The organism is Shewanella sp. 5_MG-2023 (assembly GCF_030547465.1).
GTDB lineage: Bacteria > Pseudomonadota > Gammaproteobacteria > Enterobacterales > Shewanellaceae > Shewanella.
In genome coordinates, this window is record NZ_JAUORC010000002.1 from 57672 (window position 1) to 173014 (window position 115343).

The window sequence follows — 115343 nt, forward strand, 5'->3', positions numbered from 1 at the left end:
GCCCCCTAAAGAAACAAATAACAAATAACAAATAACAAAAATTATAGAAGGAGGGTAGTAACTATTCCTTAGGAGCAGATTTCACAATAAACATCCACATCATGTAAGACATGATCCCCATGGTGCAGAAGATAACAATCATTGACAGCAATCCGATTGCGTTACCAAACATTAAATCTAACCAAAAAGCCATAATCATTATCCTTTCATTGTAAAACTAGCTTTAACATACTATTTTCATTTCTTAACATTTATGATCTTGATCAATAAAGTCAGTGCTTTTTAATGGGGAAGATTTATTAATGTCGATTAGCGCAAATTTACTCTACTTGAATGAGATTTAAGCTATTGAGATTGATTTGATCATTTTGCTTATGAAAGGGCTTGCCATTGTCATTGGCCTAGGTATAATTCCGTCACTCAATTGAGCCAAGCTTGATTGACTACAATATGATGCCAGCGTGATGAAATTGGTATACATGGGGGATTCAAAATCCCCTGTCGAAAGACGTGTCGGTTCGAGTCCGACCGCTGGTACCATCTCCTCTTTGAGGATAAAACCGACGTAAGTCGGTTTTTTTGTGCTTGAAATTTACCAAGCCAGGTTTAATTTCCTAATAGTAATTGTGTTGATTTCGTTCATTTCGTTCATTTCGTTCATTGCGTTCATTGCGTTCATTGCGTTCATTGCTTTGTTGTATGAGACACAATTACCCGCTAAAGCGCTAGCTTCGAAAGCTAAATATCATAGTGTTGTAGCCCATAGCTCCATTTTTTTAACGCGGCCTCCAACTCTTTAAGTTTATAAGGTTTGTGTACAATGTCATTCATGCCTGATTCAACGCACTCAGCGACTTCAGTGGATGTTGTGCCAGCCGTTAGTGCAATTATCGGTTTAGTATAACCCTGTTTACGTAAGTACTTTGTTGTTTGAAATCCATCTAAAATGGGCATACGGCAATCCATTAAAATGATATCAAATTCATTATTTTTTAAGACTTCAAGGGCTAGTTCTCCATTATCAGCGAACTGATAGTTAATGCTAAATTTATCTAGCATCATCCCTAAAATAACTTGATTGGTCTTGATGTCTTCTACGGCTAAAATGCGTAGATGATTGATACTGTGAGTATTCCTGTTTACCTCAATAACACTTTGGTTATTTTCTACGGCAAGTTCAAGGGGAAGCTTAACGGTAAACTCTGTCCCTTTATCAAGGGTACTGACGAAGCTGACCTCACCATTCATCAATTCAATCAACTGCTTACAAATGGATAGCCCTAAACCTGTTCCTTCAAACTTTCTTTGGCTAGAGTTATCGACTTGGGTGAAGGGCTCAAATAAGCTTGCTTGCTTATTTTGGGGGATGCCGCAGCCAGTGTCAGAGATAATAAAAATCAATGACGTGTCTTGCCATGATGTGTGTAGATGAATCGATCCTTGATTGGTAAATTTAACTGAATTGCCGATTAGGTTAATTAGGATTTGTTTAATCCTGTCTGCATCCCCAAGCAGGGTGGTAGGTATTGATTGGTCATTTTCGCAACTGAATGTCAGTCCCTTGGATTTGATTTTCTCAGTAAAAATTTGTTCTATGGTATCAATTAGGGTTTGCGGGCTGAAAGTGGCTAATTTCAACTCAAGCATACCAGCGTTCATTTTGCTGATATCAAGTAAGTCATTAATAATAACTCGAAGCATTTCTCCCGCTTGATGTACGCTCATGAGTAATTTTTTTTGGTAGCTGGTAATGGAGGTGTCCTCCATGAGCTCCGCTGCCCCAAGTAAGCCATTTAAGGGGGTTCTTAATTCATGGTTAATCATTGCCACAAAGTCACGGGTCGACTTTTCAGAGTGTTCCGCTCTTATTTTTTCCTTAATGGTTTTGTTAAGTAATAATTGGCGCTGAAAAGAGGCACTTATCATATCGGCAATTAAACAGTACTGTTTTTCAATCACGCGATGCCAGCTTTCTTGAGGGCTGGTACGGAAAATAAAATGTAATCGGCCCACTTTTTTAGGTCCAAATTGCAGATATACTACTAGCTCGGTTTTATCTTGATTCCATTGGAAGTTATTTTTCGGGGTTGGAAACTCATCAAAGGTGGTTGCTTCACCGGATTGTAAGTGTTCATTTTCTAATATATCCAAGCTGGAAGACAGCCGGATTGCTTTAATACTGGCAGTATCCATCAGATCTTCAAGTAATTGTTGGATCACCTGCTCACTGGGAGGGACTTGTAATAACTGCGAGTTATAATGTGACAGGGTGGATTCTAATTTATTGATGAAGATCAGCAGTTGTTCATCTTGTTCAGCTTGTTTTTTTGCAACAACTAAAGAGTCTTCCACAAGTAATTTTGCGAAATACAGTTCGGTACTTTTTTCTTCCAATAGCGATTCAGCTGCTTTGCGAATTTTAGTTTCTCGTTGAATCTTTTTCTTAAGCAGTTCTATTGTTTTTTCACTATCCATTTATAAAGCCTAAACTTTGGTCAATGTAAAGCGAACCTGAGAACCGTCCGCTTGAATCGGTTTCATTTGGATATCAATTTTTTCATTATAATATTCAGCGCAGCCTTCAATGAGGCCAAAACAAACATGAGAAAAACAACGGGCAGAAATATAATCTAACACCATGTCATATTCACTGCTTGAAATAAGGTCAAACTTGGGTGGCTTTGCATCGCCGTAAAGCTTTTTAACTTCAAGATGAATATATTCTTCGACTTGGGTAATAAATTGAAAAGTCGAGCTCGAGTTAATTTTAAGCTCTGGCATACTGTCTAGTAAATTAGTGAATACTGATTTACCATATACAGCCTGTAATTCTTCAATACTGATACCTGTTATTTTACTCAAAGAGATAATCAGTTTTACTAAATCCTTATGATCGTAGGTGCCAGCGGAGGTATACACTCCTTCATCTGCATTTTCATCAAGTATTTCTTGGCATACTTCTAAACCAAATGTGCTTTCAACAAGTTCTAAAAACTCAGAAAAAATAATACCCTTCATAATCATCCTTAATTAATGTCTTTGTATTGAGTATAGGCATAAAATGACATTACTCTGCAGTTAATCGCAGTTTTTTAGATAAACAGGAATGTTGTAAAACTATTCTGATACTCGGGCGAACTGATTTCGTCAGCGATGAAACTTAGCAAGGTTAGTTATTATTGGGGTATTGCTCAGACAAGCTCTGAGTCTTTAATCCTTTCAATCGTGACCTATGTGGAATGGATGCGATCGCGTAAATAAAGTTGAATAATAGTGTTCTTATTTTCAGCTAATGAAAAAGGATGCCAAGGCATCCTTATTTGTTTCATCGGCTATAGAGACTTTAAATTGGCGTTAAGCTTAGAACTTATAATCAATAGCCAAATACACTTGCTGTGTATCATTTAATGAGTAGCTGGCACTATTCGCCCCGTTAGATGCGTTTACATCATAATCTTGTTTTAAATAGCGGTAACCCACTTCAGTAGACCAGCTGTTATTAATGTTATACATCAAACCTGCTTGACCGCCCCATACAAAGGTATTTTTAGAGTCAAAGCCACTGTCTTTAATCCCGTTATGCGTCATACCTGCAGTTGCACCAACAAACCAGTTCATTTTATTACTGTCACCTAAGCTAACAAGGTAATTATATGATAATAAAAAGGTTTGTTGTCTTGCTATATCATCAGAGTTATAGCCGTAGGTGGCGTATATACGGTTGTTATCATTGAGGTAGTTACCCACTCTAAATTGGTAGCTTATATCTTCTTCTATATTTCTCTGATTACTTTCTGCACTAGATTTCATTTTATAGGTATCTTGCTGATAACCTGCTGCGCCACCCACAAACCAATCTGATGCCATAGCAGGAACTGACATTACTGATGAGATTAAACCCGCTAGAACAAGATGCTTCGTTTTCATTTTTTACTCCAAGTGTAAATAATCACTATTAATAATTTCTCACAGTGTTTTTTTGCTGTTGAGGTCACCATAGTGCGAGCTAGCTGAATCGTTACTGAATAAAATCGTTGCTATTTTCATATCGCTTAGAAGAGTTATGTATTTTTTACCAGGGTAGAACTGGTTTTATCACTGGTTTTTTGCTGGCAATGTTTTGGCTTAAATAGGCTCTGGGAAACTGCAATCGAATTAATTTTTGAATCGAGGTGCCATATCACATATGACTTAATTATTGGTAGATCACAAATATGAAAGATAGTTATGGGATTGTATGCGCTTTGTCACTTTATTGTTTTTTAGCCCACTTTTGAGGATGATTTTTCATGTATAACCTTGTATGTGGCTAAGTAAGAAAGATAACTAAAATTTAAGCTATAAATTCAGATAATTGAAACATATTTTGAAATTGTATCGATATGATTTTGTCGATAATTAACGCTGTTGTTGAGTTAGCTAATGGCTTAGTTGTCCCAAGTCAGGTTCGAAAACGATAGGGTTTTGCTAAGGAGATTGGCTAATGTTTTATGTTCACATGTTGTTATTGCTTGCAGTGATCTTTGTGGGGATCCGTCATGGCGGGGTCGCATTTGGGTTATTAGGAGGCTTAGGGGTTTCCGTATTAGCGTTTGCTTTCGGAGTCGCCCCCGGTTCACCGCCTGTCAGCGTGATGTTAATTATTTTAGCGGTTGTCGCGGCATCAGCGACGTTAGAAGCAACTGGTGGCCTGAAATTATTGGTTAAGTATGCTGAAAAACTATTAAGAAAACACCCCAATCAAATTACCTTTTTAGGACCATTATGTACTTATTCATTAACTGTGTTAGTGGGTACGGGTCATTCGGTTTATCCATTATTACCGGTTATTTATGACGTGGCCTATAAAAAAGGTATCCGCCCTGAGCGTCCTTTAGCAATGGCTACCGTGGCATCACAAATGGGCATTACAGCCAGCCCAATTGCCGCAGCCGCCGCAGTGGTTATGGCAACGGCAATGGATAATCATCTTGATATTAGCTTAATCAATGTTTTATCTGTCACTATCCCGGCGACTTTAGTGGGCGTATTAGCAGGTTGTGCTTGGAGCTTAAATCGCGGTAAAGATCTTGATAAAGATGAAGACTTTCAAGCGCGTTTAAAAGATGACGAGTTTAAAAACAACTTAATTGACCCAGAAATTGAAACGGATGATCAAGCCCATACCGATACCATAGCGAAAAGAGGCTTAATGCTGTTTTTAGGCGGTATTTTATCTGTGATCATGTTGGCAATGTTCAGCAAAGAATTACTGCCTGAAGGCGTAAAAATGTCGGTAGCCATTCAGTTTATGATGCTATCCGTTGGCGCCATTATTTTACTGGCAACAAAAGTCTCGCCGCAAAAAATCGTTAGCAGCAATGTGTTTACAGCCGGTATGACGGCGGTGGTGATTATCTTTGGTATCGCATGGTTAAGTGACACCATTATTGGCCACCATAAGAGTTACTTAGTGAGCTCATTGAGTGATTTAGTTAGTGCTTACCCTTGGTCGTTTGCCATTGCGATGTTTATGGCATCAATATTCTTAAAAAGTCAGGCAGCCGTGCTAACCATTATGTTTCCGCTGGGCTTTGCATTAGGCATTCCTGCCCCTGTGCTGATTGGGGTTATTCCAGCCTGTTATGCTTATTTCTTTTTCCCGTTTTATCCAAGTGATTTAGCGGCAATCAGTTTTGACCGCTCTGGTACCACTAATATTGGTAAGTACGTCCTAAATCACAGCTTTATTGTGCCTGGATTTATTGGGGTGAGTACCGCAACAGTATTAGGCTACTTCCTATCAACAGTGGTGATAAACCATTAGTCTATCGCCAGGTTAACTGACAAAAATGCCCAGCAATTGCTGGGCATTTTTGTATCGACAATTCAGTGCTTAAGGCTTAACACCGCGAACGATAGGATTTTGCAGGCTTATCAAGGTTTCTGTCGATTGAATTTCATCGATTGATTGAATGCGGTTAATTAACACGTGCTGTAAGCCATCGATTGATTGGCACATCACTTTGACAAAAACACTGTAATTACCCGTGGTGTAATAGGCTTCTACCACTTCTTCAAGGGCATTGAGTTTGGAGATCGCGGCAGGGTAATCGCCGGCACTTTTTAAGTTAATCCCAATAAAACAGCAAACGTCATAACCTAGAGCTTTGGGGTCTACTGTAATGCGCGCACCAGTGATAATGCCGGCTTGCTTCATTTTTTCCACTCGTACATGAATGGTGCCGGCACTTACTGCAAAACGCTTTGCCAGCTCTGCAAATGGGGTTCTGGCCTCTTGCATTAATGCTTCTAGGATTTGGTTATCTAGCTGGTCACGCTGAAATGGAGTTTCCATAGTAAAATGCCTAATTAAATTATAATTAGACATTAATTTACGGATAAATGTGATAATTGGCTATCAAAAAGTTCTCATGATTAGTTTTTTACTAAACACTTATCGTCAATTGTGACTGATATTATTGTGTATCTAAGGGCGTTATAAACGGCACTTCAGCATTAAAGGTTAATGGCGTTTGATGGTAAGGATGCTTTATGGTTAATTCAGCTGCGTGCAATAACAGCCTGTTTGATAGACTTTTGGCCCAAGGGTCGGCATAAAAACCATCACCTAAAATTGGGTGGCCAATAGCCATCATATGCACTCTGAGTTGATGGGACCGCCCTGTAATGGGGGTTAACTTAACTAGCGTCGATTTTTTAGCGTAACTCACCACTTCAACATGGGTTAAAGACGGCTTACCGACAAGGTGGTCGACTTTTTGTTTAGGCCTATTAGGCCAGTCACAAATCAATGGGTAATCAACTTGCTTAACTGTTGCACTGACATGGCCTGCTACTCTGGCATAGTATGTTTTGGCGGTTTCACGATCGCGAAATTGGCGTTTCAGTTCACGTTCGGCGTTACGCCTTAACGCCACTACAATGACCCCTGAGGTCGCCATATCAAGTCGATGGACAATGTGTGAATTAGGAAAGCGTTCAAGCACTCGGCTATAGATGCTGTCATGATATTGGGCTTGACGGCCAGGAATGGACAGCAGTCCTGATGGCTTATTCAAAACGATAATATCTTTATCTTCATGAATAATATCTAACCAAGGATCGGTTGGGGGAGTATAGATAAAGTCTGCCATATGTTGCGCCTAGCCTTAATAGAGAATGCGCGGCAAAGATACCTATCCCTTGGCGTGAGTGCAAGTCATCTGAGCCTATTTAAGAGGGTTATAGCTTTTATACAAAACTTGAACTAATGGTTTATTAAAAAGCTTTTATGAAAATGCATTGCCGTTAACGTGCATGATGGTGAATGTCCATACAACAAAGGCGAGGGGGATATGGACTAAGGCATAAAAACCTTGATCTAAGCGCGATAACCCTTGGGCGTTCCAAATTAAAAATACATGAACTAATATCACTAATGGAAACAATGCCAGTAAAGGGTAGAGTGCTAGAGGGCTTGCATCAGCGAATATACTGTGGCTGAGTAAAGCCCAAAAAACCATAAAACTTGTGGTTAAAGGCGGTGTTGCTAATCGATATTGTTCTGGGTAAGGGAACATTTGTTAACCTTAAGTTTGGCATGCTGTAACTCTAGGTTAACCTTTTATTTCCTTTTTGCCATGTATTACTTTTCTATGAACCACAGAATAATGCCTTAAACCCGCAGGGCCATGGGATACGATGACAGATAATAATATGATAAAAATAGTAATTTCAGGTTTCCAGTTAGCCATCGGGATAAATAGCAGTAATAGCAGTACTTTAAAAATAGTCAGTACCCCTTTAAGCTGAATCAACCAGCGCCAATCTCTAATGACTTCCCATGATAGTAATGCAAGGCCACTGACCATGGCTAAGATCCAGTAATTGAGCCAAAGTGGTTGCTCTAAGCCAAGAAGAATGCCACCGCCAGCGCCGACTACACCAACAATATGTAATGCTCTCAGGCTGGTTTTTCCTAGACGTTGAATCCAAAACTGAACTTCTGAAACTGCTTGCTGCTGCTTTTTTGACATGTCTATACACATATTCCTGTGAGTAATGTCTCAGCTTAACAAGAAGATCTAAAATGTTCAGCGATCTGTAGCAAAAACTCAATTATTGTTATGCTTTAACCAAACGCTCAATTGCACTGACATAGGTAAAGTCGGGCAATCCATTTTTAATGAGCCAAATAAACAACACAGGAGTTAAGGATGAAAATCGGGTTCTTTAGTGCTAAGCACTACGATATTCAGCATTTTGATGCCATGAATACAGGCTTTAACGCAGAGATTGAATATTTCGATTATCGACTTTGTATGCAAACAGTAAAACTGGCTGATGGTTTTGAAGTGGTTTGTGCTTTTGTCAATGACTCCCTATGTGAAGAGGTATTGGTTGAGCTTGCCAATGGCGGTACTAAGATTATCGCCATGCGCTGTGCAGGCTTTAATAATGTTGATTTAGATGCCGCTAAGCGCTTAGGTATCACAGTGGTTAATGTGCCTGCCTATTCGCCAGAGTCTGTGGCTGAACATACCATTGCCTTAATGTTAACCCTAAACCGTAAAATTCATAAAGCTTACCAACGTACTAGAGACGCGAATTTTGCCTTAACTGGCCTGGTGGGCTTTAATATGCAAGGTAAGACCGTTGGAGTGATTGGCACCGGTAAAATTGGTCTTGCTACCATCAAAATATTGCAAGGCTTTGGCTGTAAAGTGGTGGCTTACGATCCGTACCCTAATCCTGCAGTTGAGGCATTAGGCGTTGAGTATATTGACTTAGAAGCACTCTATCCTAAATGTGATGTAATTAGTTTACATTGTCCATTAACACCTGAAAATCATCACCTGTTATCTGCTAAGACATTTGAAAAAATGAAGCCTGGGGTGATGGTGGTTAATACCAGTCGTGGTGGCTTGCTCAATGCCATTGATGCGATGGAAGCGTTAAAAACCGGTAAAATTGGTTCATTGGCGTTAGATGTTTATGAAAATGAAAAAGAGCTGTTTTTCCAAGATAACTCTAATGAAATTATTCAAGATGATGTCTTTAGAAGGCTTTCTGCTTGCCATAATGTTATTTTTACCGGACATCAGGCGTTCTTAACCGTTGAAGCGCTTAATGCGATTGCCCAAACGACCTTGCAAAATGTCACCGACTTGCTTGATGGTCAGCGCTGCGTAAATGAACTCACCAACTAGTGCCGTTGTCGCTCGAGTTTGTAAAGGATTGAGAAAAATCGACTTAACCCAAGCTTAGGTTACTTAACAAGGAATCAGCAATATGATCATTACCAAAGAAGTCCACGATATTGAAACCCCAACAGGTGATATGCGGACTTATGTATATCGCCCAGATGCCCCTGGGCAATTTGCCAGTATCATATTCTACTCTGAGATTTTTCAACAAACTGCGCCTATTGCCAGAAGTGCAGCCATCTTAGCCGGACATGGTTTTGTGGTGTTAGTGCCAGAAGTGTTTCATGAACTGAATCCGCTAGGCACTGTGCTTGAGTATGACGATGTGGGTAAAGATAAGGGCAATGCTGATAAATTTGCTAAGCCCTTAGAGCAACATGATAGCGATACTCAGGCGATTATCGACTTTGCCCGTAGCCAAGCATATTGCAGCTGTAAAGTGGGCGCGATGGGCGTGTGCATAGGTGGCCATTTGGCTTTTCGTGCAGCGTTAAACCCCGATATCAGCGGTGCTTTTTGCTTATATCCCACAGATATCCATTCAAATACCTTGCCCTGTGAGCCAGAGAACGATTCATTAACTCGCTGTGGTGATATTAATGGTGAGCTGGTATTAGTCTTTGGCAAGCAAGATCCTCATGTATCTAAAGCAGGCCGAAAAGCCATTTATCAAAAGTTAGAGCAGCTTGATACCAACTTTAGCTGGTTAGAGGTGAATGCTCAGCATGCCTTTATGCGTGATGAAGGCGAGCGTTATGATGCGGCATTAGCACTGCAAATGTATTTGCAAGCGGTGAGCTTTTTTCAGCGCACCTTAAAGTAAAACCTTGTTAGGATCAGTAAAAAATAAGCCCTGAGTGATACTCAGGGCTTATTAATTCACGACATAATCGCAAATGAATTATGGCTTAAGCCGCTTGTTGATATTGCGCTAATTCAGCAAGGCTTACTTGAGCCACTAGCATGTCATCAAGATAAAAATCGATATGCTCTTCGCCTTTACTGCCAATCAACTCTTGCTTAGAGCCATCTTCATAAGCCAAGGTCATCACCAGAGTGCGCTCATCCTGTTGACTAATTTGTGCACTTGATAGTTTAACTGGCGCCGTTTTAAAGTCGTCGCTAACGTGCTTATTCATTTTAAAAATAGCATCAGTTGGTAAATCAACTACCGCTTCTTTATCTGTTAATGGGTTAGTCCCAGTCCAGAACTCAATGCTGTTAAATACAAAAAGATCAGCTGTAGCTGCTAAACCATAAACTGGCGACAATAATGCGAATAAACCCGCACGACCATAACGGTTGTCGACAGTATCTAAATTTAACTTAGTGACCATTTGGCTTGTGGCCATTTGTCCCATACAGCCAGATAGTTGGCTACAAGTTACGATCATTGCAGCAGTTGCTAAAAACTTCTTTTTCATTTCATCAATCTCTTATTTTTTTATCAGCTGCGGATTATAGGCATTTCTCCCTTGGAGTATGTGATGGCTGTCACGTCAGTGTGTTGGGTTATTTATGGCTAAGTATCTGAAATGTTGAACTAGTTTGTTTACTGTGTGCAGGTTGGCTAACTGTTGCTATTGCTTGGTTGTTTTTAACGATTGGTGAGCTAAATGTTGGGGTTTTAGGGGCAATAAAAACTGCTTAAAAGATCTATTTATGCGGTATAATTTCGCCGAATATCCTGCCTATAAACCATGAGAACTCCATGTCAGAGTACCAGCAGTTACACCATGTCAGTGACGATATCGGCCCCATCTATGTATTAGATGATGGCGATTTTCGCGTGTTATCTTTTGGTGACAATGACGAGCAGAGTAAAATACTGAAAGCGGCGCCCCATATCCCTCAGCATACCTATGTTCAGGCCATGCTAGCGGTACTGCTATTTAGCAAACCTAAAAGTGCCATCATATTTGGCCTTGGTGGCGGCGGGCTGGTGCATGCACTTAGACGTTTTGATGCCGGGATTAAGCTGACTGCAGTTGAGTTGCGCGCTGATGTGATTGAGATTGCTAAACGCTATTTTCAATTGCCTATTGGCAAAAAGCTTAAAATTGAACTTGATGATGGCGGCACATTTTTAGCCAGAGCTGAACACAAAAAAGTGGATATTATTTTTGCTGATATGTATATCGAGCAAGGGGTTGATGAAAAGCAATTAACCAGCGAGTTCATTGGCACTTGTCATAAAGGCCTTAAAGCGGAAGGTTTTTTAGTGCTTAACTGCTGGAAAGAGCACAGTAAAAGTGAGCTGCTAAAGCAAGTGTTATCAGCGCACTTTGCCAATGTTTATGCCACTTTAACAGGAGGGGGAAATTGGGTGGTTTACGCCAGTAAGCAGCCACATTCTTTTAGCTCAGCTTATAACAAACAGCAGTTGCAGCAATTATCGCAACAGCTTGATTACCCAGTAGGGCGTTCACTGACACGTTTCACTCAATGGGAATAGCTGTTAGCAAATGATAGTGGCACTTGCGGTGCTAGTACTAATAACTAACTAACTAACTAACTAACTAACTAACTAACTAACTAACTAACTAACTAACTAACTAACTAACAAGCAACCGATTAATGACAGCCTTTGCCTCAACAGCCTGGCTATCCAACAAGACGTTCACTGACACGTTTCACTCAATGGGAATAGCTGTTAGCAAATGATAGTGGCACTTGCGGTGCTAGTACTAATAACTAACTAACTAACTAACAAGCAACCGATTAATGACAGCCTTTGCCTCAACAGTTTGGCTATCCTGCTAATTGTTTATTTTTTGCTTTAATTAATAGCCATTGCTCACCTTTACACCAACGAATGCTCGCTTATCGAGCATTTCGATTGCCAAGGTTTATTTAGTGTTCACTTTCTAAAAAATCGATTAGGGTGATAGTTTTTACCCGTTATATTTAATTCTAACTTGTCGCTATTATCTATTCCATCAAACAGATACAGCTACACACTAAATTAGAATTTACTTTAAATATAACGGAGCACACCCATGACTCAATCAATTATTAATTCAACTATCAAGCCATTTTCTGCAACTGCTTTTCACAATGGTGACTTTGTTTCAGTAACTGAACAAGATTTACTGGGCAAATGGTCAGTAGTATTTTTCTATCCAGCTGATTTTACTTTTGTATGTCCTACTGAATTAGGCGACATGGCAGACCATTACGCTAAGTTACAAGAAATGGGTGTTGAAGTTTACTCAGTATCAACAGATACCCACTTCACTCATAAAGCATGGCACTCAAGTTCAGACACTATCGGTAAAATTAACTACCCAATGATTGGTGACCCAACTGGCGCAATTACTCGCAACTTCGGTGTGATGATTGAAGAAGACGGTTTAGCACTTCGTGGTACGTTCGTAATGAACCCGGAAGGCGAAGTCAAAGTTGCTGAAATTCATGACCTAGGTATTGGCCGTAGCGCAGCTGAATTAGTTCGTAAAATTCAAGCAGCACAATATGTTGCATCACATGACGGCGAAGTATGTCCAGCAGCATGGCAGCCAGGTGAAGACACATTAGCACCATCAATTGACCTAGTAGGTAAAATCTAAACCACTGGCTTTAATTCTCTCCAATAGCTGAGTCGCCTCATCCACGGTTCAGCTAAGTTTCATCACACTCCAATCAGCCTGGTTCTTTGTTAATGCTAAATGGGTTTAGCATTTATGAATTAGGCTTTTTTTTGGCTCAACTTCAATACTAGGAGCACACGTATGTTAGATGCGAATATTAAAAATCAACTGAAGACTTATCTGCAAAACCTTAAACGACCAGTTGAACTTGTCGTGTCAGCAGACGATAGCCCGAAAGCAAAAGAATTGAGCTCTTTAGCCAATGATATTGTTGGCTTATCAAACCTTGTAAGCCTTAAAGAGCAGCAAGGGATCCGAACCCCATCAATGAGTATCATTAACCCAGAACTTGGTAGCAACATTAGCTTTGCTGGTTTACCTATGGGCCATGAATTTACCTCGTTAGTGTTGGCACTACTGCACTCAGGTGGCCACCCAATTAAATTAACCGATGAGGTTATTGGGCAAATTAAAGATCTGCCCGGTGAGTTTAAGTTTGAAACCTACGTATCACTAAGCTGTCAGACATGTCCTGAAGTGGTACAAGCACTGAATATGATGGCAGCGATTAACCCCAATATTACTAACGTGATGATTGATGGTGCATTATTCCAAGATGAGATTAATGACCGTAATATCATGTCAGTACCGACGGTATATATGAATGGCGAGCCATTTTCTGTTGGCGCCATTAGCGTAGTAGAAATTTTAAATAAGTTAGACGTCAATGCTGTAGCACGACAAGCAGAACAACTAAATAATAAACAAAGCTTTGATGTATTAGTGGTTGGTGGTGGCCCTGCAGGCGCATCTGCTGCCATTTACGCGGCGCGTAAAGGCCTGCGCACTGGCATAGTGGCTGATAAGTTTGGCGGTCAAGTGGCAGAAACTGTCGGCATTGAAAACTTTATCTCAGTGTCAAAAACCGAAGGGCCAAAATTAGTTGCCAATCTTGAAGCTCACGTGAAAGATTACGATGTTGATGTCATGGACAACCAACGGGCGCTATCCCTTAAATCGGGTGAGCGTTTTGAAATCGAACTTGAAAGCGGCGCGATTTTATCAAGTAAGACCATATTGTTAGCAACCGGCGCGCGCTGGCGTGAAATGAACGTCCCTGGTGAGCAAGAATACCGCGGCAGCGGCGTAGCCTATTGCCCACATTGTGATGGGCCGTTATTTAAAGGTAAGCGCGTCGCTGTGATTGGCGGCGGTAATTCTGGTATTGAAGCGGCTATCGATTTAGCGAATATCGTTGAGCACGTTACTGTACTTGAGTTTGATACTAGCCTTCGCGCTGATGAAGTTTTGCAGCGCAAAGCCAACTCAATGGGTAATATCACCATCATCACTGAAGCGATGACCACAGAAGTGCTAGGTGATGGCAAACGCGTTACCGGGCTCACTTATACCGATCGCAGTACTAACGAATCGCATAATGTCGCGCTTGAAGGGATTTTCGTTCAAATTGGTTTAGTGCCAAATACTGAATGGTTAAAAGACACTGTAGAGTTAACTAATCGTGGTGAAATTATTGTTGATGGCAAAGGCCAAACTTCCATACCAGGGGTATTTGCCGCAGGTGATGTCACTAACTCAGCCTATAAACAAATCATTATTGCCATGGGTAGCGGCGCGACTGCCTCACTCGGTGCCTTTGATTATCTGATTAGACACAGTGAAGCTGACATGTCAGCGGCTGAGCAAGTTGAGCTTGAGTCTGAAAAAACTGAGACAGAAGCGGCTTAATTAGTCGCAATGACAGTGTTGTAACGAAAACGAATCACTTTGTTCGTGCTCTTAATCGAAAAGCGCTGATAGAAAAGCGTTTATAAAGTGCTTAACGCATTATTGAATTTTGACAAAAAGCCAGCTTATTTAAATAAGCTGGCTTTTTTTGTGTTTAGCGCTGTTAAAAATAACGCACTGGAATGGTTATTAAAGGGGCTCCTGAATCAGTGAAAAGGGGGGGGAGCTGCTGACTAATAGTGAAATTTTATTTGGTTATATTCATTTTTAACGCCATCGCAAAGGTGGTTTTTTTATCTCTGAATCAGCTTATCCGCCTTAGCCTCGCATAAAACCTAAGTGATATCCCACAACTTCATGCTGGTAAAAACAATATACTGGCCGTTTGCTGCTTTGTTAGGCGAGTAAAGCAGCCTTTATCGGTTATTATTTCACGCTTTGTTATCAGCTAAATTGCTTCATTCAGCGCTTTGATTTAACTTATAGCTCATTAAAATAAATTCCCTAAAATCTTGTTTTTAGCCGTTGCGGAAAGTACGGAAAAGGATGCCAATGCCAAGCTTGATCAGAATAGTGTTAATTAATACTCACCTTCCTGGTGTGGTGGAACTGCAGCTAGATGGACACACCAACATTTGTGGTACCAATGCTTCAGGTAAAACCACACTGCAGCGATTAGTCCCAGTGTTTTATGGTGAGTACCCTAGCCGAGTCGTGCCTTCAACCCGTGATAGTTTTGAGCGTTGGTATCTTCCCCATGATTCAAGTTACATCATCTATGAATATCAAAAGAGTGACGGCCAGCTTTATCAAGCGCTAATGGCATCCGCCGGTGACGGTAAAGGGGTGAATTACCGCTTTATTGCCAAAGGTTTCGAGCTTGATGATTACGTTAAAAACCGTAATGGCGATACCATCATTTGTCATACCATGGCGGAGTTAGGCCGTGAAATGAAGCGCCAGTCGGTGCCGCATACTAACTTGCTGAATACCCGAGAATACCGCGCGATTATTCAACATGATCGCAGTTTATTGTCCACCGGCGGCAATAAAAGCGAGCTACGTAATTACGCCCATCAGTTCTCATTGTGTGATAGCGAATACTCGCTACGTCATATCGAAAAACTGGCCAAAGCGGTGCATTCTAAAGAAGGCAAAATGGAAACCGTTAAGTCAATGGTAGCCGCCATTTTAGAAGAAGATGGTGTTAACCCGCCAACCTCACGCTTAAACCCACAGCGAGTAGAAAGCTGGATCCGTGAAAGTCAGTTAGTTCAAGGTTTTGAGCAAATTCGCCCTGAATTTGAAAAGCTAGAACAAGAGTTTAATCAGTTACTGAGCGCCGAGCTTCGACTAGGCAGTTTAGCTAAAGGCTATCGTAGCGATGAAACCTTTGAAGCACAGCGCCAAGAGCGCAGTGAAAATCAGTCTAAAGAGACCAGTTTACAACTGCGCCTTCTGGACGAAGAATGGAAAGAAGCCCGCGATGAGATCAGCCAAGAATTGTCATTCGCCCAAGGTGATATCCGCAAATATGAAGCTGAGCTTGATGGCATTGAAGATCAATATGAAGGCTTTTTAAATGCCAATATTGAACAAGCTAAAGCCGACTTAGACAGTTTAGATAATTGGCGCAGTGATTTAGAAAACTTATCAGAGCGTCATAAGTTACAAACTGAAAAGCACCAAGACATTGAAGCGGCTTACAGTACCCGCCGTAGTAAAATTGCTGAGCAGTTACACCGAGAGCTTGAGTCACTGCATCAAGAGCAAGATAGCATTCGTGAAACCCGTGATGCCCAGCGTGAATCTGCTAACGATGATTTAACTCAACTCGACAGCTTATGGCGTGAAAAAACCGATGCCGGTAAAGCGCAGTTTGCTGAACAAGAATTTAAACTCAAGCTCAGCCAAGGTGAGCTGAAACATCAAATCGACGGTGTCAGCTACACCGAAGAAGAGAAAATGAGCTTAGCAGTGTTTGATGAGCGCATTAGCCGCGCTGATGAAGAACAAGAAAGCTGTAATCAAAAAGTCGATCGCTTATCAATAGAAGAAAGAAAACTGCGCGCCAAACGCGATCAAGTCTCTGAGGCACTTCGAATCGCCAGTGTGAGAGTGAATGAGCGCTTAGCTGATGTTGATGATGTCAAAGGGGTGTTATTTCCACAATCACACACTCTATTAGAGTTTTTGCGTAAAGAGTCCTCAGGTTGGGAGCAAAGCTTTGGTAAGGTTATTGCCCCTGAACTATTACACCGCACCGATCTCCATCCCCATGTTGCAGACAGTAATGGCGAGGTATTATTTGGTATTGGCTTAGATCTTAAAGCCATTGATGTGCCTGATTATGCTGCCTCAGAGCAAGATTTACGCCTGCGCTTAGCTAAAGCTGAAGAAGCCTTAGCTCAAGCTGAAGAGTTAAAGTCGGAAAACGAAGATCAACTGGTAGCCATTAACGATCAATTAGACACGCTTAATAAAGAGCTGACTTTTGCTCGCACTGCTTATAAAAACAGCCGTGAAGATGTGCGGCGTTTATTTGATGAAAAGCGCAGCTCACAAGAGCAAATCAATCAAGCGTTATCCGAGCGTAAAGCCCATGCCAGCAAGCGTCTGATTCAATTAGAAAACGAGCTCAAGCAGCAGCACAATAAGCACCTAGAGTGGCTTAGTGAGCAAAAAGAGCAAGCCCTTGAAGCCCGCATGGAAAAAAATGCCTATTGGCAAGATGTGGTCGGTGCGCTAGATAATCAGCTAGGGCAAATTAAAGCCAATATCGACACTCGCCGTAGTAATGCTAAGCAAGAGCAAAAAGCCTGTGAATCATGGTACAAAAACGAGCTTAAATCTCGCGGGGTTGATGAAGCGGCTATCGTGGCATTAAAAGGGCAAATTCGGGATCTTGAAACCCAAATCAGTAATGCGGAAAAGCGTCGCAGTGATGTCTTGCGATATGAGCATTGGTATCAAAATGCCTGGCTAATTGCCAAGCCGAAATTGCAAACCGATTTATCCAAAGTTAAGCAAGCAGCCCTTGAGTTAGAACAGCAGCTTGCCAATAAAACCACTGACGTTAAGCAGCGTAAACAACACTTTGAAAGCTTGAAAAAAGCCTCGGATGCTGCGCAAGTTGAGGCTTCTGAAAATCTCACCAAGCTGCGGGCTGTGATGCGAAAACTGGCTGAGCTTAAATTGCCGCCAACTAAAGATGAAGCCGCTGGTGGCATTGGTGAGCGCTTAAGACAAGGTGAAGAATTATTACTACAGCGTGATTATTTACTGGGCTCAGTAAAACAATACGTTGAGCATTTTGATTCGGTTATTGCCAGTAAGTCAGGCTCGAGCTTAGCTGAGTTTTGGGAACGTGCCCGAGATGAATCAAGCTTTAGCAATGATAAAGGTATCCGCCTACTGGATTATCGCAAGTTGGTTCCACAACTTGAACAGTTATTGAATGTGATGGTGCCGCAATCCTTGATGGCCATTCGCGAGCAAGGGCGTATTTTTGGTATCGACTTAACCGCTTATTACGATGTATTAGCAGACATCGACAGACGTATCGCCTCCCAAAGCGCGCGTATTACTCGCGAAGTGGGTGAAGAGTTGTTTCTTGATGGGGTATCTGAATCCGCGGTTAAGATTCGTTCTCGCATTAGCGAACTTGAGTTTTGGCCTGAGCTTGAAGTGTTTGTTAAAGCCTTTAAACAGTGGAAAGCCGATGGCTTTAGTGAGCTGCCTGATGAGCATTACACCTCAAGTATGCGCCGCGCCTTAGATATTATTGGTCGCTCGGCGTTAAGTGGCGGCATTGCTAAACTGCTGGAAATTGAGCTGCGCTTAAAAGAAGGCAACAGCGACTTAATTATTCGCACCGATAGACAGCTTAATGAATCTTCAAGTCATGGTATGGCTTATCTGATTTTATGTAAGTTCTTACTGGCCTTTACTCGCCTATTACGGGGTAAAGCCGATGTCACTATTCATTGGCCTATTGATGAGTTGGGCACCTTGCACCACACCAACGTGAAGAAGATATTTGATGCCTGCGTTAATAACAATATCAGCGTATTAGGGGCGTTTCCTAACCCAGAATCTGAAGTGCTGAACTTGTTTGCTAATCGCTACATTATCAATAAGCAAACCCGTAAATTACAAGTGGTGAAACCTAAAGCCAACCCATTGGCTGCACGCTTAAGTCAACATGCCAATAAGGAGGCTATTTAATGTCTGAGGTTACGGCAAGTACCGAAACAACACTGGTTGGCACTGGCATGCTGATTGAGCAACTGCTTCGTGGTGAGTTTATTTGTCGCACCACCAATGAAGATGGCTGGCGCGCCCTGAAAAGCAGTGCCACCTTTGATAAAGTGGAGCAGTATTTAAATCAAATCAACCGCACGATTTCTTCTGCAGCAGAAGGTGATGTGTTCTTTTGCGGCTACCAGCAACTGGGTGAGCAAGAACGTAAAGTGATTTCTAGCCAGTTTAAAGATATTTGCTCGGCGCTTATTCCGCTGGTGGAATGGTTGGTGCTAGTACAAGAAAGTAGCGGCCAAGATGCGCCTTTAAGTGAAGGTGCGCCAATACGCTTAACTGAGCTGCAAGCGCGTATTGAAGATACGCCAGCGTTTATGGAGCAGCTCGCTAAGTTGAGCCAATATCGCTTATTTGGCTCAACCAGTAGCAATGCCGACAACCAAATTAAATTGGTGTTTAAGCGCTTAGTGGAGTTGGGTTATTTGGTAAAACCTAATAGCGAGAAACAAATTTATATTGCCACCGGCAAGCTTGATTATTTGTACGAAGTGATTCGCTTTATTGATGAAACTGAAGGGTTAAGCCTTGAAGCGCAAGCTGAAACGGCCACCCAAAAGGATTTATTATGAGCAATAATTTACATCAAGCGGGGGTTAAGCTACTAAAACAGCTGAGTCGCCATTCTGATGTGGTTATGGATGCCTATCTTGCTGGCTCAGTGAATGAGCAAACCCATGACGCAGCAGTGATTGAGAAACTCAGAAAAAGTGGCATTTTATGGCGCCCAGAGCCCGATGAAGAGCTGCGCTTAAAACGCTCGGTACGGGCGTTACTTGAAGAAGCTTTAAGTGATGAGCGTAATCGGCAAATTGATGCCAATGTCGGCTCGGCGTTTAGCACCATTAAAACACTGGCTGATCATTACAAAGAAGCAAGGCACAATATTGATTATGGCGCAGCAGAGGCGTATTTAGCTGACTTAAACGAGCACGTTTACAGCTTTACCGACAGCCTGCGCTACTCCATTCGGGTATTGTGGGGCCGTATTAATAATGAGTTTGGTTATGTTGGTAGTATTAGTGCCAAAATTCGTGAAAATGAATTAGCCCAAAGTCAGGTGTCTGAATTACTCAACGGCTTAGAAATGTTCCAGTTTAGTGAGCTTAGTGATACCGCCGGTGATATTCGCGAGCTAAGACGCTTACTGGTGACCAATCTGCAAGAAACCTTAAGTCAGTGCATTCAAGAAATTAGTGCAGTGCAAGGGCGCTTGCTAGAGCTACTGGGGCGTTTTCGTCAAATTCAGGGGCGTACTCGATTATTAAAAGGCTTTTTACTGCACACAGATTTGCATCCTGATTATCAACCTGATGATCATGTGGCGCATAAGTTTGTGCCGAAATTGTTTAACTGCGCTGAAGCCATCATTAAGCCTGCCAGTGTCGACGTTAATAACGCCAGCCATGAGCTTATCTTGCTCGATACGGTGGCGAGAATTAAAACCATTAGCCGCGACTTATTGCCGGCAAAAGTGCGTGAGCACGATGTGTCCATGACCATGACTGCGGTGGAGGATTTTGATATTCCTGATAATCCACTAAAGCTAGCGGTAGATGAATACTTCTGCGCCGTGATTGATTCAGGAGTTCGTCAATCAGCACTGGAATACTTAGAAGAGCATAAGTTGCACTGGGCATCTGAGAATTGGCTTTATCAAGTGATTGGCGGCTACGAAGGTTTGCCCGATGAGCACAAAGCTTATTTTGAACTTGAGCCCATAGGCCATCCTGATCCTGTTTATAACGGTAACTTTATGATCCATGATGTGGAGTTATGGCTGGCTTAAACTTGATAAGTGAATCATCCCAGAACTGATTTACAAAAAAGCTGTTTGGTGCCAACCAAGCAGCTTTTTTATGTCATTTCATTAGCGCTACAGCCCGAGCTTCAAAGCTGCATTAACCGATAATAGAATAAGCTGTAATGTTGTGGTAATTAAGCGTCTTGTTTGCATTAATGTTATCTTTGTTGGGCACTGGTTAATGCTGCCAGCATGGGATAAATAGAAGCAAATGTTGCGCTTTTATAAAACGCTAGTTATTAGCTTAAATTGTCGTCAGAGTTGTAGTGTTCTCAACTCATTAGTACTCTTGCGGTAGTGTATAATACTGTTAGTGTTGTGTTTTTTAGTCTTGAATCCTGCTAAAAATATTTATAATTCAACTGCTTTAGTTTAAGTTGTTTTAATTCAACAGTTTGGTGGTAGTTGTAAATGCTGCTGCTCAGTGGCCGCTCAAACTAATTGATCGATAGCATTGAATTAAATTGCTTCTTGTCCCAGTATCCTTGTCGTTAAAAATAATTAAAACAAATTTTCAGTCGAATTAACCTCAGTATTGAGCCTGTGTAAGTCGTTACAACAGCGAAATCAGCGTTAATTTGACTTTTATTAGGAACGTTCGCGATATGACCAAATCATTATCAAGCCGCATTTTTATCGGATTATTCTTTGGACTAATATTGGGCAGTATTGTCCAATTTGCCCTCAATGATGTCAGCTTCTTCTCAGGCACCTTAGTCAATGCTGCCAGCGGTATTGGTACCATGTTCGTTAATATGATCATGATGCTAGTGGTGCCACTGGTATTTGTCAGTATTGTTTGCGGCGTGTGTGAACTGCAAGATTTAAAGAGCTTTGGCCGTTTGGGCGGTAAAACCTTTAGCTTTTATATTATTAATACCTTGGTGGCTATCACAGCGGCATTTTTAGTCGCCATGTTACTGGAGCCAGGTAAAGGCGTTGATATGTCTAGCGATGGCGGCGTGAGCATTACTGCAACTGAGTTACCTAACTTAATGCAGCTGATTGTTAGCATAGTGCCTAATAACCCATTTGCCGCATTTACTTCAGGTAATATGCTGCAAGTTATTTTCATGGCCTTGCTGTTAGGCGGCGTGATTAAATCAATGGGTGAGAGCGTTAGCGGCGCAGTGCAAGGTTTTCAAACAGCCAATAAAATCATGATGCGCTTAATCACTGTGGTAATGAGCCTTGCGCCAATTGGTGTGTTTGCCTTGATGTTTAAATTAGCGGCAACCCTTGAGCCGGCTATTTTTGTCAGCGTGGTTGAATACCTGGTTATCATCTTAGCATTGCTGTTGTTATGGATTTTTGTGGTTTACCCTACAGCAGTGTCGATTTTCACCCCGGTATCAGCCTCGAGCTTTCGTGAAAAAACCAAAGAGCAGATTTTATTCTCGCTTTCTACCGCCAGTTCAAATGCGACCATCCCTGTGACCATGCGTACCTTAACCGATAAGTTAGCTGTTAGCCGCGCTGTCGCTGGATTCGGGGTGCCACTCGGGGCAACGATGAACATGGGCGGAGTGTCAATTTACATTACTATCGCGATTTTCTTTGTGGCCAATGCTTTTGGTATGCCAATTACAGCAGAGCAAATTCCAGCATTGTTATTTAGTGTGTTTTTATTGTCAGTGGGCGCTGGTGGCGTACCCGGCGGCGGCATGGTGATGATTGGTGTGCTTATCTACCAATTAGGTTTACCAGTCGAAGCCTTTGCCATTGTGGCAGCACTTGATCGTATTATTGATATGGTACTGACATCTTGTAACGTAGTGGGTGATACTGCGGTATTAACCATAGTGGATCAAACGGAAAAACCACATCAGCTTAATGCTGAGGCATAAGCTCGCTATTTAATCGTAGCTAAAGCGCTAACATTACATAGCCTGCAATTGCAGGCCATGTTGTTTTTAAAACTTAGTTATCTATTAGCTCAATCATTACTAATCACTAATAGCTAGCAAGATCAAAAAAACCGCCAGCAGGCGGTTTTTTAATAGTAGCTAAAAGCGCAATTAATCAATTGTCGGCTCTTGGCTGTAATCAACATCATGGTAGCTTAAGCAAGTATCCACTTCGTTGGCGCTACCAAGAATAACAGCAACACGTTGATGGATAGCTGTTGGTTCGATATCTAGGATATCACCATAGCCTGTAGATGCTTTACCACCGGCTTGTTCAACCAATAAAGCCATAGGGTTGGCTTCATACATTAAACGCAGCTTGTACGGCTTTTCAGGGTTCTTATTATCGGTTGGGTAAGCAAAGATACCGCCACGACATAATACGCGGTGAACATCACCCACCATTGCAGCAATCCAGCGCATATTGAATGACTTTTCACGGGGCCCAATAGTGCCTAATACTAAGTCAGCAATGTAAGTTTGCATTGGTGCTTCCCAAAAGCGCTGATTGGACATATTGATCGCAAATTCAGCGGTATCTTTACTGATACTCACTTCTGCTGTGGTGAGCAGGAACTCGTTAGTGTCAGGATCTAAGGTATAAAGTTGAGTACCTTGACCTGTGGTGAGCGCCATCATGGTTGATGGGCCGTAAAGCACATAACCTGCGGCAACTTGTTTGCGGCCACTTTGTAAAAAGCTTTGCTCGTTAAACTCGCCTTCGCCAGCAGGTAGCACTGAGAAAATCGTCCCTACCAGTGAGTTGATATCGATATTTGATGAACCGTCTAGAGGATCAAAACAAACTAAGTATTCGCCGTCTTGATTGACTTCAACAACATAATCTTCTTCTTCAGATGCAAGACCGCGAACATTGCCTTCAGCTTTAAGTGCATCTTTGAGCATGTCATTGGTAATCACGTCGAGTTTCTTTTGGGTTTCGCCTTGAACATTTTCTTGTTCAGTAGCGCCCAAAACACCAGCTAATGCACCATGTTGCACTGCTTTACTAATTGCTTTTGAGCAATCGGCAAGGCTAAGTACTAATTGTGAAAGCGAAGCTGATACTGCTTGGTTGGTCAGGGTTTGTGTCAAAGTTTGCATGCTTGTTCCTAAGACAGTAGAGGTTAAGGTCGGTAACCAGTGGTTAATGTTTTATTTTATTATCAAGGATAATACCTCAGATTTGTCCATATTACAGCGTGAAAAAGATGAGCAATATATGACTTGCAGTAGATTTGTTATAAACTCGCTGGTAAATAATGCTTTCAGTTGATTTTTGGTTAAATTAATATTGGCAGCGAAAATAATAATAACGATAAATATAAATTTATGGCTTCCCAAGGATTGATAATGACTAAAAAATGGAAATCGACCGCGGCGTTGATGCTGTCGGCAATTCCGCTAGTGTTTACTGGCGCTCTTATTTCAGATCATGCAATGGCCTCTACCATGAAAATATCCGGCAATACCACTCCACTGACCATAGAAAGAATTCATGCATCACCAGCCTTGGCCGGCGCTAGCCCTCGGGGATTAAAACTGTCTCCCGATGGTAGCCGAGTGACGTATCTTGCTAGCCGTGAATATAACCAGCATTTTTATGACTTATGGCAAATGGATATCAGCACTGCAAAGCGCAGTATGTTGCTTAATGCCGATAAGCTGGCTGGGGGCGAATTATCTGATGAAGAAAAAGCCCGCCGCGAACGTCAACGTATTTATGGTCAAGGGATCATGGAGTACTTTTGGGCTGATGATGGCCAAGCGTTATTAATTCCAGCTGCAGGCAAGCTGTATTTTTATACCTTGGCGGATCAAAAGGCGCAGGCATTAAATACCGGTGAAGGCTTTGTCACTGATGCGCGTTTGTCCCCTAAAGGCCGTTATGTGTCATTTGTGCGCGAGCAAAATATTTTTGTACTGGAGCTGGCAACAGAAAAGCTAACTCAGCTGACGTTTGATGGTAAAGGGCCGATTAAAAACGGCATGGCAGAGTTTGTCGCCCAAGAAGAAATGGGCCGAATGACAGGTTACTGGTGGTCGCCAGATGAATCAGCTATCGCCTTTACTCGTATTGATGAGTCAGGTGTTGAATTAGTCACCCGTAATGAGATTTATGCTGACGGTATAAAACTGACTGAGCAGCGTTATCCTTATGCGGGTAAAGCCAATGTTGAGATTGAACTTGGCGTGATTGAGCTGGCGAGTAAAGCAGTGCAGTGGATTGATTTAGGTAAAGAGAAGGATATGTATTTACCGCGAGTAAAATGGCTGCCAGATAGCAAGCAGTTATCATTTCAATGGCAAAGCCGCGATCAGCAGGCATTGGACTTACGCATCATTAACCTTGGTTCAAAACCTGGTTCAGACGTTAAAGCTAACACGGTTGTCAAAGAGCGCAGCCAAGCATGGGTAAACCTTAACGATGACTTACATTTCTTAAAGCAACAACAAGCGTTTATTTGGGCCTCAGAGCGTGATGGTTTTAAGCACCTTTATTTATTTGACCTGTCGGGTAAACAAATAAAGCAATTAACCACAGGGCTGTGGGCGGTTGATGATCTTGAGTTTGTGGATGAGCAGGCGGGCTGGGTGTATTTTTCAGGCCGAAAAGACACAGTTGTTGAACGCCATTTATATAGAGTGTCATTAACCAGTGACAAGATTGAAAAACTATCAACTAAAGCCGGGATGCACTCAGCAGTCTTTGCTGATAAAAAACCAATTTATTTAGATTACTTCAATAGTTTAATTCAGCCGCCACAGGTGAGTTTGCACAATGACACTGGCGAGCATTTAATGTGGGTAGAACAAAATGAAATTAACCAAACCCATCCTTTGTATGACGTTGCGGGTTTATGGCAAATACCAGATTTTGGCCAATTAAAGGCTGAAGATGGCCAAAATCTGCAGTACCGATTATTTAAACCCACTGATTTTGATGCCAGCAAAAAATACCCAGTAGTTGTTCGAGTATACGGTGGGCCACATGCGCAATTAGTGGTTAATAGCTGGAGTGAAGCGGATTACTTTACCCAATATCTATTACAACAAGGCTTTGCTGTATTTCAATTAGACAACCGCGGCTCAGCCCATCGTGGTACTAAGTTTGAATACGTTATTTACCAGAATATGGGTGATGCAGAAGTTAACGATCAAAAAGTGGGCGTAGATTACTTAAGAAGTCTGCCATTTATTGATGGCGATAATATCGCTATTTATGGTCATAGTTATGGCGGCTATATGGCGTTAATGAGCCAGTTTAAAGCCCCTGATTATTTCAAAGCGGCAATTTCAGGTGCGCCCGTGACCGATTGGCGTTTGTATGACACCCATTATACCGAGCGCTATATGGGTCACCCTGCTAAGAATAAACAAGGTTACGATGCCAGCAGCATTACCCCTTATGTGGAAAATTATCAGTCTGGTTTGCTGATGTATCACGGTATGGCTGACGATAATGTGTTGTTTGAAAATAGCACCCGCGTATATAAAGCGCTGCAAGATGAAGGCAAGTTATTTCAAATGATAGACTACCCTGGCTCAAAGCATTCTATGCGCGGTGAAAAGGTGAGGAATCATTTGTATAAATCCTTAGCTGCCTTTTTAGAACGCGAGCTTAAGTAGCGCTGTTTATAGCAAATGGGTAATAGGTAATGGGTTGGCAATAATAGCCCATTAGTTATAGATCACTTGTTATCGTCCATGAGGGATAGTTCATTTTTAATAGCCCATAAAAAAGCCAAGTCAGTGACTTGGCTTTTATTTTCATTTGCTACCCAATGAGCTTAATCAAATAAGCACATTAATTGCAGACGAAATTAATCTTCTAAGTTACCACAAAAACGGTAACCTTCACCGTGGATAGTTGCGATGATTTCTGGCGTGTCTGGTAAACTTTCGAAGTGCTTACGGATACGACGGATAGTCACGTCAACAGTACGGTCATGTGGCTTAAGCTCACGGCCAGTCATTTTCATTAACAAGTCTGCACGAGTTAAGATTTTGCCTGGGTTTTCTACAAAGTGAAGCATCGCACGGAATTCACTGCGAGGTAATTTGTAAGACTCACCTTGTGGGCTAACTAAAGAACGGCTGTTGATTTCTAAGCTCCAACCGTTGAAACGGTAAAACTCAACTGAACCTTTTTCTTCGGTTTCAGCGCCAGCGCTGTTTACACGAGTTAATAGGTTACGAGCACGGATAGTTAATTCACGTGGGTTAAATGGCTTAGTGATGTAGTCATCAGCGCCAATTTCTAAACCAAGGATCTTATCAACTTCGTTATCACGGCCAGTAAGGAAAATAAGGCCAATGTTATTAATTTCACGAAGTTCACGGGCTAATAATAAACCGTTTTTACCAGGAAGGTTGATATCCATAACAACAAGATTAATCTTATTATCCTGCATGGCTTTATGCATTTCTGCGCCATCGTTTGCTTCAGTTACTACATACCCTTCGGCTTCAAAAATACTACGTAGAGTATTACGGGTTACAGCTTCATCTTCAACAATAAGAATGTGTGGGTTTTGCATGTCATTTACCTAAATTAAAAACAATTCGATTCTAGTCATGTTGCACTAGGGCTGTGGCGTTATATAGCTAAGAAAACGCCGATAATTTATAAATTCACGATAGGTGTTTATCTATGTCTGCCCTGAACAAAACACGCTTCATGACTAACTACAATATATAAACCAGTTTAAGGCACTAATATTTATCGCACTTCTATAAAAGAGTTATACGTGACGTAAATTTTGATCATAAAAAATCAATATTCAGATCGTATGCTGAGCTTGAGTAAGCTCACAACCTGTCAAAATATCTGTAAAACCGATGATTCATATAAACTAAGAGATTAAATTGCTGATTAAAGTTCCTTCGCAACCTAATTTTGTCCTACATTTATATTCAGTCTTTTAAAATGTAGAACACATTTTAAAAGCTTGAACACTTTACCAAGATTTAATTTCAGTAAATGTAGTCGCTTGTGTCACAACTTAGCGTTATGTAGCAAAATCTAGCTAGTGTGAGATATTGTACTCGTTTTAGGCATTTGTTAACAAATGAAATGTTAACAAATTTACGGGGAAGATTTGTTACAAAAATGCTTTTTTGGGTAAGCTTATGATTTTTAGGTTAAATATAATTATTGTTCTTGTGACTTACATCACACAGGGTGTTGGTCCAAGTCTTGGTTTGCTACACTGAATTGGTCTTAATTGAGAAAAATAAATGATGAATAATTCAATAGATAACCTTTGGTTTAAGTATCAAGGGACCCAATTTCTACTTACTCAGCGCCTTTCTTACGCTGTCCCCTTCGCCATTGTCACCGCCCATAATCCCTTAGGCAGCCAATTGAATCCGTGTCAAAACCGTTTGTTAGATAGGCGACTTCAACGGAAAATTCAGCAATTTAATAGCCCCTATCGTTGCTTAATTGGCGCGGCGCCAGACTTATCTCATATGGAAAAAAGTTGGGCAGTCTTTATAGAAAAAGACCAAGCGTTAGCGTTAGGCCGAGAGTTTAAACAGCTCGCTATTTACTATGTTGATAATGGGGTGTTGTCATTACTTGCCTGTGGTGAAGCACCTGACAAGGAAGTGTTAATTGGCGAGTTTGGCCCACGAACGGTTTTAGTTAATGAATTACCTGATTTGCACGATGAATAACATGATCGGCGATTAAGTGACATTTGTATCAGTTATCGAGGATGTTTAATATCAGTAACTCCTTCTATAGGTACTTAGTTAAGTGCCTTTTTTTATTGTTATTTTTATATTTTTATTAGGGCAATGGCTATTTATATACTGTTGAAACTTGATTGTTAATATTGAAGCTTAATTGTGCAGTTTAGTTGAAGGTTTTAACTCAATAACCTCGAATTTACATTGAGGTTATTACTTTTTATTTTTTAATCACTATTGTTTTATATCACTTTTTTGTTTCAAATTATAAATAATAGCTTACATGATACTATTTTGAGCTCAGTGTCTCTATTTACGTATTGTGTTATTTGACGATTTTATGGCATATCCCAATTGACTTGAGTTGTTATTTATTGGTATTTTCATGCTCTTCCTGTGGGAAGAAACAGAAGAGGAGCGTTAGCTAGGTAGTAAGTTCGAGGAAAACCAATTCCTATGACAGCTTATGAGGGAGATTAGCGCCGAGGTACTGGTATGTTTGGTTGGCATTCGGTATCGGTCGTTTAGGTTGAATCCTAGCGATTGTCACCTATTTTTTGGTGGAGAGCTTCTGGTGAAAGATTGCTGTTTCCCTTCTTTAAGGGTGCGTTATCACTGCACCAGGCTCTTCGAACGAAGTAAGTTCGGAGTGTAATCATGTTTTTACGTATTAAATTTCAAGTTGTTCCAATACTGTGTACTCAGTTTATGTCTACTCAGTCCATGTCTACTGAAAGTATGTTTAGTCAAAGTTTGTCTGCTAAAACTTTGTCTACTAAAACTTTGTCTAGTAAAAGTTCGTCTGCGAATGTCGTGGAGGTATCAGCATGAGTTTAGTTGTTGCTAAGTTCGGTGGCACCTCAGTTGCTGATTTTGACGCCATGAACCGCTGTGCGGACATTATTTTAGCCAATGCCAATACCCGCGTCGTTGTTGTTAGTGCTTCTAGCGGTGTCACTAATTTACTGGTTGAGTTAACTCAAGCCAATGTGAACGACCAACGCCGCTTAAGTTTAGTCACTCAAATTGCTAAAATTCAATATGACATTGTTGATAAGCTGGCGCGTCCACAAGATGTAGCTGCTACGATTGATAAGCTATTAAGCAGAATGGCAGTGCTTAGTGATAAGTTAGTGCTCGATAGAAGCAAAGCCATCATTGATGAGCTGTTATCCATGGGTGAGCAATGTTCATCATTATTGTTCTCTGCGGTTATTCGCCAAAAAGGCACGCCATCAAGTTCATTTGATGTGCGCCAAGTATTAAGAACCGATAGCCATTTTGGTAAAGCAGAGCCGCAAATTGAGCAAATTGCGCTCCTAGGCGCGGAGCATTTACAGCCGTTATTGGCTCAGCAAGTGATCGTGACTCAAGGTTTTATTGGCGCTGATGAAGCAGGCAACACCACCACCTTAGGCCGTGGCGGCAGTGATTATTCAGCTGCGTTATTAGCTGAAGCCTTAAAAGCAGATGCGGTAGAGATTTGGACTGATGTGGCCGGAATTTATACCACTGACCCACGTTTAGCGCCTAATGCGAGACCTATCGCTGAAATTAGCTTTAATGAAGCGGCTGAGATGGCTACCTTTGGCGCTAAAGTATTACACCCTGCGACGATTTTACCGGCCGTGCGTCAACAAATTCAGGTGTTTGTTGGTTCCAGTAAAGCACCTGAACAAGGTGGAACTTGGATCCGTCATCAAGTAGAAGATGCCCCGGTTTATCGAGCTGTGGCTCTAAGACGCGATCAAACTTTATTAAACCTGCATAGCTTACAAATGCTCCATGCTCAGGGCTTTTTAGCGCACACCTTTGCCACGCTTGCTAAGCATAAAATTTCAGTTGATTTGATTACCACCTCAGAAGTTAATGTGTCACTAACGCTTGATAAAACCGGTTCTGACTCCAGCGGGCAGGGGTTATTAAGCGAGTCATTACTGCAAGAACTATCACAAAATTGCCGTGTAAGAGTGGAAGATAAATTAGCTTTAGTGGCGATTATTGGTAATCAAATAGCGTCAACAGCAGGTATTTGCAGCCGAGTTTTTGGGGTACTTGAACAGCATAATGTGCGCATGATTTGCCAAGGGGCTAGCCCACATAACTTATGTGTTCTCGTCGCTGAATCTGAAGCCGCAGATGTGGTTAACTCTCTGCACCAAAACTTATTTGAATAATTGCTAACGTGGCAGGTATGACATCAGTGAATTCAATTACAGAACAGGCTAACGATTATTCAGCCACCATGTCTCGGGTTGAAGTGGGAGAGCTTGCCACAGGCCAAGCGTTAACGGCGCCACTGTTTAGCTTTAAAGGCTCAGATGACGCCGCGCCCAGTGTTTATATTCAGGCCAATGTTCATGGGGCTGAAGTGCAGGGTAATGCGGTGATACATCAGCTGATGACTTTACTGCAAGACTACACTGTATTAGGCGATATTCACTGCGTGCCATTAGCCAACCCTTTAGGCATTAATCAAAAAAGTGGCGAGTTTACCTTAGGGCGATTTGATCCTATCACTGGGGTGAATTGGAACCGAGAGTATTATGATCAGTCACTTGATATTGCGAGCTGGTTCACTGAGCATCAACACTTTGCCGACAAGGACTTGTTTAGTGCTTTTAGGCAAACCTTAGTCAATAATTGCCAGCAACGTTTAGCCAACCTTTGGGGTATTAGTACCGGGCATCGCTTAGCGGTGACATTACAACATATGGCCCATGGCGCTGATATCGTGCTTGATTTACATACCGGGCCTAAATCTGCAAAGCACCTTTATTGCCCTGAGTATGATGCAGCCGCAGCCGCGTTTTTCTCGATCCCCTTATCGTTAATTATCCCCAATGAATTTGGCGGCGCCATGGATGAAGCGGTTTTTTGTCCATGGTGGCAATTAACTGAATATGCAGCGTTAAAAGGGCGCATATTCGATGTGCCTGTGGCGGCTTTTACCTTAGAGCTAGCAAGCCAAGAACGTATTGATATGGCAGATGCTAAAAATGATGCCCTAGGTATTTTGGCCTATTTGAGCCATCGGGGAGTGATCAAAGAGCATGTTGCTCCTGCCAGCATGAAACGCTGGGGCTGTTACTTAAAGGATTATAAAAAGTTTCATGCCCCTAAAGCGGGTTTAGTGGAATACTGCGCAGCGGTTGGTGAGCCGTTAGCTGCTGGCGAGCCTTTAGTGACCTTATTAAGGTTAGATCAGTACGGCAGTGATAATGCCGTCACTTCGGTGAGTTTGCCGATAGATTGCGTGCCAGTGCTGCATTTTGCTTCAGCTTCAGTCCATCAAGGCACTGAGCTGTATAAAGTCATGACTAAGGTATTTGAAATTCCATAAGCTAAATAGATAAGTTAATTTCGTTTTTTCAGCAAGTTAAGCCCGTAGCTAGTTTTTACGGGCTTAGTTTTTACGGACTTAGTTCTCTCAGGCTTAGTTCTTGCTAGCTTAGTTGATGTTAAGCACTGCTATTTATTTGACTAGCTTCTTAATATTTCTAATGGCATCGACAGCATTTCATCGCCAGATGCAGCAAAATACCAAATAATAGCAATCAGTAAGCCAACCGTAATGAAGTACCACAAGGTCGAGAAGATTTGCCCATAACGGTCAAGGGGCAATAAATGACTTTGATGACGGCTTTTCCATTCAAATACAATCTCAAGACTGCCAATTAATAATAAGAAGCCCAGTAATGCCAGTCCAAGGCTGTAGCTAATGAATACCCCAGCGGCTGCGCCTGCGATACAGGCGATTAGACCCACCATGCTATTCATCGAAAAGGTGATACTTTTTAAAATATGACCACCATCTAAAGGCAGTATCGGCAATAAATTAAAGAGGTTTAATAGGGCGTTAAAGCTGGCCAGTCCGGCAAAAAAGATATTACCCGTCAGCCAATAAGCCAGCATACAGCCGATGGACATAAACAGGCCAAAAGTCGGCCCCATAATAGAGATCACCACGTTCTGCCAACGGGTATTAATACGCTCGTCACTAACAGCAAGGCCGCCCATAAATGGGATCAAATAAATCCCTTTGGTTTTCATGCCAAAGTGTTTCATTGCTTTGATATGACCATATTCATGGATAACCAAACAGGCAATCAAGGCTAATGCAAACTCAATTGAAAATAGCCAAGAGTAGGCCGCCACACTGGCTGCAGCGAGCATGGCTTTAATCACTTTGGCGCTTTTAAGTAACTTAAAACCTAGAGAGGCTAAGCCAACAAAACTGAATTTTTGTTGTTTAACTGGGGCCACTTCAGGGGTTTGTCGTTCTATGTCCTTGCTGTTACGCTGGCCATCGGCAATGGTGTTATTGTCCACCAAAACCGTATAGTTGATGATAAATGGTTGCCACTGCACATCAGACTCTAAGCGCACTTTCATGACTTGGCGGTTGGTTTGGGTGATGACATCATCATGACTGGGTTCTGCTAGTGAACTCGGTCTAGACAACTCAAATTCGTGGATAGTAAAGCTTTGATTATCAGCAGAAGCCGACTTTTGCGAAACCAGTTGATTATCCCAATAGAGCTGTTGCCAGCCAGCCATGGAGCCCTCTAATCGTAGGCGTTTTCCTAGGCATTCTATGTTTAACAGTTCCATGCTTGATACTCGTATTACGGGATAAAATGTGGAACAGCATTTTGCCTGAGTCGTGAGGCTGACTCAAGAAAATTCAGACTCAAGAAATTCAACCGTTTCAATTCCTTGTCTAATAGTACTGAAAATAAGCTTTGCGCTGCAGCAATGACCATTTAGCTGGGCATGTTGGCGTACATAATGAATGAAAGTCATTAAGTCGATAGCCTGAGTGCTTAATGCTAATTGAGGCAATGCGGCTACGGTTATAGGTTGGCTGGTATCTGTTGCTGAGTTGATGGAAATATCGAAAGTATTGCCTTCACTGTCGAGTAACTTATCGCAGGTACCTGCAATATGAGGAGTTAAGCAGCAAAACTCTAGCCAGTCTCTATCACTAGCTAGATAAATAAGCTCGTCACAGCTTTGCTGCTTGATGACTGCGGGCCAACAAATACTTTGCATGATAAAACCTGTAGGCGGTGACACTGAGTAACCATTGATAAACTCAATGATTTAAGGCCACACTATTGCCGCTTGAAGTATGTACCCGTTACATAGTGCAACTATCGGTTGCCATAATCAAAACTAATTTCATTTTGCTTATTCATGACGAGGCAAGGGCCGTGCTCCCGTTGGGTTGTATTTTTAGACGGGCCAATATTAATTTTAACGTTGGTAAAGATATGCTTTTTGGCCTGAATAAAATGCTTATTATAGTAGCCATCGGCATCTTGCTGTAATTGCTTGAACTGCGCTTCTAACTGCGCACGATTGCTGGCGAGTTGTTTCTTTTCATCCAGCATCATTTTTACTTGCTCTATCATGCCTGCATCGGTTTGCCATTCGCTTTTAGGTGGCAGCTTGCGTAATCTAGCTTCAATATCAAGGCCTGCAATGACAAGCTGTTTGATTTTATCATGGGTAGTTTTGACTTCTGCGCGAATTTGAGCTTGATCCATGGCGCAAAATAATGCGGTTTTAGTGCCTGCTGTAGCGCCAATTGCCACCGCATGAATGCCTTTGCTAGCGCTCGCCTTGCCACCAACCAGATCGCCTCGTCTGCCGCTAGGATCACTCACTGTGATGACACCGTTTGAACATGCGTGACTATGAAGTAATTGCTTGGTCACTAAGATATCATTGTCAGCATTAAGGCTTGAGTATTGCACGAATTGTGCGCAAATTTGTCCTTGGGCATTAATTGTGGTGCTAAGTTGATGCTCTTTAATTTGGCGACCAATGATGCCTTTACTGACAATGATATCGCCTTTGGCATCCAGTGTTGCTGAGTCCACAAACCCCATGACGGTAATATCGCCGCTACTTTTCACTTGCATGCCTTCATGGACATCACCGCTAATTAACACGCTGCCTTCAAAGTTCACATGGCCAAAATTGACATCAACGTCTTTAATTTGTAGTACATCATCCACTTGCATGCCAAGGCGGGTTTCAACTGGCTGACCTGAAACTGTCGCAATTAATAAGTTAGGATCATTGACGGCCAGTTGAGTGCCATTACCTGGTTGCATAATCATGTCTTTGCCGGGGATTTGCGGCAAAACATCATCATTGACGTTATAACCTGCAACACCATCTGTAGCAGGGGTTTTAATCATTAATACATCGTTTGGTTTTACCATGATCATGGCGCCCAAATCGCGCATATCCACCGATCCATCTTCTCGCTCTTGGGGTTGCAATAAGCGCTCGCGGGCTAATGGCACTTGCCTTGCTAGGCTGGCATTGGTGCCATTTTGGGGCTGTTTACCGTGGGCGATCAGCGAGCGACATTGCTCACCTGGCGGTAAGGTGTCTAATTGTTGTAGTAGCGATAGGATGTTGGGTTTGCTTAAGCCCATTTTAACCTTATGGAATTTAAGCGCATTTAAAATGGTTGGCAGTGTTGGGTCTTGGCCGCCATAGGCAGACACCAAGCTCATTGAGGCTGACATTTTATCTTCGCTGATCTCGATGATGACTTTACCATCAAGGCGCTCAGCAATAATAAAAAATAATTCGTGTTTACCGCTATCGACACTGCAGTGACTATTTACTTCAGCGGTCGCCTTAGCAATGTTTTGCTCTAAGGGCCGCAGCATGGCAAATTCAGGCTGATTAAGTAACTGGGTTATATCATCTTCAGTGATGGGGCCGTGACGGCTAGGCGTAACGCGAAGCTCAACTTGAGTTTGATCAACATTAAAAACCGCTAAATCTGATGCTAGCATAAAATCCCTTATTTTTACGTTCTACATTTGAGCTTATTAGGCTGCCCAATGGGTAGAACGATACGCCTTAGATGACGTTTATTATTAGCTAACAAAATGTAGCGTTTTTTAGGGATAAAAACTAGTCAGTAATTGGTTGTTTTATAACTAAATCAAATAATTTGTGAACTCCATAGCCGTGGAGCCATTTTTGTTATTTATTAAATTGATATAATTTATATTTATTGTTTTCTGCTGGCACATTTACTTGGCCAAATTCAGCGGCTATGGTGTCGGCATACGGCAAGTTTCGGTTAGCGACAATTTGCCAGACGCCGCCTTTGGCAAGGCTTGATGCACTTGATTTAACAAAGTCTTTGGCAATTTGGTTGGTTGCGGCTAAGCCATCATGAAATGGTGGGTTAGCAATGATGCCATTAAATTGACCGCTAATTTGGTTAAAGCCATCAGAGGGATACACTTTTGCTTGCATGCCATTTGCGGCAAGGGTGAGTTCACAGGCTTTTAAAGCCATGGCATTAATATCAATACACTCAACGGATAAACTTGGGTTTGCTTTTAGTAAGGCCGCGCTAATAACCCCAGCACCACAGCCAAAGTCCAATACGCGTTTTTCTAATGTCGGCAAATGCGATAGCAATAATTCTGTACCTTGATCGAGACGCTTTTCGCTAAACACGCCCACAAGATTACAAATGGTGATCTCCCCTTGAGGGGTTGATAATGAGTATTGGCTGACCCAATTATTAAGGTCAAATACAGGTGCTTGGGCGATTAACTCACTGACAAATAATAAACAATGGCGGGCATTATCGCGCTTACTTGGGGTTGAGAAATACTCAGGTAGTAACTTTGCTAACGATTTAACCCCACCTTTATTTTCGCCTACGACAATTAGGTGTCCGCCCTGCTTTAAATGCTTGGCGGCGAGGTTAAATAAATAAGGCGCTAGGGGCTTAGCTTTTGGGAAATAGATAATAGCGACATCAAAGCGTTTTTCTGCATCGGTAGTTGGCAGCTGATGACCAAAGTGACTGCTTAAGCCTTTTTGTTGTTTTTGCGGCAATAATAAATAATGGTTAAAGTCTAATGCTAAGCTCGTCACTGATGCAGCGCTGTTAAGCAACTCAGCCGCCAAGGTATCAGCTTCATGATTTAGAATTAAAACATCTTGGTTTTCAATGAATTCAGCATTTCTTAAAATGACTTGAGAAGCGTTAGTAAGCACGAGATTAACCTTTGAAAAAATAATCTGTCGATTATAGCAAATACCGGCAATAAAAAGGGTGACAAAATTGTCACCCTTTAAGCTTTCTTCATCAGTAATTAATTACTGATAATAACAGTTTGGCTTTGGGGTAATAAACTCATCATCTTAGTGGCAATATCAGTGTTGTTTTGATGGCCACTGAACAGTCTTTCTCCTGGACCTGCAGCAAAAACCTGCACGTCTAATCCAGTGTGACCCAGTGTGGTCCAGCCGGTATTAGTGCGGGCATCAATGATTGTTAATATTGTGGCAGTAAGCTGCTTTTCACCCTGCATACGGGCGTTACTTAATTGAGTCAATTCTTCTTGGCTGGCGTCAAAGCCAATCAGTTGATTAAACTTAGTTTGCCAGTCATCAGTAGCAATTAACTGCTGAGCAATATTCGTTGGTGAGGCATTGATGGCGTGAATGAGTTGTGGCTGCCACTCATACTCACCATTAGTACCAATAGAAAGTCCGCCGGTGTTGTGATCGGCGGTAACCACCATCAAGGTGTCTTTACGTTGACGAACAAATTGCTCAACCACTTCAATGGCATTGGCAAATTCATCCATTTCGCCCATCACTGAGGCGATATCATTATCATGTCCAGCCCAATCTATCAGGCTGCCTTCAACCAGTAACACAAAGCCTTGGTCGTTTTGAGCTAATAGCTCTAAGGCCTTTTTCGTTAAGCTGCTAAGTTTATGGCCTTGCTTATCATCAATGACCCATGGCAGTTGCACTGGGGCAAATAAACCCAGTACTTTTGGCTCAGTGATACTATCAAGTTGCTCAAACTCGGTAATGTGTTGATAGCCTTTGTCTTTAAATTGCAGCAACAGTTCAGCTGAAAAATACTGTTGGCCGCCGCCTAAAATGACATCAGCATCGGTGTTTAAATATGATTGTGCGATGGCTTTATAGTTTTTGCGGTGCTCATTGTGCGTTAAAAACGCCGCAGGAGTAGCGTGGTTCACCTGACTTGATACCGCGACACCCGTGGATAAGCCTGCCGCTTTGGCAAGTTCCATAATGGTGGTCAGTGGGCGTTTATTTTCATCGACTGAAATCGCGCCATTATAGGTTTTAAATCCTGTGGCTAACGCGGTTGCCGAGGCGGCAGAGTCAGTCACATAACCGCTACTGCGAGCAGGGTAGGTACTTGCCATGCCCACTAACAGCCGATCGAATACGGTTTGCTCGATTTCTTGGGTATTGGGGTTGTCTTTAAAGTAGCGGTAGGCGCTGGTGTAAGCTGGGCCCATGCCATCTCCCACCATGATGACCATGTTTTTAGGTTTAGCTGCTGTAGTTGAAGCTTTGTTAGTGCTTTTTAGTGCTGTAATTGGCGCGACGATTACGGGGTCATCAATTACAACCTGTTCAATTGCTGCTTTTTCCGAAATGGCTTCGGAAGTAACAGCAGCTTCAGCTTGAGTTTGGCTAGCAGTATCAGTATTAATGGCGGCTTCAGCGATAAGTTCATTGGCAACAGTGGTATTAGAAAACCACAGGGTTAAGCTAAGCAGTAAGCCTAGCGTACGTCTTAAATGCATGTGTAGTCCCAAATGTGTTCGACAATATCAGCAGCAATGATCTCCACTGCTGCTATCCTTTTGATTTATGCTTTTTTATTGATACGCGCTTCAATTGAGTCCATCAACATCCCAGTAATATCCACATCAAATGCGGCTTCAATTTCTTTGATACAAGTTGGGCTGGTGACGTTAATTTCAGTTAGCTTGTCGCCAATCACGTCAAGACCAACAAAGATAAGCCCACGCTTTTTAAGCTCAGGTCCGATAGTGTTAGCAATATGCCAATCAGATTCCGATAACGGCTGCGCCACACCACGGCCGCCAGCGGCTAAATTGCCACGGGTTTCGCCTTTTTGTGGAATGCGTGCCAGTGAGAAGGGCACTGGCTGGCCATCGACCACTAAAATGCGCTTATCACCAGAAGTAATATCTGGAATAAAGGCTTGTGCCATGGCGTATTGCTGACCTTCATTGGTTAAGGTTTCAATAATAACGCCTAAGTTAGGATCATCTTTCTTAACGCGGAAAATTGAACTGCCACCCATACCATCAAGTGGTTTTAAAATGATATCGCCTTTGGCTTTATGGAAAGCGCGGATGCGTTGCTCATCTCTGGTGACTATGGTTTCTGGGGTGAATTCTGAGAACCACGCAGTAAACAGCTTTTCATTGGCATCACGTAAACTTTGTGGCTTATTAACGATCAGTGTACCTTGCTCTTCAGCGCGCTCAAGCATATAAGTTGCATAGATAAACTCAGTATCAAATGGTGGGTCTTTACGCATTAAGATGACATCAAGGTCAGCCAGTGGCGTATCAATACTGTCGCCTAATTCAAACCATTTTTCAGAATTTGCTGCAACAGTCAATGAACGCATGGTGGCAGTAGCCTCGCCATTAACCATAGCAAGATCATTCATTTCCATATAAAACAACTGATAACCGCGAGCTTGCGCTGCCATTAACATGGCGAAACTAGAATCTTTTTTAATGTTAATCTCACTAATTGGATCCATTACTATGCCGAGCTTAATCATACTTTTATCCTTATATTCTCAATGCATGCATCATTGATTAACCAATATCACCAAACCTAAGTTGCAAGGCGGTGATAGCCGTTAGCGAAGCGGTTTCTGTTCGTAATACTCTTGGACCGAGCAATACATCGGTAAATTGTTGGGTTTCTGTCATGGCGATCTCTTCTTCTGATAAACCGCCTTCAGGACCAATTAGCAAACGAACTTTATGGCTATCTTTACTCTCATCCAATGACAGACCATTAATACCATGTGCCGCTCTTGGGTGTAGGTTCAACTTTAGCGCATCGGTTTGCTCAGCGCACCACTGACTTAAGGTCATGGCTGGGCGCACAACAGGGACCACACTTCGCCCTGATTGCTCGCAAGCACTAATGACAATTTTTTGCCATTGAGCGATTTTTTTATCGAGCCGTTCGCCATTAAGTTTGACTCCACAGCGATCTGAAAATAGCGGGGTTATGGTGCTGACACCCAATTCAACAGATTTTTGAATAGTAAAGTCCATGCGGTCACCACGAGAAATAACCTGGCCTAAATGTAAATCTAACGGTGACTCTGAATCATTTGCCGTTTTTGTAATGATTTCCACAGTGACATTCTTTTTATTGGCGCTGATGATATTGGCTAAATAGTCATAACCATCACCGCTGAATAAACTGATTTGCTCACCTTGTGTCATACGCAGCACTCGGCCAATGTGGGCTGCACCGTCTTCATCAAGCTTTACTTGTTGGTTGAGCGCTAGCTCATTGACGGGCTGATAAATTCTTGGAACTCGCATAAATAACAATCCTTAATCAATGAGGCTGAGGGTTTGGCATTGTTTTAAGACAATTTTATTATGGTTACCCTGTTTTTCTGCAATTAAACGATCCCGCAGGCATTCTGTTTCGTTGACAGGGTAATAGCTGTTCCAAACTTCAAACAAGCGTTGTTGGCTAGATGAAATCGACAACCCATAAGTGTCTTGCATGTAAAAATAGGTTCTGGCAATAGCGCCGCGGCTTTGCTCAGGTGGTTGCACCTTTCGGCCCTTAAAGTCGACTACCATATCACATTGGCCATATAGGGTAGACTTTGCATTCCACTGACTAAAACGGTAATTGCTTCTGTCGCCGTTGACTTCACCCACGGTTGGAGTGAGGTTGTGTAAGTCGGCTTCCATTTTCTTAAATTCTGGGCTAACTCTGCCGCAATTTTTTCTGCCACCATCTTGCCAGCATTGTTCCTGATGGCCAAACTCCCAAGCAGAAACTACATGTTCCCATTCAATTCTGTTAGCTCTAGGGATTTGTTTCCTAACCTGATAACCACAGCTTTCTAAATCGGGTTTCCACTGCTTACCGACCACCTTAATGTCGCAGCCACAATAAAAACTGCTCATGGGGAGCGAGCTACTATAAATCTGCTGAGCAATTTTTTTAGCACTTCGAAAACTTTTCGGGTGTTCAGCTGCGTGTAAATTTGATGACGTTAAAATGATAGCGGTGAAAAGCACTAACAGCCACAGAGGCTGTAAAATATGTTTTAAATACTGTTGCACAAAAGACCCTGATTTTTATATACGGCACAGGCGTTATACGGGTGGTATAGCCTGATATTTGCGAAGGATGGTAAGGGATTGAAACTGGGGATGCAATCAATTGTGTTATTTCAATGCTAACAATGGCAAATATCACTATAAGTGAATGATAAATATTAGGATAAAGTAAAATTATTTACGGCTATGTTTTGGCTGTTAGTACCTGTGAACAGCGGATACAACGGTATTGAGTTTGATTGCGAGTGACTTTGTTGTGGCGGCGAATACTGAGCATGACCGGGCCGCACTGACAATGATACTGAAACTGTTTACCTGCAACGGATTTAGTGTCCAATTGATGGGTGGTGTCTGCAGGTATTTGATAAATGCCGTTCATTAACTGTTGCCACTCTTTACCGTGGGGCTTCACTTTGCCAAACAGTTGAAAGCACAATAAATGACTAACTTCATGGGGCACCACTTGGGTTACAAATGCATCGACATTCTCTTCTAGTAACACTGGGTTAAAGCGCAGTTTATTCAATTGTAGATGCGCAGTGCCAGCGCTTTTGCCTCTTAAGCTAAATAGAATGCTCGGACGGGGAAATTTTCGCTGCAGTTGCTGCTCGGCCAATTGATAGTCGGATTCTATTTTCAATAATACTTGCTGTTGGGCTTCGGTTTTCGGTAATGGAATACGAGCCTCTGAAGCAAGATGTTTAGTACAGGTATTTGCTATGGGGGTTGATGTTCGGCGTGCGAAAATAGATTTGAACATAATAAGCTAATCGTAAAGAGTTGTAAGTTGCTGTAGGCGAAATCGCCTGCTGATAAGGCTATAATAGCATTATCAGCAGGGCATAAAACTAATGCTAAAGCGAACCCGCAGCAAGTTTTATCATTTCGCGGATTTGCTGCACCATTTTCCATTCCATTTCTGCATCAAAACCTGCGACTCTGGGAGTATGAATATGGCCAACCGGTAAAGTACGGTTAAATTGTTGCTTTAATAAAATACTGCGATATGAAATCTCATTAGATAAATAACCGCCGCCAGAGCCTTCTACCGATTGCTCGTTAGCCAGTTCGTAAATGGACTTAGCATCAAATTGACCTCTGCTAATGCTGGTCACTTGATGATTGTCATTGATGCTCCAGTCACCTTGGGCTTGCTTCATGGCAGAGACAGGCAGTGAAAACTCCACAAACTCGGGACCGTTTAAGTTACCGCCATTAAAAAGTGGAGCCATTGGGGTGGTTTTATTTGCACCAGTATAAACGTTCAAATTGTCAGGTGCTGCTGCGCTGCGACCTCTTGCGGGGAAGCGCTCTAAATCAAAATTATCACGCCCCATACTGACAGTAAAAATCATATCAACACTATTATCACGATACATAGGCGTTAATAGTGATTCGATCATGCCGTTATCAAAGTCGGCAAAACGCACCGGGATCATCACAGTTTCGATTTGAGCTTGTTTGCCATTAACATTAAAAGTGACGCCATCTAAAGCCAAGGCTGTTAATCCTGATGGGTTACTTTGATCAATATGCTTATCTAAAAAGAATGGGTCAAAACCTGTGACGAGAATTTTAATTTGGCTTTCGGGTAAAAACTGAATGTCGCTTAAGCCTCTTGAAGACTTCTCAAACGCTTTAATCAAGATGTCACGCTGCCAAGGGACAATATTATAACCCGCATGGGCGGTTTTTAAGGTCTCTCGCATAGCAAGGCGACTCCAATATAGGCCGCGATCATCGTGTTTGCCTGACTGAACATCGGCTACCGCTTGCTGCCATAGTTGGGTGCCTTGGGCTGCGACCATTTGGGTAATGACTAGCTCATCAGTTGAGTTAACCAGCTTGTTACCTAAGCTGCTATTAAAGTGTTCATATTGATTAACCACGGCAGGCATTGAGCTCAGGGCTGTGGGTAAACGTAACTCTTCAACGTCTCGTTGTATGCTGAAGCCTTGGGCAACAGTAGGGGCTGAAGTTAGCAATAAGGCAGTAAAAGCTGCCAAAGCAGTACGGTTAAATAAGGGGGCAAACAAGGGCTTGAACATGACTATTCCTTTAGGATGTTTTATTTTTATGAGTTTAATTTAACACGGCTTTAGCACTAATTCATTATTGATTGTAATGACTCTTGGCTACCATATCGTTTCGCGAAAAAATCTAAAAAGGCGCTAATATTACTGGCTAATTGCCGTCTACTTGAATACACCCCGTACACTTTGAAGGGTTCCATAGGCCACTCTTGCAGTAATGGCACTAAACTGCCTGCTGCCAGTTCTTGCTTACAGCTATTATTGGATAGCATGGCGATACCAAAATCATCTTGAGCGAGGCGTTTGACCATACTGGCACTATTGACCCTAACCTTGCGTTTAAAGGTGGCCATGGTTTTGCGATTGCCTTTACCTACCGGCCAAATAGGCGCCGACATGCTGGTGCCTAATAATATGCCACTGTGCTGGGCCAGCTCTTGAGGGGTTGCTGGTGTGCCTGATTTTTTGAGATATCCAGGGCTTGCAACTAATATAGGTTGGCGTTCAAACAATAACCGCGCCACTAAGTCAGAAGATTCTAATGGGCCATATTTTATGGCAATATCATAACCTTCGCCGACTAAGCCAACATTACTGTCGGTGAATTGAACGTCGAGCTCGATGTTGGGATAAAGGCGCATGAAGCTACTGCAAAGGGTGGCAATGACGTCTTGAGAGAATGACACCGGAATGGCAATCCGCAATGAACCGGAGATATCGCTATGGGTATTTTCGATAATGGCTTTGGCGGCTTCAATTTCTTGGCGGATAGAATCACAATGTTGATAGAACAAAGCACCAATTTGAGTCAGACTTAAATTACGGGTATCACGTTGCAGCAAGCGTACACCAAGTTGCTCTTCTAGCTGAGCGACTTTACGACTTATGGTTGATTTTGGCTGGCCAATATCTCTGGCCGCTTGGGAGAAACCTTTTGCTCTAACTACTGCTGCAAACAGCATCATACCGTTTAAATCAGGCACCTTAGCCTCACTGTCTCAAAAATGGAACAAAGCGTCCCCAATAGTTTAATGGTAATTGTACAGGGAACAAAGTTATATTTACCGACTAAAAATTTTAGAGGCTATATAAGCAGAGGATCTAAGGATGACTAGCAAAAAGCAGCCCGTACACAAGACATCGGCACAATCGGCTGACCCGCTCTTTCTTAAAGCGGAGCATTTAGCTAAAGATTTTTCATTATTTCCAGCTCACAGTAAGCAAACTTTAGCTGAAGAAATCAAAGGATTGTTATCTGAAGATGCGATCCAAGCAAATTTAAAAGAACTGTCGACCTTAGATGTCGATAGTTATGTGGCTAAAGTTATTCAACCGACTTTAGATAAAAACCGCCCAAGTGCAAAACGTGTTATCGCTGATCTAAAAGGTAAGTTGATCACTGAGTTTCACTTAGGTTCTTTTTACAGTGCTGAAATTGAATTAAATTTCGGTTCACGTACTCGCCGCATTGGTTTTATCGCCCAAGAAAGAACCTCGGCAAACGGTGCGTGGATGCCTGAGCATCATTTAGCTGCATGTAAAGCGATCCGTCACTTTGCTGAGTTATCAATGCCAATCGTTTACTTAATTGATACTCCTGGCGCCGATGCGGGGGAAGTGGCTAACAGCCAAAACCAAGCCCATACCATTTCAAAAGCCATTGCAGAAAGTGCCAATGTTGACGTCCCAACTGTCGGTATCGTGATCGGCGCAGGTTACTCTGGTGGCGCGATTCCATTAGCGGCGGCAAACATCTTATTGTCATTACGTGACGGTATTTTTAACACTATTCAACCGCAAGGCTTACAAAGCATTGCCCGCAAGTACAACTTGTCATGGCAAGAATGTGCTAAGTCTGTGGGGGTATCACCAGAAGAGTTGCTTTCTGCTGGTTGTATTGACGGTATAGTTGATTTTTCTCCTTATGATAAAGACGAGCGTCAGCATAACCTGCGCCGCGCGATTATCAGTGGTATTGAAGCGGTAGAAAATGCAGCCATCACTTTTGTACGTGAATCTGACGATTTACGAGAGCATTATGATCGTAGTTTAGCGCGCTATTTAGACCCCTCTAAAAACCTTTCAGCCTTAGAAAATAACCAAGGCTTAGCTGTGGCGAACAGTCCAACCATGCACCACAATGTGTTTGGTAGTGCCTATCGTTATTTGCGTTATCTCACTGTGCGCAGTCGTATTCATTCAATTTCGGTTGAACAGTATGGCCGTTTGTCGAAAGTGAGTGTACCTGAAGGTGATTTACTGGCGCGTATTCAGCAAGAGCAAGACAGTGTATTTCAATCTTGGTTAGCGACGCCTGATAAATTAGTTTACGACGAAGAGTTGAATAAGCTTTGGGGCACTTTTGATGCCAAACGTAGCGAGATTTCAGCTGAACGTAACGTGATCACTCGTTTCATCTTAGGTGAGCCGAAAGAGAACTATAAGAAAGCCCGTAAGGCATTGCTCTTTAACATCGGCTGGTCTTTGTATCATCGCTGGAAAGGTAACTCAGCTAACAACTTCAAAGGCTTAATTAAGCACCTTGAATCATTGCCATCATCTACTACTCAAGCGCCTTGGCCTGAGCTGAATCAACTGACTGTACTTGATATTGTGGTCAATGATGAGTTGCGTGAAGACTTCATTTGGCAATGTCATAACGTATTAATCTTTAATGCACTATATGACAATGTGGTGGTTAACTTAGCGTCGATTTCCAAAGAAGCGATGATGTCTAAGAGCTTGTCACGTGAATCAGTTGATAAGTTATTGCATAACGCCATCGATACTGCGTTATCAAATAATGATGAAGCCAACGATAAGAGCAAGTTCTATAAATGGCTTAAATTCTTCATGGCGCAATCTAACCGTGCAGAACTGTTAACCCGTGTAGAGCAATGGAAGAGTGTCGGTTTCCCGCAATTAAACGACAGTTTATTTGTTATCTTAACCTACTTCTTTGAGCGTTTATTGCCAGAGTATTTCGACAGTGAAGAAGATCAATCTAAGTACACAGGTGCTATCAACCCTGTGCGTATTGGTCGTCGTAAAGATTTCTGGAACCGCCTCACCATGGGCTACCAAGATCTACTGATCCAAAAAGTCCTTCGTGATGAAAAGCGCCAAGGGAAAATGGGTTGGGAAAATATTATTGGTAAGTTCTTCACCGAATTTGAAGAGCTTAATGGCGATAAGATGTCTGCCAACTTGCTCAACTTCCCAGGTTTCCGTTTATCTATTGAAGATGCATTAGACAAAGGTATTCGCCCATGTGGTTTAATTACCGGTTTAGCTGACTTTGATAATAACGGTCAAACACTGCGTGTCGGTGTTGCGGTATCAAACATTGCCTTCCAGGCTGGTGCGTTTGATATGGCCAGTGCTGAGAAGTTCAGCGCGCTATTAATTGAATGTGCTAAGCGTAAATTGCCAGTGGTTTGTTTTATCAGTTCTGGTGGTATGCAAACCAAAGAAGGTGCAGCGGCACTATTCTCAATGGCTGTGGTTAATGACCGTATCACCCGTTTTGTACGTGATAATGAATTACCGGTATTGATGTTTGGTTTTGGTGATTGTACCGGTGGCGCACAGGCAAGTTTTGTGACCCATCCGTTAGTGCAAACTTATTACCTATCAGGCACTAATATGCCATTTGCTGGTCAAATGGTGGTGCCTGCATACTTGCCATCAACAGCAACGCTATCTAACTACTTATCTAAAGTACCGGGTGCGATGACGGGCTTAGTGCATAACCCATTCACCGATACTCTTGATAGCCAATTATCAAGTATTGATCCGTTAATGCCACTGCCAACATTGCATGCCCAAGAGATCATTGCTAAAGCGGTATCAACCTTAGTGCCTGAAGTTAAAGCCATTGAAGAGAAGATTGTTCAAGACGATCCTCGTGCGTTAATGAAGCCGATTGATAAAGTGCTTATCCATGCACGTGGTTGTACTGCGGTTAAGTTGATCCGTAAAGCCCATGACAACAAAATTAATGTTGTTTTGGTGGCATCAGATCCTGATATGACCTCAGTGCCTGCAGACATGCTTAAAGTGAACGATAAGCTGGTTTGTATTGGTGGTAACACCTCTGATGAGAGTTACTTAAATGCCTACTCTGTCCTGAAAGTGGCAGATTACGAAAACGTTGGTGCGCTTCACCCTGGTATTGGCTTCTTGTCAGAAAGCCCGCAATTTGCTGCTTTATGTGTTAACAATGGCGTAAACTTTGTTGGCCCAAGCGTGCATTCGATGACGACTATGGGTAACAAATCAAACGCGATTAAAACCTCACAAGGCCAAAACGTGCCTGTTGTGCCGGGTAGCCACGGTATTTTGACCAACGCCGAGCAAGCGGTAAACGTAGCGCTTGAAATTGGTTACCCTGTATTGCTTAAAGCGGTACAAGGTGGTGGTGGTAAAGGCATCCAAGTGGTAACTAAAGCTGAGGACATGATTGGTTTGTTCCAAAAGACTTCAACTGAAGCGGCTGCAGCATTTGGTAACGGTGACCTTTACCTTGAGAAATACGTCACCTCATTGCGTCATATCGAAGTGCAGTTACTGCGTGATAAGTTTGGTAACACCAAAGTGTTGGGTATTCGTGACTGTTCAGTGCAACGTAATAACCAAAAAGTGATTGAAGAATCGGGTTCAACCATGTTGCCTGAAGAGCTTAAGCAACGGGTACTTGAATACACTCGTGCATTAGGTGATGCCACTGATTACATGGGTGCGGGTACGGTTGAGTTTATCTACAACCTTGATGCTAACGAAGTGTACTTCATGGAAATGAATACCCGTCTGCAAGTTGAGCATCCAGTGACTGAAGCAACCTCAGGAATCGATATTGTTAGTGCCCAGTTTGATATTGCTGCGGGTCGCTCAATTGAAGATCTAGAGCCAGTTGAACAAGGTTACGCCATGGAAGTGCGTATTACTGCTGAAAAAGCAGCCCTTGATAGTGATGGTGTACTGCAGTTGTTGCCAAACCCTGGCAAGATCAGTGAGTGCTTCATGCCTGAAAGAGACGATGTTGAAATCATCTCAATTGCTGAAACGGGTAAAGAAGTATCGCCATATTACGACAGCTTAATCGCGCAAATTATTATTCGCGGTGAGTCTCGTGAAGATGTGATCACTAAGATGTCTGCTTACTTAGATGAAGCTTACATCAAAGGTATTGCCACTAACATTCCATTATTGAAGCTTATCCTTAAGGATGCGACCTTCAATCAAGGTGTTTACGATACTAACTATCTACCACGCTTGATGGCTGAGTTAGATGTACCTGCCTTGATTGCTGAAATGGAAGCGGCGGCCGAAACTGTTGGTTTAGATACCGAGTCTTTACGGGTTGCTGAAAGTAACGAGCTTAAAGTGTTAGCCCAAGGCGCTGGTATTTTCTATACCTCACCAGCACCGGGTGAGCCTGACTTTGTTAAAGAAGGTGACATAGTCACAGTAGAGCAAACATTAGCGCTAACTGAAGCGATGAAGATGTTCTCTCAAGTAAGCTTAGCCGGCTTTAACCGTCAAAATGCAGTGCTGTACCCTGAAGATAAAAAGTATCGCATTGAGCGCATTCTAAACGGTAATGGTCAGCAAGTTTCTCAAGGTGACTTACTGTTTGTGATTTTGCCCCTTGATGGCGAATAAGCTTAACGCTTGATTGCTTGATGACACAAAAATCCCTAAAGCTTTTTTAGGGATTTTTTTATGTCCGACAGCGAATTAAATACTTTTGCATCAGTCGACGAAGAACAACTTAAATTCACCTAAATGAAGGCTATTAAGTCAATATTAACCTTGTTGTAGTAACCTAAGGTCAATTTAAACAGCTTAGAAGTAAAAAAACACTATTGTTCGAAAAATAAACGATAAGTTTTATTTCTCTGTTTTATATAAGAAATGTGTATTTTTATCGAATTTATTTACGTAAAATGCGATAAAAATTGCAAGTCCTATTTGCGCTATTGCAGGTTCCAACTTACAATATGCGCCTTAAATAACCTGATGTGCGGTGTGTCTAAGTTTTTACACGCTCCGTCTACCTCTTAACTAATCATTAAAGTTGAATCATGACCGAATTATCCAAATACAGAAACATTGGTATCTTCGCTCACGTTGACGCGGGTAAAACCACGACCACCGAGCGTATCCTAAAGCTAACCGGTAAGATCCATAAGATCGGTGAAGTTCATGATGGTGAATCTACTACTGACTTCATGGAACAGGAAGCTGAGCGCGGTATTACTATTCAGTCAGCAGCAGTAAGCTGTTTCTGGAATGACCACCGTTTTAACGTTATTGACACTCCTGGTCACGTTGACTTCACTGTTGAAGTTTATCGTTCACTAAAAGTGCTTGATGGCGGTGTTGGTGTATTCTGTGGATCTGGTGGTGTTGAGCCTCAGTCAGAAACTAACTGGCGTTATGCTAACGAATCAGAAGTTGCTCGTATCATCTTCGTAAACAAATTAGACCGTATGGGTGCTGATTTCTTACGTGTTGTTAAGCAAACTAAAGATGTTCTAGCTGCTAACCCACTAGTTATGGTTCTTCCTATTGGTATCGAAGATGAGTTTAGTGGTGTTGTTGACCTACTAACTCGTAAAGCTTGGGTATGGGACGAAACTGGCGAAGCTGAGAACTACAAAATCGAAGACGTTCCAGCTGACATGGTAGACATGGTAGAAGAATACCGTGAAATGCTAATCGAAACTGCTGTAGAGCAAGACGATGACCTAATGGAAGCTTACATGGAAGGCGAAGAGCCATCTATGGAAGAAATCAAGCGTTGTATCCGTCAGGGTACCCGTGATATGTCATTCTTCCCTACATACTGTGGTTCTGCGTTCAAGAACAAAGGTATGCAGCTTCTTCTTGATGCTGTTGTTGACTACCTACCTAACCCAGTTGAAGTTGACCCACAACCTCTTACTGATGAAGAAGGTAACGAAACTGGCGAACACGCTTTAGTTTCAGTTGACGAGCCATTCAAAGCGTTAGCATTCAAAATCATGGATGACCGTTTTGGTGCACTAACCTTCGTACGTATCTACTCTGGTAAGATCAACAAAGGTGACACCATCCTTAACTCGTTTACAGGTAAAACTGAGCGTGTTGGTCGTATGGTTGAAATGCAAGCTGATGAGCGTAACGAATTAGATTCAGCGCAAGCTGGTGACATTATCGCTATCGTTGGTATGAAGAATGTTCAAACTGGTCACACTTTATGTGATGTTAAACATCCTTGTACTCTTGAAGCAATGGTATTCCCAGAGCCAGTTATCTCTATCGCTGTAGCGCCAAAAGATAAAGGCGGCAGTGAGAAAATGGGTATCGCTATCGGTAAAATGATTGCAGAAGATCCATCTTTCCGCGTAGAAACTGACGAAGACTCAGGCGAAACCATCCTTAAAGGTATGGGTGAGCTTCACTTAGACATTAAAGTAGACATCCTTAAGCGTACTTACGGTGTTGACTTAATCGTTGGTGAACCTCAAGTTGCTTACCGTGAAACTATCACTAAGGTTACAGAAGATAGCTACACGCATAAGAAACAGTCTGGTGGTTCTGGTCAGTTTGGTAAAATTGACTATGTTATCCGTCCTGGCGAGCAAAATACTGGCTTTACTTTCAAGTCTTCAGTTGTTGGTGGTAACGTTCCTAAGGAATTCTGGCCTGCAGTTGAGAAGGGCTTTGCTAGCATGATGAATACCGGTACTGTTGCTGGTTTCCCTGTGTTAGACGTTGAACTAGAACTTACAGATGGTGCTTTCCACGCAGTTGATTCGTCAGCTATCGCGTTCGAAATCGCTGCTAAAGGCGCATTCCGTCAATCTATGCCTAAAGCTGGCGCACAACTTCTTGAGCCTATCATGAACGTTGACGTATTCAGCCCAGATGACAACGTTGGTGATGTTATTGGTGACCTTAACCGTCGTCGTGGCATGATTAAAGACCAAATGGCTGGTGTTACTGGCGTTCGTATTAAAGCTGACGTACCGTTATCAGAAATGTTCGGTTACATCGGTTCACTACGTACTATGACATCAGGTCGTGGCCAATTCTCTATGGAATTCGCTCACTACAACCCATGTCCTAACAGTGTTGCTGAAAAAGTAATTGCTGACGTTAAAGAACGTGAAGCTGCTGCTAAGAAGTAATTCTAGCGTTTAAGCTTTAATAAAAACCGCTGCAAGCTAATGCTTACAGCGGTTTTTTTATGCTTTAAATTTGAGGATAAAAAATAAAAATTATTAATAAATATAAAACTAATAGCGCTAGCGCTTGGTTAAATAAGCAGCTAACTTTACTCCTAGGATAACGAATTAAGTATTTAATCGTGTTTAAAAGGAGCTTATATGAAACCGCTTTATCTGCTTGCCGCGGCTTTTTCTGTCGCGGTGTGTTTTAATAGTGTCGCCGCTACTCAATCTAAACCTGCTACTGAACATACTCAAAAAGCCAATGCCGCAGTGCTAAAGGCGCTTCCCTTTAACGACAAGCAAGATTTTGACAATGCTAAACGGGGTTTTATTGCTAAGCCTGATGTGGTGACCATTAAAGATGCCAATGGCAATGTGGTATGGGATTTAGAGCAATACAAAACTTATATTAGTGATGACAAAGCCTCCCCAGATACGGTCAACCCCAGTTTATGGCGTAATAGCCAATTGGTACTTCATCATGGTTTATTTGAAGTGACTGATAATATTTACCAAGTACGTGGATTTGACTTAAGTAACATCACTTTCATTAAAGGCGACAAGGGCTGGATTGTATTTGACCCATTAATCTCCCCTGAAACAGCTAAAGCCTCATTAGACTTAATTAATAAGCATATTGGAGAGCGTCCAGTGGTGGCGATTGTTTATAGTCATAGCCATATTGACCATTATGGCGGTGCAACCGGCTTAGCCACAGCTGAAGATGTCGCCAGCGGTAAAGTGCAGGTGATAGCGCCGGAGCATTTCACTGAGCATGCGGTGTCAGAAAATGTCATTGCCGGTAATGCCATGGGTCGCCGTGCGGTATTTATGTACGGCGCATTACTGCCTAGAAATGCCCAGGGCGGTGTAAATGGCGGTCTAGGTATGACAGTATCGACCGGGCTTGCGGGTTTATTAGTGCCTAATAAGGAAATCAAACAGACGGGGACTAAATTAACTATTGATGGTGTTGAAATGGAGTTTCAGTTAACCCCCGGCACTGAAGCACCAGCTGAGATGAACACTTGGTTTCCACAATATAAAGCCTTGTGGATGGCGGAAAACACGACTAATACCATGCATAACATCTTAACCCTTCGTGGGGCGCAAGTGCGAGATGCGCTGATTTGGGCCAGTTTCCTTGACGAGACTATTAGCCTGTGGGGCCAAGAAGCAAAAGTTAAGTTCCAAAGTCATCATTGGCCTTTATGGGGCAGTGACAACATTATTCCTTATTTCAAAAAGCAGCGTGATATTTACAAATTCACCCATGACCAATCAGTAAGACTGATGAACCAAGGTTACACAGGCGAAGAGATTTCTGAAATGATCACACTGCCACCTGAATTAGAGCAGAACTGGGCTACCAGAGGCTATTACGGTACGCTGAAACATAATAGCCGCGCAGTGTACCAACGTTATATGGGCTGGTATAACGGTAATCCATCTAACCTTGATAATCTGCCGCCAGAAGTGGTTGCTAAAAAGTATATGCAGTACATGGGTGGCGAAGCTGAAGTGGTTAAAAAAGCCAAAAACTCTTTCGCTGATGGTGAATATCGCTGGGTTGCTGAGGTGATGAAACATGCTGTTTTTGCTAACCCTCAATCTACTGAGGCTAAAGAGTTATTGGCCGATGCCTTTGAGCAATTAGGTTATCAAGCTGAGTCAGGGCCTTGGCGTTCAGTATATTTACAAGGTGCTTATGAGCTGCGAAATGGTATTCCGTCGGCAGGGGGAACTCAAACCGCAACACCTGATACTATTCGCGCGATGACACCTGAATTGCTGTTTGATTATTTAGCGGTAAGATTGGATTCTGCCAAAGCGGCGGGTAAACAGTTTGATATCAATATTGATTTCACTGATCTTAAAAAGGGTTACAGCTTAACAGTTGAGAATGCGGTATTACACCACAGCTCAAATCAAGTTGAAGACCCGGATGTCGGCTTAGTTATGAGCATGGAAACCATGAATAGCATCCAGCTAAAAGAGATAACCTTTGATGAGGCCATTAAAAAAGGCGATGTAAAAATTAGTGGCGATGAAAGCTTATTCACTGCGTTTTTAGGCATGCTTGATGAATATAACTTCTGGTTTAATATTGTGACGCCGTAAAGGCTTTAGACTTTGAGCCTTAGCTAATGTTGTCATGTTAGCGACAAACTAAAATGCCACTGAGATCCAGTGGCATTTTTATTTTACATCGATATCAAGCTGGATGTAGAAGCTTAGTTTGTGTGGTAATTCTCAACTAATGCTTCTTTATTATCTGCTTGTGCAACATGGCACTGAACACAAAAATAATATTTATCGTCAAATTTTCCATCGGCTTTTACGTGTGACTTGTCGATTGGCGTGGCTTTCATGCGCGCTGCCTTTTCAGTACTGTGACACGTTAAACAACCATTCTTTTTCATAGTGATAGGATAACTATCTCTATGGGGGATCATAGGTGGTTGATGCACAAATGTTCTTTCAATCGCAGTTCCGCGGCTTGGGTAAGTCGCTTTTGCATCTGCAGGAATGGTGTCAGTAATCTGTACATCACCAGCTAGTGATTTTACATTTACTGGTGCAGCAGTTTCTGCTGCTTGTTGACCTGAGCATGCGCTAAGACTGAGCACTATCGCAGCAAGGCTAAGTAATTTCTTCATGGTTTACACTCCTTCATATCCATTATTTTTTGATTAAATGGATAGAGATAAATAGTGATTCAGTGATGCTAAATTTGTTTTCAGCATCACTGTAAGTCAAATTAGGCTTTAACAATCTTCACTGGACACTTCTTGAAATCTGTTTCTTTCGATAACGGATCAGTAGCATCAAGTAATAATTTGTTGACCAGCTGTCTAGCATCAAAGAATGGCATAAACACCACGCCGACAGGTGGCTTGTTACGGCCTTTAGTTTCAACACGCGTTTTCACTTCACCACGTGGAGAAATCACTTTCACTTCATCACCATTTTTCAGGCCACGACTACTCGCGTCTTTAGGGTGCATGAATACCTGTGCATCAGGGTAAGACTTATGCAGCTCTGGTACACGAGCTGTCATACTTGCTGTATGCCAATGCTCAAGTACGCGACCTGTAGACATCCATAGGTCAAACTCTTCATTTGGCTCTTCAGCAGCGGGCTCAAATGGCAGTGCAAAAATAACCGCGCGTCCATCAGGCTTACCGTAGAAGTTATAACCTTCACCAGCTTTAACGTATGGATCGCTTCCTTCAACGAAACGACGAACCGTTTCGGTACCATTGACTACAGGCCAGCGTTTACCGCGGTTTTCATGATAGTTGTCAAATGCATCTAAATCATGACCGTGTCCACGACCAAATTGAGCATACTCTTCAAATAACCCTTTTTGCAGGTAGAAGCCGAATGCATCGTTTTCATCGTTGTAGTCACCTTTACACTCTGATGACGGGAATTTATCAACGACACCGTTAGCAAATAAGATGTCATATAAGGTTTTTTCTGCATACTCAGGCTTTTTAGCAATTAACTCTGCAGGCCAAACTTCAGAAACTTTGAAGCGCTTAGAGAACTCAACAAGCTGCCATAAGTCAGACTTAGCGCCTTCAGGGGCTTTAACTTGTTGATGCCACATATGAGTACGGCGCTCAGCGTTACCGTAAGCACCTTCTTTTTCTACCCACATCGCAGTAGGAAGAATCAAGTCAGCAGCTGTTGCTGTCACTGTTGGGTATGGGTCTGATACCACAATGAAGTTTTCTGGGTTGCGGAAACCTGGGTAAATTTCATCGTTAATGTTTGGACCTGCTTGCATGTTATTGGTGCACATAGTCCAGTAACAGTTTAGTTTGCCATCTTTCAGCATACGGCTTTGAAGTACAGCATGGTAGCCAGGTTTTGGCGGAATCGTGCCTTCAGGTAGCTGCCATAACTTTTCAGTGATTGCGCGATGTTTAGGGTTTGCTACAACCATGTCTGCAGGCAAACGATGCGAGAAAGTACCCACTTCACGTGCTGTACCACAAGCTGAAGGTTGACCTGTTAATGAGAACGGGCTGTTACCTGGCGTGGCAATTTTACCTGTTAACAAGTGAATGTTATAAAGCATGTTGTTTGCCCACACACCACGAGTATGTTGGTTAATACCCATAGTCCATAAGCTCATGATCTTGATGTTAGGATCAGCATACGCTTTTGCCATTTCGATAAGGTTTTCAACTGGTACGCCACTCATTTCAGATGCGTATTCAGCAGTATAAGTACTGACAAATTTTGCGTATTCTTCAAAAGAGATAGGCTTAGATTTGCCGTTACCTGGGTTTTTCGCTTTCTGCTCTAGAGGATGCTCAGGGCGAAGACCGTAACCGATATCAGTCACACCTTCTGCGAAGTTAGTATGCTTGCTGACGAAGTCTTTATTAACCGCATCGTTTTGGATGATATAATTGGCAATGAAGTTCAAGATAACTAAGTCAGATTGCGGCTTAAATACCATAGGGTTGTCGGCAAGTTCGAAGCTGCGGTTTTCAAATGTCGATAACACATGGACTTTACTGCCTTCATGGCTTAAACGACGGTCAGTTAAGCGTGACCATAGAATAGGGTGCATTTCTGCCATATTGGCGCCCCAAAGCACGAAGTGATCTGCAGCTTCGAAGTCATCATAGCTACCCATTGGCTCATCAATACCAAAGGTACGCATGAATCCACCTACCGCAGATGCCATACAGTGACGGGCATTAGGATCGATGTTGTTGGTAAGGAAGCCCGCTTTGTGTAATTTAGATGCCGCGTAGCCTTCCCAGATAGTCCATTGGCCCGAGCCAAACATACCTACCGATGTAGGGCCTTTTTTGGCAATACTGGCTTTCCACTTGTCAGCCATGGTATCAAGGGCAACATCCCAGCTTACTGGGGTAAATTCACCTTCTTTGTCATACTTGCCATCTTTCATTCTTAATAATGGCGACGTAAGGCGGTCTTTGCCGTACATAATTTTAGAGAGGAAGTAGCCCTTAACACAGTTAAGACCTTTGTTGACTGGGCTTTCTGGGTCGCCCTGAGTCGCAACAACTTTGCCACCTTTGGTACCCACTAAAACACTACAACCCACACCACAGAAACGACAAGGGGCTTTGTCCCATTTTATTTCTGCAGACTGCTCTTCTGCTTGAACCATTTTTATTGGTAAAGCAAGTCCAACTGCCGAAGCGGCTGCGGTAGCTGCATTGGCTTTTAGAAACTCGCGACGGCTTATGCTCATGGTGTTTCCTCACTCTTAAATGTATGTAGACAGTATTTTTAAAACTATCTTTGTTTTTATTTACCAAGGTTTTTATTAACAAAAAACTTAACTATCATTGAGTCTAAACCGCGCATTTTTCATGGGTATACCCCAGACTGAGTATACGGGCTGTTTATTGCTGTAGATCACACTAGTAAGTGTGATCTAAAGCACATTTTTCAATTTGCTCAATTACTTAATTAGCAAATGTAAATTTAATTCTTACGGATTATTGATAGTTAATGGTAAAAGTATAGGACAGATATAGATAAATCCGTCCTATAGAAGTAGAAGCTTCTATAGGCTTTAAAAAGCGAGGAAGAGGCAAAATTAACTTTGAACATCAATGGTGCTAATAGCCCGTTAGCTCCATATATCCATTACCAGAATGACTGCCTGATACGCTGATCGGGCCTTCCCAATAAGAGATTGTCAGTGGCATATCACTGTTGGGGTTAAGTGCTTTAACGGTGACATCAATATCTTCGCTAGTAATGCTAACCTGCCAACTAATTGGATAGCGACCACTGTCAGTTTGTTGCCAGCTAAGCGGGGTAACTTTTATGTCGTTTGGGTGTGACTTACTATTAATATTTCTGCCGTTACCGTCGAAAAACATTCTGCGGGCACTAAAAAAGGCCTCACTATTACTGTTTCTTAGTTGAAAAAGCATTAGCGCAGAGCCATCATCTAGGCGAATAGAAAACCAGTCCCAGCCTTGCTGGCTTTTAGTAAGGAATTGCGAGCTCCACTCCCTATCAAGCCAAGCCTTTCCTGTGACTATTTCAGTTTTACCATCACGGTTAATAGAACCTGTTAAATCAATAAAAGGCTGGCTGTAATAGTAAGAAGCAACTTCGCCGTTAGGGCTTTTAATACTGTAGCCGTTATCGCCTTGTAGGTTCATTGGCGCGTTACTAGTTAATGATAATTGGTAGCCAAATTTTTCAGTGTTAACCGTTAAATTTGCCGGAAATAACGCATTTGTTTCACTGCGCCACTGCCAATCATCTAACGCGATGGTGAGAGGGTTAGAGCTAACATGAGCCAGTTGTGGATGGGCGCGAGACCATTTCTCTTTGGCTTGATGCTTGGATGCTGAGGTTAATGCAGCGTGTGACATAAACATTTGATTAGTAGCCCAGTTGTTTGGCGCGGCAGTATCAGCAGCAGACAGCGCAATTCTGAATTGAGTCCATTGAAGCCCTAGCTCTTCACCCGCCTCAGTGGTCATATTGGCCGTTAAATACCACCACTCTTGCCTAAATTTATCATGGCTTAAATGATCTCGCGGGAAATTGAGTTGATGATCTGGCAGTACTTTGGCGTATTGCTCAAGGCTGTCAGCGTCTTGCGTTAATAGGCTGCCCATACTGGCTTTGTTATCTGACTCTGCTGTTGAATTAGGCTGACAACCCATTTGGCTCAGACAAGCTAACAGTAACCATATTGCGATAAAAGCTGACTGTCGTAGCTTTAGCACTGGGTCAATCTGTCGCTTTATGTTGGCGCTGGCTATCGGGGCGTTATACATTATAAAGCCTCTTGCTGAAGGTTATGAATAAGTGATTTACGGGTTTGCCAGTAAAGTGGGATCGCGATGGCAACGGCGCTGGTAGACAGCGCAATTAACACCACTCGGGCATAAGCTTGCCAATCCCATAGCATGGCAATACTCCAACCAAAGGCTTGTAAAGTGACTTTGTTGATAAGTAAGTAACCCAGTACAGCACCTGTTGGCAGCGCCACTAAACAGGTGAGTAATACAATAAACTGCATTTGAATGAACATCATAAATCGCAAGCGTGCTTTGCTCACCCCAAGGGCATATAGTTTGGCTAGTGGTGCTTGTCTGGCTTGGGTTAGCATTAAGCATGCACTGAATAATCCAATGGCAGCCACCATTAAGGTGAGGCTATTGAGCACCATGGTGATAGAAAAGGTTTGCTTAAACATGGCTATGGCTTGCTGCTTAATTTTGGCTTGGTTATACATTTGCGCTGTTGAAATTAGCTTGCTATTAACGAGTGATTGTTCAAGCTCGTTTATATCGCCATCATAGCTGGCAGCGATACTTTTAGCTTGTTTAGGCAATTGTAATTGTTGCCATAGTGTATTACCAATTACGACCTGACCCTTAGGGTTACCATAATCAAAGAAGATAGCGCCAATGGTCACGGGGTGTTGATTCGTTTTTGCTGACATGATTGGCAATGTAAAGCTATCGCCAATTTGTAACTTGTATTTAATCGCAATGGGCTCACTTATCATCAACTGATTACCCTGAGTAAATTCAGCCCAGAAGTCATCTGATTGCTGTTTTAGCGAACTGACAATCTTAGTTGAATACAAATCGCGACTCACAAGTTCAACGGGCATATTTTGATAACTGCTATTTACTGTCCACTGTGAATATATACCAGTGACCTTAGGCTGCTTCTCTAAGAAAGACGCAATATCAGTGATGTTTTCGCTTGACGGGCGCATGTATAAATCTGCATGAAGGCGGCTTTCAAGCCAGGTTTTTAAGGTGACTTCAAAACTGCCCACTAGGGTATTCATCGAAATGTTCGCGGTTAGCGCCAATAGCATCGCCATCATGGCTAACGATAACGGCCCGATTAACTCTTTGGTTTCTGCCATCATGTATTGCCATAATCCTGCCGGAAAATACTTAGCCAAACTACTACTGACATAATGCAGTGTTAATGGCAGCAATAGTGGGATAGCGACAATAACAATCCCCATCAGTGCGAGGCTAAATTGATATTGCTCAGTAAACGGAAACAGTGCAGCGCAAATGGTTAATGCCACTATCGCGATGGCAAACAACCAGCGTTGTGTGACCAGCAAACTGCTTGCTTGATTATGTTTGGTGCCAGCTCGGGCTAGGGGTTGTTGCGTTAATTGTCGATACAGTGGCAGGCAGGCGAGTAAACCGGCAAACAAGGTTAACACTATGGCTTGGGCAAACCACTGCCATTGCCAGTTGCCGGGCATTAGCCGAGCGCCATAAAGCTGCTCTAGTGTCATGGCGACCATAGGTTGTAGCCAGACGCTGAGTTGCAGCCCCAGAATAAAGCCTAAGCTTGCACCAATGATCACCAGCACAATGAGCTCAGCGACCAGTGCTAGCATCACATTATGCTTATTAATCCCTAATTGCAGTAATTGTACTAATAATTTTTGCCGCTTCATCAAACTGTAGCGCACGCCGTTATAAGCGATAAATAGCCCTACCACAAAAGCCAGCATACTCATGGCGTTAAGGTTTAAGTGAAAACTACGGGTAAGCTCTTGTAGCGCCTGGCCTTGATCTTGTTCTGTAATACTCGCCTGTTGCTGTAATAGATTTTGACTATTGATTTGCTCAATCAGTGGCTCAGCAGGATCAAACAAAGCAATATAAGACAGCTTATTGGGTTGGTCTAATAGGATTTGCGCTAAAGAGATATCAGCGACAATGGCATTACCTAAGCCATAATCATCATCGACACTGATCACTTCGAGCTTGATAGTGTTAGCGGCTTTATCTTGTGGGTTTTGTAAATAAAACCACCCGTCTTTTGCTATGTTATCCGCTAGGGATTGGCTCATTAACAACACATTGCTGCCTGCTAATAGCTTATCCAGTGGAATATTAATGGGCGTTTTGCTGTTGGTATTCGTTTGAGCTTCAGATGAATGGTTTTGTAAGTTAACTGCAGCAAATAAATCGCTGCCTTGAATTTGCCAGCGCCGCCCTTTATCGTCGACTGCAAGGCCATTAATCACAGCTAAAGCATTACTGATCCCGCTTTGACGCAATCGGAAATAGACCTGCTCATTAATGAGTTGTTGCCCTGCGGCTGGGGTGATCAACAAGCTTGCCCGTTGACTTAATAGTTCGGTGGCTTCGCTGTAACTTCTTACTGCATTTTCATTGGTAGACTTGACGCCTATTAGCAAGGTGACTGCGAGGAGGATACCGAGAAGAATGGCACCAGCTTGTAATGGCGAATGGCGGTAGTGGGCAAAGAAGATTTTTAGTGACAACAGCCATTGTTTGACAGTGATGTCTTGAGCCTGATTACTCATGAATATGGCCTTTTTCTAAATGCCACCTGCGTTTCATATAGCCCGCACAGGTTTCACTGTGGGTTACCATCAACACCGTGGTATTTGCAGCCATGGTAAGCTGGCACATTAGCTCCATTACTTGCTGACCTGCAGCTTCATCTAAATTACCGGTTGGCTCGTCTGCTAGTAATAATGCCGGTTTGTGGATTAACGCTCTGGCAATGGCAACGCGTTGCTGCTGACCACCCGATAAGGTTTCAACAGGTCTTGTTAAAATGTCACTAATCCCAAGCTGCGTAATAAGCTCATCGCCCCAATCACTCCACTTTTGATTATTAAGCTGTAATACAAAACGGATATTATCGATAACATTAAGCGGGGTGAGTAAGTTGAATTGTTGGAAGACAATACCAAGTTGGGCGCGCCTAAACTGGCTCCATTGACTATCTTGCCACTGCGCTGCTTGTTGGTTCATGAGTTGTAACTGACCAGAATCAATTTTCTCAAAACCGGCAATGATATTAAGTAGGGTGCTTTTGCCCGTGCCGCTGGGGCCGGTTAGCGCAATGGTATCACCACGATGCAGGGATAAATCGACACAGTTAAGCACCTGATGGAGTCTATCGCCATCGTTAAAGCCTTTGGATACTTGCGATAGTTGGGTGATCACTGCTGTCATTAGCGTCTCTGGTATTACTTGTAATTACATCATCATACGACAAATAAAATTACTTAGATCGACTTTTCATTGAAATAACCCGTTTATATGTTGATTTTGAAATAATAAAAAAGGCTGAAGAATGAGAAGTAACCTCATCCATCAGCCTTTATTTAATGTTACGGTTAGCAGCCTTTGTTGGCTTTAACCCATATAACCGTTTAAGTTAATCTTCTAACGAATAAGGTAGCGGCTTCACCACTAGCTCACTTTGGTTGTCATTTTTTACTCTTAGTTTTGCATCATTTGGCGTATCGTTAGCCAATACTGCGGTTAATAGCACTTGGCCATTAAATTCAACCGCTTCGATAACTTTACCCGCTCGAAGAAAGCCATCTTCTGAGGCAATTTCAATTTGAGTTTCACTGCTGACAGTTTCAGAGGCACTACCGGATAGAATATACAGGGCGCGTTTATTACCACCGCGGTACTTCATTCTGGCAATGGTTTCTTGGCCCATGTAGCAGCCTTTTTCAAAACTAATACCGTTTACCGCCTGTATATTACACATTTGTGGTACAAACTCACTGCTGTGGTTGTCGTCAATATTGGCGTAACCGGCTTGAATTTCTAATGCTTGCCAAGCTTGGTGGCTAGATAGTGGTTGATTTGAAGCTGTGACTAATTGCTGCGCTTTTTCAGCTGATGTAATCACTATGAAGCGCTCAGCATCTTTTAAAATAATAGCGCCTTCAGCGTGAGTAACTTCATGTTCAATCCGTCCAAATTGCTGCTCAATAAACTCTGCAGCCTTCGTACCAGCAAAGCCTAAAATAACTTGCTTAGCAGTGACATCAGTTAATTCCGCTTTACTGAACACCGCATATTTCTGCCATGAGGCCAAACTTAGCGGTAATACTGATGCTGGCATTAAAATAAAAAGGCTTTCAGCAATTGTGTAGGTTCTAAAGCTAGCAATCATCTTACCCTTAGGATCGCAATGGGCGCCCCAGCGCCACTGAGTTTCTGTCAGCGATACGATATCGGTAGTGACTTGGCCGTGAATAAAGGTTTTACCTTGCTCACCGGTCACTTCAATTAAACCTAAGTGGCTTAAGTTTGAAACCAGTAAGTCGGGCGTTGAAGTTAAGTAACCCCAGTTTGGCTGTGTGGTTGCGAGTGTCATAAAATGATCCCTAAGGTGAGCAACAAAGATAAGCTTTGAGTGTAACGGAATTCAGTGAGGCTCAAAAGAAAAAGCTATCTTCAATTAATTGAAGATAGCTTTAATTCACAATTTAACTGCGAGATAAGCCTAAGGTTAAATCGTTCACCGACTTAGCTTGAATTAAAACAATACGCGGGTACGAATAGTACCTTCAATTGCTTTTAACTCGCCCAGCGCTTGTTCGGCTTGGTTTGAATTGACTTCCATGACCACGTAACCAATATCTGCAGTCGTTTGTAGATATTGCGCAGCAATGTTAATGCCTTTTTCTGAAAACGCTTGGTTAATTTTAATCAACACACCTGGACGGTTGTGGTGAACATGCAATAAGCGCGAGGTGCCTTTATGTTGTGGCAATGACACTTCAGGGAAGTTAACCGCAGACACAGTTGAGCCATTATCAGAATATTTAGCCAGCTTACCCGCGACTTCAATACCGATATTTTCTTGAGCTTCAGCAGTACTACCACCAATATGCGGGGTAATAATGACGTTATCTTGTCCACGTAGTGGGCTAATAAATTCGTCATCATTTGACTTAGGCTCAACTGGGAATACATCAATTGCAGCGCCTGCAATATGGCCTGACTTTAGGGCATCAGAAAGCGCATCAATATCAACCACAGTGCCCCGTGATGCATTGATAAAAAAGCTTTTTGAACGCATTTGTTCAAACTCTGTCGCACCAATCATATTTTTAGTTTGCGCAGTTTCTGGTACATGCAAGCTGATAACGTCTGCTTCATTCAATAGTGTTTCCATTGAATGGATTTGGCTGGCATTACCCAGTGGCAACTTGTCTTCAATATCGAAAAATACCACCCGCATACCGAGGGTTTCAGCCAAAATACCCAGCTGAGTACCTATATGGCCGTAACCAATGACCCCTAAGGTTTTACCGCGCACTTCATAGCTACCATTGGCACTTTTTAACCAACCGCCACGGTGGGCAAGGGCGTTACGCTGAGGAATACCGCGCATCAGCATGATGATCTCACCTAACACTAGCTCAGCAACACTGCGAGTGTTTGAGAATGGCGCATTAAAAACGGGTACGCCTAACTTCTCAGCAGCGGCAATATCAACTTGGTTAGTACCAATACAGAAACAGCCAATCGCGACTAGTTTTTCAGCATGGTTCAACACTTCAGCGGTTAATTGGGTGCGCGAGCGCAGGCCGACAAAGTGAGCATCTTTAATTGAGCGCAGCAACTGGTCTTCAGGAAGGGAAGCTTTGTGATATTCAATATTGGTATAACCTGCACGCTTAAGTACATCGACTGCAGTTTGGTGGACGCCCTCCAACAGCAGGATTTTAATCTTATCCTTGTCAAGCGAGTGTTTTGCCATGGTGTGGGTACCCTCTTATCAATAGTTATGCTTATGTTATGCTGACATTAATGCGCAACCAAAATAGCATTATTTATTGCCATTGTAGAGGGCTAGATGGCTAAAGACTGTGATCTTGGTTTAGAACAATATCATCTAAAGGGAATGTATAGTGAATAAGAAAGTTATATGGGTGGTTATTTTTGCTGTCGTGCTCGTTTGGTCGGTGAGTTCACCTAAAGATATGTTTACTTGGTGGTTAGAAGCACTGCCAGCATTAATCGCCTTACCCATCTTATTTTTTACCCGTAATAAATTCCCCCTAACACCCTTAGCTTACTTATTGATTTTGTTACATTGCTGCGTGCTCATGGTCGGAGCTAAATATACCTATGCCGAAGTACCACTGTTTGATTGGTTGGCTGATGTGATGGGTAGCGAACGTAATAATTATGACAAAATCGGCCATCTTGCTCAGGGGTTTATTCCGGTCATACTGGCAAGAGAGGTGATGCTAAGAAATCACGTCTTACAACCGGGCTATTGGTGTCAGTTTCTATCAGTTTGTTTTGTATTGGCATTTTCTGCTTTTTACGAACTTATTGAGTGGTGGGTTGCAGCTGCAACAGGTGAGAATGCGGAGGCGTTTTTAGGCACTCAAGGCTATGTGTGGGATACACAGTCAGATATGTTTATGGCACTTATAGGTGGTATTAGTGCATTAGTCTTGCTCACAAAGGTACATAATAAGCAGTTAGCATCACTTTAATCAGCTACATTTATAGATCTTGTGACTGTTAAGTTTATTTTTACTTGTTTTATTTTTGGTAACGGCTTGGTTTGCGAGCACTTAATCTATTAATGAGTACTTAAGTATTGCAGAAATACTTTATAGACTAGTTAAAATGCCTTATGGGCTAGTTAAAATGTACTATTATTGCATTATGTTGTTATTATGTTATCAATGTTTCAGGAAGAAACTCGTATAGCCGAGAGATACAGAATACTTTTCAGGGAGAAAAGTGATGAATTCGAATATTGATGAATTAGTCTTCTTACACCAGGTTGCAGCGCCTTGCAACTTGGCTATTTTAGCTGAGTCGATAGGGTTAAAAACCAGGGTAGTGAAACACCCTAGTGAACTTGAAGTAGAACATAATACTAATTGTTTCTATTTGATCGCCCAAAAGGGGGCCGCGCTGGATAGCAAAGGCATTCCGCTGTTGGTATCACGGCTAGTTAATCATGTCCCTGTCGCTTTATATCAAGTTGAACGGGGCTCGTTAGATCAGGAGTCTGCACTATTGTTAGGTGTAAGAGGCTTACTTTATGCCGACCAACGTATGGATTTAATGTTGACCGGGTTACGTAAAATGGTAGCTGATGAGCTTTGGTATGATCGACCGCTAATTAGCAAAATTTTCCGCCGACTAGTACAAAAACTTGATGCTAATACAGAAATCCCCCCAGATACTATCGCAATGCTGCAAATGCTCACTAATCGTGAAAGAACCATTATTCAGCTAGTTTCAAGCGGTGCAAGGAATAAAGAAATAGCCCACAGGCTTTGCATTAGTGAGCACACGGTAAAGGCACATATCTCTTCCATCTTTAGGAAAACCCAATCTCGCAATCGGGTCGAGTTACTGCGTTGGGCACAAACTTATCAAGCCCATTTTGAGTTCGCTTAACTTAGGTTATTTACCCGCTTTAAAATAATTTAGAGATGTTATTAAGCCAGTTGCTAGTTGTAACTGGTTTTTTTGTTTGTTTCGGCAATTATTTCATCGTGTAAAATTAATTTATGAGCTTATGTCATAAAATTGCACAGAATTAGCTTAACGTAATGAAAACAATAAGCTTTGCCAGTGGAGGAGATATTAAAGTAAATATATAGGGAGCAATGTGCTCCCTATATTCAGTAAGAAAATTTTCTATAAATTAATTCTGGTAAATTGCTGCAGAATTAAAGTTTCCGGTTTGGACTACAGTGGCAATATCATTAGTGCCAATTTGCATGCCTGTAACCGTATTATCATTACCAATTTGGGTTACATTTAATGTATTCATAGTACCATCAATTGCAAAGTAACCATCATCTCCACCAACCCAGTTACCGTCGCCTAGCTGAGAAACGGTAATTGAGTGGTCATCACCAAAGGCGACTATATCAGTTAAGTTAAAATCACCTTCTTGGCTGATATCAACAGTCTGATTTGAACCGACATTTGAAATAACGGCTTCGTTATCATTGCCTGTTTGGCTCATATCAACTGTATTGTTATCTCCAACGGTTTCTGAATATGCAAAGTTAAGTTCACCTGAAGAAGTGATAGTGACCTCATTATAGAAGCCATCAGCTACAAAAGCAGTGTAGTTATCTGCACCACTTTGATCTACAGATATAACATTCTCATCACCATAAACAATAAACTCAGTTAAATTGGCATCACCAGTTTGTACGACTTCAATATCGTTAAGCGAGCCATTTAAAATAGCAATATTAGCGCCGCCCACTTGGTTACCAAAACCATCTTGACTAATAGTAACGTCATTATCGTCTCCAAAAGAAAACTCTATTGTTGCGCCGTTATTAATGCCAGTTTGGTCGATAGTAATATCATTTAAAGAGCCTGATAAGCTTGCTACTACAGCAGTGTTATCATCGCCTGTTTGGCTAAAATCGAATGTATTATTATCACCAAATACACCTAAAGCAGCACCAAAGTTGTTATCACCAAGTTGGTTTACAAATAGTTCATTACCATCGCCAGCATTTAGGCTGCCTGAATCGGAAACGATACCTGCTTGGTTATTTACACCATCTTGCATTATGGTTGCACTATTACTATTACCTTCAACAGCGAATACCGCTAAGTTAATCGCACCGTACTGGGTTACTTCTGCAGCGTTTTCATTACCAATAACTTCGATGATACTTTCGTTTTGAGCTCCATCTTGAATAACATCAGCAGTGTTACTATTACCCGTTAGCGATACGTCACTAGTGTTATAAAAGTCAGCCTGCTGAATAGTAACTTGGTTTTGGTCACCTATGATGCCAACGTTTGAAATATGCCAATCATCAACCTGGTTAGTAATGACAGAGTTTCCATTACCTTCAGAGCTAATATAAGATTCTTGCCAGTCCCCTTGCTGGGTTACCTCGGCAAACTGTAAATCACCAATTTGTGTCACGGTTGAAATATGACGCGTGCCAGTTTGGCTTACTGTGGCATCCTGCTCCATGCCCGTTTGAGTTACTGTTGCGTTAGTATTCGAAGCGAATGCCGATTTCTCTGCAGCTGTCACCTCTGGTAATGAAAGCCCTGCTGCTGAAACGGGTAATGCTAAGCTTGCTGCAATAGCAAGTGATACTAACGATAATTTCTTTTGCGATTTCATTCTACGCTCCCTGTTTAAATATAGATTTATCTGATGATTAGAAAATAATCGTTTGATAAAGTATTTCGCTTCCTAGTTAACTCATTGTGTCGCCAAAGTGCATAATTTAGCTTTAGGTAACTGAGTACTAATATGCGATCAAGAAGTAACTTCAGCGTGAACTTTTAAAGATCTAACAGTATTTGAAGCACTATAAACCCTCAATAAACACCAATAACTTAAGAGCAGGGTTTGCTTTTAAGTTTATGATTATTAACCCTAAAACTGTTTGGTTTTAGGTTGGTAGAATTTCAAATGATTCTGCTGATGCAGCGCGTTACAAGATTAACTTACGGTGCCCATTGATTTTTCTCAATCGTATAAAAGGTTAGTTTTTTTAGGGGGTTAAGATTAAACCTTTAGTACTACAAAGGTTTAAGTTACTGAATATCATGCTTATATTTGGCTGTTTTCGCTTACCACTAATATTGACTAGTCGAATAAGCCTAGTAGTTACTTACTAATTAAAGTTTCAGTCCTTTTATTGTTATACAGCTTGTGGCAACAATTTGATGGCAACAACAAATTCCGGGTTTCACTTCGTGGAAAATCAACTCGCTTTTAAAAATAGCTAATGGAAAAGCTACAGGTGCTGCATTACCGGTTCCGGGAATTATTAATGGAAGATAGGAAGCCACATCATGATTAACAAAATGTCCCCAATTGCATTAGCAGTAACATCTCTATTTGCGTTAAACGCAAGCCCTGTTATTGCTCAAGAAAGTGTAAAGTATAAAAAAGATGAAATTCTCGTTGTTTATAAAGAAAATGTGTCAATCTTTGAACGGTTGTCAGCGCAAAATCTAGTCGCAGGAACAGTCACAGATAAAAATGCTGATGGTATAGATGATAAGTTTAAATACCTATTATCTGGACGATTGGCTAAGTTATCACTTAAAAGCGGTAGTAATGTTGAAAGTGCAATTAAGTTAATTAGTAAGCATCCAGCAGTAAAATATGCCGAACCTAATTATACTTATACGGCAATTGGTATGCCAGACGATCCAAATTTCGTGGAGTTATGGGGCTTAAATAATACCGGTCAAACTGGTGGTGTTTCTGGTGCTGATATCGATGCCGTTACCGCTTGGGACACTACTACAGGTAGTGAAAATGTGGTTATTGGCGTAATTGATACTGGTGTTGATTATAATCATCCAGATCTAGTTGCAAACCTTTGGGTTAACCCTAATGAAATACCCGGAAATGGTATTGATGATGATAACAATGGTGTCATTGATGATGTTAACGGCTTTAACGCTATTACCGGAACTGGTGATCCAATGGATGGCAATGGTCATGGTACCCATGTCTCAGGAACTATTGGCGCACAAGGTAATGATGGCGTAGGTGTTGTTGGGGTTAACTGGGATGTCACTATCATTGGTTGTAAATTTTTAAGTGATAGTGGAACAGGCTCTACAGAAGCTGCGATAGCTTGTATTGATTATTTCACTAATTTAAAAGTGAACCATGGTGTTGATGTTAAAGCGACCAATAATTCTTGGGGCGGCGGCGGATTTAGCCAAGCATTAAAAGATTCTATTGAATCGGCTGGTGATGAAGGAATTTTATTTGTTGCAGCAGCAGGTAATAGCGCTGTTGATAATGATGCAAATCCACACTATCCATCAAGTTATGACTCTGATGTTGTTTTGTCGATTGCCAGTACCGATCACAATGACGATATGTCTAGTTTTTCTCAATGGGGATTAACAAGTGTCGATATGGGCGCGCCTGGTTCTGCGATTTTATCAACCCTTCCTGGAAATAGTTATGGTACCTATTCAGGTACTTCAATGGCTACACCACATATCACCGGCGCTGCAGCACTTGTGTGGTCAATAGCACCTGATATTGACCCTGTCACTATGAAGCAGTTACTAATGGATTCTGGTGATGCTAATGCAGCATTGACTGGCCTAACAGTGGCTGGAACACGTTTAAATGTCGCAAACGCACTGGCAGATGCAGATCCAGATCCATCATTTGCGTTAAGTGTCACGCCATCTTCACAATCAGTTGAAGCTGGCAGTGCCGTTAGTTATGACTTTAGTCTGGGCAGTATTGCTGGTTGGGATGATCAAGTCGCGCTGTCATTTGATGTATCACCAGCATTAGAAGGCATTAGTCTTTCTGCTAACACTGCAGTAGTCGGTGACAGTTTTACGCTTGATGTTGCGACGCTTGAGTCTGCTATTTGGGGAGATTATGTCATTACCGTTCATGCTGATGACGGCATCACTTCGAAAAGTAAAGCTGTTAGCCTAGAAGTCTATCCTGCGGGATTGAATGATTTTGGTTATAGCAATGATACTCCTGTGGATATTTCGGATAATACTACTATCACCAGCACCATTGAAATCGGGGATGAATTACAAATCTTTGGCCTTGATGTGAATGTTGATATTACCCATACATGGATAGGAGATTTAGTCGTAACACTAACATCACCAAATGGCACAGAAGCTATGTTGCACAATCAAACTGGTGGCAGTGCTGATGATATTGTACAGACATGGGCAACTGAGCAATTCAATGGTGAAATAGCATTGGGTACTTGGACATTAACTGTTAGTGATTTAGCGGGTGGAGATAGTGGCTCATTAAATCATTGGGGCTTACTTTTATCGGCTCTGGGGGATGCGAGTCCTACAGCACCGGTGGCAGGCTTTGAATATGCTATTGATGGCTTAACGGTTGATTTTACCGACTTAAGTTCAGACGTTAATGATGACATTGTTAGCTATGAATGGAGCTTTGGTGACGGTTCTACCTCTTCAGATATGAATCCTACATACGCTTATGCGGCAGGTGGAATTTACTCTGTGACATTGGTGGTAACAGACAGTGAAGGTTTAACTGATACAACTGCTATGGATATCGAAGTATTTGATTACAGCATAGACGCTGCAGTTACACGTACTATGGTTTCACGTCGTGGTAGTGCGGCGGTGGACTTATCATGGAGCGGTGCAAACGGTGAAAGTGTTAATATTTACCGTGATGATGTAATGGTATCAACAACGTCGAATGATGGCCGTTACCGAGATCGTTTCACTAATGCACCAGCAGAGGTGACTTATAAAATCTGTGAAACAGACACAACATTATGTTCAGACCCAATCGTAGCTATTTTTTAGTAGTGTTAACCTAAAAAATTAAAACGAAGTTTAAAAAGGGATGGCAGCTGCCATCCCTTTTTTATGGAAATCCTTTAAAGTTAAATAGCTTGGCAGTAGACTGAATTAATTACGTATTACTGGAAGTTGATAAATGAGTATTTGGTTTAGAGAAGTCACCCTTGAAGATTGCGCTAAAATGGATAGTGGGCTCCATGGAAAGGGCACATTAATGAAAACCCTTGGTATTAAAATTACTGAAATTGGCGCAGATTATATGGTGGCGACTATGCCAGCTAATCCCTCAGTACATAACCCTTTAGGCATAGTTCATGGCGGCGCGAATGTGGCACTGGCCGAAACCGTTGCCAGTTATGCGGCTAACTTTGTGGTCGACTTTAAGCATTTTTATTGTGTTGGCCAAGAAATTAATGCCAATCACTTAAAAGCGTCACGAAATGGTGAGTTAATTGCGACGGCAAGAGCGGTGCATATTGGTAAACGTAGCTCGGTATGGGAAGTGCTAATCAATAATTCTGCAGGTGAGTTATGTTGTATTTCTCGGATGACTGCGGCTGTAGTAGCTAGAAAAGTCAGCGCTTAATAGGCAATTATTAACTACACTGAATAAAGTCAAACCCCTTAAAAGGAATCATAAATGGAAGCTGCAACAGTATGGGAATGGGTGGGTTATTTAGCCTCTGCCGTGGTGGCTATTTCATTGATGATGGCTAATATAAAAAAATTACGCTGGTGGAACCTTATTGGTGCAGCGCTTTTTGTCGCTTATGGTTTGGCGATAGATGCCATCCCAGTGGCATTAGTGAATTTTTTTATTGTATTGATTGATATTTATTATTTAATAAAACTGTATAAAGAACCTGAAACTAGATCAGAATAAACCCTTTAAGTTTGTCGTTTTATCTACGTATATAGTTGCCTTCTAGTTGCACAGGTAATCAGCTTGTAAACTATTGATGCAATATTTACACTTAATTTGGTGTGAGATCAGTAATGACTCAATTGTATTTAAATATCATTAAATGGTGAGGCGAATGCTTCGCCATTTTTTTTGCTAGTGAATCGTAAAAATAGATTGCAGCAATTCATCTTAATCGTTTTAACTTTATTTTCGCTGCGGTTATTATGATTTCAATGAAACGCAGCCAGGAGAAATATCGTGGCGACAGTATTTGATTTAATTGAGCAGTGGCTAGATGCCGCAAATCAGGAGTAACAAATGGATAATAACAATTACTTAACTAGCCAAAATGGTGCCCCAATAGCTGATGACCAAAATTCATTATCAGCAGGTGAGCGTGGTCCATTATTATTACAAGATTGGCACTTAATTGAAAAATTAGCCCACTTTAACCGTGAGCGTATTCCTGAGCGAGTAGTACATGCAAAAGGTACCGGTGTTTATGGTACTTTTACCTTAACTAAAGACCTAAGTGATTTCACCTTGGCTGATCACTTTAATGGTGTGGGCAAGCAAACTGAGACCTTCATTCGCTTCTCAACTGTTGGCGGCGAGATGGGTAGCGCCGATGCAGAGCGTGATCCTCGTGGTTTTGGTTTACGTTTTTATACTGCCCGCGGTAATCATGACATTGTGGGGAATAACACTCCGACATTCTTCTTACGTGACGGCATTAAATTCCCTGACTTTATTCATACCCAAAAGCGTAACCCGCAGACTAATTTGAAAGATCCGCAAGCAATGTGGGATTTCTGGTCATTAAACCCAGAAGCCATGCATCAAGTGACTATTTTAATGTCAGATCGCGGTATCCCAGCTAATTACCGTCAAATGCACGGCTATGGTTCACATACTTTCTCATTATGGAATGCCGAAGGTGAGCGTTACTGGGTCAAGTTCCACTTTAAATCACAGCAAGGTGTAGTGAACTTAACTGCAGAGCAAGCTGATATTTTAAAAGGTATTGATCCGGACTCGTCACAACGTGACATGGTGGCAGCTATCGCCGATGGTAACTTCCCTAAGTGGGCTGTAAAAGTGCAGATAATGCCTGAAGCAGACGCCAATGATTATGCAATAAACCCATTCGATTTAACCAAAGTATGGCCACATGCAGATTATCCATTAATTGAAATTGGCGAACTTGAGTTAAATCGTATGCCAGACAACTACTTTGCTGAAGTTGAGCAAGTTGCATTAGCACCAAGTAACTTGGTTCCTGGTGTCGGCGCTTCACCTGATAAAATGTTGCAAGCACGCTTGTTCTCTTATGCAGATGCTCAGCGTTATCGTATTGGAACTAATTACAACCAATTACCGGTAAATTGTCCTCATGCCGCTAAAGCTAACCATCATCAACGTGCAGGGGCTATGGCAGGGACACAATGCCCATATAACGGCAGTCAAACAGGTGCAGATTCAAGTGCCAATTACGGCCCAAGCACTGCTCCGGCAGCACTTCAAGAGCCGTCTCAATTTATTGAGCCGCCACTAAGACTTGATGGCGAGGCTGCAAGATATAGCCGTTATGACCAAGATGACTATACTCAGGCGGGTAATTTGTACCGCATCTTTAGTGAAGAAGAAAAGCAGCGTTTAGTTGAAACCATTGCTGGTACATTGAGCCAAGCAAGTGAAGATGTGCAATTGAGAATGGTTGAGCATTTCTTAAAAGCTGATAGCGATTATGGTCAACGCATCAAAACACTTTTGGAAGCATAATGGTCGCTAATTTGATTGTTAAGGTATTAGATAAGTAAATACCTGTTGTTAACTATGTAAAAGGAAGACTTAGGTCTTCCTTTTTTATTTATCTTGTTCTGGTTTACCTGCATAGTCAGTTTACTCATCATTTCATTTGTTGATGGGTAGTTTTATATGTGATTACTCAATTAATATCGCTCTTCAAATTGTTTGCTAGCCTCAAAATCCTCTTGTATGGTTGTAATGCTACACCATTGCAAAATCCTTGCGTTAAAGTAATTATCAATATGTTGCGTAATTGTTTATTAACGCGCGTGTAGGCCTTTAAATGCCTAAGTCTCTTGCTAGTGATAATCTCCTTCTGCTACTGTCGAATTCGACCATATCAATAAGACTTGGTAAAACGACCAATAAATAAAAACCATACGGGACTCATGTTTTGAACTTAAAAATACTTGGCTCAATCGCCATTGTTGCAGGAACTGCTATTGGTGGGGGGATGTTAGCTTTACCACTTGCTACCGCAGCGTTAGGTATTATGCCTGCGATTTTATTGCTGGTAGTTATCTGGGGATTATCAGCTTATACCTCTTTATTAATGTTAGAAATTAACTTACGTACTGGTGTGGGTGATAACGTCCACGCCATTACAGGCAAAACCTTAGGCAAGGTTGGTCAACTTATTCAAGGCGGATCGTTTTTAAGTTTGTTATTTGCCCTGACCATGGTGTATCTAATGGGCGGATCATCGCTACTTGAATCTCGCTTAGAGCCATTATTAGGTGTCGATTTAAATAACCAAGTGTCAGTACTGCTATTTACGTTAGTATTTGGTGGCCTAATTGCCGTTGGCGTGAAGTGGATTGATAAAGTATCTCGGGTGTTATTTACCGCGATGATCGTGTTATTGGTTCTAGTGGTGGCATTTTTGCTACCTGAAGTAAACCTTGTGGCATCATTAAGTAATTTTTCAGCCAATGTCGCCGAAGGCGATAAGCTTGACCATTTATGGTTAGCGGCTATTCCTGTGGTATTTACCTCATTTGGTTTCCATGTGTGTATTGCGACGATTGTGCGCTACCTAGAAGGTGATGCCGTTTCGTTAAGAAAAGTGCTATTGATTGGCTCTACTATCCCGTTAGTTTGCTATATCTTATGGATTTTGGTCACTTTAGGTACCTTAGGCGGTGAAACGGTAAATGGTTTTGCAGGGTCATTACCTGCGCTAGTTAATGCATTACAAGCTGTAGCTAACTCAGCGGTTGTCAGTCAGTTTATTGATTTATTTGCCAATCTTGCACTCGTGACTTCTTTCTTAGGCGTTACCATGAGCTTGTTTGACTATGTTGCCGAGTTAACCCGAGCAAAAGATGATAAAGCTGGCCGTGCTAAAACTTGGTTAGTCACTTTCGTGCCGCCACTATTATGTGCTTTATATTACCCTGATGGCTTTTTCCAAGTGCTCGGCTTTGCGGCCATACCGTTAGTGGTTATGATTATCTTCTTGCCGATAGTCATGGCATTAAAACTGCGTAAGCAACAATTAGGTGGCTATGAAGTGTGTGGTGGCAAGCTTGCCTTAGCTATCGCAGGTCTATTAGGTTTGTTGATTGTGGTTGCTCAGTTGATGGTGGCTTTAAGCTAAAAAAGCCAATAAATGAAGCTGTGTTGTCGATAAGCTTTGTAACGGCATTTTTCAAAGACTATTTCTTTGTAGAAACAATATGATAAAGTCAGGCTATCCGCCTGACTTTTTTATGCCTTAAATCTGAACATTGTTGCTTCAATATGACATTGTGACCGCATTAAAATACAGGCAATTTGGGGCTCTTTTATTAAAAATGGAATAATAATGAAAACATGGTTATTAAGCGCTGCAATTTTGGCAACATTTGCCAGCCAAGCAGACGAAGGAATGTGGCAGCCTTATCAGCTACCTGCAATGGCTGATGAGCTTAAAGCAAAAGGATTGGAGATTGATGCCAAATCGATTTCAAAATTAACCGAATTTCCAATGAATGCCGTGATTAGCCTAGGTGGCTGCACAGCATCATTTGTGTCGCCTAAAGGCTTGGTTGTTACTAATCATCATTGTGCTTATGGCGCTATTCAGTACAACTCAACCCCAGAGAACAACCTGTTACAAGATGGTTTTTTAGCTAAAACTTATGCAGAAGAATTACCTGCTACACCGGGTTCACGTATTTATGTTACTGAAGCTGTTACTGATGTCACCGCTAAAATAAAAGACGGTGAAATGAGCAAAACTGGTAATGACTTTTACAAAGGCATTGAGCAAAAAGAGAAATCATTAGTCGCAGAGTGTGAAGCGCAAGATGGTTACCGCTGTAAGGTTTATAGTTTTCATGGCGGTCTTGAGTATTACTTAGTTAAACAGATGGAAATCCGCGATGTTCGCCTAACTTATAATCCTGCAGCCAGTGTGGGTAAATATGGCGGCGATATCGATAACTGGATGTGGCCACGTCACACTGGCGATTTTTCATTCTACCGTGCTTACGTCGGTAAAGATGGTAAGCCTGCCGATTTCAGTAAAGATAATGTCCCATACGAGCCTAAAAGCTTTCTTAAAGTGTCTGCAAAAGGCGTAAGCGAAGGGGACTTTGTTATGGTGGCAGGTTACCCCGGCCGTACTAACCGTTATCGCATTGCGAATGAAGTCGAAAACCAATTTGAGTGGGCTTATCCGCAAGGTAAAGTGTTGCGTGAACGTTTAATTGAAATCATCAAAGACACAGCCCCAGAAGGCAGTGATGAGCGAATTAAATATGAAAGCTCAATTGCAGGATTAGCCAATTACGCTAAAAACTTTACTTCGATGATTGAGTTTTACGGTAAATCTACCATGTTAGATGAGCGTAAAAGTTTAGAGCAAAAATTAGCTAAGTGGATTAGCAAAGATAGCAAGCGTCAGGCGAAATATGGTGAAACATTAGCTCAGTTAGATAAGTTAATTGCCTTAGACCAACAAGGCCAAGAACGTGACTTACTGCTGAGTTACATGGGTTATTCAACCATGAAGAACACCGCTGAGCGCCTATATCGTTTAGCTCATGAAAAAGCGTTACCGGATATGCAGCGTGAGCCTGGCTATCAAGAACGCGATATGACTCAGTTTACCTCAAGTATGGAGCGTATTGACCGTCGTTATGCTGCCAGCGTTGATAAAGCCATGTTAGCAGACTTACTCAAGCGTTATGCCGCTTTGCCAACCTCTGAGCGTTTAGCTGATTTTGATAAGGCTTTCTCGATTGGTAAAAACTTCGATGAAGCCAAGCTAATGAAAACCCTTGATAGCATGTATGCCAATACCACACTGTCAGATAAAGACGTCCGCTTAGCTTGGATGAATAAGTCGGTAGCTGAGTTTAATCAGTCGAAAGATCCGTTTATTCAATATGCGGTGATGACCTTTGATGAAAAAATGCAACGCGAACAAGCGCAAAAACAACTTGCTGGAGACTTAATGAAAGTGCGTCCACAGTATATGGATGCGGTCATTGCCTATAATCGTGAGCTAGGTAAACCGGTTTACGCTGATGCTAACTCAAGCTTACGAGTCACGATTGGTAACGTAAAAGGATACTCGCCCCAAGATGGTTTAGTGGCGGCGCCGTTTACTCGTCTTGAAGGTATTGTTGCGAAAGATACTGGTGCAGCTCCATTTGATGCACCGACTAAGCAACTTGAGCTTATTAAGCAAAAGCAGTACGGCGATTTCTACATGAAATCAATCGATTCTGTACCGGTTAACTTCTTATCGACTTTAGATACCACTGGTGGTAACTCAGGTTCTCCAACTTTGAATGGCCGCGCTGAATTAGTGGGTTTACTGTTTGATGGCGTTTACGAAAGCATCATTGGTGACTGGGGTTATGATCCTCAAACTAACCGCTCAATCCAAGTGGATAGCCGTTACATGCTGTGGGTGATGAAGTATTTAGATAATGCTGACAACTTACTTGAAGAAATGGACATCGTAAAATAATTGATAAGCAGCTACAACTTAAGTAGCTGCTGCAGTGTGACTAATTCTGCGGCCTCTAGGGGCCGCATTTTTGTTTCTGGCAACTGAGCAAGCTGACAATTCATCATGCTCACTCTTAGCAAATCAACAACGTGATAGCCCAGCGCTTGGGACATTCTGCGAATTTGTCGATTAAGCCCTTGGGTTAACGTTATCTCAAATTGGCACTCGTCAATGACAGAGACCTTACAAGGTTTAGTGGTCACATCTCGATAGCTGACTCCTGCACTCATTAACGCGGCAAAATCATTTTTAAGTGGTTTATTTACCGTGACTTGATAGACTTTTTCATGGCCAAAATCAGGATGCATCAGTCGATGAGTTAGCGCGCCATCATTTGTCAGTAGTAATAATCCGCGCGAGTCCTTATCTAATCTTCCTGCAGGGTACAGCCGGGGTGAAGCGGGTAAGTGATGGATTAAACTGGAGGCTAACTCAGGTAATAAGCGGCAATCAATGCCCACGGGTTTGTGATATAGCCAATATTGTTTGCTCTCTAGTGGCGCAATAGTTTCACCGTCTAGTAAAATATTGGGGTTTACCACATTGGGGCTGACGCGATCTAACGCTGAGGCGATTTGACCATTAAAGCACACTCTACCTGCGGCAATAAGCCTTTGGGCTTGGCGCCTTGAGCAGACTCCGCAGTGAGCTAAATACTGCTCTAAGCGCACATTATTGGCCAAAATTAGTTTCCTACAAGCGATAAGTTGGCAAGGTGATGTTGCTGCTTAATACGGTTTTTCATATCAATGGCTAACACCATACACCACAAAATATTGGTTTGAGTTAGTACCCACATCACCAAGGACATCCAACAAATGTCACTGGTAGCATGGCTACATGGATCAAAATCTAATGTCGACCAGTTAAGCAAAGACATCAATATTATTGAAAATATTAACCCAATAATATTTAGAGCGAATAATGGACTGGTTAAAGCGCTACGCTTGCGAAAGTATTCCATAAAGCAAAAACAATGCAGCAAAAAGGTGCAAATGAGATAACCGGTTGAAAACAGACGGTGTTGCTCTAAAAAGTTAATTGGAAAGATACCAATGAGTACAATTAATACGCCTAAGGTAGCGCCAGTGACGGTAATACCTCGGCTGTAGCCATCTTCAAAGACAAAGTAGCGCGCTGACATAGCCAGTATTAAACACATTCCAGCAATGACTAATGACATATTGTAAACAATGGCTAACGGTGAACTCATATAGTCACCTAAGGTATCAGCTCTAATGCTCAGTGGGTTAATACCCAAACGAGACACTTCAGCAATTAACGCCGCCCCAATGCCAAGGCCACTAATTACAGCAGTCGCTAAAGACATGAAAATAATCATTAAATATAAATCGTAATGTTTATTAAACTGAATTGATTGGCTCATGGGTTGTTTGATATGCAAATGTTAACTTTAGACTAACACTTTTAAACCGCTCTTTTATATAAAATAAAACCTGAGTTCAACCATCATTAAGTCGGTTGTTCTCAGGTTTTATGCCGTTGGTTTGACAGTGAATTAAGCGCGTTTACGCAATATCACAATTGAAATAGCAACCACAGCTAAAATCATACAATACCAAGCGTGTGAAATAGCAGCTAATGGGCTAATGGCAAAGGTTGATGCTATCAATAGTGCTTGAGCGCCATGGGGAATTAACCCTTGAATGATACAAGCAAAGATATCTAAAACACTCGCCGCGCGCTTAGGTGCAACGCCATGCTTGCTGGCTAAGTCTTTGGCAATGTCACCGACAACCACAATCGATACCGTATTGTTAGCGACACACACATTGGTTGCTGCAACCATACCTGCCATACCTAGTTCAGCAGCGCGGGGTGATGCGTCACCTTTGGCTTTAGAGAAGCGGGCAATCAAAGATTCAATCTTCTGGCTTACAAAGGTTAAACCGCCTTGTTGTGTCATCAGCGCAGCTAAACCGCCAACAAGCATAGATAGAATGAAGATTTCTTGCATGTTGGTGAAACCAGCATAGATATCTTGACCAAATTGGACCGCACTATAATCCATAGTGAACAGGCCTGTAGCGCCAGCTAGCAGTATGCCTACGGTTAGTACCACAAACACATTAACCCCTGATACTGCTAAAAATAATATCGTTAGGTAAGGAATAACGTTAATGAAGTCAATTTCTTGGGCGGCAATGTCAGCTTGTCCCTGACCCGCTATAGCAAATAACACTAAGGCAATTGCTGATGCTGGCAGCGAGAAAATTAAGTTCTCACGGAACTTGTCTTTCATTTCACAGCCCTGAGTACGGGTTGAGGCAATGGTGGTATCAGAAATAATAGATAAGTTATCACCAAATAATGCACCAGATAATACTGCGCCAGCCATTAATGCATAATCAATTTGCGCTTGATCAGCAACGCCTAATGCAATCGGTGCTACCGCTGCAATGGTACCCATTGAGGTGCCCATCGCGGTAGCAATGAAGGCAGCAATAACAAAAAAGCCGGGTAATAATAAGTTCGATGGGATCATTGATAAGCCCAGCGCAACCGTAGCATCAACACCACCAGTCGCTTTAGCGACAGAGGCAAAGGCGCCTGCCAATAGATAAATCAGACACATAGCAATAATATTGCTGTGACCAATACCGGCAATGAAAGTATCAATGGATTGATTTAATTTTTGCTTAGACAGTAATAACGCCAAGATAATCGCCGGTAAAATCGCGATAACACTAGGTAACTGATAAAAAGCAAAGTCTACACCTTGGCTTTGAAAGTAAACCCCAGCGCCAATAAATAAGGCTAAAAAAGCAAATAGTGGCAGTAAAGCAACAAAGGAGGCTGGGCTGGTGGCCGATTTTTGTGTTTGTGTGGTCAAGTGAGTCTCTCTTATTATCTTATTCAATTCATTGATGGTTATTGGTGCTGCACCAATAGGCTGCGAGTTACTTTAGCAATCCATGTTATTTCAGTTTCAATGATGATAGCTTGTGCAATGATAGTCAGCATAGGAGATCTACAAATTAGTGTCAATCTAGACGTCTAGACTTCTTTGCTTCTAGGGTTGGTTTTACTTTAATGGCACATGCTAACTGTATTTGCAGCACAATAAAGTATACATCTCATTAACCTTGAGGCGGTTTGGTGGCTGTATTTTGACCTTTAACAGCCGCTGCAATATTATCGGCGTTCATTGATGCAAGAGCCCCTTGATGATGAAACCAGATAGAATGACTGCAATGCAGCAACTTATAAACCAAGTTAAAGATACCTTTCCCTTAGATGATCCTGCTTTAGCCGTATGTGGTTTTAATAGTAGCTGTATTGGCTGTCCCAAAAAACTGCTTGAAATTGTTGATAGTGAAGTGAGTTATTGGCAATCATCGCTGGACAATAATGCCACCCCGAGCTTTGGCGATTTAGAAAAATTTGCCAAGTTATGTAAAAACGTTCATCGAGGTTTAAAGCGCAACGGTTTGTTTGATAGTCAATAGTGCGAATATTGCCTGTGAGGGCTTGATGGTTATTAGGATTGTTATCAAGCTGCCTTTTACTACCTCACTTTCCTGCCTCAAACTCCCATATCCGCTGTAATTTTAGATTTCATTTTTTCCCTTAAGATGGTTAGCATTGCCTAAGCTATGTTGATAACCGATAACTGACTAGCGAAATTGATAAAGCGTACTGTTGTGGCACAAAGCAATAGGCTATCTTAGCGAGGTAGCCTCACTATAGGAATAATAATGGCACTGACACTTTCGCAAATTGAAGCTTTTTGTTTGGTCGCAGAGCTGGGCTCTGTGTCAGAAGCGGCGAGACAAACAGAACAGAATCGCACCAAAATGACCATGGCGATTAAAGCGATGGAAAAAGATCTCGATACCGCATTATTTGATCGCACCGGTAACCAAGTCACATTGTCCGAAGCAGGTAAGGCTATTTATAAAGATTGCCAAAGTATGCTGACAGCGGCGCAGCGGATCCGCCAAACCTGTCGTCAAGTTAAAGGTGAGTTTGCTGCAGAAGTATGGATTGCCCGTGACGACTCTTTACCTGACGATATTTGGTTAGAGTTGACTCATCAGCTTAATAATCACTTTCCAGCAACCTCATTTAATATTGTGCTGGCCTCCACCGGCGATCTGGCCAATTTAGTTGAAACTGAGCAAGTTAATTTTGCTTTTGGAATTGACTATGAAAGCACTGATAGTGCCATGGTGACATCACATCCTTTAGGTAAAATTCGCATGATGTCAGTGTGCCGTCATGACCACCCCTTGGCAGCAAAACGCCGAGTGTCAGATGAAGACTTGCGCAGCGCCATGCAAGCATCAATGGTATATTTAAATGAAAAGTCCAATCCTGAATTACAGCCTTTTTCCCGTAACTATATTGGTTTTTCAAGTTTTGATTACATTCTTAGCTCCATTCAAACTGAAGATGCTTGGGGTGTAATGCCTGAACCCTTGATTAAACATTTATTGAGGCAGCAATCCATTGCGGTGATTAAGCATACTTACGGTTTATTGCAGGAAGACTATTGCATGTTTGCAGCAAGTGGCCTTAATGAGCATCCCGCGACAAACTGGTTAGCCGATCAGTTAAATGACTATCTATTTGCTTTTTAATCTTGTGTTCATGATAAGCCCATCCTCGATGGGTCATTAAATCAAACTGTTCAACTGGTCCATTTCAATAACCAGCTATCACCTTTGTATTAGCTTATTCGTGTTATTTCGGATTCATGCCAAGCACTCACTGTCAATATAATTGACAGATGGTTGCTAAACTAAGTCATTGAATAGCCTTGCTATAATAATATTACTATCAAAATAACCTCACAGACGTTGAGTTTGTCATTGCTGATTTAATACAGAATGCCAAACTGTACTCAATTACCTATACGGGTAAATGATTAATTTTATGAGGAATTCATATGTGTGTGCCATCTCAAGCAATAGAGCAAAAAGTGTTGATACTGTCTTCAGTATTTGCGCTGATGTTTGCTGTAGGCGGCTTGGCGGTTGGGCTGATATTGGGTTCCTTAGTCATAGCCTTTGATGGTTTATACTCGTTAATTAGTTTGCTGTTAACTATTTTGTCACTGCTCGCCGCTAAGCTTATCCATTCCCCGAAAGATAAGCGTTTTCCCAATGGTAAGGCGATGTTTGAACCTATTGTTATTGCGATCAAAGGTGTGGTGATTATGAGTCTAGTGATTTATTCACTGTTTGGGGCAATCGATAGTTTAATACAAGGTGTCAAGCCGTTAGACATTGGTGTCGCGAGTGTTTTCGGGCTGATAAATACCCTTGGTTGTGGTTTTGCTTGGTGGAAAATAACCCAAATGAGCCGCGAGTCGCACTCAGGGTTAATTGAAGCAGAAACTAAGCAGTGGCAGATGGATACTTTGCTCAGCATGGCTATTACGCTGGGGTTTGTTATCGCATGGGGCTTAACGCAAACTTCGCTGGCTCAATATGCAGGTTATGCCGATCCACTCATGATGATATTAATTTCAGCTTACTTTTTGAAAGTTCCTTTTTCTATGGTGAGTCAAGCGGTCAAAGAGCTATTGCAAATGGCACCACAACAAGAACTGATTGCAGAAGTATCCAAAGGCATGAAAGAAGTTGATAGCCAAGAAACCCTGCATTTAGGCAGTGTCGTCAAAGTGGGAAATGAGCTTAGAATTGATATCAATGTCGTACCTAGTGAAGAGTCAATTATAAAGACCGGTGATATCAAAGTATTTCAGCAAAATCTCAAGCAAAAGTTATCAGCGCTGCCATACAAGTTAGAGCTTAAAATGAATATTGCCATTTAGCCATTTAGTCATCAAGCTATTGCTAGTCACTACAATAACCATATTCGATTATTGGTACCATTTGAGTCTTAACGAAGACTCACTTATCCGCCGCAACAACCACTAACTTGCTCATTACGCTTCATTTAGCGAGACAAACTTGATGCTAAATACGGCCTTTCAATAATGGCTTTTTTGCGCTATCTAGGTGCAGCTTGCACTACTTACAACCATTTTTAAAAAATCTAATTAGATTAGGGTGTTGATTTATAAGTATTTATCAACCTTGGTATGAAGTTGGCTTATTAGCAGTCAACTACATAACTATAGGGAATGCACTATGTCATATATCGAGCCAAAGGAGTTTGCTACCAAGATGGTAGATGCTGGGGAGCAAAAAATCTTCATGTCGACACGAGATACATTAGTTAGGGCATTTATGGCTGGCGCGATACTGGGACTTGCCGCTTTTTTTGCCATTACCGTTATCGTGAAAACAGGTAGCTTGTTAGTCGGATCATTATTATTCCCGGTTGGGTTTATTATGTTGTATCTGATGAAGTTTGATTTGCTGACAGGTGTATTTACCTTGGTGCCTTTAGCTGTCCTTAACAAGCGACCGGGATGTACCTGGGAGCAACTTTTTAGGAATTGGGGGTTAGTGTTTGTGGGGAATTTTGCCGGCGCGTTAACCGTGGCATTTTTTGCATCCTATATCCTGACTTATGGTTACAACACTGACGGTGGAGTATTAGCGGCTAAAGTGAGCTCAATTGGTGAGTCACGTACGTTAGGGTATCAAGAGCATGGCGTGGCAGGCTGGTTTACTATTTTTATTCGCGGCATGTTGTGTAACTGGATGGTGTCTATGGGAGTGGTAGGCGCTATGATCTCAACCTCAGTGAGCGGCAAAATGGCTGCAATGTGGATGCCTGTGATGCTGTTCTTCTTTATGGGTTTTGAGCATTCAATCGTTAATATGTTCCTATTTCCATTTTCAATGATCATGGGCGGTGACTTTACTGTTAGCGACTACCTATTGTGGAATGAAATCCCAACGGCATTAGGTAATTTAGTCGGCGGCTTTTTACTCGTGGGCTTACCTTTGTACTTAACCCATGTTAAGACAAGCCCTGAGCGTAAAACTGCTGCTGAAAAAGAAAGCTTAGCTTTATAAGCAGTGCTAAGGCCTATCCTTGTCTCGATTGGGCTTTGTTATGGCGATTCAAGTGATACCTGCTTACTTAATGGTAAGCCGTTGATGGTTTTATCGGTAAATACTATTAGCTTGAACACTATTAACCTAAATAAAATAGCTTGAACAAAAAATGCCCGCAGCTGCGGGCATTTTTATGGTTTCAAACCTGCTAATTATTAGTCTTCAGCATCACCAAGGGACAATAACGTCGCGTTACCGCCAATGGCAGTAATATTGTTGGTGCGGGTTTTTTCAGTAATAAAACGAGTAAGGTAGTGTGGTCCGCCTGCTTTGGGGCCAGTACCTGATAAACCTTGACCGCCAAAAGGCTGTACACCCACTACTGCGCCAATTTGGTTACGATTAATATAGACGTTACCCACATCAACCTTGTCTGCAAGATTTAACGCATGGCCTTCATTGCGGCTATGAATTCCTAAAGTAAGACCAAAGCCGGTGCTGTTTATCTCGTCAATAACCGCGGCTAAATTAGCGGCTTTATAACGAATAACGTGCAAAATTGGCCCGAAATGTTCTTTCTCAAGCACTTTAATTGAATCAATTTCTACCGCTGTTGGCGACACAAAGTGGCCATTTTCAGTGCCTGCGGGTAAGTTGATTTTCTTAATTAACTTACCAACTTGCGAGATATGATCAATATGGGCATTTAGGTTCGCTTTTGCAGTGGCATCAATCACAGGGCCAACGTCAGTTTGAACAAAGCTTGGGTTACCAATACTGAGCTCTTCCATCGCGCCTTGCATTACATCTAATACGCGATCGGCAATATCTTCTTGTAAGAACAGCACTCGCAATGCCGAGCAGCGCTGGCCTGCACTGGTAAACGACGATGAAACCACATCTGCAACCACTTGTTCTGCTTGTGAGGTCGAGTCAACTATCATCGCATTTTGACCGCCAGTTTCAGCGATGAGCGGAATGATAGCACCTTCACGATTAGCTAATGTGCGGTTAATCAATTTAGCAGTGCCGGTTGAACCAGTAAAGCACACACCGCCAATACGTTCATCAGCGGTGATCGCTGCGCCAACAGTAGCGCCAGTGCCTGGTAAGAACTGCAGTACATCGACAGGAATGCCTGCTTCATGAGCTAATTGCACTGCGCGGTAACCTACTAATGAAGTTTGCTCAGCGGGTTTGGCAATCACGGTATTACCAGCAGCTAGCGCCGCAGTAACTTGGCCCAAGAAAATCGCTAATGGGAAGTTCCAAGGGCTAATACAAACAAAGATGCCGCGGCCTTGAATGAATAGTTCATTTAATTCACCCGTCGGCCCAGGAAGCAAAGTTGGCGCCGCCATCATTTTCTTGGCTTGAATAGCATAGTAGCGACAAAAATCTACTGCTTCACGGACTTCATCAATGCCATCTTGTAAGCTTTTACCTGCTTCACGAGTACAAAGGGCAATCAGCTCTTCGCGGTTCTCTTCAAGTAAGTCAGCCAGTTTTTGCAGTGCAGATGCACGCTGCTCAACGGGGGTATGACTCCAACGATGAAAAGCGCCATGGGCAGAACTTAATGCAGCTTCAATTGCCTGATTATTGGCAAAAGCTACTTGTCCCACCGTTTTAGTGGTGTCAAATGGGCTGAGTACATTTTTGGTTTCGCCGCTTAAGGTCTCGCCATTGACTAATGGCCCAGCAGTCCATTGGGTATCGTTAAATTGGTCAACGCCGGCAAAAAATGGCGCAGACTCAGAAATGATGTTCATGTTTAATCCTTTAGAGTTTTTACGTTCTATACCAAAAATATCTTCCGGCAGAACAATTTTGTTATTAGCTAAAGTTTTATAAGCTTTTAAAGTGGTTAATGGATGCACCACTAAGCTTTCGATAGGGGTTTTCGGGTCCACTAATTTGTGAACAAACGAGGTGTTAGCGCCGTTTTCTAATAGGCGCCTTACCAGATAAGGCAGTAGATCTTTATGGGCACCAATAGGCGCGTAGATACGCACGGATTTTGCGCCACTTTCAGCCAGCATAGTGTCGTAGAGCTCTTCACCCATGCCATGTAGGCGCTGGAACTCATAGTGACGATTCGCGCCCATCGCACTGATACTGGCAACTGTTTGGGCATTATGGGTGGCAAATTGCGGGTATATGGCGCCTGTAGTGGCGTCAGAGAGTAAATAACGAGCACAGGCTAAATATGATACGTCCGTGCCGGCTTTGCGAGTGTAAAGTGGGTAGCCACCGTCGCCAGCTTGCTGAGCCCATTTTAACTCACTGTCCCAATAAGCGCCTTTTACTAGTCTCACTGGAATTTCATCGCCTTGCTCGCGGGATAACTTAGTTAACCAACATAATACCGGCAGGGCACGTTTTGAGTAGGCTTGAACCACAATCCCCAGTAAGCCCCAACCTTGAGTTTCGTTGGCGTTATATAGCTTCTGGAATAACTTGAGTGATAATTCAAGGCGATCCATTTCTTCGGCATCGATTGAAATACCGATGTTGAGCTCGCGCGCTTGCACGATGAGTTTAATGACAGTGTCATATAATTCACTGAGTACACGTGATTCATTGGCGACTTCATAGCGTGGATGCAGCGCCGATAATTTGATTGAGATTGTGGGGCGAGGAGCGCTTGATAGATCGTATTCTTGTGCGCCTAATTCAGCAATCGCATGGCTATATTCAGTGTAATACTTATGTGCATCTTTAGCGGTTAACGCGGCTTCACCGAGCATATCATAGCTGTGGGTGTAACCTTGCTGGCGCTTAGCAACACTGTTTTTAAGGGCCTCTTTAACCGTTTGTCCCAACACAAACTGTTTACCCATAATCTTCATCGCGGCATTCATTGCTTGACGAATAACAGGCTCACCAACACGATTAACTAAACGGTTTAGCAAGTTACTAGGTTTGCCGTCGATGTTTTTATCTAACTTAACGATTTTACCTGTGAGCATTAAGCCCCAAGTGGATGCGTTAACTAACACTGAATCACTTTTACTTAAGTGCGCATCCCACTTAGCGCCAGAGAGCTTATCTTCGATTAAGGCATCTGCAGTAGCGGCATCAGGGATACGCAATAATGCTTCAGCAAGACACATCAAGATAATGCCTTCTTGAGTTTCTAAGCTGTATTGCTGCAAGAAAGCATCAATGCCAATCATTAGGCCTTTCTTTTCAAATTGGCGCACTTTCAAGACCAGTTGATGGGCTTTATCAGTGATTTGCTTAATTTCAGTATCAGACGATGGCACTAATTTAATAAGCTCAGATAAATACAGTTCTTCATCAACGATGTAATTATTAGTTATGGCTGAGAATAGCTCATCTAAGCTAGCATTATTGTAATGACCGTTTAGGACTTCACTGGCATTGAACATAATTTTCATTCCGTCTTGAGCTGTTTACTAACTTTGTAAACAAGATGTTTATTATGATGTTTTTTATTTTGTATACAATGTACGAAATCGAGGCGAGTATACGATTAAAATGTGATGTTGAGCAAGATTTAGTGTCAGTTGTGATGATGAAATATAGCCTAGGTGTTTTTTATACCTCTTGCAGGCAAAATAACGACTTTTTTGAGGGGGTAAATGTTGTGCTTTTGTTGCCAGCGTAAGCTCAAAAAGCAGAAACAAAAAAGCCAATGCAATGGCATTGGCTTTTCAGGTAAGATAAGTCGCGTAATTGAGCTAGGACTACATCCAGCGGCTGTTCTTCTTACGTTGTGGTCTTGGTAGATAGACTAGGAAAATACCGATTAAGGCGCCTAATCCAGCAATTAATGCGCCTTGTTGCCACATTCTTGATTGAGCATTATCTTGAATCGCATTCAATTCTTTAATCGCATGGTCGCGCTGTTGAGATGCGCTAGCAAGCTCTGATTCTAGAGATAAAATCTGTTGGTTAGCTGCTGTTAGCTGTTGGGTTACAGACTCAGAGCTTTGATCTAGCTGCGCTAAAGTTTGCTTGGCTTTAGCGAGTTCTGCTTCAACAATTGGCAAACGGTTTCTAAGGCCGGTGCCTTTTTTAACTAACTCAGAAATCACCCAACCTTCACGGTTTTTATGATCACGAATTTTACTGTAATCGTTTTGGCTTTCGTTTAATAAGGTAACTGATTGGCCTGCTTCGATGGTGCCTAAAATACGGTATTGAGTCCCTGGACCACTATGCATGTAAATATCGACATCATCGGTAATGAAATGCGTCGCTTGTTGCGCCATTAAGCCATTTGAGAGCAGTAGTAATACTACCATTGTGAACATTCTTAACACGTTATTTTTCCATACCATTAGAACTACCCGTCATGCTATTTATTTAGCGACTTGATTGCAAGGAAGAACGCAAAAGTCTTATTCAAATAAGCGATATTACTGATTAATCTAATGGGATTATGCGTAAAACGTTATGCTTTGGCTAAATGAAGCGAATAATTAGCCCGCTGATTAACGAAAGTTTGCTATTTGAAACAAAAAAGCCGGACATTAATATGACCGGCTTTTGCGTGGTTAGCTTAATAACTGACGAGTTATTAGCTAAATACCCCTTTGATGGTGAAGAAGAACAGGATAGATAATGCCGCACCCGCAGGTAAGGTAACAACCCAAGAAACAACGATGTTACGTACTACACCGATATTAATTGCGGCAATACCACGAGCCATACCCACACCTAATACCGCACCAACTAGTGTTTGAGTTGTCGAGATAGGTAAACCGGTACCTGATGCAATAACAACTGTTGATGCTGCAGCAAGTTCAGCAGCAAAACCACGGCTTGGGGTTAAGTGAGTGATGTTTTTACCAATGGTTTGCATTACACGCTTACCAAAGATAGCTAGACCCATCACAATACCAACCGCACCTAATGGTAAAATCCACCAAGCTAAAGCCGCTTTAGAGCCAATTTCACCGCCGCTGTTAACAACTGAAACTACAGCTGCTAATGGGCCAATGGCGTTAGCAACGTCATTTGAACCGTGAGCAAATGCCATACAACAAGCGGTAACTACCATTAAGATAGCAAATACTTTTTCTACATTTGCATATTCAGTTTGGCGATTAACGTCGGTGCTCATGTTTAAGCGGCCGATCATAATCTTACCAAAGATACCAATAACAACGGCAACAATAGCGGCTAAGCCATAGGCTTCAGCAGTTGAAAAGTGCAATCCAACATGCTTCAAACCTTTAGTAATAGTCACAAGTGACATCACAAAGCCTGCAAAAGCCATGTAGAAAGGTACATAACGCTTAGCGTTGGCTAACGGATCATCAGTGTTAAAAATGAGTTTTTGAACACTTTGGAAGATCATAAAGGCGATGAAACCGGATATCGCAGGAGTCACAACCCAAGAGCCGACAATGCCAACAACCTTGCCCCATTCAACAGAATCTACGCTAACACCTACTGCAGCAAAGCCAACAATAGCGCCAATAATAGAGTGAGTCGTAGATACAGGCCAACCTAGCGCTGAGGCTAGGATCAGCCAAATACCTGCAGCAAGTAGAGAACCTATCATGCCGTAAACCAGTAATTCAGGTGAATCGACGAAATAACTCGCGTCAATAATCCCTTTACGAATTGTGCTGGTCACTTCGCCACCCGCAAGGTATGCACCTGCGAATTCGAAGATCATTGCAATGATAATAGCTTGTTTAATAGTGATAGCATTAGAACCCACAGAGGTTCCCATAGCATTAGCGACATCGTTTGCGCCAATACCCCATGCCATCAAAAATCCAAATACAGCCGCAATACCAATAAGCATTGGGCCATTGGTGACTAATACATCAACCATGTTGTTTCCTTGATAACCTTTTTAGTTATGAACTGCGAGCTAACATTAGCTCTAGGCGAGAGCCTACACGCTCGGCTAAATCTGCCAAGCCTCCAACCCATTCGATAATCTTGTACATAAACATGACATCGATAGGATTCAAATCTGCTTCCAAGCTTAGTAGTAAGCGACGTACTTGGATTTGCAAATCATCTGAATCAGCTTCAATACGATCTAATTCATTGATCATTTTGGCGACTAATTCGACTTCACGTCCTCTAAAACCTGTTTCGAGAAGGTCATCGAGTTCGTTAATTGCTTGCTTAGCAAGAGAGACAGCATCTAAACAACGTTTGAGGTAAGCTTTAAACGGTGCTTGCACTTGTTGAGGGAAAACTAATTGGCGACCAATAATACGGCCGGAGATGTCTTTTGCCTTGTTAGCGATTTTGTCTTGTTGAGTTAATAACTCAAGCAAGTCAGTACGCTCTACTGGCATAAACAACCCACTAGGAAGGGTAAGGCGGATCTCACGCTTTAGCGTATCTGCCTCATTTTCAAGTAAGCTTATTTGCTTACGGACTTTGACCGCTTCATCCCAGTCACCTGAGGTCGTTGCGTCAAAGAATGGTACAAGTAGTACTGCACATTCATGAACTTTGTCGATATGCTGTTCTAAGGGCTTAAGGGGTGATTTTGCAAACACTCCTAAAATAGAGTTTACTGGCATTGCGGTTAACCTATTTAATGATTCCAATTTTGGAAAAGCGGGCGCATGTTACCTTAAGCGTCCACATAATGAAACTGTGTTTTTAATTTAATCTACAGTTGATATTAGTCAGTATATAGAACTGAGTAACGCTATCCTAAGGGATTTTTATTACACTAATGTGACATTATGAACTAATTATGACGCATTAATGAAGATTTAATGACAAGGTGAAAAAGAAGTCAATGGACTCTGAGATAGAACTTAAGCTGTTTATACAGCCACAATACCATGATTTATTGGTAAAATTACTGAATGAATTGGACGGCGCTACCCCTCAAGAAACTTGTCAGTTATCAAACAAATACTTTGATACACCTCAATTACAATTAAGACAACATTTGATGGGGCTTAGGGTACGCCAAACTGAAAAGTATACCGAGCAAACCATTAAAACTGCGGGCAAAGTTATTGGCGGTATTCACTCTCGGCCCGAATATAATGTGGCTATTGAGCAAGATTTCCCCGAACTGGCATTATTTCCTGACACCATTTGGCCGCAAGAAATGCTGGTTAGTGAGCTGCAAGCTGAAATCAGCTGTATTTTTGAAACTAATTTTTGCCGTCAATCATGGCATGTTTATATTGGCGATAGTTTAGTTGAGATTGCATTTGATACCGGTAATGTCCTGGCTAACGGCAAAGCCGATCCCATTTGTGAAGTGGAGTTTGAACTGTTAGCTGGTGACACGTCAGCGCTATTGCAGTTGGCTATTGACGTTGCTCGTCATGTTCCGGTGAGATTAGGTAAAGCGAGTAAAGCCCAGCGCGGCTATTTACTTTCAGGTCACTCACAAGCGCAATCATTAAAGAGCATCGATTATATTCGCTTACCCAGCGATAAAAGTTTATCAAAAACCTTGGAAGTATTATTAGAGTCGGGCATCGAACGCTGGCAGATCATTGAATCAATCTTGCTTGATAGTGATGAAATTTCTCAGCAAGCACAATTATGGATGCAACTGCGGGCTTGTATTCGATTGTTGCGACTGACTCTAAGCCAATTTGGATTATTGAATTCACAAGTGCTCAGTTACTTCGACACGTTAGAGCAACAACTACAATTTATTGAGCCGCTGCAAAGCCTCAGTTTAATTATTGATGAGCGTCAAAACTTATTCGGTAAATCCATTAATAAAGCGCCGCTAAAGGCATTAGCTAAAGCCAGTGCGGCTAAGCTTGTTGCTGATAATAATCTCGAGGCTTTTTGGCTTAAACCTGAATACGGTCAATTACAGCTTGAATTAGTGGATTTATTATTAAAAACTGCCAATGGTTCCCACCGCTTAGTGGATTATCCTGAATTGGGTGTGTTTGCTAATCGTTTACAACAAGATTCATGGCAGCGGATTGTAGATGTAATGCCAATGAGCGCGGCAATGGATAGCCTTGATTATCAAAAAGTGGCCCATTGCTTAGATGAAAGTATCTTGGTGGGGTTTGCTTATGGTGAATTGTATCAAGCAGAAGACCGCGAAGCATTCAGAGCGCCTTGGCAAGATTTAGCCTTAGGTATTCAAACCTTAGGTTGTTATCAATTGTTGGCTAAACTGACTGCAGAGACCGACGTGGATATTGGCCGTTGGCTTGAAGATAAAGAGGCTAGTTTGCTGTTTGCCATGGAGCATTCTCGTAAAAGTGCCTTAAAAAACCAGCCATACTGGTAAGCTAAACATTTAAACATAAGGCCTATCAGTTGATAGGCCTTATTTTTTTATAGATGAAATACTCCGAATGTGGTGAGTGCTGGTTAATTCTTGTCTATAAGCTGCTGTTTTAAAATGGCTATTTCATCAAGCATTTGACGCTGGTTTTTTTCCATTTGTTGCTGGTTTTGCTCCATACGCTCCAATGCTTGCTCTAATGCAGATTTGATATCCTGTTTATTAGTTTCTTCACGCTCTTCACGTTCATTGCTGTCTGGCGCGACAAAAACCGATGCCATGTAACCAGAAATCACCCCAAAAAAACTCACGCCACTAATAATTACAATCGCGCCAATGATATGGCCAATTGTGCTAACTGGATAAAAATCACCATAACCCACGGTTGATATGGTCACTAATGCCCACCAAATGGCTTGCTCGGCAGTTTGAATGTTGGCGCCTTCAACCCCAGTTTCAACTAATAAAATTAGCACGGAAGCTGCGCCCAAAATAAACACCATTGCCACTAATAACCCGGCTAAGGTGGTTTGTTTGCTTTGTCTTAATAGCGGAATGATTAGTGTGCGTGTGGCACGAATTAATCTGATCACCCGTAATATTTGGAAAACACGGGCGATACGCAGTGCTTCAATTGCAGGGATGCTGGCAACAAAATCAATCCAGTGATGTTTTAAATAAAACTTCTTACTTGGGGCTTTAAAAAGTTCATAAAAAAAGCGCGACATAAACAAGAGGCAGATACTGGTATCAATAAACAATAATACCCGTCTGGTTTCAGGATCTATTTTGCTGAAAGTCAGCATAATCACAATAAAGACTGAAAAAAGCGATAACACCATCATCGCCAGTTCGAAAGGGCTGGGACCATTTAAGGTTTTTAATGACCAGCGTTTTTTATCTATCATCGATACAAATCCGTTTTGCAAAAGCAATGCAGTGATGCTACCAATCATGGGGTATGGCGTAAACCTTAATTGCAGCCATAAAAAAACACGCCTTAAACAAGGCGTGTTTTTTAAAATCCAAACATCAGCTATTCGTCTACAAATTGCACTAAATCATCTAAAACGCGCTTTTTAATTTCAAGTTGTGCATCTGAATTTAACCCGTATCGCTGGGCTAGTAAGACGTAATCATCTTGGCTTAACGATACGGTTAATCTGGGCCTTTTTGGGCGCTTAGTGACGCTTAAACCAAGTATTGAGCGAATTTGATCTGAAGGGCTGACCCCTGCATCAAGGGCGGCTTTTCGGATCTGGTACTGAAACTTTTCATCTAAATCAAACGCGACTTGGGTTGCCTTGGCCGCTTGCTGATTTTTTATCCAGGTTTCTGGTAACGATTTACCTTTACTCATGGTTGGTTTAACTCCCTAAAACCGCTTTAACTTAGCTTGCCGGCCAAAACTCGCGAATATCCGTTAATGGGCGATATAGCGTCAACATGACTTCAGTATCGCCACCTTCATAAACTTCGACATCCACAGCGTGGCTTTCATCGCTATCAACTAATGAGTAGCTTTCAAAGCCATCGCCTCGTTGTTGATTGCTATCATCTTGAGGTGGCTTTTGACCACGGTAATCTTGACGATGGAAATAACCAAAAGTGGCAAATTCAACTTGATGATAAGCATCACTTAACCAGCGTGCGTATTCACTGTCTAATTCATTTGAAAGCGGTAGTGTTTTGAGCTCAGCATTACCGGGCTCTTCAAATAACTGTGAGAATTCATCGAGATCAAAAATTTGCTCAACGATAGAGCGATTTACTTTGACAGAGAAACTTAAGTAAGCTTCATCTTCTTCAATGTAAGACATGAAAATAGCGGTGCCACTGTGACCGCGAAGTAACCACTCACATTGTTGTGAACGTTCATATTCATAAGTATGAATCGCTTCAACTTTAAGTTGCTGCCCACGTAGTTGCTCAGGTAAGGCAAAACTATCATCAAGGGAGATCATATCTCCCTTGAGTAGCTTGTTCACATGGTCAAGCTGACGTTTAGGGGCTTCTTTCTTGCCAAATAGGCCACGCAGAAATCCCATAGTCAATTAACCTTTTTTCGCTTTAAGACGCTCTAAAACAGCATTAGCACTAGACTTTTGCTCACCAATTCCTGCTTCTGCTAGCTTAGCGTGTAAAGACTTGTCGCTATTCTCTTCAGCTAAGGTTTCTGATGCTTGTAGGCGATCATCAAACTGTTGCTGGCGAGCTTTAATACGCTCTAGTGAATCTTTTGCATTCATTAACTTTGAGTTACTTGATGCAAATGAATCAGTAATAGTCGCGGTGGCTTTTTGTACGCTTTCAGTGGTTTTAACCATGCTTAGCTGACGTTGATAATCAGTTAATTGACGCTCGGTTTTCTTCACTAATTCTTTTAAGCGTAAAGCATGTGCAGAATAGCTGCTGTTCGCTGTTTCGTGTTCTGCTAGCTCTTGATCTAACTGAGCGATTTTTTCAGCAACTTCAATTGCTAACGCTTCGTTATCTTTTTCAAGTGCTTGAGTTGCATAACCTTCGTGCTCAGTGATGCTGCGTTTCAGGCGATCGATTTCACGGCTTGCTTGCATTTCTTTCGCCATAACGTCAGTTAACTCACGTTTTGCTTTAGTTAAATGCTTTTCTGCGTCACGAATTTCTTGTTCAAAAATACGAGTAGAGTTTGCATCAACAATAGTTTGGCCGACTTCATTTGCGCCGCCACGAAATGCCGTTAAAATTTTATTTAAAATGCCCATGATATGGCTCCTTACTTCAAAAATTCGACAAGTTCGTCGATGACTTCTAAACAGTTATCAGACAATACTGATAATTCCTGCTCGATCTCTTCCATGCTTGAGGTGACTGATAACGCCCCGTAAACCACATATTTATCATCAATTTTTGCAAAAGATGACAAAGGCATTGGAATGTTTAGTTCAAGCATAGTTTCAAACATTTGGGTACGAGTTTCAGTTTTTACTTCGCTCTCATCCCATAAATAACTGATACATAAGATTTGATTGTCAGTTACCGATACAAATACCGGTAATTCTTCACGGCCAGCAACGTTGACTTGTAATACTTCAACATCACCATCAATTGGAAAACAATCAAACTTCAAACCGGTATGGCTAAGGTCGCCAAGTTCTGTCAAATGGTTAGCAATCTTATGGATATTCATATTCGTCCTTATTGACATATTATGTCTTAGGTTTCAAAGATAGCACTTAGACATATTATGTCAAGACTATTTTTGAGTTGGTTAAAAAAGATTCATCCCTTGGTTGTCAGACCAAGATGCTAAGTGGTAATGGTATAGCTGTAATGAGCCAATTCTATTCACTTTGATAGTGTCAGCATCATTATAAAATGTGCCAGGAAACTCAAATGCGCCATGTATAAGCCCAGGAGTCAGCCATTGCTCATTAATGGGCAACGTCTCGTTATGGGCTAGACGTTGCTTGGCATTTTGTCCTGATAAGGTGGCGATAGACCAGCCCCATTCACCAAAGCTTGGCACGTTATGATGGTATTGCTCGACCGAAAACCCTGCCGATTCAATGGTTTTTCCTACAGAAATAAAGGCATTTTGGGCATGATAAGGCGAAGTCGATTGTACCGTCATTGCCCCATCAGCGCTCAATAGCTCGACCAGTTTTCGATAAAATAAATCAGAATAAAGCTTATTTAAATCAGGGTGACTCGGATCTGGCAAATCCACAATAATGGCATCAAATTTTTGATTGTCAGCAATCAGTTTATCAATGCCATTAAAGGCGTCATCATAAATAAGCTTAACGCGAGGATCATTTAGTGCATCGCCATTAAGGGCTAACATGGCATTGCTAACACGCTCTGGCATGTTCTCATGGGGCTCTCTAAACAAGTCGACGAGCTGTTCATCTAAATCCATTAAGGTGACCGATTTTGGATCCCATTCGAAAACTTGCTTAAGCCCTAAGCCATCTCCGCCGCCAATAATTAGCACATTATCCTGCCTTGCACTGGCTGCAAGTGTCGGGTGAACTAAAAAGCTGTGGTAGATGTGCTCATCAATACTGGAGAACTGTAATCGACCATTAATGTATAGCGAATACACTGGTGCTTGACCTTTGCCTCGCAGCCGCTCGGTAAAGGTTAACTGCTGAAAACGGGTAGCTTCTGAATACACCACTTTGTCTTTATATAGCAGGTTATTGAAATTTTGCTCCCAACTGGGGCCGTGCAGTGCCAGTAGCACTAATACTCCTGTGGCGATAAAATGTCCTGCGAGGATCAGTTTAGCCCAGCGGATTTGCTGCCAAAAGCGCCAAATAAACACAAAGCCTGCTAACAAGTTAACACTGGCGGTGAGCGCTGCTGCGAGCTGAATATCTAACGACAGCATGAACAGTACCCAAATAGCCGCGCCAGCACCCGCACCGACATAATCAGCGCCATAAATGGTGCCGGCATTGTGCAGCAAGTGCTCTTCAGATAAGGATTGACGTACGCGGGCAATCAGCGGGATCTCCATGCCGATCATCAAACCTAGAATAACCCCCCAGATATAGGGTAAATATTCACTAAGATTTTGTAATACGCCAATAAAACCGCCGTCAGGTAAATGATCTGGTGGCAGGCCTAAGGTGTTGGCAATAATTAACGGTAATTGCTGGCCAAATCCAATCACGGCGGCGGTAATTAAAATCGCTAATGATCCACAAAATGCCACAATAAGTTCAAGCATCGCAAAGCCGGTGAAGGCACAGCGAATTTTACGAGCGGCAAAGGCGCCAATGCCCATAGACACAATCATAATGCCTATCATGGTGTAAATAGCAGCTTCTAAGGCGCCGAGAATGCGGCCTGCATAGTGGGAAAGTAGGTATTCGTAAATAAGACCACAGCCTGCCAGTAAGGCCATAATGCCCAACAATAGGGCATCATCAAACCAAGCAAGGCTGCGTTTATTCGCTGGAGGCAAGGTGCCTGTTTGAGAAGGGCTATTTTGCTTGTCGCAGCCCTCCTGGCTCTGTTCAAGCAAAGTATTATTCATCTATTTATGCCATTAACGCCGCTAAAATGAGTGCAACAGCAACACTAATTGCTAGTTCAACTGCAGCCACACCGACGTTGTGTTGTTTCTCAACTTCGTCAGTTAGGTTGATTTGAGCTAAAACTAGCTTTTTAACCACAGCAAGTAATAGCGACAACACTACCAGCATGATTATCGAGAAGGTTAACCAGCCGACGATATTCATTAAGTAAGCAGTTGGATCATAGATAATAAAGTGACTGGCCGCTTTAAAGGTAAATGCCATGGCAATCATGTAACCACTGTGACGAATCGCAACGGCTATTTGGCCTTGCTCTAGTGCTTTTTGCATCGAGGCATCTTGATTACGTTTAGCGTATTGGTGCTCACGAAAGCGAGTTAATAACACTAACATTAATTGCGAGATTAAGAAGGCGGTAAAGATAGCAATGAAAGTATCTAAGGTAATATCTTCTGCCCACATTAATACCGATCGAATGATAATTGCTGTGGCAACAGCAGCGGCGGCATCAACGATGGCAACCGACATATTACCATTGATAATTTGGCTGTTTTTATCGATTTCATTTAAGGCAATTTTGTCGTGTAGTACTCGACCAAACTTGATTAAAAGTAAGCCAAATAAGCCGTAAGCTGTCATGCCAATGGCTTCAACAATATACGAATCAGCAGCTTCACCTGTAATCGCCCCTGAAAGTACAATCCCTAATGCCAGAACGGCACCCGCAGTACTAACCCCAAAAGCAAAGTTATCACGCTCTGCGAGTTCAGCGCGGCTGTTTACTCTCACGCTCCAGCCTTGTAAGTAGCGCATTAGCGCCAGTAAGATCACCGCGATGGTCAGATCAATCGCTAAAATTATCGCTAAATCTAGGGTGAGTCCGAAGTCATTTAAAAATGTCATGGTTAGTCCTTATTTGCCTCGGCGTACACCGCGTGTGGTGCGGCTAGTTGAATTACGGAAACTGCTGTCTTTGGAATAATTTGAACGGAACTTACTTGTGCTACGTGCTGTTTTGGTTCCGGCAGTACTGGCTTTAGGTGTTGCAGTACTTTGTCTTGATAAGCTGGTTGAGCCTGTACGTGATTTCGCATACGGGCTATTAAATTGCTTACCTTGAGAATTAAAGGTTTTCTTGGTGTTCTCAAATGTACGATTTTGCGCGCTCGCCTGTTTAGGAGACGTATAACGGTAGCGACCGACATCATTGTAGTAGCTGTAACCACGATTGTTTGACCAGCGGTCATAGCGTACAGGATTCATGATGTTAGAGAACATCGAATACATGCCATACCAGGCCCAAAATGACATGCCGCTTGAATTAGTTTGCCAGCTACCATAAGCGGGGTTACCCACTAGCTGGCTTCCTGCACCAAAATCTTCGCTACCGTTGGCCATTGCTTCGGCTTCACGGCTGATGGCGTTAACCCTTGCCAGCTGTCCACCTGATAAATCAGCCACCACATTAACGGGATCGGAAAGCATGTCATTAAACAAACTTGAATCAGCTGCTTGATAAATATTTTGCGCTTCTTCGAGCTGCTGATCTAAATCAACGAAGTTGGCAGAATCGGCCAGTTCACTGGTTCTGCGTTTTAGTGATTGGTACATAGGGCCACTTGAGGTCGCATCACGCGCCAGTTCATCAAGTAGCGGCACCAGATCAGGCTTACTGTTTTTAAGTAAGCTGGTATATTGTGTCAGTAAGGTGGCATTACGAAGCTCACCTGCGTTTAGCATTGAATCGAGTTGAGTCAATCGCTGCTGTGACAGCTGCTGATATTGCGTAATTTTTTCAGGTCTGTCATCACCACAACCTGATAATGTTATGCACAAGATCAGCGCTGAAAATACTGCAAGGACACGAGGAAGCATGCCAGCCATGTGTTCTCCAAATAGTATAAAATACATATATAAATATAGTATCAAGTCGCATAATTATATGCTTAAAACTGACTAAATATTTACATGGTTCGGTATTACTGTTGTAAAGGATATAGTAGTCTTAATCGAAGGTACAATATCGACTAGCTATTTATGCGATCGTTGATTTTATTGTATAACACACCTTGACATAATATGTCGAATTGAAATGTGTAAGTCTTAGTAATTTGCCAAAGGGATCGGATAAACATGCACAACCAAAGTAACAACGTCTTGTCTGCAGAGCTTAATGAAATTGCAGCACGTTACTGGTTAAGGCTTTGTGAAACATGGCCTGAAATCACTGAAAAACTAACCCAGTCCCAACAAGCTGAATTAAAGTTAGTGTTAGGTTTGAGTGATTATATTGCCGAGCAATTGTGCCGTAATCCCCAGTGGATTGAATTGCTATTCGATGGTCAGTTAACTCAGCTCGATAGACAGTCTTTTACTGGTGAATTACACACTAATATAGCCTCATCAAGCTCAGAAGAGCAGGTTAAAAAACAGCTACGTCAATTTCGAAACTTCCAAATGGTACGTATCGCTTGGCGAGACTTTTTAAATTATTGCGATGTTGAAGAATCACTACTGGATTTATCTAGCTTAGCCGAAGTGCTGGTAATTGGTGCTCGCGATTGGCTCTACACCGATATGTGTCAGCAAATCGGCACCCCAACAGATGAAGAGGGCAATCCACAGCCGTTACTTATTCTCGGTATGGGTAAGCTTGGTGGTCGAGAACTGAACTTTTCCTCTGATATCGATTTGATTTTTACCTTTCCTGAACATGGTGAAACCATCGGTGGTCGCCGCGCTCAAGCTAACCAGCAATTTTTTATCAAAATGGGTCAACGACTGATCAGTTTATTAGATCAAATCACCGTTGATGGCTTTGTGTTTCGGGTCGATATGCGCCTGCGTCCATACGGTGAAAGTGGCCCGTTAGTGGTCAGTTTCAGTGGTCTTGAAGATTACTATCAAGAGCAAGGTCGTGATTGGGAACGTTACGCCATGGTTAAGGCGCGAGTACTCGGGCCTTGGACGCAATATAGTGATGACTTACATGACTTATTAAGGCCTTTTATTTATCGTCGCTATATCGATTTTTCAGCCATTGATTCGCTACGGAAAATGAAACGACTTATTGCACAAGAAGTTAGACGCAGACAGCTCACAGACAACATAAAGCTGGGAGCTGGCGGGATCCGCGAAGTTGAATTCGTGGTGCAAAGTTTTCAGCTGATACGTGGCGGACGAGAACCTTCACTGCGACAGCAAAGTTTGTTTGGCGCAATTGATACCTTATATAACTTAGGTCAGTTAGAGTACTTGGCCGTTGATGAGCTAAAACACAGCTACATTTTACTGCGCCGAGTTGAAAACCTACTTCAAGCCCTTGATGATAAGCAAAGCCAAACATTGCCCGACAATGCCACTGATTGGCAGCGACTATGCTATGCCATGGGCGAGAGCGATGAGCACAGCTTGCGGGAAAAAATTGCCAATGCCATGGGCAACATTCATCGCCACTTTAAAGATACTGTCGGTGGCGAAGATGAACAGGACTCAAGCGAGCATTGGACTTGCCAGTTATGGCAAATTCATGATCAGGAAAATGCCTTAGCGTTACTTGAAGAGCATGATGTTGAAGATGATAGTTTATGGCCAAGCTTAGATGACTGGCGCAGCAATGTATTAAAACGCTCAATAGGCCCCAGGGGACGTGAAACTCTTGAAAAATTAATGCCTAAATTGTTGGATGAATTATTAGAGCAACCAGTCCCGAGCGTGGCATTAAAAGCGGTATCAGGGGTGTTAGATAAAATTTTAACCCGTACCACTTATCTTGAATTATTGTGTGAGAACCCCGGCGCCCGTCAGCAGCTCATTAGCCTTTGTTGTGCTAGCCCCTGGATTGCCGAAGAGTTAGCGAATTTTCCGATGTTACTGGATGAACTCATCGATCCGGCTCAGCTTTACGATACCACCCCGCTGGATGACTACCCAAGTGAGTTAAGGCAGTACCTATTGCGCGTTCCAGAAGATGACATGGAACAACAGATGGAAGCGTTGCGCCAGTTTAAGCTGTCACAACAGTTAAAAATTGCCGCCGCTGATATTACTGGCGTGCTACCTGTGATGGAGGTGAGCGATCACTTAAGCTACCTTGCAGAAGCCATCATTGAGCAAGTGGTATTACAAGCCTGGCATCAAATTTCCTCAAGGCACGGCATACCTGCAGGTACAAGCTCTGAGAAAATGGGCTTTGCTATTATTGGTTATGGAAAATTAGGTGGCATTGAGCTGGGATATGGCTCTGACTTAGATCTGGTTTTTTTACATAACCATCAAGGCGCAGGCGCTACAGATGGTAAAAGACCGATTGATAATGGCCATTTTTATTTAAAACTTGCGCAGCGCATTGTGCATTTATTTGCTACCCGAACCACCTCAGGTGAGCTCTATGAAGTGGATATGCGCTTAAGACCTTCTGGCGCTTCAGGCTTATTGGTTAGCGAGATTGAACAGTATCGCGAATACCAGCGAGATGAGGCCTGGACATGGGAGCATCAAGCTTTGGTGCGCTCACGTTTTGTTTATGGCGATCATCGCTTAGCGGCACGTTTTAGTGAAATTCGCACAGAGGTGCTATCGCATCAGCGCCAGCTTCCTGAACTTGCGAAACAAGTTCGCGATATGCGCATTAAAATGCGCCAGCATTTATTGAAAGCATCAAACGGTAAGTTCGATTTAAAACAGAGTGCGGGTGGCATTGCCGATATTGAGTTTATGGCCCAGTATTTAGTGTTAGCCTACGCTAACAAAAATAAAGAGTTGTCCATATGGTCTGATAATGTGCGCATTTTTCAGCTATTAGCCGAGCTTGAGATTTTACCTGTGATGACTGCTCAATACCTGACTCAAACCTACTGTTGGCTACGGGATGAAAGTCATCGCCTGACTCTTCAGCGCGCTAAAGGCGAAATCGATGCAGATAAAGCCAATAACAAGGTCAGCGAAATTATTAATATTTATCAGCACATTTTAGGTGAAGAGCTATAACGTCTTGTCTAAAACCGTAGATTTTTGGTTTTGTTAGGATAACGGTGCGGGAAAATAGTGACCTGCACCGTTTTATATAAATTAAAAGCGGTGCAGCGCGGCATTCACACACTGATTCAATTTGATACACCATCTTCATATAAAATTTGTCTTTCTCAGGACTAACTCACAGTCTTGTTACTGCATTATTTTACACTGATTGTTTTGAGCCACCTTAAGCGCGCATTCGTATTGATTGCTTTGTCTATTAGGTGTTTAGTGAACAGGTTTTCTTTGTAAGGATGTAGTGATGAAAAATGCCATTGATATATATGAAGCGCTAAAAGTATTTAATAAGATAACCGACATGGGGCAAAAGCTGGCCGCTGCAGATGGCGACAACTCTAGCTATGAACTATGTGGCTTAAATGCGCAAACAGGCTTTGATGGCTACACAATTATTCTTAGTGACGGCCGAACCTCTTTAACGATTTATTTCCATAATAAATATCAATTTGATTACCCAGATAATGCTGCGTTTGATAATTTTATGGCGCGTTTTGCTGAGGTGATGAAGTACTCAGTATAAACAGCACTATGTCATCAAAAAAATTTTGCGCTTTAGTTGCGCTTTAGTTGCGCTTTGCTGCACGCTAAAGCTTACCTAAGTGCAATTAATGTTATTTTCTGTAGTTAATTCTCAAAGCTGTTAACTCGCACCATTTAACAGCTAGCGTTACAAATTAGCAGTGAGCTAATTATATACATTTAAATTTTTAAACTTGTGCAAAGGCGTAAGAAAGCTGCCCACGGCTGGATATTTTGGTTTTTTTGAACATATTCTGAATATGCATTTTTACTGTATTAATCGATATGCCTAAATTGGCAGCGATTTCATCATTGGTTAAGCCTTGGCATATCAGGGTTAATACCTGCTGCTCTTTCTTGGTCGTTAATGACAGTAATTCATTCTGGCGTTGGGTATTGGGTTGTCGTTTCTTTGATTGAATATAACGTGACATGGCATCGTGGCTGAAATAAAGCTTATTAGCATTAATGCTTTTAAGGGCTTCAATAATGTCAACTTCAGTTGCGGCCAATGGGAGTGCGCCATGGAATCCATTAGAGATAAGTAAAGTTTCACACTCAGTATCTAGTTGAGGGCAAAAGACTAAATGCTTACCTGTTGTAAGAATATCAGCTGAAATTAAATAGGCGTGTTTATGAGGGGCTTCTAAATAGTGAATAAGAAATTTTGGCCTTTTATCGGCAGCTTTACAGGCAAAGTTTAGTGAGTCATAGAAGGCGGTTTCAATATTGAGTAATCCTGAGATTTTAGATACTTGCAGGGCCTGTGGTTCTGGAAGTTGTTTAAAAATCACATCTGAAAAAATCATTTCGGCTACATCCCTGTTATTTGGGCTACTATTGAAAATCCGTTCAATAGCAAATTTATATATTAAAGACAGGCTCTTTTACTAATAGCCGATACATTAAACTATTAAGTTTTACTTTTAAAGCGAAAAGCTCGGAATTGACCTGCAACTTGTGTAAAAGAAATGTTATTTGTTGTTTTAATAAAGTTGGTTTAGTATATGTCAAAATTAATAATAAAGGAAACTGATTGGTATGAATAACAAAGGAAATGGGGTTACTTTTATTGGCCCTGATACTTCATTGGATGGAGATATGACTGTACAGGGACCTGCTTTGGTTGCCGGTAAAGTTAAAGGTGTTATTCGTTCAACAGACCAAGTTAAAATTGAAGTTGGTGGCGAAATTGACGGTGAGCTTTTTTGTCAAGAATTAAGAGTTTGTGGTGAATTTAAAGGTAAATTACATTGCAACAGTTTAGTGATTGTAAGCTCTGGTGTAGTTGAAGGTGATGTATCTAGCCATAAAATGGAAATTTATGATGGTGGTCAATTTTTAGGTGCCAGAACCAAGGGCCCGGAAGAAGGCGTATTACCCCAAGCAACTGTTGAAGATAAGCCAGAAGCACAAGTCACAGAAGCCTATGCTTTCCCAAAGACTGAAGCGCCTGTTGCAGAGGCGCCGATAGCTCAAGCTGCAAATAAGGGACATTTTAACAATCTTAAGCCAGAGCCTGTAGTAAAAACTACCGTAGCGGTTCAGGTGAAAACAGATGTTAATAAAGCCGAACCTAAGAAAGTCGATGTTAAGGCTGAACCTGCACCTGCCACAACTCAGATTAAACCACAGACTCTTGCAGAAATTAATTCACAGACCAGTGGTAGTAGCGCTGCAACTGCAAATTCTCGAGTAGAGCCTCAAGTAAATACAGATGCTCATAATAACCCGAAGCCAGTTGCAGAACCTAAGCCTAAGTCAAAACTTGAGATTAAGCCGCAACCGAATCCTCAAGCTCAACTTGCTGCAGCAGAAGCGGCGAGAAAGGCTCAAGAGAAATCATCAGGTTCAGGTGCTAAGCTATTTGTCGCGGCTATCGCTGTTGCTGCAATTGCTGGCGCGGTTTATAAAAAAGATGAATTGATTCAATTGATTGAATCAAAGTCTGTTACAGCTTCAGTGGTGAAACCGGCAACGACGGTTATTGATATTGAACCACAGCAAATACAGCCAGCAGAAAACCAAATTGAACTTGCTAAGGCAGATGAAGTACTTGAGCCTTCAGTTAGTGTTGCGCTTACCACTGATATTGACGAGTCTGAAATTGTGACTACTGCAAATGATGCGCCTGACTCGGCAATTGAAATGCAAGCAACTGCATCAGCTGAAACAGAAGCAGAACTTGAAGTGACAGAAACTGCTTTAGCTGATGAAACTGAAGACTTGCTTGTCAGTGTGAATGAGGCTGTTGTAGCAGTTGAAGATGAAGTGGTCAGTCAGCCTCAAGTTGATAGCTTAATGGCAGATCTACTCGCTGAAGAGACGACTGATGAGGTTGCAAGTTCAGCAGAAGCAACTGACACGGTTGGCAGCTTATAAATTTTTAAAAGCTAATCTGCAAATAAAAAGGCCTTCATTAGAAGGTCTTTTTATTTATGCTTTCTTTAATGTGTTTATTTTTATATCAGTAACATCCCCCCCTTCCGCACAGCTTTTCTTTGTTCATTTTGACACTTTTTTAACTGCGTAATTCTTATTATCAAGTATTCAAATAGTTATAAACGCTTCGCTCTAATGTTGTGCGCGCCAAATTAAAGTTGCACCTTATTAGTGCATGAAAAGACTTTTTTATTTAACTTATATTTTAAAATGCTATACGAATCATGGTTTTACATGATTGGCCTGATGATTGAATTGTATTTGCAAACAAATTTATAACAATCACACTTTTGGAGGTCGAGATGAAACTCGTCAGCGCTATCATCAAGCCATTTAAATTGGATGATGTCCGTGAAGCTATTGCAAGCATGGGCATTGAAGGAATGACTGTTACCGAAGTAAAAGGTTTCGGTCGTCAAAAAGGTCACACTGAGCTATATCGTGGCGCAGAATACCAAGTCGACTTTCTTCCTAAAGTGAAGTTGGAAATTGCTACTAAAGCAGAAAACTTAGATATGTTAATTGAAGCCATTACTACAGCGGCTCATACCGGCAAGATTGGCGATGGCAAAATTTTTGTTACTGATCTTGAGCAAGCTATCCGTATCCGTACGGGTGAGCTAGATAACGAAGCACTATAAGGGGAATGTAATGGAAGAGTTAGCAACGTTAGGCACAACCGTCACCGAATTACGTTTCGCATTAGATACGTTTTATTTTCTAATATCAGGTGCGTTTGTCATGTGGATGGCAGCAGGTTTTGCAATGCTTGAGGCGGGCTTAGTTCGTTCAAAAAATACCACAGAAATTTTAACTAAAAATGTATGTTTATATTCAATCGCCTGTGTGATGTTCCTGTTAGTGGGTTACAACATCATGTATGTCGATAACACTGAAGGTGGCTGGTTACCATCATTTGGTTCATTAATTGGCTCACAAGCCGCTGATGCAGATCATGCGCTGGAGTCTGACTTCTTCTTCCAAGTTGTATTTGTTGCAACGGCAATGTCAATTGTGTCTGGTGCAGTTGCAGAGCGAATGAAGCTTTGGTCTTTCTTAATCTTTGCAGTGGTATTAACCGCGGTTATCTACCCAATTGAAGGTTACTGGACTTGGGGCGGTGGCTTCCTTTCTGCTGCTGGTTTCGTTGACTTCGCTGGTAGTGGTATTGTACATATGGCCGGTGCAGCAGCAGCTATCTCAGGAGTACTATTACTGGGTGCTCGTAAAGGTAAGTATGGCCCAAATGGTGAAGTTCATCCTATCCCAGGTTCAAACTTACCAATGGCGACATTAGGTATGTTTATCTTATGGATGGGTTGGTTTGGCTTTAACGGTGGTTCACAATTATTAGTCTCAGACGCAGAAAATGCTTCAGCAGTGGCTAAGATTTTTGTAAACACTAACTCAGCAGCCGCTTTCGGTGCAGTTTCAGCATTATTAGTTTGTAAAGTTGTCTGGGGTAAGGCTGACCTAACCATGATTTTAAATGGTGCATTAGCGGGCTTAGTGGCTATTACAGCAGACCCATTATCACCTTCACTATTAATGTCAGGTGTCATTGGTATCGTCGCTGGTGGTGTGGTTATCTTCTCAATTGTTGCCTTTGACCGCATTAAAATTGATGACCCAGTAGGTGCAATCTCTGTACATGGTGTTGCCGGTTTCCTAGGTCTAATGCTAGTACCATTATCAAATGCTGATGCAAACTTTGGTGCTCAGTTATATGGCGCAGCAGTTATCTTTGCTTGGGTATTCTCAGCTTCATTCGTAGTATGGTTTATCCTTAAAGCGACAGTGGGTATCCGTGTTACTGAAGAAGAAGAGTACAACGGTATGGATGCATCTGACTGTGGTGTTGATGCTTACCCAGAGTTTGTTTCAATCAAATCAGCTGGATAATAGATTGCTTTAAACACTGAGCATGTTAAAACTAAAAGCAGAACCTTAGGGTTCTGCTTTTTTGTGACTCTTAAAAAGTGAACAAGTGTGACGAGTGAATAAGTGCAATGAGGTTTAACATGGTTAATTACTTTCAAGTATTGATGATTGCTTTACTTATCAGTATCAGCTTTTTCGCCACTGCGGGAAAAGTGGTTGTGAGAAAGACATCTGAACCATTTGACGCTTTTGCAATACGAAATCAAGTTCAGCAGGACTATCAATGGCAGCAAATGCTCAAAATGCAGCAGCAAATTAATATTTTACAAGCTCTGCCGAATGGCTGTTTGGTATTCGCTGCGCCATACCGTTATTTTAATTGCGCCGGTAATTCCTACCGACCATACACCTATCAAAACCAAGAGGTGTTTATTCAAATTGACCCGCCAGTTGCCAAGTAATAATGAAATTCAAATATTCGCCACTGGCTTAAGCTTTTTACATTCATCTTTTGTAACTTTTTCAAAATCGCAATTCTGCCACTAACTTCTATGCTTAATGATAGGCTTTTATGTGGGGTAGAATTATGTTGCATCATGATGACGTTTCTTCGAAAAATTCATTAATAATTCAATCTTTTGGTTTTTCACGCCTTAATCTCTGTTTTTATTTACTAATATTGATTTTTATTTCAGGCTGCTCCAGCACGTCGAGTATCAATAAAGCCAAGGTTAATGTCAGTGGCTTATTTAACGATAGTTATTTTAATGAGGTAGATATTCCCGCTACAGCAGAGATTTACAATTTACCTGATGAGATAGTTACTGAAATACAGCGTGATTTTGCTCGCTCAGGTGGCGTTAACGGCCTTAAAATACCGGTAAACCTTTGGCTTGCTGAATACATCAATGCTCAAGAGGGGGGCTTTGAATATCGAGATCACTACACCCGAATGGCCAGCGTGACAGCCCTTGAGCGGGCGGGTAACTGCATGTCGCTGGTGGTACTGACAACTGCTATCGCACAGGTACTTGATGTCCCTGTAAAGTTTCAAGATATTGATGTAGAACCCATATGGGATAGAAGGGGAGGTTTTTACCTCGTAAATGGTCACGTAAATATGAAACTACTGCACCGTGACGCTCCCAATAGTATTAGTCTTCACGGTTCGGACATATTAGTGGATTTTTTGCCTGAGCGCTCAATACGCTCATACCGTGTTAAGCAAATTAATAAACAAACCTTATCTGGAATGTACTTTAATAATGTTGCAGCAGAAGCATTAGTACGCGGTGACTACGACTTAGCGTATGCATTGGTAAAACGGGCTATTGAGTTAGACCCGTATTACGTCAATAGTATTAACACTCTGGCGGTGATTTATCGTCATAAAGGATTAGATGAACGGGCAGAAAAAGCCTATCGCTATGTGCTTCAGTTAGAACCTAAAAATATCACTACCCTGTATAATCTTGCATTAATATTAGGTGAGCAAGAGCGACTAGAAGAGTGGAAACAGGTTCATAAAATTCTTGAATTAGCCCGCATTAATAACCCATTCTATTACTTTGATATGGCCCAAGAGGCGTATTTTGAAAAGCAATATCAAGAAGCCTTAGTGTGGTACAAACGTGCGGTTGAACGGGCGGATTACCGCCATGAGTTTTATTTTGGTTTGTCCCGTGCCTACTGGGCAACAGGCGATCAAAGACGTGCCAAGAAAACCATGCAAAAGGCGCTAGATCTTAGCCATGATGAGACCAATCAAGATCGTTATAAAGGTAAGCTGCAAGCTATGATGCGCCATTAATATAATAAGGCCTAGTTACTTTAGCCACTTACAGCGTGTTAGCTGCAAGTGGTTTTTTATTGCTTGATATATTTTGATAGCAATAATCGAAGGAACAGACTCAAGATTAAAGCGAATTGAATTGAAGATAATTTTAGAAATGAATGAATTTATTAGATATTTTATATTTTGAATATGAAAGCTATTTAATAACAGTAATTTAAATTGAATAATTTGATAAAACCGTAGATTGGATGTTTTATTGTATGCTAGTGTTTGAAATATAAAGCTGTCCGTAATGCTTTACTGCTCAACGTTTAACGTTGGCATAAATAACTGTTTGCTGGAGTTGTATAAACTATGTATTACAAAAATGATGACGTTAGAATTGATGAGATAAAAGAATTATTGCCCCCAATTGCTATTTTAGAGCGATTTCCGGCGTCAGAAGCAGCATCAGCAACAGTGTTTAATGCACGAGATAGCATTCATAGAATTTTAAACAAACAAGATGATCGCTTACTTGTTGTTATTGGCCCTTGTTCAATACATGATCCCGTCGCAGCTTTAGATTATGGCAAGCGTTTAATTGCTCTACGTGAGCAATTTAAAGATCAACTAGAAATTGTAATGCGTGTTTACTTCGAAAAGCCTCGTACTACGGTAGGTTGGAAAGGGCTGATCAATGATCCTTACATGGACAATAGCTTTAAGCTTAATGACGGCCTACGAACAGCGCGTAAATTATTGGTCGATTTGAATGAATCTGGCATACCAGCCGCCGGTGAGTTTCTTGATATGATCACGCCGCAATATGTGGCAGATATGATGTGTTGGGGAGCCATCGGTGCCCGTACTACAGAGTCACAAGTGCACCGTGAGCTTGCTTCAGGTTTATCGAGCCCTGTAGGCTTTAAAAATGGTACTGATGGCACCATTAAAGTGGCGATTGACGCGATTGGTGCAGCAAGTGCTCCGCACCACTTTTTGTCAGTCACCAAGTTTGGTCACTCAGCTATTGTATCCACGAAAGGTAATCCAGATTGCCATATTATTCTGCGCGGCGGTAAAGAGCCTAATTATAGCCAACCTCATGTTAGTGCTATTGAAACTCAATTAGAGAACGCCAAATTGCCTGCTAACATTATGATTGATTTTAGCCACGCTAACAGCAGTAAAGACTTTAATAAACAGATGCTAGTGGCTGAAGATGTTGCTGGGCAAATTAGCCAAGGCAATCACAATATTTTTGGGGTGATGGTTGAAAGCAACATTGAAGAAGGCCGCCAAGATCTCGTGGTCGGCAAGGAGTTGTGTTACGGCCAAAGCATAACTGATGCATGTATTGGCTGGAGTGATACTGAAAAGCTATTAGCCACGTTAAATCAAAGCGTATTAAATCGCCGCGGCTAACAGTGCTGCTTGTCTCCAATAATTAAGGCGCTTTTTAGCGCCTTAATTATTGCTATTAGCTAAATATTCATTGGCTTTTGCAAGGCTACCAAAAGCAGAAATAAGATTATTTCTTCCCTTATCCTGAAGCTCAGGGTTACCAGACTCAATCATCATCCACACCCAAGTTTGAATTAATTGCATTGGTGGAGCCTGCGTTTTTGCTGCGTCTAACATATTGCGTCCTTTGAACTGGGAATAAAGGTGAATGATTAATGGAAATCGCTAACAAGTAACGAGTAAAGAGTAGCAAATTCTTTTTCGTTGCAGAACTGTAAACCAAGCTGATTTTGCAATATTTTGTGTTTTTTTGCTAAAAAATAACCTTTGATACTAGCAAATGATAATATCTGTAAGTCTAAAGTGCTATTAGCGTCGATATTAAACGCTATGATGATTTAATTTTGGCTGCTTAAAACAAATTCTTTAGTCTTGCTCAAATCAAGTCACACTAAATTGGCGACTAAGTGTTAACTTAGTGTGGTGGCAAAAGTAAAAGCTAGTTTCGAAATAAACATTCTTAAATTTAATCATTGGTGGTAATGAATGAGACCGTCGGCGTATTTTGATGGACCAGTAGGCAAGCTTAATTGGAAAGTCGTTGGGTTATTAGTGCCCTACTTATTTGAGTTTAAAGGTCGCATCTTTTTGGCGATGTTGTGTTTGGTCATTGCCAAACTTGCTAGTGTTGGTTTGCCATTTATTTTAAAAGACTTAGTCGACAGTTTAGATGGCCAACGCACCGCAGCTATTGTTGCTGTGCCTATTGCATTAGTGCTTGCATATGGCGGGGTGCGCTTTTTAAATGTAGTCATTGGCGAAATTCGTGACACCTTGTTTGGTCGGGTGACTGAAAGAGCCATTCGCCGTTTAGGCTTGAGCGTATTTGAGCATTTGCACCGCCTAGATCTTGATTTTCATTTAGACAGACGAACCGGCGGGTTATCAAGAGATATTGAGCGCGGCACCAGTGGTGTGAGTTTTCTGATGCGCTTTATGGTGTTCAATATTGTGCCGACATTATTAGAAATTGCTTTAGTGGTTGGCATTTTCCTTTATAACTACGGTGTTGGCTTTGCGCTTATTACCTTGGTTGCCGTGGTTGCTTATATTGGTTATTCAATTGTGGCCACTGAGTGGCGCACCGGCTATGTTAGGGATGCTGCAAGGGCTGACTCTTTATCGAATACTCGCGCCATCGACAGCTTATTAAATTATGAAACAGTTAAATACTTTAATAATGAGCAATATGAGTCAAATCGCTATGATTCTGCACTAGAGCAGTGGGAGGTCGCAAAACGTAAAAACCGTCTATCATTATTTGCTTTAAATGCGGGCCAAGCGTTAATCATCGCTGTGGCGATGACGGCGATGATGTGGCTAGCCGCTTCAGAAGTTACCGCAGGTAATATGAGCTTAGGTGATTTTGTATTAATTAATGCTTTTATGATGCAGCTGTTTATCCCGTTAAATTTCTTGGGTTTTGTGTATCGTGAAATACGCGGGGCACTGGCTAATATTGAGCGGATGTTTGATTTATTGGATAAAGTGCCCAGCATTAATGATAAAGCGAATGCCACAGATATCTCGCCAACGATTGGCGCGTTGTCATTTCATGATGTGAACTTTAATTACGATAACAGACCCATTCTTAAAGGGGTGAGCTTCACTGTACCAGCGGGACAAAAAGTCGCAGTGGTGGGTGAAAGCGGCGCCGGAAAATCCACTTTAATAAAACTGTTGTTTCGCTTTTATGATGTAAACTCTGGCGCTATTAGTATCGATGGCACAGATGTTAGAGGCCTATCGCAACAAGCGCTGCGGCAATCTATTGCAATCGTCCCTCAAGATACTGTTTTGTTTAACGATAGCATTTTTCAAAATATCCAATATGGTCGCCCTGATGCGACTGAAGCTGAAGTTAAAAGTGCAGTAGCGCTGGCGAATTTAACTGAGTTTATTGAGTCATTACCACAGCGCTGGGATACTAAAGTCGGCGAGCGCGGTCTTAAACTTTCTGGCGGAGAAAAGCAGCGCGTTTCCATTGCCAGAGCAATATTAAAAGCTGCGCCGATACTAGTCTTTGATGAAGCGACATCATCTTTGGACAGTAAATCAGAGCAAGCAATATTAACGGCGATAAAAGATGCTGCTAAAGGTCATACGAGTTTGGTGGTGGCACATCGATTATCCACCATTATTGATGCCGATAAAATTGTGGTACTTAAAGATGGAATGGTGGCTGAACAAGGGACCCATAACACCTTGTTAGCGCTTAATGGGGTCTATGCCAAACTATGGAAAATTCAAAATGAGCAGGCGCTCTCCCTCTGATAAGTGGCTGTTAGCAGTTTTATCTCTTTGATAGTGGCGTTTTTGTGTATAATTAGTATTAATTGCCTTGAAAGGATTGAGTTCGTATAGGTAAGTAGGAAGTTAGTTGGTAATTAAATCTAGGTATGGAGGTCGTGGGTGCAAAACATTTCTTTAATAGCAGCCTTAGAAGGTACACAACATAAAGTGACTACTGATTGGTTTGCAATTATGGCAACGCTTGAAAATCGAGAAATGAATCAAGATGAACTACAAACTGTTTATGATGAGTTGTGCGCAGGATTGATTGTTACCACTCGCGGTTTAACCTTGGCTAAAATCAATGACAATAACAGTGAAGATAGTTTACTAAAAGCCGATGATAGTGCCGAAGATGTTTTTATTTAAATCACCGACTAGTCATGTTTAGCTGCGAATATAGTAGCTAAATAGCCATCAAGCTTAAATTACCACAAGTTTCCAAGCCAGTAAAAGCAATCTAATTGCTTTTTCTGCTAACTATAATCTGTTATTGACCTTTGGTGGATTTAGCCTATTAAGGGAATGCTTTTAGCGCTCACCACTGTTATAGCAAAGACTTAAATAGTGCGATTTATTAACGGCTTATTAAGCGTTTTTAGACCAACTATTACAAACCATTTTAATGATTGACTCTGCGTTAGCATCAAGGGTTAATCGTCTGATTTCGCCTTGGTTAAAACAGATTTTCTCACCTTCAATTTCTGACATCCTTTCGCAGTTATTACAGGTTAATGATATTGTCTTTGCAGACATCATTGGCGTCATTAATGAATGTGATACTTTCAAATGTAAACCCTTTTGATAAAAGCTTGCTCTAAGTCACGATTTTACACCTAAATGGGGCTTAGTTCAAAATTAGAACTGGCCAATTAATTAGCGATAAGTCTAATAGCTATAATACGGCTACTGGTATAAGTGCTGCGGATCATGTGCGTCCAAGTCAGTATTGCCGATAAAACTTATCTAATGAAATAGATACGCCACTGTCAGTGACTATTCTCGCATGATGGCGGGTTAATTGTCTTGGCTCACTCACCCCACAAGAATGAGCAATAACCTTTAAATCATAATGCAGTGAGCGATTGTAGCTTGCCACTCTTGCCGACTTATTGCGCGGATCTAAGCCTTGCTGTAATTTTTTGTTATGGGTCGTGATACCCGTTGGACAGGTGTCTTTGTTGCATTGCAATGCTTGAATGCAGCCTAAAGCAAACATATTACCTCTCGCTGAGGCAATAAAGTCTGCCCCCGTTGCCAGTGCCCACGCCACTTGCGAGGGCAGCACCATTTTACCGCTGGCAATAATTTTTATGCGTTGTTTGAGGCCTTTGTGTTTTAACAGGTTAACTAAAATTGGCAGGCTTTCTTTAAGCGGTAAACCCACATGGTCCATTAATGCCTGCGGCGCAGCGCCAGTACCGCCTTCTGAGCTGTCTAAAGTAAAAAAATCCGGCGCGTGTTCAATGCCTCGTAGCAGTATTTCTTCACATAAATTAATGAGCCATTGCTCGTCTCCAACGACGGCTTTGATACCTGTGGGTTTACCGGTGATATTACGGATATGCGCGACCATATCCAGAATATCGCCGACCTGATTAAATTCAGGATGGCCATTGGGGCTTATTGAGTCTTCCCCAACAGGAATGCCTCTAATGGCGGCGATCTCACTGGTGACCTTAAGGCCAGGTAGGATCCCGCCTTTACCGGGTTTTGCGCCTTGGCTTAACTTAATCTCAAACATTTTTACCTGATCATGGGCTGCGATTTGCTCAAGTTTTTGATCATCCAATAACCCTTGCTCATTACGTACACCATATTTGGCGGTACCAATTTGAAATACTAAGTCACAGTTACCTTTAAGGTGATGTTCACTTAATCCGCCTTCGCCAGTATTTAACCAGCAACCCGCTTGGGCCGCGCCATGGGATAGCGCAGTAATCGCTGGGCGCGAGAGCGCACCAAAACTCATCGCAGATATATGGCATACTTTCGCTGTCGCATAGGGATGAGTACAGTTTGTACCAATGGTGATGACAGCGTCATTATGTTCATCAGAATCGTATTTAGGAAAGGCCGCATTTAAAAACATAATGCTGCCAGTTTTATCGTGGCTTTGGGTTGAGCCAAAGGCAATGGTGCGGTTTATGCCTTTGGCAGCGCGATAAACCCAACTGCGTTCGGCGCGATTAAAGGGCAATTCTTCTCGATCTTGGGCAAAAAAATACTGCCTGAAAAATTCACCCTGTTTTTCAAATAAGTATCTAAATCTGCCAATAACTGGATAGTTATGCCTAATCGCTTGCTTGGTTTGTAATTTATCTGCGAGATACATATAAATTATCGCGATAAAGAACAGTGCGATAAACGCAAGAAATAATCCCGTAAAAACTTCTAATCCCCAAATAAACCAATTCTTCTGCATTTTTGTTCCTTAAAAATGATCTGTTTGATGCAAATTTGACGCTAGCCTGTGATTATCTGCGTTTATTTTAACCAGATATGCAGATTTATGACTATCCTCAGTATGGCTGATGGGGGATATTTATGACAAAAAATTTGACCTTGTTCTAGCTAAGTATAAGTAAGCGATAGAGTTTGATTGCTATTAAAACAGTTTTACCCAGCTATTGCCGAAGGCGTTGATCAAACCTATAGTTTAATACAGTAAGGTCTAGCCAAATGTTGTTTAAAGACCCTGCCAGTAGATAAATAGCAGATCTAAAATCAAGGAATTACCCTATGTGGACAACTGGTACTGTAATTGAACGTATAGATTGGAATGACAAGTTGTTTTCGCTGCGTATTCGCGCCGATGTTGAGCCATTTATTGCCGGTCAGTTTATTAAACTGAGTCAGATGCGTGACGATAAGCGCATTGCTAGAGCCTACTCTATCGTTAACCCACCCGGTAAAGATTATGTCGAAGTGCTGGCCGTCGCTGTTGAAGATGGTCAGTTATCTCCAGATTTACAGGCACTTAAAATTGGCGATAACATCGAAGTAACCACCAAGGCATCAGGCTTTATGACTTTAGATGAAATCCCCTCAGGGGCACTTCAAGGCCCTGATTTGTGGTTTTTGGCAACTGGCACTGCCGTGGGGCCTTTTATATCGATTATGGAAACAGCA

90 protein-coding genes, 1 tRNA gene and 1 riboswitch (1 of these 92 only partly in view) are annotated in these 115343 nt (G+C 42.0%); of the genes, 42 read left to right on the plus strand and 49 right to left on the minus strand.

The features are described 5' to 3' along the window. Positions 1-61 precede the first annotated feature (61 nt). Positions 62-193 carry a DUF3149 domain-containing protein gene (locus tag Q4557_RS01225; protein ID WP_076540587.1) on the minus strand — a complete coding sequence of 44 codons (132 nt, stop codon included), beginning with the start codon at positions 191-193 and terminating at the stop codon, positions 62-64. A gap of 262 nt (positions 194-455) precedes the next feature. Between Q4557_RS01225 and Q4557_RS01230 the strand changes: the two genes are divergently transcribed. After that, positions 456-540, plus strand: a tRNA-Leu gene (locus Q4557_RS01230). 198 nt (positions 541-738) lie between these two features. Here Q4557_RS01230 and Q4557_RS01235 read toward each other — a convergent pair. From Q4557_RS01235 to Q4557_RS01245, 3 genes are all read right to left on the minus strand, one after another. After that, entirely contained in the window at positions 739-2475 is a 1737-nt protein-coding gene (locus tag Q4557_RS01235; RefSeq protein WP_303410214.1) for an ATP-binding protein, read from the minus strand. Between the two features lie 9 nt (positions 2476-2484). Beyond that, positions 2485-3018, minus strand: coding sequence for a heme NO-binding domain-containing protein (locus Q4557_RS01240; protein WP_102436682.1), 534 nt, complete (start codon positions 3016-3018; stop codon positions 2485-2487). A 342-nt stretch (positions 3019-3360) separates the two neighbouring features. Next, entirely contained in the window at positions 3361-3927 is a 567-nt protein-coding gene (locus tag Q4557_RS01245) for an outer membrane beta-barrel protein (protein ID WP_303410217.1), read from the minus strand. A gap of 556 nt (positions 3928-4483) precedes the next feature. Here Q4557_RS01245 and Q4557_RS01250 point away from each other — a divergent pair. Continuing rightward, positions 4484-5806, plus strand: coding sequence for an anaerobic C4-dicarboxylate transporter (locus Q4557_RS01250; RefSeq protein WP_102475352.1), 1323 nt, complete (start codon positions 4484-4486; stop codon positions 5804-5806). A 69-nt stretch (positions 5807-5875) separates the two neighbouring features. On the opposite strand, the gene asnC is transcribed toward Q4557_RS01250, so the two are convergent. The 4 genes from asnC to Q4557_RS01270 all read right to left on the minus strand — a co-directional run bounded on the left by asnC (position 5876) and on the right by Q4557_RS01270 (position 8018). Continuing rightward, positions 5876-6337: a transcriptional regulator AsnC gene (asnC, locus tag Q4557_RS01255; RefSeq protein ID WP_076540553.1), complete on the minus strand. Its 462-nt coding sequence runs from the start codon at positions 6335-6337 to the stop codon at positions 5876-5878. A 121-nt stretch (positions 6338-6458) separates the two neighbouring features. Beyond that, on the minus strand, positions 6459-7136 hold the full coding sequence (gene rluA, locus Q4557_RS01260) for a bifunctional tRNA pseudouridine(32) synthase/23S rRNA pseudouridine(746) synthase RluA (RefSeq protein WP_303410220.1): 678 nt from the start codon (positions 7134-7136) through the stop codon (positions 6459-6461). 135 nt (positions 7137-7271) lie between these two features. Next, positions 7272-7562: a hypothetical protein gene (locus Q4557_RS01265; RefSeq protein WP_303410222.1), complete on the minus strand. Its 291-nt coding sequence runs from the start codon at positions 7560-7562 to the stop codon at positions 7272-7274. 36 nt (positions 7563-7598) lie between these two features. Continuing rightward, positions 7599-8018: a hypothetical protein gene (locus tag Q4557_RS01270; RefSeq protein WP_102436692.1), complete on the minus strand. Its 420-nt coding sequence runs from the start codon at positions 8016-8018 to the stop codon at positions 7599-7601. Positions 8019-8198: 180 nt separating this feature from the next. Here Q4557_RS01270 and Q4557_RS01275 point away from each other — a divergent pair, with 180 nt between their 5' ends. Both Q4557_RS01275 and Q4557_RS01280 read left to right on the plus strand, forming a co-directional pair. Next, the gene (locus Q4557_RS01275; protein ID WP_303410224.1) at positions 8199-9191 is read left to right on the plus strand and encodes a 2-hydroxyacid dehydrogenase; all 993 of its coding nucleotides are present in this window, start codon (positions 8199-8201) and stop codon (positions 9189-9191) included. 82 nt (positions 9192-9273) lie between these two features. Then, the gene (locus Q4557_RS01280; protein ID WP_102436696.1) at positions 9274-10011 is read left to right on the plus strand and encodes a dienelactone hydrolase family protein; all 738 of its coding nucleotides are present in this window, start codon (positions 9274-9276) and stop codon (positions 10009-10011) included. Positions 10012-10096: 85 nt separating this feature from the next. Here Q4557_RS01280 and Q4557_RS01285 read toward each other — a convergent pair whose 3' ends face one another. Beyond that, positions 10097-10612: a DUF3332 domain-containing protein gene (locus Q4557_RS01285; protein ID WP_102436698.1), complete on the minus strand. Its 516-nt coding sequence runs from the start codon at positions 10610-10612 to the stop codon at positions 10097-10099. Between the two features lie 287 nt (positions 10613-10899). Here Q4557_RS01285 and Q4557_RS01290 point away from each other — a divergent pair, with 287 nt between their 5' ends. The 7 genes from Q4557_RS01290 (at position 10900) to Q4557_RS01320 (ending at position 22495) form a co-directional block, all read left to right on the plus strand. Continuing rightward, positions 10900-11643 carry a spermidine synthase gene (locus Q4557_RS01290; protein ID WP_102436700.1) on the plus strand — a complete coding sequence of 248 codons (744 nt, stop codon included), beginning with the start codon at positions 10900-10902 and terminating at the stop codon, positions 11641-11643. A gap of 544 nt (positions 11644-12187) precedes the next feature. Further along, positions 12188-12757, plus strand: coding sequence for an alkyl hydroperoxide reductase subunit C (gene ahpC, locus Q4557_RS01295; RefSeq protein WP_076540540.1), 570 nt, complete (start codon positions 12188-12190; stop codon positions 12755-12757). A gap of 162 nt (positions 12758-12919) precedes the next feature. Continuing rightward, positions 12920-14527, plus strand: a complete 1608-nt coding sequence (gene ahpF, locus Q4557_RS01300) for an alkyl hydroperoxide reductase subunit F (protein ID WP_102436702.1) — start codon at positions 12920-12922, stop codon at positions 14525-14527. Between the two features lie 552 nt (positions 14528-15079). After that, complete coding sequence (locus Q4557_RS01305) at positions 15080-18754, plus strand: ATP-binding protein (protein WP_303410230.1); 3675 nt, start codon at positions 15080-15082, stop codon at positions 18752-18754. Continuing rightward, positions 18754-19416 (plus strand): hypothetical protein, encoded by a 663-nt coding sequence (locus Q4557_RS01310; protein ID WP_076540535.1) that lies wholly within the window; start codon positions 18754-18756, stop codon positions 19414-19416. Before Q4557_RS01305 ends, Q4557_RS01310 begins: the two co-directional genes overlap by 1 nt. Continuing rightward, complete coding sequence (locus Q4557_RS01315) at positions 19413-20633, plus strand: phosphoenolpyruvate carboxylase (protein WP_102436706.1); 1221 nt, start codon at positions 19413-19415, stop codon at positions 20631-20633. The genes Q4557_RS01310 and Q4557_RS01315 overlap by 4 nt, the downstream gene beginning before the upstream one ends. A 620-nt stretch (positions 20634-21253) precedes the next feature. Next, positions 21254-22495, plus strand: a complete 1242-nt coding sequence (locus Q4557_RS01320; protein WP_102436708.1) for a dicarboxylate/amino acid:cation symporter — start codon at positions 21254-21256, stop codon at positions 22493-22495. Positions 22496-22666: 171 nt separating this feature from the next. Here Q4557_RS01320 and Q4557_RS01325 read toward each other — a convergent pair whose 3' ends face one another. Beyond that, the gene (locus Q4557_RS01325) at positions 22667-23659 is read right to left on the minus strand and encodes a class 1 fructose-bisphosphatase (RefSeq protein ID WP_102436710.1); all 993 of its coding nucleotides are present in this window, start codon (positions 23657-23659) and stop codon (positions 22667-22669) included. 249 nt (positions 23660-23908) lie between these two features. Here Q4557_RS01325 and Q4557_RS01330 point away from each other — a divergent pair, with 249 nt between their 5' ends. Further along, positions 23909-26185, plus strand: coding sequence for a S9 family peptidase (locus Q4557_RS01330; RefSeq protein WP_303410234.1), 2277 nt, complete (start codon positions 23909-23911; stop codon positions 26183-26185). A gap of 194 nt (positions 26186-26379) precedes the next feature. On the opposite strand, the gene arcA is transcribed toward Q4557_RS01330, so the two are convergent. Continuing rightward, the gene (gene arcA, locus Q4557_RS01335; RefSeq protein WP_076540527.1) at positions 26380-27096 is read right to left on the minus strand and encodes a two-component system response regulator ArcA; all 717 of its coding nucleotides are present in this window, start codon (positions 27094-27096) and stop codon (positions 26380-26382) included. Between the two features lie 703 nt (positions 27097-27799). On the opposite strand from arcA, the gene Q4557_RS01340 reads away from it, so the two are divergent. The 3 genes from Q4557_RS01340 to Q4557_RS01350 all read left to right on the plus strand — a co-directional run bounded on the left by Q4557_RS01340 (position 27800) and on the right by Q4557_RS01350 (position 31595). Next, entirely contained in the window at positions 27800-28237 is a 438-nt protein-coding gene (locus tag Q4557_RS01340; RefSeq protein ID WP_102436771.1) for a DUF3293 domain-containing protein, read from the plus strand. Positions 28238-28654: 417 nt separating this feature from the next. Further along, positions 28655-28831, plus strand: a riboswitch (Lysine riboswitch). A gap of 248 nt (positions 28832-29079) precedes the next feature. Next, complete coding sequence (lysC, locus tag Q4557_RS01345; protein WP_102436714.1) at positions 29080-30429, plus strand: lysine-sensitive aspartokinase 3; 1350 nt, start codon at positions 29080-29082, stop codon at positions 30427-30429. Positions 30430-30446: 17 nt separating this feature from the next. After that, positions 30447-31595, plus strand: coding sequence for a succinylglutamate desuccinylase/aspartoacylase family protein (locus tag Q4557_RS01350; protein WP_102436716.1), 1149 nt, complete (start codon positions 30447-30449; stop codon positions 31593-31595). Positions 31596-31735: 140 nt separating this feature from the next. Here the strand turns inward: Q4557_RS01350 and Q4557_RS01355 are convergent, their stop codons facing one another. The 11 genes from Q4557_RS01355 to Q4557_RS01405 all read right to left on the minus strand — a co-directional run bounded on the left by Q4557_RS01355 (position 31736) and on the right by Q4557_RS01405 (position 43462). Beyond that, a complete protein-coding gene (locus Q4557_RS01355) occupies positions 31736-32866 on the minus strand; it encodes a site-2 protease family protein (RefSeq protein ID WP_102436718.1) in 1131 nt (376 codons plus the stop codon). 63 nt (positions 32867-32929) lie between these two features. Further along, positions 32930-33307: a DUF4144 family protein gene (locus Q4557_RS01360; protein WP_102436720.1), complete on the minus strand. Its 378-nt coding sequence runs from the start codon at positions 33305-33307 to the stop codon at positions 32930-32932. Positions 33308-33408: 101 nt separating this feature from the next. After that, a complete protein-coding gene (locus Q4557_RS01365; RefSeq protein ID WP_102475343.1) occupies positions 33409-35076 on the minus strand; it encodes a DUF342 domain-containing protein in 1668 nt (555 codons plus the stop codon). Positions 35077-35269: 193 nt separating this feature from the next. Further along, positions 35270-36304, minus strand: a complete 1035-nt coding sequence (locus Q4557_RS01370) for a methyltransferase (RefSeq protein WP_303410244.1) — start codon at positions 36302-36304, stop codon at positions 35270-35272. 98 nt (positions 36305-36402) lie between these two features. Next, positions 36403-37884, minus strand: a complete 1482-nt coding sequence (locus tag Q4557_RS01375) for an alkaline phosphatase (protein WP_241901135.1) — start codon at positions 37882-37884, stop codon at positions 36403-36405. Positions 37885-37949: 65 nt separating this feature from the next. Continuing rightward, a complete protein-coding gene (gshB, locus tag Q4557_RS01380; RefSeq protein WP_102436726.1) occupies positions 37950-38903 on the minus strand; it encodes a glutathione synthase in 954 nt (317 codons plus the stop codon). Positions 38904-38940: 37 nt separating this feature from the next. After that, positions 38941-39687: a 16S rRNA (uracil(1498)-N(3))-methyltransferase gene (gene rsmE / locus Q4557_RS01385; protein WP_102475341.1), complete on the minus strand. Its 747-nt coding sequence runs from the start codon at positions 39685-39687 to the stop codon at positions 38941-38943. A 12-nt stretch (positions 39688-39699) separates the two neighbouring features. Further along, positions 39700-40410 (minus strand): endonuclease, encoded by a 711-nt coding sequence (locus tag Q4557_RS01390; protein WP_241901138.1) that lies wholly within the window; start codon positions 40408-40410, stop codon positions 39700-39702. Between the two features lie 220 nt (positions 40411-40630). Beyond that, positions 40631-41206, minus strand: coding sequence for a SprT family zinc-dependent metalloprotease (locus Q4557_RS01395; protein ID WP_102436731.1), 576 nt, complete (start codon positions 41204-41206; stop codon positions 40631-40633). Between the two features lie 94 nt (positions 41207-41300). Further along, entirely contained in the window at positions 41301-42494 is a 1194-nt protein-coding gene (locus Q4557_RS01400) for a hypothetical protein (RefSeq protein WP_303410248.1), read from the minus strand. Between the two features lie 56 nt (positions 42495-42550). Next, a complete protein-coding gene (locus Q4557_RS01405; RefSeq protein ID WP_102436735.1) occupies positions 42551-43462 on the minus strand; it encodes a LysR family transcriptional regulator in 912 nt (303 codons plus the stop codon). Between the two features lie 124 nt (positions 43463-43586). Between Q4557_RS01405 and Q4557_RS01410 the strand changes: the two genes are divergently transcribed. The 3 genes from Q4557_RS01410 (at position 43587) to Q4557_RS01420 (ending at position 52819) form a co-directional block, all read left to right on the plus strand. Further along, positions 43587-48143: a biotin carboxylase N-terminal domain-containing protein gene (locus tag Q4557_RS01410; protein WP_303410251.1), complete on the plus strand. Its 4557-nt coding sequence runs from the start codon at positions 43587-43589 to the stop codon at positions 48141-48143. A gap of 422 nt (positions 48144-48565) precedes the next feature. Continuing rightward, positions 48566-50656, plus strand: coding sequence for an elongation factor G (gene fusA, locus Q4557_RS01415; protein ID WP_102436739.1), 2091 nt, complete (start codon positions 48566-48568; stop codon positions 50654-50656). 198 nt (positions 50657-50854) lie between these two features. Further along, the gene (locus tag Q4557_RS01420; protein ID WP_102475339.1) at positions 50855-52819 is read left to right on the plus strand and encodes an alkyl/aryl-sulfatase; all 1965 of its coding nucleotides are present in this window, start codon (positions 50855-50857) and stop codon (positions 52817-52819) included. A 113-nt stretch (positions 52820-52932) separates the two neighbouring features. Here the strand turns inward: Q4557_RS01420 and Q4557_RS01425 are convergent, their stop codons facing one another. The 7 genes from Q4557_RS01425 to serA all read right to left on the minus strand — a co-directional run bounded on the left by Q4557_RS01425 (position 52933) and on the right by serA (position 63259). Further along, entirely contained in the window at positions 52933-53358 is a 426-nt protein-coding gene (locus Q4557_RS01425; RefSeq protein ID WP_102436743.1) for a nitrate reductase cytochrome c-type subunit, read from the minus strand. Positions 53359-53459: 101 nt separating this feature from the next. Beyond that, positions 53460-55943 carry a nitrate reductase catalytic subunit NapA gene (gene napA, locus Q4557_RS01430; protein WP_102436745.1) on the minus strand — a complete coding sequence of 828 codons (2484 nt, stop codon included), beginning with the start codon at positions 55941-55943 and terminating at the stop codon, positions 53460-53462. 373 nt (positions 55944-56316) lie between these two features. After that, a complete protein-coding gene (locus Q4557_RS01435; protein ID WP_303410353.1) occupies positions 56317-57384 on the minus strand; it encodes a lipocalin-like domain-containing protein in 1068 nt (355 codons plus the stop codon). Between the two features lie 113 nt (positions 57385-57497). Continuing rightward, positions 57498-60041, minus strand: coding sequence for an ABC transporter permease (locus tag Q4557_RS01440; protein ID WP_102436747.1), 2544 nt, complete (start codon positions 60039-60041; stop codon positions 57498-57500). Then, the gene (locus tag Q4557_RS01445; protein WP_102436749.1) at positions 60034-60702 is read right to left on the minus strand and encodes an ABC transporter ATP-binding protein; all 669 of its coding nucleotides are present in this window, start codon (positions 60700-60702) and stop codon (positions 60034-60036) included. Before Q4557_RS01445 ends, Q4557_RS01440 begins: the two co-directional genes overlap by 8 nt. A 205-nt stretch (positions 60703-60907) precedes the next feature. Beyond that, entirely contained in the window at positions 60908-61867 is a 960-nt protein-coding gene (gene ygfZ / locus Q4557_RS01450; protein ID WP_303410258.1) for a tRNA-modifying protein YgfZ, read from the minus strand. Between the two features lie 162 nt (positions 61868-62029). Then, entirely contained in the window at positions 62030-63259 is a 1230-nt protein-coding gene (gene serA, locus Q4557_RS01455) for a phosphoglycerate dehydrogenase (protein WP_102436753.1), read from the minus strand. A 151-nt stretch (positions 63260-63410) separates the two neighbouring features. On the opposite strand from serA, the gene Q4557_RS01460 reads away from it, so the two are divergent. Further along, positions 63411-64007, plus strand: a complete 597-nt coding sequence (locus Q4557_RS01460) for a DUF2238 domain-containing protein (RefSeq protein WP_102436755.1) — start codon at positions 63411-63413, stop codon at positions 64005-64007. 256 nt (positions 64008-64263) lie between these two features. Then, entirely contained in the window at positions 64264-64929 is a 666-nt protein-coding gene (locus tag Q4557_RS01465) for a response regulator transcription factor (RefSeq protein ID WP_102436757.1), read from the plus strand. A 250-nt stretch (positions 64930-65179) separates the two neighbouring features. Here Q4557_RS01465 and Q4557_RS01470 read toward each other — a convergent pair whose 3' ends face one another. Next, positions 65180-66643 carry a curlin gene (locus Q4557_RS01470; RefSeq protein WP_102519417.1) on the minus strand — a complete coding sequence of 488 codons (1464 nt, stop codon included), beginning with the start codon at positions 66641-66643 and terminating at the stop codon, positions 65180-65182. A gap of 680 nt (positions 66644-67323) precedes the next feature. Between Q4557_RS01470 and Q4557_RS01475 the strand changes: the two genes are divergently transcribed. The 6 genes from Q4557_RS01475 to Q4557_RS01500 all read left to right on the plus strand — a co-directional run bounded on the left by Q4557_RS01475 (position 67324) and on the right by Q4557_RS01500 (position 76499). Next, on the plus strand, positions 67324-69825 hold the full coding sequence (locus Q4557_RS01475; protein WP_102519416.1) for a S8 family serine peptidase: 2502 nt from the start codon (positions 67324-67326) through the stop codon (positions 69823-69825). Between the two features lie 133 nt (positions 69826-69958). Further along, a complete protein-coding gene (locus tag Q4557_RS01480; RefSeq protein WP_102436759.1) occupies positions 69959-70408 on the plus strand; it encodes a PaaI family thioesterase in 450 nt (149 codons plus the stop codon). A gap of 54 nt (positions 70409-70462) precedes the next feature. Next, on the plus strand, positions 70463-70705 hold the full coding sequence (locus tag Q4557_RS01485; RefSeq protein ID WP_303410267.1) for a YgjV family protein: 243 nt from the start codon (positions 70463-70465) through the stop codon (positions 70703-70705). Positions 70706-71044: 339 nt separating this feature from the next. Continuing rightward, on the plus strand, positions 71045-72508 hold the full coding sequence (gene katB, locus Q4557_RS01490; RefSeq protein ID WP_303410269.1) for a catalase KatB: 1464 nt from the start codon (positions 71045-71047) through the stop codon (positions 72506-72508). 421 nt (positions 72509-72929) lie between these two features. Further along, entirely contained in the window at positions 72930-74135 is a 1206-nt protein-coding gene (locus Q4557_RS01495; protein WP_303410271.1) for an amino acid permease, read from the plus strand. Positions 74136-74342: 207 nt separating this feature from the next. Continuing rightward, on the plus strand, positions 74343-76499 hold the full coding sequence (locus Q4557_RS01500; protein ID WP_102438577.1) for a S46 family peptidase: 2157 nt from the start codon (positions 74343-74345) through the stop codon (positions 76497-76499). A gap of 11 nt (positions 76500-76510) precedes the next feature. Here the strand turns inward: Q4557_RS01500 and Q4557_RS01505 are convergent, their stop codons facing one another. The 3 genes from Q4557_RS01505 to Q4557_RS01515 all read right to left on the minus strand — a co-directional run bounded on the left by Q4557_RS01505 (position 76511) and on the right by Q4557_RS01515 (position 79410). Further along, on the minus strand, positions 76511-77224 hold the full coding sequence (locus tag Q4557_RS01505) for a pseudouridine synthase (RefSeq protein WP_303410274.1): 714 nt from the start codon (positions 77222-77224) through the stop codon (positions 76511-76513). A 2-nt stretch (positions 77225-77226) separates the two neighbouring features. Beyond that, positions 77227-77871 (minus strand): hypothetical protein, encoded by a 645-nt coding sequence (locus Q4557_RS01510; RefSeq protein WP_133149374.1) that lies wholly within the window; start codon positions 77869-77871, stop codon positions 77227-77229. Positions 77872-78060: 189 nt separating this feature from the next. Further along, positions 78061-79410, minus strand: coding sequence for a Na+/H+ antiporter NhaC family protein (locus tag Q4557_RS01515; RefSeq protein ID WP_102438594.1), 1350 nt, complete (start codon positions 79408-79410; stop codon positions 78061-78063). Positions 79411-79729: 319 nt separating this feature from the next. On the opposite strand from Q4557_RS01515, the gene Q4557_RS01520 reads away from it, so the two are divergent. The 4 genes from Q4557_RS01520 to Q4557_RS01535 all read left to right on the plus strand — a co-directional run bounded on the left by Q4557_RS01520 (position 79730) and on the right by Q4557_RS01535 (position 83500). Continuing rightward, a complete protein-coding gene (locus Q4557_RS01520) occupies positions 79730-80011 on the plus strand; it encodes a hypothetical protein (RefSeq protein ID WP_347230778.1) in 282 nt (93 codons plus the stop codon). 249 nt (positions 80012-80260) lie between these two features. Beyond that, the gene (locus tag Q4557_RS01525; protein WP_198589270.1) at positions 80261-81145 is read left to right on the plus strand and encodes a LysR family transcriptional regulator; all 885 of its coding nucleotides are present in this window, start codon (positions 80261-80263) and stop codon (positions 81143-81145) included. 308 nt (positions 81146-81453) lie between these two features. Continuing rightward, entirely contained in the window at positions 81454-82344 is an 891-nt protein-coding gene (locus Q4557_RS01530) for a cation diffusion facilitator family transporter (RefSeq protein ID WP_303410281.1), read from the plus strand. 319 nt (positions 82345-82663) lie between these two features. Further along, entirely contained in the window at positions 82664-83500 is an 837-nt protein-coding gene (locus Q4557_RS01535) for a formate/nitrite transporter family protein (protein WP_076540465.1), read from the plus strand. 197 nt (positions 83501-83697) lie between these two features. Here Q4557_RS01535 and putA read toward each other — a convergent pair whose 3' ends face one another. The 4 genes from putA to Q4557_RS01555 all read right to left on the minus strand — a co-directional run bounded on the left by putA (position 83698) and on the right by Q4557_RS01555 (position 90009). Further along, on the minus strand, positions 83698-86886 hold the full coding sequence (gene putA, locus Q4557_RS01540) for a bifunctional proline dehydrogenase/L-glutamate gamma-semialdehyde dehydrogenase PutA (RefSeq protein ID WP_198590438.1): 3189 nt from the start codon (positions 86884-86886) through the stop codon (positions 83698-83700). 309 nt (positions 86887-87195) lie between these two features. Continuing rightward, positions 87196-87765, minus strand: a complete 570-nt coding sequence (locus Q4557_RS01545) for a TIGR04211 family SH3 domain-containing protein (protein ID WP_241903522.1) — start codon at positions 87763-87765, stop codon at positions 87196-87198. A gap of 266 nt (positions 87766-88031) precedes the next feature. Then, positions 88032-89300 carry an inorganic phosphate transporter gene (locus tag Q4557_RS01550; protein ID WP_303410286.1) on the minus strand — a complete coding sequence of 423 codons (1269 nt, stop codon included), beginning with the start codon at positions 89298-89300 and terminating at the stop codon, positions 88032-88034. 25 nt (positions 89301-89325) lie between these two features. Beyond that, positions 89326-90009: a TIGR00153 family protein gene (locus Q4557_RS01555; RefSeq protein ID WP_102438563.1), complete on the minus strand. Its 684-nt coding sequence runs from the start codon at positions 90007-90009 to the stop codon at positions 89326-89328. 224 nt (positions 90010-90233) lie between these two features. Here Q4557_RS01555 and Q4557_RS01560 point away from each other — a divergent pair, with 224 nt between their 5' ends. After that, the gene (locus Q4557_RS01560) at positions 90234-91715 is read left to right on the plus strand and encodes an inorganic triphosphatase (RefSeq protein WP_102438561.1); all 1482 of its coding nucleotides are present in this window, start codon (positions 90234-90236) and stop codon (positions 91713-91715) included. Between the two features lie 83 nt (positions 91716-91798). Here Q4557_RS01560 and Q4557_RS01565 read toward each other — a convergent pair whose 3' ends face one another. From Q4557_RS01565 to Q4557_RS01600, 8 genes are all read right to left on the minus strand, one after another. Then, a complete protein-coding gene (locus tag Q4557_RS01565) occupies positions 91799-92620 on the minus strand; it encodes an ion transporter (protein WP_102438590.1) in 822 nt (273 codons plus the stop codon). 128 nt (positions 92621-92748) lie between these two features. Further along, the gene (locus tag Q4557_RS01570; protein ID WP_102438559.1) at positions 92749-93072 is read right to left on the minus strand and encodes a hypothetical protein; all 324 of its coding nucleotides are present in this window, start codon (positions 93070-93072) and stop codon (positions 92749-92751) included. 31 nt (positions 93073-93103) lie between these two features. Continuing rightward, on the minus strand, positions 93104-93760 hold the full coding sequence (locus Q4557_RS01575) for a hypothetical protein (RefSeq protein WP_102438557.1): 657 nt from the start codon (positions 93758-93760) through the stop codon (positions 93104-93106). A 6-nt stretch (positions 93761-93766) separates the two neighbouring features. Continuing rightward, a complete protein-coding gene (locus Q4557_RS01580; protein ID WP_076539734.1) occupies positions 93767-94456 on the minus strand; it encodes a PspA/IM30 family protein in 690 nt (229 codons plus the stop codon). Between the two features lie 11 nt (positions 94457-94467). Beyond that, positions 94468-94881 (minus strand): YjfI family protein, encoded by a 414-nt coding sequence (locus Q4557_RS01585; RefSeq protein WP_076539733.1) that lies wholly within the window; start codon positions 94879-94881, stop codon positions 94468-94470. An 81-nt stretch (positions 94882-94962) separates the two neighbouring features. Continuing rightward, positions 94963-96738 (minus strand): polyamine aminopropyltransferase, encoded by a 1776-nt coding sequence (locus Q4557_RS01590; RefSeq protein ID WP_303410288.1) that lies wholly within the window; start codon positions 96736-96738, stop codon positions 94963-94965. Positions 96739-96742: 4 nt separating this feature from the next. Next, on the minus strand, positions 96743-97642 hold the full coding sequence (locus Q4557_RS01595; RefSeq protein WP_102438553.1) for a DUF350 domain-containing protein: 900 nt from the start codon (positions 97640-97642) through the stop codon (positions 96743-96745). A 9-nt stretch (positions 97643-97651) separates the two neighbouring features. Continuing rightward, positions 97652-98623 (minus strand): hypothetical protein, encoded by a 972-nt coding sequence (locus tag Q4557_RS01600; RefSeq protein ID WP_102438551.1) that lies wholly within the window; start codon positions 98621-98623, stop codon positions 97652-97654. Between the two features lie 249 nt (positions 98624-98872). On the opposite strand from Q4557_RS01600, the gene glnE reads away from it, so the two are divergent. Next, on the plus strand, positions 98873-101728 hold the full coding sequence (gene glnE, locus Q4557_RS01605; RefSeq protein WP_303410290.1) for a bifunctional [glutamate--ammonia ligase]-adenylyl-L-tyrosine phosphorylase/[glutamate--ammonia-ligase] adenylyltransferase: 2856 nt from the start codon (positions 98873-98875) through the stop codon (positions 101726-101728). 289 nt (positions 101729-102017) lie between these two features. Continuing rightward, complete coding sequence (locus Q4557_RS01610) at positions 102018-102296, plus strand: DUF3081 family protein (protein WP_102438547.1); 279 nt, start codon at positions 102018-102020, stop codon at positions 102294-102296. Positions 102297-102483: 187 nt separating this feature from the next. Here Q4557_RS01610 and Q4557_RS01615 read toward each other — a convergent pair whose 3' ends face one another. Next, complete coding sequence (locus Q4557_RS01615) at positions 102484-103104, minus strand: response regulator transcription factor (protein ID WP_303410291.1); 621 nt, start codon at positions 103102-103104, stop codon at positions 102484-102486. Between the two features lie 232 nt (positions 103105-103336). Between Q4557_RS01615 and Q4557_RS01620 the strand changes: the two genes are divergently transcribed. The 6 genes from Q4557_RS01620 (at position 103337) to aroG (ending at position 109820) form a co-directional block, all read left to right on the plus strand. Next, positions 103337-104677, plus strand: coding sequence for a polymer-forming cytoskeletal protein (locus Q4557_RS01620; RefSeq protein WP_303410292.1), 1341 nt, complete (start codon positions 103337-103339; stop codon positions 104675-104677). Between the two features lie 362 nt (positions 104678-105039). Then, the gene (locus Q4557_RS01625; RefSeq protein WP_076539720.1) at positions 105040-105378 is read left to right on the plus strand and encodes a P-II family nitrogen regulator; all 339 of its coding nucleotides are present in this window, start codon (positions 105040-105042) and stop codon (positions 105376-105378) included. 10 nt (positions 105379-105388) lie between these two features. After that, complete coding sequence (locus tag Q4557_RS01630; RefSeq protein WP_102438541.1) at positions 105389-106639, plus strand: ammonium transporter; 1251 nt, start codon at positions 105389-105391, stop codon at positions 106637-106639. A gap of 119 nt (positions 106640-106758) precedes the next feature. Further along, entirely contained in the window at positions 106759-107079 is a 321-nt protein-coding gene (locus Q4557_RS01635; protein WP_241900972.1) for a hypothetical protein, read from the plus strand. A 110-nt stretch (positions 107080-107189) separates the two neighbouring features. Then, on the plus strand, positions 107190-108428 hold the full coding sequence (locus tag Q4557_RS01640; protein ID WP_303410295.1) for a lipopolysaccharide assembly protein LapB: 1239 nt from the start codon (positions 107190-107192) through the stop codon (positions 108426-108428). 339 nt (positions 108429-108767) lie between these two features. Beyond that, positions 108768-109820, plus strand: coding sequence for a 3-deoxy-7-phosphoheptulonate synthase AroG (gene aroG, locus Q4557_RS01645; RefSeq protein WP_102438539.1), 1053 nt, complete (start codon positions 108768-108770; stop codon positions 109818-109820). 42 nt (positions 109821-109862) lie between these two features. Here aroG and Q4557_RS01650 read toward each other — a convergent pair whose 3' ends face one another. Continuing rightward, positions 109863-110036 (minus strand): hypothetical protein, encoded by a 174-nt coding sequence (locus Q4557_RS01650; protein ID WP_102438537.1) that lies wholly within the window; start codon positions 110034-110036, stop codon positions 109863-109865. A 369-nt stretch (positions 110037-110405) separates the two neighbouring features. Here Q4557_RS01650 and Q4557_RS01655 point away from each other — a divergent pair, with 369 nt between their 5' ends. Together Q4557_RS01655 and Q4557_RS01660 are read left to right on the plus strand one after the other, a co-directional pair. Continuing rightward, positions 110406-112193 (plus strand): ABC transporter ATP-binding protein/permease, encoded by a 1788-nt coding sequence (locus Q4557_RS01655; protein ID WP_102475321.1) that lies wholly within the window; start codon positions 110406-110408, stop codon positions 112191-112193. A gap of 138 nt (positions 112194-112331) precedes the next feature. Next, the gene (locus tag Q4557_RS01660; protein ID WP_102438533.1) at positions 112332-112580 is read left to right on the plus strand and encodes a hypothetical protein; all 249 of its coding nucleotides are present in this window, start codon (positions 112332-112334) and stop codon (positions 112578-112580) included. 219 nt (positions 112581-112799) lie between these two features. Here Q4557_RS01660 and Q4557_RS01665 read toward each other — a convergent pair whose 3' ends face one another. Both Q4557_RS01665 and Q4557_RS01670 read right to left on the minus strand, forming a co-directional pair. Next, positions 112800-113000, minus strand: a complete 201-nt coding sequence (locus Q4557_RS01665; protein ID WP_241900970.1) for a hypothetical protein — start codon at positions 112998-113000, stop codon at positions 112800-112802. A gap of 154 nt (positions 113001-113154) precedes the next feature. After that, positions 113155-114636, minus strand: coding sequence for an FMN-binding glutamate synthase family protein (locus Q4557_RS01670; RefSeq protein WP_102438529.1), 1482 nt, complete (start codon positions 114634-114636; stop codon positions 113155-113157). Between the two features lie 317 nt (positions 114637-114953). Here Q4557_RS01670 and Q4557_RS01675 point away from each other — a divergent pair, with 317 nt between their 5' ends. After that, a protein-coding gene (locus tag Q4557_RS01675) for a ferredoxin--NADP reductase (protein ID WP_102438527.1) crosses the window boundary here: on the plus strand, positions 114954-115343 show its 5' portion. 360 nt of this gene lie beyond the right edge of the window; the window shows 390 of its 750 coding nt (coding positions 1-390); its start codon is at positions 114954-114956; its stop codon lies off the right edge, out of view.

Coding starts and splice junctions, on each gene's coding strand:
- Q4557_RS01225 (WP_076540587.1), bottom strand. CDS start 193: ATGGCTTTTTGGTTAGATTTAATGTTTGGTAACGCAATCGGATTGCTG.
- Q4557_RS01235 (WP_303410214.1), bottom strand. CDS start 2,475: ATGGATAGTGAAAAAACAATAGAACTGCTTAAGAAAAAGATTCAACGA.
- Q4557_RS01240 (WP_102436682.1), bottom strand. CDS start 3,018: ATGAAGGGTATTATTTTTTCTGAGTTTTTAGAACTTGTTGAAAGCACA.
- Q4557_RS01245 (WP_303410217.1), bottom strand. CDS start 3,927: ATGAAAACGAAGCATCTTGTTCTAGCGGGTTTAATCTCATCAGTAATG.
- Q4557_RS01250 (WP_102475352.1), top strand. CDS start 4,484: ATGTTTTATGTTCACATGTTGTTATTGCTTGCAGTGATCTTTGTGGGG.
- asnC (WP_076540553.1), bottom strand. CDS start 6,337: ATGGAAACTCCATTTCAGCGTGACCAGCTAGATAACCAAATCCTAGAA.
- rluA (WP_303410220.1), bottom strand. CDS start 7,136: ATGGCAGACTTTATCTATACTCCCCCAACCGATCCTTGGTTAGATATT.
- Q4557_RS01265 (WP_303410222.1), bottom strand. CDS start 7,562: ATGTTCCCTTACCCAGAACAATATCGATTAGCAACACCGCCTTTAACC.
- Q4557_RS01270 (WP_102436692.1), bottom strand. CDS start 8,018: ATGTCAAAAAAGCAGCAGCAAGCAGTTTCAGAAGTTCAGTTTTGGATT.
- Q4557_RS01275 (WP_303410224.1), top strand. CDS start 8,199: ATGAAAATCGGGTTCTTTAGTGCTAAGCACTACGATATTCAGCATTTT.
- Q4557_RS01280 (WP_102436696.1), top strand. CDS start 9,274: ATGATCATTACCAAAGAAGTCCACGATATTGAAACCCCAACAGGTGAT.
- Q4557_RS01285 (WP_102436698.1), bottom strand. CDS start 10,612: ATGAAAAAGAAGTTTTTAGCAACTGCTGCAATGATCGTAACTTGTAGC.
- Q4557_RS01290 (WP_102436700.1), top strand. CDS start 10,900: ATGTCAGAGTACCAGCAGTTACACCATGTCAGTGACGATATCGGCCCC.
- ahpC (WP_076540540.1), top strand. CDS start 12,188: ATGACTCAATCAATTATTAATTCAACTATCAAGCCATTTTCTGCAACT.
- ahpF (WP_102436702.1), top strand. CDS start 12,920: ATGTTAGATGCGAATATTAAAAATCAACTGAAGACTTATCTGCAAAAC.
- Q4557_RS01305 (WP_303410230.1), top strand. CDS start 15,080: ATGCCAAGCTTGATCAGAATAGTGTTAATTAATACTCACCTTCCTGGT.
- Q4557_RS01310 (WP_076540535.1), top strand. CDS start 18,754: ATGTCTGAGGTTACGGCAAGTACCGAAACAACACTGGTTGGCACTGGC.
- Q4557_RS01315 (WP_102436706.1), top strand. CDS start 19,413: ATGAGCAATAATTTACATCAAGCGGGGGTTAAGCTACTAAAACAGCTG.
- Q4557_RS01320 (WP_102436708.1), top strand. CDS start 21,254: ATGACCAAATCATTATCAAGCCGCATTTTTATCGGATTATTCTTTGGA.
- Q4557_RS01325 (WP_102436710.1), bottom strand. CDS start 23,659: ATGCAAACTTTGACACAAACCCTGACCAACCAAGCAGTATCAGCTTCG.
- Q4557_RS01330 (WP_303410234.1), top strand. CDS start 23,909: ATGACTAAAAAATGGAAATCGACCGCGGCGTTGATGCTGTCGGCAATT.
- arcA (WP_076540527.1), bottom strand. CDS start 27,096: ATGCAAAACCCACACATTCTTATTGTTGAAGATGAAGCTGTAACCCGT.
- Q4557_RS01340 (WP_102436771.1), top strand. CDS start 27,800: ATGAATAATTCAATAGATAACCTTTGGTTTAAGTATCAAGGGACCCAA.
- lysC (WP_102436714.1), top strand. CDS start 29,080: ATGAGTTTAGTTGTTGCTAAGTTCGGTGGCACCTCAGTTGCTGATTTT.
- Q4557_RS01350 (WP_102436716.1), top strand. CDS start 30,447: ATGACATCAGTGAATTCAATTACAGAACAGGCTAACGATTATTCAGCC.
- Q4557_RS01355 (WP_102436718.1), bottom strand. CDS start 32,866: ATGGAACTGTTAAACATAGAATGCCTAGGAAAACGCCTACGATTAGAG.
- Q4557_RS01360 (WP_102436720.1), bottom strand. CDS start 33,307: ATGCAAAGTATTTGTTGGCCCGCAGTCATCAAGCAGCAAAGCTGTGAC.
- Q4557_RS01365 (WP_102475343.1), bottom strand. CDS start 35,076: ATGCTAGCATCAGATTTAGCGGTTTTTAATGTTGATCAAACTCAAGTT.
- Q4557_RS01375 (WP_241901135.1), bottom strand. CDS start 37,884: ATGCATTTAAGACGTACGCTAGGCTTACTGCTTAGCTTAACCCTGTGG.
- gshB (WP_102436726.1), bottom strand. CDS start 38,903: ATGATTAAGCTCGGCATAGTAATGGATCCAATTAGTGAGATTAACATT.
- rsmE (WP_102475341.1), bottom strand. CDS start 39,687: ATGCGAGTTCCAAGAATTTATCAGCCCGTCAATGAGCTAGCGCTCAAC.
- Q4557_RS01395 (WP_102436731.1), bottom strand. CDS start 41,206: ATGTTCAAATCTATTTTCGCACGCCGAACATCAACCCCCATAGCAAAT.
- Q4557_RS01400 (WP_303410248.1), bottom strand. CDS start 42,494: ATGTTCAAGCCCTTGTTTGCCCCCTTATTTAACCGTACTGCTTTGGCA.
- Q4557_RS01410 (WP_303410251.1), top strand. CDS start 43,587: ATGACTAGCAAAAAGCAGCCCGTACACAAGACATCGGCACAATCGGCT.
- fusA (WP_102436739.1), top strand. CDS start 48,566: ATGACCGAATTATCCAAATACAGAAACATTGGTATCTTCGCTCACGTT.
- Q4557_RS01420 (WP_102475339.1), top strand. CDS start 50,855: ATGAAACCGCTTTATCTGCTTGCCGCGGCTTTTTCTGTCGCGGTGTGT.
- Q4557_RS01425 (WP_102436743.1), bottom strand. CDS start 53,358: ATGAAGAAATTACTTAGCCTTGCTGCGATAGTGCTCAGTCTTAGCGCA.
- napA (WP_102436745.1), bottom strand. CDS start 55,943: ATGAGCATAAGCCGTCGCGAGTTTCTAAAAGCCAATGCAGCTACCGCA.
- Q4557_RS01435 (WP_303410353.1), bottom strand. CDS start 57,384: ATGGGTTGTCAGCCTAATTCAACAGCAGAGTCAGATAACAAAGCCAGT.
- Q4557_RS01440 (WP_102436747.1), bottom strand. CDS start 60,041: ATGAGTAATCAGGCTCAAGACATCACTGTCAAACAATGGCTGTTGTCA.
- Q4557_RS01445 (WP_102436749.1), bottom strand. CDS start 60,702: ATGACAGCAGTGATCACCCAACTATCGCAAGTATCCAAAGGCTTTAAC.
- ygfZ (WP_303410258.1), bottom strand. CDS start 61,867: ATGACACTCGCAACCACACAGCCAAACTGGGGTTACTTAACTTCAACG.
- serA (WP_102436753.1), bottom strand. CDS start 63,259: ATGGCAAAACACTCGCTTGACAAGGATAAGATTAAAATCCTGCTGTTG.
- Q4557_RS01465 (WP_102436757.1), top strand. CDS start 64,264: ATGAATTCGAATATTGATGAATTAGTCTTCTTACACCAGGTTGCAGCG.
- Q4557_RS01470 (WP_102519417.1), bottom strand. CDS start 66,643: ATGAAATCGCAAAAGAAATTATCGTTAGTATCACTTGCTATTGCAGCA.
- Q4557_RS01475 (WP_102519416.1), top strand. CDS start 67,324: ATGATTAACAAAATGTCCCCAATTGCATTAGCAGTAACATCTCTATTT.
- Q4557_RS01480 (WP_102436759.1), top strand. CDS start 69,959: ATGAGTATTTGGTTTAGAGAAGTCACCCTTGAAGATTGCGCTAAAATG.
- Q4557_RS01485 (WP_303410267.1), top strand. CDS start 70,463: ATGGAAGCTGCAACAGTATGGGAATGGGTGGGTTATTTAGCCTCTGCC.
- katB (WP_303410269.1), top strand. CDS start 71,045: ATGGATAATAACAATTACTTAACTAGCCAAAATGGTGCCCCAATAGCT.
- Q4557_RS01500 (WP_102438577.1), top strand. CDS start 74,343: ATGAAAACATGGTTATTAAGCGCTGCAATTTTGGCAACATTTGCCAGC.
- Q4557_RS01510 (WP_133149374.1), bottom strand. CDS start 77,871: ATGTCTTTAGCGACTGCTGTAATTAGTGGCCTTGGCATTGGGGCGGCG.
- Q4557_RS01520 (WP_347230778.1), top strand. CDS start 79,730: ATGATGAAACCAGATAGAATGACTGCAATGCAGCAACTTATAAACCAA.
- Q4557_RS01525 (WP_198589270.1), top strand. CDS start 80,261: ATGGCACTGACACTTTCGCAAATTGAAGCTTTTTGTTTGGTCGCAGAG.
- Q4557_RS01530 (WP_303410281.1), top strand. CDS start 81,454: ATGTGTGTGCCATCTCAAGCAATAGAGCAAAAAGTGTTGATACTGTCT.
- Q4557_RS01535 (WP_076540465.1), top strand. CDS start 82,664: ATGTCATATATCGAGCCAAAGGAGTTTGCTACCAAGATGGTAGATGCT.
- putA (WP_198590438.1), bottom strand. CDS start 86,886: ATGAAAATTATGTTCAATGCCAGTGAAGTCCTAAACGGTCATTACAAT.
- Q4557_RS01545 (WP_241903522.1), bottom strand. CDS start 87,765: ATGTTCACAATGGTAGTATTACTACTGCTCTCAAATGGCTTAATGGCG.
- Q4557_RS01550 (WP_303410286.1), bottom strand. CDS start 89,300: ATGGTTGATGTATTAGTCACCAATGGCCCAATGCTTATTGGTATTGCG.
- Q4557_RS01555 (WP_102438563.1), bottom strand. CDS start 90,009: ATGCCAGTAAACTCTATTTTAGGAGTGTTTGCAAAATCACCCCTTAAG.
- Q4557_RS01560 (WP_102438561.1), top strand. CDS start 90,234: ATGGACTCTGAGATAGAACTTAAGCTGTTTATACAGCCACAATACCAT.
- Q4557_RS01565 (WP_102438590.1), bottom strand. CDS start 92,620: ATGATAGATAAAAAACGCTGGTCATTAAAAACCTTAAATGGTCCCAGC.
- Q4557_RS01570 (WP_102438559.1), bottom strand. CDS start 93,072: ATGAGTAAAGGTAAATCGTTACCAGAAACCTGGATAAAAAATCAGCAA.
- Q4557_RS01575 (WP_102438557.1), bottom strand. CDS start 93,760: ATGGGATTTCTGCGTGGCCTATTTGGCAAGAAAGAAGCCCCTAAACGT.
- Q4557_RS01580 (WP_076539734.1), bottom strand. CDS start 94,456: ATGGGCATTTTAAATAAAATTTTAACGGCATTTCGTGGCGGCGCAAAT.
- Q4557_RS01585 (WP_076539733.1), bottom strand. CDS start 94,881: ATGAATATCCATAAGATTGCTAACCATTTGACAGAACTTGGCGACCTT.
- Q4557_RS01590 (WP_303410288.1), bottom strand. CDS start 96,738: ATGAATAATACTTTGCTTGAACAGAGCCAGGAGGGCTGCGACAAGCAA.
- Q4557_RS01595 (WP_102438553.1), bottom strand. CDS start 97,642: ATGACATTTTTAAATGACTTCGGACTCACCCTAGATTTAGCGATAATT.
- Q4557_RS01600 (WP_102438551.1), bottom strand. CDS start 98,623: ATGGCTGGCATGCTTCCTCGTGTCCTTGCAGTATTTTCAGCGCTGATC.
- glnE (WP_303410290.1), top strand. CDS start 98,873: ATGCACAACCAAAGTAACAACGTCTTGTCTGCAGAGCTTAATGAAATT.
- Q4557_RS01610 (WP_102438547.1), top strand. CDS start 102,018: ATGAAAAATGCCATTGATATATATGAAGCGCTAAAAGTATTTAATAAG.
- Q4557_RS01615 (WP_303410291.1), bottom strand. CDS start 103,104: ATGATTTTTTCAGATGTGATTTTTAAACAACTTCCAGAACCACAGGCC.
- Q4557_RS01620 (WP_303410292.1), top strand. CDS start 103,337: ATGAATAACAAAGGAAATGGGGTTACTTTTATTGGCCCTGATACTTCA.
- Q4557_RS01625 (WP_076539720.1), top strand. CDS start 105,040: ATGAAACTCGTCAGCGCTATCATCAAGCCATTTAAATTGGATGATGTC.
- Q4557_RS01630 (WP_102438541.1), top strand. CDS start 105,389: ATGGAAGAGTTAGCAACGTTAGGCACAACCGTCACCGAATTACGTTTC.
- Q4557_RS01635 (WP_241900972.1), top strand. CDS start 106,759: ATGGTTAATTACTTTCAAGTATTGATGATTGCTTTACTTATCAGTATC.
- Q4557_RS01640 (WP_303410295.1), top strand. CDS start 107,190: ATGTGGGGTAGAATTATGTTGCATCATGATGACGTTTCTTCGAAAAAT.
- aroG (WP_102438539.1), top strand. CDS start 108,768: ATGTATTACAAAAATGATGACGTTAGAATTGATGAGATAAAAGAATTA.
- Q4557_RS01650 (WP_102438537.1), bottom strand. CDS start 110,036: ATGTTAGACGCAGCAAAAACGCAGGCTCCACCAATGCAATTAATTCAA.
- Q4557_RS01655 (WP_102475321.1), top strand. CDS start 110,406: ATGAGACCGTCGGCGTATTTTGATGGACCAGTAGGCAAGCTTAATTGG.
- Q4557_RS01670 (WP_102438529.1), bottom strand. CDS start 114,636: ATGCAGAAGAATTGGTTTATTTGGGGATTAGAAGTTTTTACGGGATTA.